85 protein-coding genes and 5 pseudogenes (2 of these 90 running past the window's edge) are annotated in these 115,343 nt (G+C 60.3%); 55 read left to right on the forward strand and 35 right to left on the reverse strand.

Features of this window, described 5'->3' with window-relative positions:
* The 4 genes in view from RT551_RS00250 to RT551_RS00265 are tightly spaced (at most 9 nt apart) and all read left to right on the forward strand, a layout consistent with a single transcriptional unit that may run on beyond the window.
* Window positions 1-2,983 carry the 3' portion of a multidrug efflux RND transporter permease subunit gene (locus tag RT551_RS00250; RefSeq protein ID WP_313454970.1) on the forward strand. Its footprint begins 128 nt before the window's first position, so 2,983 of the gene's 3,111 nt are visible here — the last part of the coding sequence; its start codon lies beyond the left edge, outside the window; it ends in the stop codon at window positions 2,981-2,983.
* On the forward strand, window positions 2,976-4,400 hold the full coding sequence (locus RT551_RS00255; RefSeq protein WP_313454972.1) for an efflux transporter outer membrane subunit: 1,425 nt from the start codon (window positions 2,976-2,978) through the stop codon (window positions 4,398-4,400). Before RT551_RS00250 ends, RT551_RS00255 begins: the two co-directional genes overlap by 8 nt.
* A complete protein-coding gene (locus tag RT551_RS00260) occupies window positions 4,400-5,851 on the forward strand; it encodes a DcaP family trimeric outer membrane transporter (RefSeq protein WP_313454974.1) in 1,452 nt (483 codons plus the stop codon). Before RT551_RS00255 ends, RT551_RS00260 begins: the two co-directional genes overlap by 1 nt.
* Window positions 5,852-5,860: 9 nt before the next feature.
* The gene (locus tag RT551_RS00265) at window positions 5,861-7,252 is read left to right on the forward strand and encodes a MipA/OmpV family protein (RefSeq protein ID WP_313454976.1); all 1,392 of its coding nucleotides are present in this window, start codon (window positions 5,861-5,863) and stop codon (window positions 7,250-7,252) included.
* On the opposite strand, the gene RT551_RS00270 is transcribed toward RT551_RS00265, so the two are convergent.
* The gene (locus tag RT551_RS00270; RefSeq protein ID WP_313454978.1) at window positions 7,249-7,845 is read right to left on the reverse strand and encodes a DUF308 domain-containing protein; all 597 of its coding nucleotides are present in this window, start codon (window positions 7,843-7,845) and stop codon (window positions 7,249-7,251) included. The two genes, RT551_RS00265 and RT551_RS00270, sit on opposite strands and share 4 nt — an antisense overlap.
* 171 nt (window positions 7,846-8,016) lie before the next feature.
* Between RT551_RS00270 and RT551_RS00275 the strand changes: the two genes are divergently transcribed.
* The gene (locus RT551_RS00275; RefSeq protein WP_313454980.1) at window positions 8,017-9,375 is read left to right on the forward strand and encodes an amidohydrolase family protein; all 1,359 of its coding nucleotides are present in this window, start codon (window positions 8,017-8,019) and stop codon (window positions 9,373-9,375) included.
* 6 nt (window positions 9,376-9,381) lie between these two features.
* Here the strand turns inward: RT551_RS00275 and RT551_RS00280 are convergent, their stop codons facing one another.
* Complete coding sequence (locus tag RT551_RS00280; protein WP_313454982.1) at window positions 9,382-9,756, reverse strand: hypothetical protein; 375 nt, start codon at window positions 9,754-9,756, stop codon at window positions 9,382-9,384.
* 188 nt (window positions 9,757-9,944) lie between these two features.
* Here RT551_RS00280 and RT551_RS00285 point away from each other — a divergent pair, with 188 nt between their 5' ends.
* Both RT551_RS00285 and RT551_RS00290 read left to right on the forward strand, forming a co-directional pair.
* The gene (locus tag RT551_RS00285) at window positions 9,945-10,748 is read left to right on the forward strand and encodes a hypothetical protein (protein WP_313454984.1); all 804 of its coding nucleotides are present in this window, start codon (window positions 9,945-9,947) and stop codon (window positions 10,746-10,748) included.
* On the forward strand, window positions 10,745-11,536 hold the full coding sequence (locus RT551_RS00290; RefSeq protein WP_313454985.1) for a transporter: 792 nt from the start codon (window positions 10,745-10,747) through the stop codon (window positions 11,534-11,536). Before RT551_RS00285 ends, RT551_RS00290 begins: the two co-directional genes overlap by 4 nt.
* Window positions 11,537-11,561: 25 nt before the next feature.
* Here the strand turns inward: RT551_RS00290 and RT551_RS00295 are convergent, their stop codons facing one another.
* Window positions 11,562-11,966 carry a DUF202 domain-containing protein gene (locus tag RT551_RS00295; protein ID WP_313454987.1) on the reverse strand — a complete coding sequence of 135 codons (405 nt, stop codon included), beginning with the start codon at window positions 11,964-11,966 and terminating at the stop codon, window positions 11,562-11,564.
* A gap of 149 nt (window positions 11,967-12,115) precedes the next feature.
* Here RT551_RS00295 and RT551_RS00300 point away from each other — a divergent pair, with 149 nt between their 5' ends.
* Both RT551_RS00300 and ligD read left to right on the forward strand, forming a co-directional pair.
* Entirely contained in the window at window positions 12,116-13,036 is a 921-nt protein-coding gene (locus RT551_RS00300; protein WP_313454989.1) for a Ku protein, read from the forward strand.
* Between the two features lie 13 nt (window positions 13,037-13,049).
* A complete protein-coding gene (ligD, locus tag RT551_RS00305; RefSeq protein ID WP_313454991.1) occupies window positions 13,050-15,590 on the forward strand; it encodes a DNA ligase D in 2,541 nt (846 codons plus the stop codon).
* 6 nt (window positions 15,591-15,596) lie between these two features.
* Here ligD and RT551_RS00310 read toward each other — a convergent pair whose 3' ends face one another.
* The 3 genes from RT551_RS00310 to RT551_RS00320 form a co-directional block, all read right to left on the reverse strand.
* The gene (locus RT551_RS00310; RefSeq protein WP_313454992.1) at window positions 15,597-16,331 is read right to left on the reverse strand and encodes an SOS response-associated peptidase; all 735 of its coding nucleotides are present in this window, start codon (window positions 16,329-16,331) and stop codon (window positions 15,597-15,599) included.
* A gap of 35 nt (window positions 16,332-16,366) precedes the next feature.
* Window positions 16,367-18,064 carry a phosphoethanolamine--lipid A transferase gene (locus RT551_RS00315; RefSeq protein ID WP_313454994.1) on the reverse strand — a complete coding sequence of 566 codons (1,698 nt, stop codon included), beginning with the start codon at window positions 18,062-18,064 and terminating at the stop codon, window positions 16,367-16,369.
* A gap of 86 nt (window positions 18,065-18,150) precedes the next feature.
* Entirely contained in the window at window positions 18,151-18,537 is a 387-nt protein-coding gene (locus tag RT551_RS00320; protein WP_313454995.1) for a LysR family transcriptional regulator, read from the reverse strand.
* A gap of 157 nt (window positions 18,538-18,694) precedes the next feature.
* On the opposite strand from RT551_RS00320, the gene RT551_RS00325 reads away from it, so the two are divergent.
* The 3 genes from RT551_RS00325 to RT551_RS00335 all read left to right on the forward strand — a co-directional run bounded on the left by RT551_RS00325 (window position 18,695) and on the right by RT551_RS00335 (window position 21,038).
* Window positions 18,695-19,348 carry a hydrolase gene (locus tag RT551_RS00325; RefSeq protein ID WP_313454996.1) on the forward strand — a complete coding sequence of 218 codons (654 nt, stop codon included), beginning with the start codon at window positions 18,695-18,697 and terminating at the stop codon, window positions 19,346-19,348.
* Between the two features lie 149 nt (window positions 19,349-19,497).
* The gene (locus tag RT551_RS00330; protein WP_313454997.1) at window positions 19,498-20,154 is read left to right on the forward strand and encodes an NAD(P)H-binding protein; all 657 of its coding nucleotides are present in this window, start codon (window positions 19,498-19,500) and stop codon (window positions 20,152-20,154) included.
* Window positions 20,155-20,219: 65 nt separating this feature from the next.
* Entirely contained in the window at window positions 20,220-21,038 is an 819-nt protein-coding gene (locus tag RT551_RS00335) for a CHAD domain-containing protein (protein WP_313454999.1), read from the forward strand.
* Between the two features lie 1,153 nt (window positions 21,039-22,191).
* Here the strand turns inward: RT551_RS00335 and RT551_RS00340 are convergent.
* The 9 genes and pseudogenes from RT551_RS00340 to RT551_RS00380 all read right to left on the reverse strand — a co-directional run bounded on the left by RT551_RS00340 (window position 22,192) and on the right by RT551_RS00380 (window position 31,981).
* Window positions 22,192-22,917 carry a DUF6602 domain-containing protein gene (locus tag RT551_RS00340; RefSeq protein WP_026070607.1) on the reverse strand — a complete coding sequence of 242 codons (726 nt, stop codon included), beginning with the start codon at window positions 22,915-22,917 and terminating at the stop codon, window positions 22,192-22,194.
* A gap of 135 nt (window positions 22,918-23,052) precedes the next feature.
* Entirely contained in the window at window positions 23,053-23,985 is a 933-nt protein-coding gene (locus tag RT551_RS00345; RefSeq protein ID WP_017355006.1) for an AAA family ATPase, read from the reverse strand.
* Window positions 23,985-24,500: a hypothetical protein gene (locus tag RT551_RS00350; RefSeq protein ID WP_026070608.1), complete on the reverse strand. Its 516-nt coding sequence runs from the start codon at window positions 24,498-24,500 to the stop codon at window positions 23,985-23,987. The genes RT551_RS00345 and RT551_RS00350 overlap by 1 nt, the downstream gene beginning before the upstream one ends.
* A gap of 7 nt (window positions 24,501-24,507) precedes the next feature.
* Entirely contained in the window at window positions 24,508-25,473 is a 966-nt protein-coding gene (locus RT551_RS00355; protein ID WP_026070609.1) for a CBASS oligonucleotide cyclase, read from the reverse strand.
* Window positions 25,474-25,688: 215 nt separating this feature from the next.
* Window positions 25,689-25,909, reverse strand: a pseudogene (locus RT551_RS00360) (integrase); the annotation flags it as partial.
* A gap of 1,705 nt (window positions 25,910-27,614) precedes the next feature.
* Window positions 27,615-28,619, reverse strand: coding sequence for an ATP-binding protein (locus tag RT551_RS00365; RefSeq protein WP_332840906.1), 1,005 nt, complete (start codon window positions 28,617-28,619; stop codon window positions 27,615-27,617).
* Window positions 28,619-30,469 (reverse strand): hypothetical protein, encoded by a 1,851-nt coding sequence (locus RT551_RS00370; RefSeq protein ID WP_049399271.1) that lies wholly within the window; start codon window positions 30,467-30,469, stop codon window positions 28,619-28,621. Before RT551_RS00370 ends, RT551_RS00365 begins: the two co-directional genes overlap by 1 nt.
* Entirely contained in the window at window positions 30,466-31,209 is a 744-nt protein-coding gene (locus RT551_RS00375) for a hypothetical protein (protein WP_017354507.1), read from the reverse strand. The genes RT551_RS00370 and RT551_RS00375 overlap by 4 nt, the downstream gene beginning before the upstream one ends.
* 532 nt (window positions 31,210-31,741) lie before the next feature.
* The gene (locus RT551_RS00380) at window positions 31,742-31,981 is read right to left on the reverse strand and encodes a hypothetical protein (protein ID WP_049399270.1); all 240 of its coding nucleotides are present in this window, start codon (window positions 31,979-31,981) and stop codon (window positions 31,742-31,744) included.
* A 479-nt stretch (window positions 31,982-32,460) separates the two neighbouring features.
* On the opposite strand from RT551_RS00380, the gene RT551_RS00385 reads away from it, so the two are divergent.
* A complete protein-coding gene (locus tag RT551_RS00385; RefSeq protein WP_049421696.1) occupies window positions 32,461-33,288 on the forward strand; it encodes a hypothetical protein in 828 nt (275 codons plus the stop codon).
* 432 nt (window positions 33,289-33,720) lie between these two features.
* On the opposite strand, the gene RT551_RS00390 is transcribed toward RT551_RS00385, so the two are convergent.
* Window positions 33,721-33,966 carry a helix-turn-helix transcriptional regulator gene (locus RT551_RS00390; RefSeq protein ID WP_017354505.1) on the reverse strand — a complete coding sequence of 82 codons (246 nt, stop codon included), beginning with the start codon at window positions 33,964-33,966 and terminating at the stop codon, window positions 33,721-33,723.
* A gap of 95 nt (window positions 33,967-34,061) precedes the next feature.
* On the opposite strand from RT551_RS00390, the gene RT551_RS00395 reads away from it, so the two are divergent.
* The 3 genes from RT551_RS00395 to RT551_RS00405 all read left to right on the forward strand — a co-directional run bounded on the left by RT551_RS00395 (window position 34,062) and on the right by RT551_RS00405 (window position 36,048).
* The gene (locus RT551_RS00395) at window positions 34,062-34,862 is read left to right on the forward strand and encodes a hypothetical protein (protein WP_017354504.1); all 801 of its coding nucleotides are present in this window, start codon (window positions 34,062-34,064) and stop codon (window positions 34,860-34,862) included.
* A 95-nt stretch (window positions 34,863-34,957) separates the two neighbouring features.
* Complete coding sequence (locus RT551_RS00400; RefSeq protein WP_017354503.1) at window positions 34,958-35,392, forward strand: NIF family HAD-type phosphatase; 435 nt, start codon at window positions 34,958-34,960, stop codon at window positions 35,390-35,392.
* A gap of 206 nt (window positions 35,393-35,598) precedes the next feature.
* Window positions 35,599-36,048: a protein-tyrosine phosphatase family protein gene (locus RT551_RS00405; RefSeq protein WP_017354502.1), complete on the forward strand. Its 450-nt coding sequence runs from the start codon at window positions 35,599-35,601 to the stop codon at window positions 36,046-36,048.
* Window positions 36,049-38,334: 2,286 nt separating this feature from the next.
* Here RT551_RS00405 and cydB read toward each other — a convergent pair.
* From cydB to fdhD, 3 genes are all read right to left on the reverse strand, one after another.
* Window positions 38,335-39,348 (reverse strand): cytochrome d ubiquinol oxidase subunit II, encoded by a 1,014-nt coding sequence (gene cydB / locus RT551_RS00410; protein WP_017354501.1) that lies wholly within the window; start codon window positions 39,346-39,348, stop codon window positions 38,335-38,337.
* Between the two features lie 11 nt (window positions 39,349-39,359).
* Window positions 39,360-40,748, reverse strand: a complete 1,389-nt coding sequence (locus RT551_RS00415; RefSeq protein WP_017354500.1) for a cytochrome ubiquinol oxidase subunit I — start codon at window positions 40,746-40,748, stop codon at window positions 39,360-39,362.
* Between the two features lie 109 nt (window positions 40,749-40,857).
* The gene (fdhD, locus tag RT551_RS00420; protein ID WP_026070516.1) at window positions 40,858-41,718 is read right to left on the reverse strand and encodes a formate dehydrogenase accessory sulfurtransferase FdhD; all 861 of its coding nucleotides are present in this window, start codon (window positions 41,716-41,718) and stop codon (window positions 40,858-40,860) included.
* Between the two features lie 477 nt (window positions 41,719-42,195).
* On the opposite strand from fdhD, the gene RT551_RS00425 reads away from it, so the two are divergent.
* The 21 genes and pseudogenes from RT551_RS00425 to RT551_RS00525 all read left to right on the forward strand — a co-directional run bounded on the left by RT551_RS00425 (window position 42,196) and on the right by RT551_RS00525 (window position 67,621).
* The gene (locus tag RT551_RS00425; RefSeq protein WP_026070515.1) at window positions 42,196-44,469 is read left to right on the forward strand and encodes an FdhF/YdeP family oxidoreductase; all 2,274 of its coding nucleotides are present in this window, start codon (window positions 42,196-42,198) and stop codon (window positions 44,467-44,469) included.
* 31 nt (window positions 44,470-44,500) lie between these two features.
* Window positions 44,501-45,541 (forward strand): GTP 3',8-cyclase MoaA, encoded by a 1,041-nt coding sequence (moaA, locus tag RT551_RS00430; RefSeq protein ID WP_017354497.1) that lies wholly within the window; start codon window positions 44,501-44,503, stop codon window positions 45,539-45,541.
* A gap of 8 nt (window positions 45,542-45,549) precedes the next feature.
* Window positions 45,550-46,548 (forward strand): bifunctional molybdenum cofactor biosynthesis protein MoaC/MoaB, encoded by a 999-nt coding sequence (gene moaCB / locus RT551_RS00435; protein WP_026070513.1) that lies wholly within the window; start codon window positions 45,550-45,552, stop codon window positions 46,546-46,548.
* Window positions 46,545-47,798, forward strand: coding sequence for a gephyrin-like molybdotransferase Glp (gene glp / locus RT551_RS00440; protein ID WP_017354495.1), 1,254 nt, complete (start codon window positions 46,545-46,547; stop codon window positions 47,796-47,798). The genes moaCB and glp overlap by 4 nt, the downstream gene beginning before the upstream one ends.
* Window positions 47,798-48,058, forward strand: coding sequence for a MoaD/ThiS family protein (locus tag RT551_RS00445; protein ID WP_017354494.1), 261 nt, complete (start codon window positions 47,798-47,800; stop codon window positions 48,056-48,058). The genes glp and RT551_RS00445 overlap by 1 nt, the downstream gene beginning before the upstream one ends.
* A 3-nt stretch (window positions 48,059-48,061) precedes the next feature.
* Window positions 48,062-48,580, forward strand: coding sequence for a molybdenum cofactor biosynthesis protein MoaE (locus RT551_RS00450; RefSeq protein WP_017354493.1), 519 nt, complete (start codon window positions 48,062-48,064; stop codon window positions 48,578-48,580).
* Entirely contained in the window at window positions 48,546-49,112 is a 567-nt protein-coding gene (locus RT551_RS00455) for a molybdenum cofactor guanylyltransferase (RefSeq protein WP_026070512.1), read from the forward strand. Before RT551_RS00450 ends, RT551_RS00455 begins: the two co-directional genes overlap by 35 nt.
* On the forward strand, window positions 49,109-49,468 hold the full coding sequence (locus tag RT551_RS00460) for a hypothetical protein (protein ID WP_017354491.1): 360 nt from the start codon (window positions 49,109-49,111) through the stop codon (window positions 49,466-49,468). The genes RT551_RS00455 and RT551_RS00460 overlap by 4 nt, the downstream gene beginning before the upstream one ends.
* Before the next feature lie 87 nt (window positions 49,469-49,555).
* On the forward strand, window positions 49,556-50,299 hold the full coding sequence (gene modA, locus RT551_RS00465; RefSeq protein WP_026070511.1) for a molybdate ABC transporter substrate-binding protein: 744 nt from the start codon (window positions 49,556-49,558) through the stop codon (window positions 50,297-50,299).
* A 3-nt stretch (window positions 50,300-50,302) separates the two neighbouring features.
* Window positions 50,303-50,986: a molybdate ABC transporter permease subunit gene (modB, locus tag RT551_RS00470; protein WP_005413347.1), complete on the forward strand. Its 684-nt coding sequence runs from the start codon at window positions 50,303-50,305 to the stop codon at window positions 50,984-50,986.
* Window positions 50,976-51,635, forward strand: a pseudogene (locus RT551_RS00475) (ATP-binding cassette domain-containing protein); the annotation flags it as partial. The gene modB and the pseudogene RT551_RS00475, both read left to right, overlap by 11 nt.
* A 685-nt stretch (window positions 51,636-52,320) precedes the next feature.
* On the forward strand, window positions 52,321-53,718 hold the full coding sequence (locus RT551_RS00480) for a sigma-54 dependent transcriptional regulator (RefSeq protein WP_026070510.1): 1,398 nt from the start codon (window positions 52,321-52,323) through the stop codon (window positions 53,716-53,718).
* Window positions 53,719-53,727: 9 nt separating this feature from the next.
* A complete protein-coding gene (locus RT551_RS00485; RefSeq protein WP_017354487.1) occupies window positions 53,728-55,749 on the forward strand; it encodes a cache domain-containing protein in 2,022 nt (673 codons plus the stop codon).
* 120 nt (window positions 55,750-55,869) lie between these two features.
* Window positions 55,870-56,793 (forward strand): bestrophin family protein, encoded by a 924-nt coding sequence (locus RT551_RS00490; RefSeq protein ID WP_227832955.1) that lies wholly within the window; start codon window positions 55,870-55,872, stop codon window positions 56,791-56,793.
* A 233-nt stretch (window positions 56,794-57,026) separates the two neighbouring features.
* Window positions 57,027-59,006: an excinuclease ABC subunit UvrB gene (gene uvrB / locus RT551_RS00495; protein ID WP_017354485.1), complete on the forward strand. Its 1,980-nt coding sequence runs from the start codon at window positions 57,027-57,029 to the stop codon at window positions 59,004-59,006.
* A 212-nt stretch (window positions 59,007-59,218) separates the two neighbouring features.
* Window positions 59,219-59,494, forward strand: a complete 276-nt coding sequence (frmR, locus tag RT551_RS00500) for a formaldehyde-responsive transcriptional repressor FrmR (protein ID WP_017354484.1) — start codon at window positions 59,219-59,221, stop codon at window positions 59,492-59,494.
* A gap of 503 nt (window positions 59,495-59,997) precedes the next feature.
* Window positions 59,998-61,326: a DUF3422 family protein gene (locus RT551_RS00505; protein WP_026070509.1), complete on the forward strand. Its 1,329-nt coding sequence runs from the start codon at window positions 59,998-60,000 to the stop codon at window positions 61,324-61,326.
* A 68-nt stretch (window positions 61,327-61,394) separates the two neighbouring features.
* Window positions 61,395-62,225 (forward strand): S-formylglutathione hydrolase, encoded by an 831-nt coding sequence (fghA, locus tag RT551_RS00510; protein ID WP_017354482.1) that lies wholly within the window; start codon window positions 61,395-61,397, stop codon window positions 62,223-62,225.
* 15 nt (window positions 62,226-62,240) lie between these two features.
* Window positions 62,241-63,545 carry an NAD(P)/FAD-dependent oxidoreductase gene (locus RT551_RS00515; RefSeq protein WP_026070508.1) on the forward strand — a complete coding sequence of 435 codons (1,305 nt, stop codon included), beginning with the start codon at window positions 62,241-62,243 and terminating at the stop codon, window positions 63,543-63,545.
* A 54-nt stretch (window positions 63,546-63,599) separates the two neighbouring features.
* A complete protein-coding gene (locus RT551_RS00520) occupies window positions 63,600-64,928 on the forward strand; it encodes a replication-associated recombination protein A (RefSeq protein ID WP_005413341.1) in 1,329 nt (442 codons plus the stop codon).
* Between the two features lie 41 nt (window positions 64,929-64,969).
* Window positions 64,970-67,621 (forward strand): excinuclease ABC subunit UvrA, encoded by a 2,652-nt coding sequence (locus RT551_RS00525; protein ID WP_026070507.1) that lies wholly within the window; start codon window positions 64,970-64,972, stop codon window positions 67,619-67,621.
* A gap of 85 nt (window positions 67,622-67,706) precedes the next feature.
* Here the strand turns inward: RT551_RS00525 and RT551_RS00530 are convergent, their stop codons facing one another.
* Window positions 67,707-68,666 (reverse strand): LysR family transcriptional regulator, encoded by a 960-nt coding sequence (locus RT551_RS00530; protein ID WP_017354479.1) that lies wholly within the window; start codon window positions 68,664-68,666, stop codon window positions 67,707-67,709.
* Between the two features lie 131 nt (window positions 68,667-68,797).
* Here RT551_RS00530 and RT551_RS00535 point away from each other — a divergent pair, with 131 nt between their 5' ends.
* The 8 genes from RT551_RS00535 (at window position 68,798) to RT551_RS00570 (ending at window position 76,475) form a co-directional block, all read left to right on the forward strand.
* On the forward strand, window positions 68,798-69,205 hold the full coding sequence (locus RT551_RS00535; protein WP_017354478.1) for a ketosteroid isomerase-related protein: 408 nt from the start codon (window positions 68,798-68,800) through the stop codon (window positions 69,203-69,205).
* A gap of 1 nt (window position 69,206) precedes the next feature.
* Entirely contained in the window at window positions 69,207-69,812 is a 606-nt protein-coding gene (locus RT551_RS00540; protein ID WP_017354477.1) for a GNAT family N-acetyltransferase, read from the forward strand.
* On the forward strand, window positions 69,809-70,681 hold the full coding sequence (locus RT551_RS00545; RefSeq protein WP_017354476.1) for a carbon-nitrogen hydrolase family protein: 873 nt from the start codon (window positions 69,809-69,811) through the stop codon (window positions 70,679-70,681). Before RT551_RS00540 ends, RT551_RS00545 begins: the two co-directional genes overlap by 4 nt.
* 72 nt (window positions 70,682-70,753) lie before the next feature.
* On the forward strand, window positions 70,754-72,043 hold the full coding sequence (locus RT551_RS00550; protein WP_037590709.1) for an NAD(P)/FAD-dependent oxidoreductase: 1,290 nt from the start codon (window positions 70,754-70,756) through the stop codon (window positions 72,041-72,043).
* A gap of 265 nt (window positions 72,044-72,308) precedes the next feature.
* Window positions 72,309-73,418 (forward strand): S-(hydroxymethyl)glutathione dehydrogenase/class III alcohol dehydrogenase, encoded by a 1,110-nt coding sequence (locus tag RT551_RS00555; RefSeq protein ID WP_005413335.1) that lies wholly within the window; start codon window positions 72,309-72,311, stop codon window positions 73,416-73,418.
* Between the two features lie 56 nt (window positions 73,419-73,474).
* Window positions 73,475-74,050, forward strand: a complete 576-nt coding sequence (gfa, locus tag RT551_RS00560; RefSeq protein WP_005413334.1) for an S-(hydroxymethyl)glutathione synthase — start codon at window positions 73,475-73,477, stop codon at window positions 74,048-74,050.
* Between the two features lie 97 nt (window positions 74,051-74,147).
* Entirely contained in the window at window positions 74,148-74,891 is a 744-nt protein-coding gene (locus RT551_RS00565; protein WP_049400906.1) for a cation diffusion facilitator family transporter, read from the forward strand.
* A 543-nt stretch (window positions 74,892-75,434) separates the two neighbouring features.
* Window positions 75,435-76,475, forward strand: a complete 1,041-nt coding sequence (locus RT551_RS00570; RefSeq protein WP_017354473.1) for a lipid A deacylase LpxR family protein — start codon at window positions 75,435-75,437, stop codon at window positions 76,473-76,475.
* An 867-nt stretch (window positions 76,476-77,342) separates the two neighbouring features.
* Here RT551_RS00570 and RT551_RS00575 read toward each other — a convergent pair.
* From RT551_RS00575 to RT551_RS00590, 4 genes are all read right to left on the reverse strand, one after another.
* On the reverse strand, window positions 77,343-77,597 hold the full coding sequence (locus RT551_RS00575; RefSeq protein ID WP_239669690.1) for a hypothetical protein: 255 nt from the start codon (window positions 77,595-77,597) through the stop codon (window positions 77,343-77,345).
* 504 nt (window positions 77,598-78,101) lie between these two features.
* On the reverse strand, window positions 78,102-80,858 hold the full coding sequence (locus RT551_RS00580; RefSeq protein ID WP_017354471.1) for a caspase family protein: 2,757 nt from the start codon (window positions 80,856-80,858) through the stop codon (window positions 78,102-78,104).
* A 57-nt stretch (window positions 80,859-80,915) separates the two neighbouring features.
* Window positions 80,916-82,481: a hypothetical protein gene (locus RT551_RS00585; RefSeq protein WP_017354470.1), complete on the reverse strand. Its 1,566-nt coding sequence runs from the start codon at window positions 82,479-82,481 to the stop codon at window positions 80,916-80,918.
* Between the two features lie 353 nt (window positions 82,482-82,834).
* Window positions 82,835-83,692, reverse strand: a complete 858-nt coding sequence (locus RT551_RS00590) for a hypothetical protein (protein ID WP_146027645.1) — start codon at window positions 83,690-83,692, stop codon at window positions 82,835-82,837.
* A gap of 118 nt (window positions 83,693-83,810) precedes the next feature.
* On the opposite strand from RT551_RS00590, the gene RT551_RS00595 reads away from it, so the two are divergent.
* From RT551_RS00595 to RT551_RS00615, 5 genes are all read left to right on the forward strand, one after another.
* The gene (locus RT551_RS00595) at window positions 83,811-85,232 is read left to right on the forward strand and encodes a Wadjet anti-phage system protein JetA family protein (RefSeq protein WP_049400904.1); all 1,422 of its coding nucleotides are present in this window, start codon (window positions 83,811-83,813) and stop codon (window positions 85,230-85,232) included.
* A 1-nt stretch (window position 85,233) separates the two neighbouring features.
* Window positions 85,234-85,890: a DUF4194 domain-containing protein gene (locus RT551_RS00600; RefSeq protein WP_017354467.1), complete on the forward strand. Its 657-nt coding sequence runs from the start codon at window positions 85,234-85,236 to the stop codon at window positions 85,888-85,890.
* Entirely contained in the window at window positions 85,877-89,296 is a 3,420-nt protein-coding gene (locus RT551_RS00605) for an SbcC/MukB-like Walker B domain-containing protein (protein ID WP_313455016.1), read from the forward strand. Before RT551_RS00600 ends, RT551_RS00605 begins: the two co-directional genes overlap by 14 nt.
* Window positions 89,293-90,504, forward strand: coding sequence for a Wadjet anti-phage system protein JetD domain-containing protein (locus RT551_RS00610; protein ID WP_017354465.1), 1,212 nt, complete (start codon window positions 89,293-89,295; stop codon window positions 90,502-90,504). Before RT551_RS00605 ends, RT551_RS00610 begins: the two co-directional genes overlap by 4 nt.
* A gap of 91 nt (window positions 90,505-90,595) precedes the next feature.
* A complete protein-coding gene (locus RT551_RS00615; protein WP_051008550.1) occupies window positions 90,596-94,420 on the forward strand; it encodes a hypothetical protein in 3,825 nt (1,274 codons plus the stop codon).
* Between the two features lie 804 nt (window positions 94,421-95,224).
* On the opposite strand, the gene RT551_RS00620 is transcribed toward RT551_RS00615, so the two are convergent.
* The 3 genes from RT551_RS00620 to RT551_RS00630 all read right to left on the reverse strand — a co-directional run bounded on the left by RT551_RS00620 (window position 95,225) and on the right by RT551_RS00630 (window position 103,162).
* Window positions 95,225-101,431, reverse strand: a complete 6,207-nt coding sequence (locus RT551_RS00620; RefSeq protein ID WP_197656301.1) for an ATP-binding protein — start codon at window positions 101,429-101,431, stop codon at window positions 95,225-95,227.
* 165 nt (window positions 101,432-101,596) lie between these two features.
* Window positions 101,597-101,836, reverse strand: a complete 240-nt coding sequence (locus RT551_RS00625; protein ID WP_146027648.1) for a hypothetical protein — start codon at window positions 101,834-101,836, stop codon at window positions 101,597-101,599.
* Between the two features lie 189 nt (window positions 101,837-102,025).
* Window positions 102,026-103,162: a site-specific integrase gene (locus tag RT551_RS00630; RefSeq protein WP_017354461.1), complete on the reverse strand. Its 1,137-nt coding sequence runs from the start codon at window positions 103,160-103,162 to the stop codon at window positions 102,026-102,028.
* Between the two features lie 123 nt (window positions 103,163-103,285).
* Here RT551_RS00630 and RT551_RS00635 point away from each other — a divergent pair, with 123 nt between their 5' ends.
* Window positions 103,286-103,570, forward strand: coding sequence for a hypothetical protein (locus RT551_RS00635; protein WP_017354460.1), 285 nt, complete (start codon window positions 103,286-103,288; stop codon window positions 103,568-103,570).
* Between the two features lie 2,725 nt (window positions 103,571-106,295).
* Here RT551_RS00635 and RT551_RS00640 read toward each other — a convergent pair.
* Window positions 106,296-106,793 carry a hypothetical protein gene (locus RT551_RS00640; protein ID WP_012480183.1) on the reverse strand — a complete coding sequence of 166 codons (498 nt, stop codon included), beginning with the start codon at window positions 106,791-106,793 and terminating at the stop codon, window positions 106,296-106,298.
* 163 nt (window positions 106,794-106,956) lie between these two features.
* On the reverse strand, window positions 106,957-107,370 hold the full coding sequence (locus RT551_RS00645) for an isochorismatase family cysteine hydrolase (RefSeq protein WP_049886008.1): 414 nt from the start codon (window positions 107,368-107,370) through the stop codon (window positions 106,957-106,959).
* A gap of 140 nt (window positions 107,371-107,510) precedes the next feature.
* Here RT551_RS00645 and RT551_RS00650 point away from each other — a divergent pair, with 140 nt between their 5' ends.
* Window positions 107,511-107,981, forward strand: a complete 471-nt coding sequence (locus RT551_RS00650) for a hypothetical protein (RefSeq protein ID WP_139103661.1) — start codon at window positions 107,511-107,513, stop codon at window positions 107,979-107,981.
* A gap of 436 nt (window positions 107,982-108,417) precedes the next feature.
* Here the strand turns inward: RT551_RS00650 and RT551_RS00655 are convergent, their stop codons facing one another.
* The 4 genes and pseudogenes from RT551_RS00655 to merR form a co-directional block, all read right to left on the reverse strand.
* Complete coding sequence (locus RT551_RS00655) at window positions 108,418-108,678, reverse strand: hypothetical protein (protein WP_044570111.1); 261 nt, start codon at window positions 108,676-108,678, stop codon at window positions 108,418-108,420.
* Between the two features lie 261 nt (window positions 108,679-108,939).
* Window positions 108,940-109,350, reverse strand: coding sequence for a DNA-binding protein (locus RT551_RS00660; RefSeq protein ID WP_080047697.1), 411 nt, complete (start codon window positions 109,348-109,350; stop codon window positions 108,940-108,942).
* Between the two features lie 316 nt (window positions 109,351-109,666).
* Window positions 109,667-110,620, reverse strand: a pseudogene (locus RT551_RS00665) (IS3-like element ISStma15 family transposase); the annotation flags it as partial.
* 175 nt (window positions 110,621-110,795) lie between these two features.
* Window positions 110,796-111,203, reverse strand: coding sequence for an Hg(II)-responsive transcriptional regulator (gene merR / locus RT551_RS00670; RefSeq protein ID WP_012480188.1), 408 nt, complete (start codon window positions 111,201-111,203; stop codon window positions 110,796-110,798).
* Between the two features lie 74 nt (window positions 111,204-111,277).
* Between merR and merT the strand changes: the two genes are divergently transcribed.
* From merT to merA, 3 genes are read left to right on the forward strand one after another with little or no spacing between them, the layout of a single operon-like run.
* Entirely contained in the window at window positions 111,278-111,628 is a 351-nt protein-coding gene (gene merT / locus RT551_RS00675) for a mercuric ion transporter MerT (protein ID WP_012480189.1), read from the forward strand.
* A 12-nt stretch (window positions 111,629-111,640) separates the two neighbouring features.
* Window positions 111,641-111,919, forward strand: coding sequence for a mercury resistance system periplasmic binding protein MerP (merP, locus tag RT551_RS00680; protein WP_012480190.1), 279 nt, complete (start codon window positions 111,641-111,643; stop codon window positions 111,917-111,919).
* Between the two features lie 10 nt (window positions 111,920-111,929).
* The gene (gene merA / locus RT551_RS00685) at window positions 111,930-113,624 is read left to right on the forward strand and encodes a mercury(II) reductase (protein WP_012480191.1); all 1,695 of its coding nucleotides are present in this window, start codon (window positions 111,930-111,932) and stop codon (window positions 113,622-113,624) included.
* A gap of 82 nt (window positions 113,625-113,706) precedes the next feature.
* Here the strand turns inward: merA and RT551_RS00690 are convergent.
* Together RT551_RS00690 and RT551_RS00695 are read right to left on the reverse strand one after the other, a co-directional pair.
* Window positions 113,707-115,047: pseudogene (locus tag RT551_RS00690) on the reverse strand (ISL3-like element ISStma11 family transposase).
* A gap of 144 nt (window positions 115,048-115,191) precedes the next feature.
* A pseudogene (locus RT551_RS00695) lies at window positions 115,192-115,343 on the reverse strand (transposase); its annotated part runs 112 nt beyond the window's last position; the annotation flags it as partial.

Raw genomic sequence — 115,343 nt, forward strand, 5'->3', positions numbered from 1 at the left:
GAGCATTTCGGCCACCTTCGTGGGTGCCGATGCACAGACCCTGGACCGCACCGTGACCTCGGTGATCGAGAACGAACTCAATGGCGTGGACGACTTTCTGTTCATGTCGTCCACCAGCCGCGCCAACGGCACCGCGCAGATCCGGGTCACCTACCGCAGCGGCACCGACCTCGATGTGGCACGCGCGCAATTGCAGGACCGCCTGGCGCGGGTGGAGCCGCGTCTGCCCGACGAAGTCCGGCAGATGGGGGTGCGCGTCACCCAGGCCAGCAATGGGTTCCTGATGCTGATCGCGCTGCAGTCCGAGGGCGACCAGTACTCGGCCCTCGAGCTGGGCGACTTCGCCGCCAACAATGTGGCCGATGAACTGCGCCGCCTGCATGGGGTGGGGGACGTTTCGCTGTTTGGCTCCAGCTATGCCATGCGGATCTGGCTGGACCGCGAGAAACTGCTGAGTTACGGCATTGCCCCGGGCGAGGTGATGGCCGCGATCCGCGAGCAGAACGCCCAGACCGCCGGTGGCGGGCTGGGCCTGCAGCCCACCACGGCCGAGACCGAAACCACCGCGCAGATCGTGCTGCGTGGCCGCTTCAGCACGCCCGAGCAGTTCCGCCAGGTGATCCTGCGCTCCACCCCAGGTGCCGCCACGGTTCGTGTGGGCGACGTGGCCCGGGTCGAGCTGGGGCAGGACACCTACGCGTTCAACCTCAGTCTCAATGGCCGTCCTACCGCCGGCCTGGCGGTGTCGCTGGCGTCCGGGGCCAATGCGCTGGCGACCGCGACCGCCGTGCGCGAGCGCCTGCAGCAGCTGGAGGCCAGTTTTCCCGAAGGCATGGTGTGGGTGACCCCGTTTGACACCACGCCCTTCATCACCGAATCGGTACGCGGCGTCGCCCTGACCATGGTGCAGTCGATGCTGCTGGTGTCGGTGGTGGTGCTGCTGTTCCTGCAGAGCTGGCGGGCGATGTTCCTGCCCACACTGGTGGTGCCGATCTCGCTGCTGGGGGCCTGCGTCGGTCTGCTGGCGCTGGGCGTATCGATCAACCTGCTGTCACTGTTCGCGATGGTGGTGGCGATCGGCATCCTCAACGACGATGCGATCGTCATCGTCGAGAACGTCGAGCGGATCATGCGCGAGGAAGATCTTCCCGCGCCCGATGCGACCGCCAAGGCGATGGGCCAGCTGAGCGGGGCGATCATCGCCACCACCCTGGTGCTGCTGGCGGTGTTCATTCCGATGGGGTTCTTCCCGGGTTCGGCCGGCGGCATCTACCGGCAGTTCGCGGTGACCCTGAGCGTGTCGCTGGTGGTATCGACGGTGCTGTCGCTGACCCTGGCCCCGGCGATCTGCGCGGCGATGCTGCGGCCGCGCGCCGAAACGGCGCGCAAAGGCCCGGTGCAGCGCGTGTTCGCATCGATCAACGCGGGCCTGGAGCGCAGCAGCCAGGGCTACGCCGGTGGCGTGGGGCGGATGCTGCTGAGGCCGTGGCTGTGGATCGCGGTGTTCGTGATCGTGGTGGCACTGACCGCCCTGTTGTACATGCGGTTGCCCGGGGGCTTCCTGCCGGATGAGGATCAGGGCTACCTGTTCGTGGCCTACAACGCGGCACCCGGTGCCACCATGGCGCGCACCCGCGCCGCCGCGGAGCAGGCCGAGGCGATCCTGCGTCGCCAGCCGGAAGTGCGCAACGTGGCCACGGTGGTGGGCTTCAGCTTCTTCGGCCAAGGCCAGGCGGTGGGCATGTCGTTTGTCGACCTGCACCCATGGGCAGAGCGCGGCGGCCGGGAGCAGGGCGCGATGGCGTTGGCGCAACGGATGAATGCCGCGTTCTCACAGATTCCGCAGGCCCAGGTATTCGCACTCAATCCGCCGGCGATCCAGGCACTGGGCAATGCATCGGGTTTCAGCATGAAGCTGGAGGATCGCGCCGGGGTGGGCAGCACCGGATTGAACGCTGCTGCGATGGCGATGACCGCGCAGGCGGCGGCCAGCCCGCTGCTCGCCGGGGTCCGTCCCGAAGGCATGCCACGCGCACCGCAGCTGTTCGTGGACATCGACCGCACCCAGGCGCGTGCGCTCGGTGTGCCCTTGAGCCAGGCCAACCAGGCGCTGGGCATTCTGTTCGGGTCGGCGTACGTGAACGATTTCGTCCGCCAGGGCAACGTGCTGCGCGTGTTCGTGCAGGCCGATGCCGCGCAGCGCATGCGCGCCGAAGATGTCAGCGACCTGCGCGTGATCGGCAGCCAAGGGCAGTCGGTTCCGTTCTCGGCGTTCGCGCGTACGCGCTGGACGGTGGGCGAGCAACAGGTGGAGCGCTACAACGGCTTCCTTTCGGCCACCGTATCAGGGCAGGGCGCACCGGGTGTATCCAGTGGCGCGGCGATGCGGGAGATGGAGCGGATAGCGGGCGACGTGCTGCCGGCGGGCGTGCGCTTTGAATGGACCGGTACCGCACGCGAGGAGCAGGAAGCGGCGGGGCAGGTCGGGCTGCTGCTGGGTCTGGCGTTCGTGGTGGCGTTCCTGCTGCTGGCCGCCCTGTACGAAAGCTGGATCACGCCGGTGATCGTGCTACTGGTGGTACCGCTGGGCATTCTGGGCGCGGTGCTGTTCACGGCCGCGCGTGGCATGTCGGCAGACGTGTACTTCACGGTCGGGCTGGTGACCATCATTGGCCTGGCGGCCAAGAACGCGATTCTGATCGTGCAGTTCGGGCTGGATGAGGAGGCGCAGGGCGTGCCACCGCGCGAAGCGATTCTGCGCGCGGCGCACCAGCGCCTGCGTCCGATTCTGATGACCAGCCTGACCTTCATCGTCGGCATGGTGCCGCTGGTGATCGCCACCGGTGCCGGTGCTGCCAGCCGCCAGGCGGTGGGTACCGGCGTGCTGGGCAGCATGCTCAGTGCGACCGTGCTGGGCATCTTCTTCACGCCGTTGTTCTACTACCTGCTGCGACGCAGGGCGGCGGAGAAGGCAGATGCGTAGCCGGCCTGCACGTGGGTGGGTACTTGCGCTGGTGGCAACCGCGCTGTGCGGCTGCAACCTTGCACCGCCGTATGTGCGTCCCGAGGTCGCGGTGCCGGCGTCCTACGTGACTTCGATCGACGCGCCCGTGCAGGACACCGGGGGGAGCGCGCCGGCCATTGGCTGGTCTGCCTATTTCCAGGATCCGGTGCTGCAGGGCTTGATTGAACAGGCGCTGCGTTACAACCGGGATCTGGCAGCGGCGACGGCGCGCATGGAACAGGCCCGCGCGCAGTTCCGTATCCAGCGCAGCCAGCGTTTGCCGGGGCTGGAGATCAGCGGGTCAGGCCAGCGCCTGCGCACGCCCGTAAGCGCGGCGGATGGTGCGGCAAGGGTGACCGTGGACAGCTATGCCGTGCAGGTGGGCATCCCGGCTTTCGAGCTCGACTTCTGGGGTCGCGTGGCCAATCTCAGCGAAGCCGCTCGCCGCCAATACCTGGCCACGGCCGAAGCACGAGACGCGGCTGCCCTGAGTTTGATCGCGACCGTCGCCGCCACCTACTACGCCGTGCGTGCCAGCGAAGCTGGCATTGTGCTGGCCGAACGCTCGCTGGCCAGCCGGCAGGAAACCCGCGAACTGGCGCAATTGCGCATGGATGCCGGGCTCACCTCGTCGGTGGACTTCAACCAGTCATATGCATTGGTGACCCAGGCCGAGGTGCAGTTGGCCGAGCTGCGACGCAGCCATGGCCAGGCGGTGCAGCTGCTGCAGTTCCTGGTGGGCACCCCGTTGCCGCCTACGCTGCCCGCAGGACGGCCGCTGGAACCGGATGCGCAACTGGCCCGGCTGCAACCCGGGTTGCCCTCGGAACTGCTGGAGGCGCGACCGGACGTGCGCCTGGCCGAACAGCAGCTGCGCGCCGCCAATGCCAACATCGGTGCGGCGCGCGCCCTGTATTTTCCCTTGATTGCGCTCACCGGGGCAGGGGGCTATGCCTCCAGCGATCTTTCCGGTCTGGTGTCGGACAGCAACCGGGTGTGGTCATTCGGGGCCGGTGCGGTGTTGCCGCTGCTGGACTGGGGCGCACGCCGGGCACGCGTTGACGCTGCGGTCGCCACCCGCGACGAACGCGAAGTGAGCTACCAGTCCACCGTGCAGAACGCCTTCCGCGAGGTGGCCAGCGGTTTGGTGGCCGCCGAACAGAACGACCGCCAGATCGCGGCGCAACTGCAGGCGGTGCAGGTGCAGCTGGCCTTGGTGGAAACCGCACAGGACCGCTACGAGGTGGGCCTGACCCCGTATCTGGAGGTGCTGGATGCCGAGCGCAACCACTTCACCGCCGAGCAGACCCTGCTGCAGCTGCGCGCCAGTGCGCTGCAGGACGCCGTGAACCTCTACGCCGCGCTGGGTGGCGGCCAACTGACGAGGAGCCCGTGATGCGCCTTCCCCTCTCGCTGCTGTGCCTGGCCAGCGTCGTCTTGCCAGGCACCGTTGCAGCCCAGACCCGCGATGCCGACCAGGATGCGGAAATCCAGCGCCTGCGCCAGACTGTTGAACAGCTCACAGCGCGCATCCAGGCGCTGGAAGGCGGGCAGGCCACGAGCACGCCACCGGCAGCACCGGTCGGCGTGGCTGCAACGCCCGGTGCCGTCAGCGCCCCAGCGGCTGTGCCGGCTGCTCCGGCGGCAGTGGCCACGCCGACGGTGTTGAACGTGACCCTCTCGCCTCTGCCCGCACGCGATTCGTTCGACGAGGATGACCAGGCTGCTGCCCGCATGGACAACGAGGTGCCACCGGGCGATGAGCTGGAAGGGTTCTTCGCGCTGCCGGGCACTTCCACCTGGTTGCGCCTGAGCGGCTACGCCAAACTGGATGCGATGTATGACACGGACGATGCCGGTGACAGTGACCAGTTCATCACCTCGGAAATCCCGGTGGATGGTGGGCGCAGCAAAGGGCGCTTCAACATGCATGCGCGGCAGACCCGCTTCACCATCGAAGCGCGCCGCGATACCGGTGCAGGGCCGCTGCGTTTCGTGCTGCAGAATGACTTCTTCGGCTCAGGCGGCAGCTATGGGTACCGCCTGCGCCATGCGTATGGACAACTGGGCAACACGTACGCCGGCTTTGGCTGGTCCGCTTTCATGGACCTGGACTCCGGTCCGGACACGATCGACTTTGCCGGCCCTGGCGCGTCTCCTTCGGCCCGGGTGGCCAGCATCCGTCAGTACATTCCGTTACGTGGCGGCAACCAGCTGATCGTCGCCGCCGAACACCGTGCGCCCGAGCTGCAGCTCGCCGGTGCCACGCAGGAATCACGCACCGCGGCCCCCAACCTGGTGTTGGCCGCGCGGCACGAAGCCGACTGGGGCAGTGTGCAGCTGGCCGGTGTGCTGCGCTACCTGGCGTTCGATTCGGCGCGCAACAGTGGCGAAGGCAGTGACAGCACCACCGCCGGCGGGCTGGCCTTCAGCGGCACCTGGGGCGGCAGCAGCGGCAGCTACTTCGTGTTCGGTGCAGTGGGCGGGCAGGGCATTGCCGCCTACCTCGGCGACCTGGGCGGACTGAACCTGGACGGCGTGGTGGACGCGGACAATCACCTGCAGACCCTGCAGCAGTATGGCGGCTGGGTGGGCTACACGCACCGCTGGTCGCAGCGCTGGCATTCCACCCTGACCTGGAGCCGGCTGTACCTGGAGCGCGATGCGCTGTTGGATCCTTCTGTGTTCCGGCGCAGCGACTATGCTGCGGCCAACCTGATCTGGCAGCCGGCACCGAGCTGGAGCTGGGGCGCGGAAGTGCTGTACGGCAAGCTGCAGGAACAAAGCGGAGCCAGTGCCGATGTGTTCCGCGTGCAGACCGCGTTGAAGTACGACTTCATCAAGTAGGAGGGTGCCATGAACCTGCAGCGCACAGGGACATGGCGGCTGCTGGCCGCCGCGATTGCGATGGCCTGCACAACGCCGGCGCTCGCCCAGGACGCCATGCTCGGCACGCTGCTGGAGGAACCCGGCAGTGCAGGACTGGGCTTTCTGATGCGGGTGGAGTCGTCACCGTACAAAGGGGCCGATGATCGCGTCGACCTGCTGCCGTTGTACCTGTATGAAGGTGAGCGCTTCTTCCTGCGCTCCAATGCAGCGGGTGTGCGGCTGGCAACCCAGGACGACCAGGGACTGGAGCTGTTCGTCGAGCGTCGACTGGAGGGCTACCCCGAAGACGAAACGCCAGAGATTCTCGAAGGGCTGCGCACCCGCAACGGCGAAGCCGACCTTGGTGCACGCTACTACTGGAAGCATCAAGGCCACACCTGGGACCTGAGCGTGCGCCAGGACATCTCAAGTACCTCCAAAGGCTCCGAAGTGCGCGCGGGCTATGGCTATCTGTGGCGGGGCCAGCGCTGGGACGTACAGCCGGTGCTGAGCCTGGAGTGGCGCAGCTCCAAGCTCAATGACTACTACTTCGGCGTGGAGCCGTATGAGGCCACGGCAGAGCGCCCCGCCTATGCCGCCGGATCCGGCCTGGATGTCACCGCCGGCCTGTACGCCCGATATCGCTTCCTGCAGCACTGGAGCCTGTTGGGCGGGGTGTACGCCACCCAGCAATCCAGTTCGGTGCGCAACAGCCCGCTGGTCGATGACCGCGTGCAATGGGGTGCGCTGCTGGGTGCCGCATACGACTTCGGCAACGGCCAGGTGCGCTGGGACGACGATACCAGCCCCACCTACGTCAAGGTGTTCTACGGCCGCGACTCGGCCGACGGCTGCCATATGGTCAAGATCATGACCTTCAGCTGCACCGACCTCAATGACGTCGACCCCACCGACATATGGGGCGTGCACGTGGGCAGGCCGTTTGTTTCAGAACTGAACGGCTGGCCGCTGGACCTGGTCGGCTATGTCGGCGTGCTGCGCCACGACGAGAAGGGCCATCAGCCCGATTCCTGGCAGATCGATGCCTACATGAAGGCGTTCTACTATGGCTTCCCGTGGTCGCATCGGGTCAAGACCCGGATCGGATTCGGCTTCGGGCTCTCCTATGCCGAGCGCGTGCCCTATGCCGAGGTGCAGTCGCAGGCACGCCGCGAGCGCAATACCTCCAAACTGCTGAACTATCTGGATCCCAGCATCGACGTCAGCCTGGGCGACATTTTCGGCAGCCGTCGCTGGCACGACCTGTATCTGGGCGTAGGCATCTCGCACCGGTCCGGCATCTTCGGCTCGGCGCAGATGCTGGGCACGGTGGACGGCGGCTCCAATTACATCTACGCCTATCTGGAGGCCGCACTCTAGCGCGGGTCGGAATCCGGCTTTTGGTCGCGCTCGTGGCGGGCCAGCAGGGCGATGGAGATGTAGGCCAATCCCATCGCCAGCATCGCCAACCCGACACCCCAGGAGGCGGCGGCCCGCCCTGCCCAGGCCACACCGGTGACACAGATCACCGCGGCGACCAGGGCGATCACCCCGGAGACCAGCGAGATCCAGCGTCGACCGCCGTCACTGAATCCAAAGGCGAGGCTGAACTGGGCCAGGGCCTGCACGGCCAGCACCGCGGCGACCGTGGTGGCCACCGCGTAGGCCGCCCATTCCGGGTGGGTATAGATGGCAATGCCGCCAATGATCTGTGCCGCGCCGAGTGCGATGGTCATGGCGAAGCTGGGCAGGCCGCGCAGCAGGAAGGCCTGCGACAGCTGCAGGGCACCGGCAATCACCAGCAGCGCGGCCACCAGCACGGTCATCGTGCGTACCAGCAGTGACGCGGCATACAAGCCCACGATGCCGACCAGAACCAGCAGCACGCCCAGAATCAGTAGACGACGCCAGTGCACCTTCATGGCCACGCCAATGGAACCGGGTTCGCGGCCGAGGCGGGAGAATACGGTCATGCCGGTACTCCAAGCGATGGACTGAGTGCCATTAGGGCGCTGCATCGCCGCCGCTGCAAGCGCGTTGCGTCATTCACTGGCGGTCAGCCGGTAGAAGTACTGAGTGATGGCCGTGCCTGGCGGCGGAAGTCGGGTATACCGTGAACGGGTCTGGATCGAGGCATTGCTGCCATGCCGAACCGTCTGCTTCGTCTGCTGGCCCCCGCACTGGCATGCATGGGTGTGCTGATCACGATGCCCGCTGTTGCACAGACACCCGTGGCGTCTGATCAAGCACGCGCCACGCTGTTTGCCAACGTGCGCATATTCGACGGAACCCACGCCCAGCTGTCGCCGCCGCGCCATGTGCTGGTGGAAGGGAGTCGTATCAGCCGCATTTCCGCCACGCCGCTGGACGCCCCCGGTGCCCGGCGTATCGACGGCAACGGGCGCACCCTGATGCCCGGCCTGATCGATGTGCACTGGCACAGCATGTTCGCGGCCGTTCCGATCCAGACAGCGATGACCGCGGACAATGGCTTTCTGAACATCACGGCAGCCGCCGAATCCCGCAGGACGCTGCTGCGTGGTTTCACCACGGTGCGCGACGTCGGCGGTGCGGTGTTTGGATTGAAGGCCGCCATCGATGCCGGGCAGGCGGAAGGACCGCGCATTTTTCCATCCGGGGCGATGATCACGGTCACCAGCGGCCATGGCGACTTCCGTGATGCCTCGGACTTGCCACGCGCGGTGGGGCAACCCGGTTCGCGCCACGACGTGGTCGGCGACAGCGCAATTGCCGATACCCCCAATGAAGTCCGGGTTCGCGTACGCGAAATGCTGATGCGGGGCGCAAGCCAGATCAAGCTGACCGCCGGTGGCGGCGTGTCATCGCCGCACAGTCCGCTGGACGTGGTGTCGTTCAGCGAGGCCGAACTGCGCGCCGCGCAGGATGCGGCGCGCGACTGGGGCACCTATGTGACCGTCCACGCCTATACACCGGAAGCCATCACACGTGCCATTCGCGCGGGCATACCGTGCATCGAGCACGCCAGCCTGATGGATGACACCACCGCGCGCCTGATGCGTGACAAGGGCATCTGGTTGAGCACGCAGCCGCTGCCACCGGAGCTGGCCAATGCGTTCCCACCCGACTCCGACCAGTGGCACAAGGCCCAGGAAGTGTTCGCCGGCACCGAGCAGACCTACACGCTGGCGAAGAAATACCGGTTGAAGACCGCATTCGGGACCGATGTGCTGTTCTCACAGGCCCTGGCGGCGCGGCAGAACCACATCCTGGCCAGCCTGACACGCTGGTACACGCCTGCCGAGACGCTGATCATGGCGACCGGCACCAACGCGCAACTGCTGACACTTTCAGGCAAGCGCAGCCCTTACACGGGACGTCTGGGCGTGGTGGAGGAGGGCGCGCTGGCCGACCTGCTGCTGGTCAACGGCGACCCCCTGAGCGACATCAATGTGATCACCGACCCGGAGCGCAACTTCGTGGTGATCATGAAAGACGGGGCACTGGTAAAGACGCTTCCGTGAACCGGTTCAGTTGCCCACCGTCATGCCGAAGCCGCCGCTGGCCTTGAAGCTGAGTACCAGCTGCGCCACCCGCCAGGAGATGAACGCGTACGTGCAGCACAGCGCGATCTGCAGGACCAGGTGCCATTTCAACCGGCTCAGGCGCCAGATGCCGTCCAGCAGGTTGAGCAGCAGTAGACAGGCTCCCAGCGCCGTCACTACATATCCCACGAGGGTGGGATGGGCCAGGTCGAGTTCGCCAGGCCCGGTTCGAACCACTTCCAGGCCTGCCGCAGTGACCAGCGAAGAGACGGCCAGGTTGCGGGTGTTCTCGAAGATCAAACGCAGTACGCCATCGTCGAAGAGAAGTGTCGCAATGCGGCGCAAGGGGGCAGGCAGCATGGGAAACGCCTCGGTGCAGGATCTGTTGGGAGGAGGGTTGCCCCGGTGGCATGAAGATGGCGTGCACTGTGGCTGCCTGCGTCGTTCACTGGCAGCCGATCCGTAGAAGTACTGACGCAGCCCATCGGGCCATTGCGCATGCTCAGGGACAGTCGAGACACGATTTCGCTCACCGCACGGGTGCTTTCATGGATATTCCGGCCAGCTATCCCACGCTGCCCCTCTGGTTGATCACCCTGTGTTTTTTTCTGGCGCTGCTGATTGCGCGTGAAATCGGCGCTGCCGTGGCGCGCTGGCAGCGTAAACGTCGCCCGGCACCCGCGGCCCCGGCCGTGGATGAAAAGGACAACGACGCGTTCGCGATGACGTCCGTGCTGGGGCTGTTGGCGCTGCTGATCGGTTTCACGTTCTCGCTGTCGCTCGGGCGCTATGACGAGCGCCGCCAGCTGGTGGTGCAGGAAGCCAATGCGCTCGGCACCACGTGGCTGCGGACCGATCTGCTGGACGGTGCTGACCGGACCCGGATGCAGGACGTGCTGCGGCGCTATGTGGATGCCCGGGTCGACTTCGCCAATGCACGCACGGCCGAGGAGGAGATCCAGCAGAACGCGCGTACCGTTGCGCTGCAGAACGAGCTTTGGCAGGCGCTGGTGGCAGGCACCCAGAGTTTCCGGGACACCCCGCGCGCCTCACTGCTGTTCACCACCACCAACGAGTCCATCGACCTGGCCGCGGAACGCTTCGCGGCCCGCCAGGACCACATTCCGCCCCGGATCCTGCGCATGCTGCTGCTGTTTGCGGTGCTGGCGGCGGGGCTTGTCGGGTACGAACGTCCGCACCAGCGACGCAGCACGCTGCTGCTGCTCCTGCTGCTGACCCTGGCGGTAGGACTGATCCTGGACCTTGACCGGCCGAGCACCGGCATCACCCAGGTGCCGCAGGAGCCGATGACCGACCTGCAGCGCAGTCTGCGCACGGAGCCAGTGCCATGAAACGCATCCTGCCCGTGCTTGTGTTTCTCGGGACTTTGGCGGCGCAGACCGCCTCGGCCCAGCAGCACGACGCCGACGAGCTGGCGAAGAAGCTGTCCAATCCGGTGGCGGCGCTGATCAGCGTGCCGTTCCAGTACAACTATGACCAGACCTATGGCGACGATGGCTATCGCCATAACCTCAACATCCAGCCGGTGGCACCGTTCCAGATCTCCGAGCACTGGAACGTCATCTCGCGCACCATTCTGCCGGTGACGTATCAGAAAGACGTGGTGCCGGGCACGGATCAGGCCGGCATCGGCGACATCACCCAGAGCTTCTTCTTCTCGCCACGCGAACCCGGCCCGTCCGGTGTGATCTGGGGCATCGGCCCGGCGCTTCTGCTGCCGACCGGTACGGATGACCTGGGAGCCGACACCTGGGCCGCCGGACCCACGTTCGTGGTGCTGAAACAGGATCATGGCTGGACCTACGGTGCCCTGGCCAACCACCTGGCGGATGTCGCCGGCACCGGAAGCCGTCGCGCGGACATCAGCTCGACGTTTCTGCAGCCGTTCGTGTCCAGGGCGTTCACTGGTGGCCGCACGTTGACCTTCAACGTGGAGTCCACCTATGACTGGAAGGGCAGTCAGTGGACCGTACCGCTCAATGTGCAGTACTCGAAGGTGAGCAAGCTGGGCAGCCAGATGCTGAGCTATCAGGGCGGCGTGCGGGTGTATCTGGAGACGCCCCACGGCGGGCCGGACTGGGGGCTGCGCTTCGGCATTACGCTGTTGTTCCCGAAGTAAAGGGCTTGCCGGTGCAGCCGGCGGATCACTTGTCCAGGAACAGCCACAGCGCGGTCAGTCCGCCGAGCAGCAGCAGCCCGACGCTGAATGCGATGGTCGCGCGGTGGCGGGGCACCATCACGCCGCGCTCGATGTCCTTGCCGACCTGCCAGTAGCGCAGCAGCGACCAGATCAGCAGTGCCAGACCCAGCACCACCATGCCCACCCCGGCGTTGCCTGCATCGCGCAGCAGCATGCGGCTGCCTTCGGGAGCCTGGTCGTTCTGCTGCAGGTACATGCTGAAGCGGTTGATGGTGATCCCGAAGCCGATCTGCGACACCGTGGTGCGCAGGAAGGCCAGATGGGTGCGCTCGTTGGCCATGTGGGTGCGTCCACGCGCCAGGTCGTTGGACAGCGAGGGGGCAGGTGGCGGGGTCTGTGAATCGCTCATGGGGCGTCTCGCGGCAGCGGCACCCCATGAATCTACGCAGTTGCAGCGCAGGCTTCCTGCGTAAATGTACCGGTCATCACACCCCTTCACACATGCGCCACCGGCGCGGGCCTAAAAAGACAGTCGACTGCCACAGAGGGCACCTGCCCATGCCACGACCGATCTGGACCGGCTCGCTTTCATTCGGGTTGCTGAACGTCCCCGTTTCGCTGATGTCCGGCGAGCGCCGCATGGACCTCAGCTTCCGCATGCTCGATTCCCGCGACAAGAAGCCGATCCGCTATGAGCGGGTCAACGCGGACACGGGCGAGGAGGTGCCCTGGAAGGATATCGTCAAGGCATTCGAGTACGACAAGGGCAGCTATGTCGTCATCGAAAAGGAGGACATTGCCGCCGCCGCGCCGGAAACCCACGAGTCGATCGATGTGGAAGCCTTTGTCGATGCCGACAGCATCGACCTGCGTTACTACGAGAAGCCCTACATCCTGATTCCCGGCAAAAAGGCCGAGAAAGGCTATGTCCTTCTACGCGAAACCCTGAAGGACACCGGCAAGGTCGGGATCGGCCGGGTGGTGATCCGCACCCGCGAATACATCTGCGCGGTGATGCCCGAGGAAGACGCGCTGGTGATGATCCTGCTGCGCTACCCGCAGGAGCTGGTGGCGCTGGACGAGTACAAGCTGCCCAAGGGCAGTGCCAAGGACTACCGGGTGGCCCCCAAAGAGCTTGAGATGGCCCGGAAGCTGATCGAAAGCATGACCTCCGACTGGGATCCGGCCGAGTACCAGGATGAGTTCCGCGAGCGTCTGTCGGACATCATCAAGAAGCGGATGAAGCAGGCCGGAGCCACCACGAAGTTCGAGGAGCCCGAGCATCACGAAGATGCCGCCACCAACGTGGTGGACTTCATGGCCCTGCTGCAGAAGAGCCTGGACAGCAACCGACGCACTCCCGCCAAGGCCAGCAAGGCCGCAAAGAAGTCGGCACCGGCCAAGAAAGCAACAAAGAAGGCGGCAGCGAAGAAGGCACCGACCAAGAAGGCGGCGACCAAGGCGCGCAAACGCGCGTGACTGGAAGCGTCGCATGAGTCTGAGTGAGTACCGTCGCAAACGCAGCTTCGACAAGACCCGTGAGCCCGAGCCGGGCAAAGCCGCGCCACGCGGCCATCGCGCCCTGTTCGTGGTCCAGCTGCACCATGCCAGCCGCCGGCATTACGACTTCCGCCTGCAGGTGGGGGACGCGCTGAAGAGCTGGGCGGTGCCGAAGGGGCCCAGTTACGATCCCAAGGTCAAGCGGATGGCCGTGGAGGTCGAGGACCATCCCCTGGACTACGCCGGGTTTGAAGGCGAGATACCCAAAGGCCAGTATGGCGGTGGTCACGTCGCCCAGTTCGACCATGGCGTGTGGTCAACCGAGGGAGACGCCGAAGCGCAGCTCGCCAAGGGGCATCTGCGGTTCGAGCTGTTCGGCGACAAGCTCAAGGGTGGCTGGCACCTGGTGCGCTCAGGCAAGCCGGCGCGTCAGCCGCAATGGCTGCTGTTCAAGGACAACGATGCCTTCGCCGGCCCCCTCGAGGCCGATGACCTGCTGGCCGATGTCACCTCGGCCCCGGAGGCGGATCGTAAGCGGGCGGGTACCGGCAAGACCCACAAGAAGCGGCTGACGACCGTGGTGCCGAAGGCGCGCACGCGCCGGGTCGATTGGGCGAAGAAGGCGCAGGCGTTGACCGGGTCCCGCAAGGCCGCCGCTCCGACTGGCCCCTTCGCGCCGCAACTTGCCAAACTCGGCGAAAGTCCGCCGCAGGGGGACGCTTGGGTACACGAGATCAAATGGGATGGTTATCGCATCCTGGCCACGGTCAACAAAGGCGCCGTATGGCTGTGGTCGAGAAACGCGCTGGAGTGGACCGACAAGGTGCCTGAGATCCGTGATGCGGTGGCCGCGCTGGGTCTGGAGTCGGCCGCGCTGGACGGCGAGCTGATCGCCGGCAAGGGCACCAAGCAGGATTTCAATCTGTTGCAGGCCACGCTGTCCGGCGAGCGCCAAGGTGCGCTGACCTTCGCCTTGTTTGACCTTCTGCATCTTGATGGCGTGGATGTTTCGGAGGCGCCCCTGCTGGAGCGGAAACAGCTTCTGCAGACGCTGCTGGAGGGTGCTTCCCGGCAGCTGGCCTACAGTTCGCACGTTGAAGGCGAGGGTGCGAAGGCCTTCGAGATGGCAGGCGAGCAGCACTTCGAGGGCATCATTTCCAAGCGTGCGGACCGTGCGTACCACGGCGGCCGCAGTGATGACTGGCGCAAGACCAAGCAGCTCGCCAGCGACGAATTCGCAGTGGTTGGATACACCGCGCCCAAAGGGAGCCGAACCGGCTTCGGCTCGCTGCTGCTTGCCAGACCCGACCCCGATCATGGCTGGCGCTTCGCCGGCCGGGTAGGCACCGGCTTCACCGACGCCCGGCTGCGCGAGATCAGCGCACTGATCGGCAAGGCCGGCAGCAAGACCCCCAGTGTCCATATCCCCGAGATGGACACCGACCTGCGCAGCGCCACCTGGTTCAAACCGCGTTTCGTGGTGGAGGTGTTCTACCGGGGCATAGGCGGGCAGCAACTGCTTCGCCAACCGTCATTGAAAGCGGTACGCGAGGACAAGCAGGTGAGCGATCTGAAAGACAGTGACCGGGGCACATCGACAGGCCCGCGGAAGAAGGCGGCCAAAAAGTCGGCAAGCCCGAAAAAGGCGGTCAAGGAGATGCCGTCCCTCTCATCGCCAACCAAGATCCTGTTCGCTGACGACGGCATCACCAAACAGGACGTCTGGGACTATTACAACGCCATCATGGACTACATCCTGCCCGAAGTCGTCGGGCGGCCGCTGTCGGTCATCCGCTGCCCAAGCGGCACCGCGAAAGCGTGCTTCTTCCAGAAGCACCATACGGCTGGAATGGATATCGTGGATACGGTGAGACTGAAAGAGGAGAGCGGCTCCCAAGGCGATTATCTTGTGGTGCGCGACGCCGCCGGGCTGATGGAGCTGGTGCAGTTCAACACGCTGGAGTTCCACCCCTGGGGCAGTCATGCCGAATCCCCGGACCGTGCCGACCGGGTGGTCTTTGACCTGGACCCCGGCCCGGGCGTGCCATTCTCCGAGGTCAAGAAGGCGGCCACAGACATTCGCAGCAAGCTGAAGCAGTTGAAGCTGGAGTCGTTTCTGCGCGTATCCGGTGGCAAGGGACTCCATGTCGTGGTGCCGCTGCGGCCGGGCTGCGACTGGGACCTGACAAAACGCTTCGCCAAAGGCTTTGCCGAGGCGCTGGCCGAGTCCGAGCCGGACCGCTTCCTTTCCAAGGCCACCAAGAGCCTGCGCAACAAGCGCATCTTCGTGGACTACCTGCGCAACGGCCGCGGTGCCACGGCGGTCGCGTCGTACTCCCTGCGCGCGCGTCCGGGGGCACCTGTGGCCATGCCGATCAGCTGGACCGAGCTGTCCAAACTGCAGCGTGCCGATACGTTCACCCTGAAGACGGTACCGGCCAAGCTCAAGCGGCGGCGCAAGGATCCCTGGGAAGGCATTGACACGTTGAAGCAGAACCTCTCGCGCTGGGCGCGCAAACCGTCAGGGCGGTGATCTCGATCAGTCCTCGTCCTCATCGAGGCCGTCACCGTCCCAGGCTGCGGTTCCCTCAGGATGAGGCTCATCCGGGCTTACAGGTTCCAGCAACGTGTACTCATCGTGCTTCAGGTCGCGCACGGCCTTGCTCACGTAATGGACTTCAAGCGCATCCGTGTGGGCACGGGCTTTCAGTCCTGCGGGGGTATTGATTGAACCGCTCAGCCAGTCCATTGCCACCTGCGGCGAGACGAAGACGGGGCCATCCTGCGAGAGCGGGGCAGGGATGTCCGGATTTGCATCGGTCAATACGGTAAAGCTGTCCAGCACCTGGCCGGCTTCGTCCTGCCAGCGCTCCCACAGTCCGGCCGCCAGCAGCGCGAGACCGTCCTGCCGCTGGACAAACATGGGCCACGGCAGTTTCCGCTCCCGGTCCCATTTGTAGTAGCCGGTCATCGGCACGATGCAGTGCCGGTGCTCCCAGGCACTGGTGAAGAGGCGGCTGGACGGTGCTTTGCCCAGGCGTGCGGTCACCGTGGTATAGGGTGTCGCGGGTTCCTTTGACCAGCGCGGGACCAGCCCCCACTGCATGTCCGTGATTGTCGGATCCTCGCCATCCGTCGTGAACAGAACCGCCGCCGGGCAGCCTTTGCCGATGTTGTAACGCTGCACCGCGCTGGCCAGAGCCAGCGCCAGGTAATCCGGAAGGCCGGGTGCAAAGGCATCCACGTCAACGAAGGCTTGGGCGAAACGGCGCATGGATACAGGTTACAGCGGCTCGGGTGATCCGCCTGTCATGTCGCCTTCATGCAGGAGGCAAACACGTCCTGCGTCGGGTCGTAGGCATGGGTGCTGACCTGCATCAGCCCCAGCAACGAGGAGAACAACACGTCATGGTCAGTCCGCTGACGGGCGCGCTGGGCAAGGCAGCTGGTGTCCAGGCCGCGCGAGCTGGCGAAGCGCTGCGAGAACCACATGATCATCGGCACCGAGGTCTGCTCGGCGGGGGCAATGGCGTATGGCACACCATGCAGATACAGGCCCTTCTCGCCCAGTGACTCGCCATGGTCGGATACGTACACGAGTGCGGTGTCGTAGTCGTTCATCGCCTGCAGTTCGTGGATGGTGCGGGCCAGGAAATGGTCGGTGTACAGCACGGCATTGTCGTAGGCGTTGGCGATCTGCTGCGGCGTGCAGTTGCCCAGCTCCGGGTTCTGGCAGGGTGGGGTGAACTTGCGGAAGTTGTCCGGGTAGCGCTGGAAGTAGCTGGGGCCATGGTTGCCCAGCTGGTGCAGCACCACCACGCGGTCGCCGGGGAGGGCACGCACCTTTGCGTCCAGGCCGGCCAGCAGTATCTCGTCCATGCAACGACCGTCCTTGCACAGCGACGGATCACGTGAATCGGTCAGCGATTCGAATGCGGTTCCCTCGCAGACGCCCTTGCAGCCGGACTGGTTGTCACGCCACAGCGAGTTGATACCGACGCGGTCAAACACGTTCAGCAACGACTGCTGCCCGCGGATGGCTTTTTCGTCATAGTTGCGTCGGCCGATCTGCGAGAACATGCAGGGCAGCGATACTTCGGTACTGGTACCGCAGGAGTGCATGTCCGGAAAGTTCACCACGCCGATCTGCGCCAGCTCTGGAGTGGTCTGGCGTGCGTAGCCATTCAGACCCCAGTTCTGGGCGCGCGCGGTCTCTCCCACCACAACCACCAGCAGGCGCGGACGGCTTCCGGCCGGGCGCGCAGCCACGACGGCGTCCTGCGCGATGGGGGTCTTGGGTGCTTTGGCGATGGGCGAGCTGCTGCGCAGGTTCTGCTTCAGCCCGATAACGTAGTTCATGGGCGTGGCCAGATACTTGATCTCGCGGTGATTGCGCAGCATGGAGGCGACGTCGGCAGACGCCAGCATCACCGAACCCGCGCCGATCACCAGCAGCCCCAGCATGAACACCGGGCGTACCCACAGGGTGCGGGTGAAAGCGCGCGGCACGATGCGAACCCGCCAGAGCAGCAGCGCAGGGAGCACGGCGGTGATCAGCAGTGGCAGGATCAGGCTGGGGGTCATCAGCTCGCGCGATTCCTTGACGTCGGTGGCCAGCACGTTGCGCACCATGTCGGCATCGAAGTAGACGCCGTAGCGCGTCATGTAATGCACCGCCATGGCGGTGACAAACAGCAGCACCGTGAGCGCTGTTTTCGCCGTCCAGCGCCAGACCAGCAGGGACAGCAACAAGCCATTGGCCGCAATCAGGACCCCGGCCAGCGATATCAGAAACAGCACGCTGCCCGGATGCAGGGCGTGGGCGGCATTCCAGAAGGGGCCGTTACTGACCAGCGCAAAGAACGCACTTGCCGCAAGGATCAACGTTTCCTGGTTCAGCGTCGGGCGAAACGCGGAGAGCCGGGCGAATACGCCCGTTTTCGGCACCGCGGTTGCGACCGATGCACCGAGCGTGATTGACGAGGAAGAGGGGGTTGCAGGAGCCATGCGGCCAGCCAGCTTTGAAGAGATGGCGGCGATTCTGGAAACTGCGAGGTCGGAATCCGGTCGGAGCCGGGCTAGAGATTCGTTAACTACGAATTTCCGACATTTTCCCGACACCCTCGCGCCATAGTCCCGCCGTCCAGGTGCGGGGATTGATCAGCGAAATGGGTGGGACCAAACGTCAGTGGCAAGGCAATGCGCAGCCGCCCACGCAGTTCTCCTTCCGGCTGCAGCGCTTCGCGGGCCTGATCGATTTCCGCGCAGGCTTTGGCTGCATGCTCGCGAAACACCGCACCCGCCTCAGTCAGCGCGGCTCCCCGGGTGGTCCGGGCAAGCAACTGGACGCCCAGCTCCGCCTCCAGGCGTGCCAGGGCACGGCTGGCGATGGATTTGGAGATGCCGAGCCGACGTGCACCGGGAGAGACGCCGCCTGCATCCGCCACTTCCACGAACGTCCGCAGATCTTCGATATCCATGCCGCGTCCTTCTGATGAATCTGCATCCTGCCACAGCCGGGCGGCAGACGTCGTTCCGCGTGGCGCGACACAGCTGCGGTCGGAGTGGATCTACCGGCGGTCGTCGCTGGGTGACAAGGTTTCAGCCTCACCCTTCATTGCAGCAAAGGATGCATTCATGGCTTTCCGTAATGGTCTTTCCTCGCTTCTTCGCCCTGAAGACTCGGTTGTGGTGCTGATCGACCATCAGCCGTACCAGCTGGCGAACCTCAACAGTCACGACCCGCAAGCCGTGGTGAACAACGCTACCGCGCTGGCGAAGGTGGCCAAGGTGTTCGAAGTTCCCACCATTCTTACCAGCGTCATTGCCGAGCGTGGTGGCTTGATCTTCCCCCACATCACCGACGTGTTCCCCGACCAGAAAGTGATCGACCGCACCTTCATCAACACCTGGGAAGACCCCGCCGTGGTCGACGTGGTGAAGCAAACCGGCCGCAAGCAGCTGATCATTGCCGGCCTCTGGACCGAGATCTGCGTTGCGATGCCGGTAATCCAGGCACTGGGCGAGGGCTGGGACGTGACTGTGGTCACCGACGCATGCGGTGCCGTTTCCACGGAGGCACACGAAGTGGCGATCCAGCGGATGATTGCCGCCGGTGCCAATGTAATGACATGGGTGGCGGTGGCGGCCGAATGGCACCGTGACTGGGCGCGGCTGGAGCATGTGGAAGCACTGACCGAGGTGTTCAAGTACCACGCGGCAGGCAGTGGCGTGGCCTATTTGTGGGAACAGCAGCTGCTCAACACGCCGGTCCCGGCAGCGGCAGGCTGAGTCTGGACGGGCGGCCCTTGGCGGAGCTCTTCCGTCGAGGGCCGCCCACGCACCCTGCATTGCCAACCAAGGGGTGATGGCGACAACCACAGTGGCGTCACCTGGACCGGGTGATAGTCTGGCGTGAGCTGTTCTGTGGGTGCGAGACAATGAAGATTCTGGTGACCGGCGCAACCGGGCTTGTGGGGCAGGGTGTGGTCATGGCCTGCCAGGCCTCAGCAGCGGTGGAGCGGTTGGCCGTGCTGGTACGCAAGGGCGGGGATGCACCCGCCGGCGTTGAGGAGATCGTACTGGCCGATTTCCTGCAGGCGCAGGGGGTAGTGCCGCTTCTGGGTGGGTTCGATGCCTGCTTCTATTGTGCCGGGGCACCGCCCGTTGGGACGCCAGAGGCCGAATACCGCCGGGCCACCCTGCACGCCACCGTAGCGGTTGCCCGCGCCTGGGCCCAGGCCAATCCGGGCGGGCGGTTCCTGTATGTGTCCGGTGCCTATGCGGATCCCGACAGCCGGGTAATGCCGCTGCGGATCAAGGGCGAGACCGAACGTGCGCTTGCCGCGCTGCCGATTGAAACGGTGATGCTGCGCCCGGGGGGCGTGCGGCCGGTTGAGGGCACCGGAACCCGCCATGGCGCGCTGAAGCCGCTGTATCAGTTCGGCGGACCGTTGATGAAACTTGCGGAACGCATGACGCCGGGCATGGCCACAAGCAACGAGGCAATTGGTCGCACCATGCTGGCCTTGGCAGCGATGCCTTCACCACCTAACGTGGTGGAGTGCGACCAGATCAACGCACTAGCGGCGAAGTAGGCGGTTCTGTCCGGGCATTTACGTGACGCGTCACGCTCGTGAACCCGCTCAATCCGAGGCATGCGATGTCGAAGCAGGAAGTAGGGGAGAGGGCACATGCCCTGGCGAGGCGGGAATGTGCTGCGATCCTGCAGGGACTGTCGGCCACCGATGCACCAGAGCCGGCCATCCATTCCGCGCGCAAGGCCATTCGCCGGTTGCGTGCTTTGCTGGCATTGTTGGAGCGTAGCGAGCTGGACCTGGATCGGGCAGACGCGTCGCTGCAGCGATTGGGGGACAGCCTTTCAGATATGCGCGACGCCCATGTGGTGGCGGAGGCTGCTCAGCGTCTGCGGGCGGACCACCCAGAGGTGCAGTTGGGGCCGGCATGCGAAGCTTTGCAGCGGCGAAGTGAGCGCGTTATGCGAAATGAGATGGGCAAGGATCCCTTGCTCGGTCGCCGGCGAAAGCAGCTCGCAGACGTAACCCTGTGGCTGGATGCGCTGCCCTGGCATGCAGTGAAGTCTTCTGACATCAAAGCTGGTTTACTGCATAGCGAACGTCGCGCCCGCAAAGCGCAGAAGCGCGCTGCTCACGACGATAGTCCTGAGAACGTCCATCGCTGGCGTCGCCGGGTACGCCGACTTCGCATGCAGCTTGAGGCATTGCCTGAGCTGGGTTTGAAGACCGCCGCCCTGGTCGATGCGTTGCATGGCACTGGCAAGACCAAGGCGCTGCACAAAGTGAGCGACCTGCTGGGATGGCAGCAGGATCTGCGGATGCTGCGGAACCTGGTTCGGCCGATGCCCGTTTGGGGTGGCAAGCCGGAGGTTCTGGGTTTGATTGATCGGTTGATGGCGGATGCTGGTGTCCGGGATGTGAGCCGGACCGGCGTAATTGGGTGACGAGAATTGCTTGAATTCTGAGGGCGCAGCAAGGGCTCAGTGCTGCAGATTTCAAGGAAATGGATACCGCCACGGGCTGGTTACAACGGTGGGAACCTAGATCGTCGTTGAAGCTATCATCCAGGTCTCAGGGGGTGGACATGGATATCCGCAGCAGGCTTTTGTTCCTAGCGCTTCTGGCAGCTTTGCCTGTCGGGGCCCAGATTCATACAGCAACCGGGCCGAAGTCGACGAAGCCCGTGCCGACAGTTCGTGCGCCAGCGCACAACTCGATGTCCAGGTCGACGACGCCGTTCAACTGCGAACAGTACAGGTGGCCAAAGCATCCGCGACCAGATATGAAGGCTTTCTGCGACGGGATGGAAGCCGACACACTGCGGGCAGAAGCGCGACGTGCAGGCCGACCCGGGCCGTCAGACGATGTTGTGCGTCTGCCGGCTTTGGGGAGTCCAGAAGCCACGCGGACAGGCTTGGCGTGTGTTGGCGGGCAGGCCATGCGGAAGATCCTGTTGCACGCGCAAAACTATGATTCTGTATCTCATTGATTAATCAATGGATCGATGCGGTGTTGCACCACAATCGCGCGCGCGCCAATGCTGTGTAGTTGGACATTGCACAACGCTAGTGCATGAATTTGGTGCGGCGCCAATGCACGGCTTCTAATTTGAGGCAAAGCCAATGGAGCGGCTGTGCCCGGCGGCGTAGTTCAAACGAGCGTAATCAATGCTGTGGGGACTGGAATGCTCTTGTCCGGCAGGCTATCGATGATTGTGGCCGAGCCGCTCTCGCAGCAGTCGAGGTGGCCATTGGAGGTTGCGAACCTCTTCCTTTAGGTCGGCCCCGCCACGTGGTCGAGGTGGGGCTCGGACTCGGACTCGGAGGAAGGGATAGTCGCGGCATCGCTAGAGATTCAGCCAGCCTCGCGCTGGCCCGCTGACGCTGATTGTGCACAAGCTAATCGCGCGACGCCCCAAGTTGAAACATCCGTGCTCCGGGCCGGAAGGCAGCGACCTCACTCGGTGCACCTCGAGCTGGGCACGAAGCGCGTGAAGCCTAGAGGCGTCTCCCTCAGGCAAGCTTCCTCGCTAAACAGCGCGGAGTACCCGGGCAGGCATGCCTCATGTCGCGCCCAACAGCTGCCATGACCAAGCCATCACTTCGTCAGCCACTGGCCGTAAGCCTCAACATCAATCATCGGTACGGTCCCACTGAACTGAAGTTGGGCGATGAGTTTGAAGAGGAACGCCGTCGCGGGCTTGTTCTCATTCACAAAGAGATAGCGATCCTTGGAATGGTCAAAGAAGAAGTGACCATGCGCAGCAACGCAGCCAAGGTCCAAGCGCCCGTCGCCGGGATTGGCGGTCAGTGCCCTTTCCAGGGAGGGCCCAAGCGCTGGACTCCAGTCACTTTCAAAGGTCAGCAGCCCGCCAAGAATTGGCATCAAGGCCTTTGGCGGATAGACCCCACCCGCGTGCGGGATTGGCAGGCTAGTGCGCTGCAACTGTCGAACGCTTGCCACCTTCTGCTGGGCGTACGCCACCAGCTCTGCATTCGCTGTCTGCTTGGCTTCGAACACCGCATAGACGCTCTCGGCAGGAACAATGATTTCACCCTCGTAGGTGAAAATAAACGGTGAATACTGCCGATCGAAAATCACCACATCAATCTGCTGGCTGAAATTTCCTTGACTATCCACCACGTGTGCCTTCGCAGCTTGATAGCGCTTTGGTAGGTAGGTATCCAGCAAGCTGATCCACACGTTCTCACTGGCATCCCCCTTGGACCCTGGGTGATTGAACGTCTTCCGGACAGTGGCAAGGCGCAGCTGAACATCCTCATGCAATGAAGAAAGCAGCTGTGAAAGTGACCATTGGGACATCTTGGGACCTCCATACACTCAGCAGCAGGCGCTTGCCTGGTCAACAATGTGAAATAGCAGCGACTGGGGTGGGGCAGCCAGCTGTGCCACACGAAACAGTGTCAGCGGCGCCCCGGCGCGTGCTGGGAAGGCATCTCAGCCATGATCCTGAAACGCCGGCGTTGGCTGCATTGGGCGAGCAATCTCAAGCGCGCGTTTGCTCTCAATCGATCGGTCTGGATAAGCATCTAGTACGATCGAGGGGATCAACCGCTGTGTGATGTCAGAGTAGGTGAAGCCGACCTCTTGTCCATCCTTCGCTCCAGTGGCCTCTACCAGCCCTTCGATCTGCACGGAGGATAGGCCCAGCGGTCGCAACTGGTGTTCCAGGACGTAGCGTCGCTGAGCTGAATCAGGACGGTTGAAGGTCAAAATGTCAGCGGCGCGACGGCGTACGGCCGGATCCAGCGCGTTGAGGCGATTGGTGCACATGATCACGGCGGCGGGCACCTTCGTCTGCGCCAGACGATCGATACCCCTGATGAAGGCATTGACCCCTGCTCGATCCTCATGGTGCATCTGCGCCGATTCCCGAGACTGGGTCAGCGCATCGGCCTCATCCACCAGCAAGATGACCCCTCCGGTGCTTTTTCCGCGACCTTGCAATTTGGTCGCTTCTGCCAGCGCGTAGTCGAACGCTGTGGTGAGTAGCTGGGTCATCTCGCCAACCTGTCCCTTGCCTCGGGTGGCCAGGCTGAGCGGGAACAAGGTGATATCAATCTTCTCCTGTCGCGCCACGGCATCACCGATAGTCTCTGCCAATTCGGTTTTGCCAGAGCCGACGTCACCGGAAAGAATGACCAAAGGAGGTCGGCGCAGTACGGAATCAAGCAGCGTTGCGGCACCTGGGTGATGGCGCTTGGCCCACAATTCCAGGCCAGCTGGGTGGACTAGCAGGCCGAGAATCTTCGACAAGCGAGCCTTCTGATCGTCCACGCCAATCAGCCGATCCAATCGGGTGCGGGCGTCGATGTCCGGATAGATGCGACGTTGATCAAACAACTCGTCAAGGGTTGGCTTTGAGTGCATTAGTAGCTTCTGACACTGAGGCGGTCGAGTGCCTTGCCACCCGCAGAGTAGCTGCGGTCAGACACCAGGCTTCCGCTGATACCAGGCTCGGCTGCCCCGGTACGCTGAAATGGAAGCGACTTTTCAAATGACTCCCGCTGAGGAGCCGACAGCGTGAACCAGGCAGAGGAATACGTCAGGTAGTTGTAGAAGCTCGCCCCGGATACATCTGCGCCTGGGCGGAGCTTGCCGGGATCGTCATCGATTCCGGACATGCCTGCAAGATCTTTTGCGGTGTAGCGCAGTGTGGGCTCGATCCAGTTATCACCCCGCTTGAAACCGTAGGTGACTGTGTCCAGATAGCCGGCCTTCAACAATTCAACCACTTCGGTCTCATAAGCGGCGATTCTGTCATCGCTGGGCGCCCCATAGAAGCGCTGCATACGCTTGAGGTCGGCGGCCAATTTCGCTGCCATGTGGCGGGCATGAGTGATCGTAAAGGTGCTGGTGCTTGATTGTGTGTAGCTGCCAGTCATAGGGCCCTCACGCTTGGAAGGAAGAGCCGAAGACCTTTTGCCAGTAGCGCACGGTCTCCTGCTTGGTCGGTGCAGCCAGTGCCGCATCAATCGCGTCGCCGGCATCCAATGCCGCCTCGACAATGGCATCGACCTGCGCGTGACCGTACAATTTGGCCACGTTGTTCTTCTCGTTCACCGGATCAATGATCTGCATAGGCTCGGAGAAGGCGGCGATAATGGCGGTAGGGTAGTAATCCTGGAATGCGATTTGTTCGCGAAGGCCGCTCTGCGCCACGTAGGTGAAGAAGTGCTGGAGCGCTTCGGGGTAGTTGGAGAAATCACGCCCCTCATCGCACAGCTTTGCCAGGATCATCTCGATCATGAAGGACTTGAAACGAAAGCCGGGAACTTCCGTCTTCATGCGCCTTGCCCAGAACTTGACCAAGCGCACCACCTGCACAAAATCCGAAGGCTGCAATTGTTTACGCCGCTTGGCAAACTCTAGGTGCCGGGGAATGCTGGTTCTCAAGAACGAGCCATCATCCTGACTGACTAGGTTGCCATACCAGTCAGGATCGCCGTCATAGAGGATCGGCACCACGTCCACATCCAGCCCAGAACCTTGGAACGAGACTGTTACGGAGTAAGTCTGGGGCTTGACTTGTTCGGGCTTGAAATTTGGATAAGCCTTTCGAAGCCGCTCTGCCAAGTACTCCAGCAGCCTCCCAATGTCCTTGGGGGCGTCTGCCCCACTGATGTAACAGGCCACGTCAATGTCGTTGAGCGACCGCAATGCGGTGCCTTTTGCCAGACTTCCCGAAAGGATCATCTTTCGAAGGGTGAAATCCGGGTGCTGCCCTAGGTAGGTCTCCAGACGCTCTCTCAGTCCACGCGCCTGCGCGCGTAGCTCATTGGCTTTATCGCGTGGCAGATTGACCCGATCGTCGGCAAAATTGACAAGCTCCCTATGGCCTACGTGCTGCGTTCCCATGCATCGATCTCCAAGCCGGGCGCGTGCCGACCGGCGGATAGGTGAGGTGGTACTGCGACTTCCCCGCTGCCAACTTGCCGGCTCGTTGTCGCAGGAACTGCGACTCTTCCCCGATCACGGGCCGGAAAGCTGATAGCTCCCGATCAACATTGGGATGGCTTTCACAGTTTCAAGGGCGTGGGTGGGTGCCGGGACGCGGCGCGCCTGGGACGGGCTCAATCCGCGTCGAGCAGCCGTGCGGCCGGGTTGTGCTGGGCGCCGCCCTGCTGGAAGTAGCCAGCCGCGCTGGCCACCGAGCGGTGATCGGTATTCGCCATCAGGGCGGGCAGCGCCAAGCCTTGGTGCGCCCCTTCGGTGATGAAGCCCGAGCGCAGGTTGTGTCCGCCGAAGTCCCCTCCAGGCCGGCGAGTGCGGCGCGGTGCTGGATGACCACGGCGGTGGTGTGGGGCGCCTATCGCCAAGTCAACCCGGGTGCCCGCACGCGGCAGGACAGCGCGTCATCGGTGATCCTAGCGGTGGGCAGTATCCGCAACTGACTGGCGCACAACGGCAGATGGTGCGCGAGGAGTACATGCGGGGCACCTAAGGTCTTCGGTTTGGGGTGGAAGTCCCGCTGGTCCAGTACGTCATTCAGGCCTATCGCGCGGCGCCGAACCCTCAGCGTCATCTTGCTCCTGACTATCTACTGATGGTAGACCAGCCAGAGTCTCTGCCCGATGGCGCCATCTGGCATTGACTGGTGCATCAGCATCACGGATTGAAGGCGCCTGGCCCTGGCGTGGATTCGATTGCTGTTGTTGGCAAATGCTACGAATAAATGGGTGCCGCCCATTTCCAGGTGCAAACAGGCGGCTTCTCTATCTCGGCAGCTGAGTTGTGCGTCAGAAGTTTAGGGTGGGGCGATCGATGCCTTTGCTTAGGGTTGCGTTATCCGAACGCCACGCGCAATTCGTGTGGATGGCTCGTATCCAAAAGCGCAATGGGACTGGGCGATCTATAACGCTCCGGAAGCGCGCTCAAGTTGCCCTCATGCTCCGAGAGGAGGATGCCGTCCGCGTAGCCCTGGGCGAGCACCGCTAGTCTCACTCGTAGTCCCAATCCCGAGTTGCTCACCCGCTGCGGGCTGGAATGGCTGAATTTGCCCAGGAGCTCATCTACGAAGTTCAAATAGTTGGGGTGAATCACTCGATAGCGCCCGCCTGGCCTGGTCGCGGCGTAGCTGCTCCATCCATCCGGAGCCGGTTGATCCCGAGCTCCGGCGACTCGCTCGCCTTGAGGGCTAAAGGCCTGATCTGATCGACCTCGTCGGGAACCTCTGGCTGCATTCTGGTCAATGTAACGGAGGATTGGGCCTGAGTCGTCCTCAGAGCCCGTATGGTTTGCACGTAGTGCTGTATCTGCGCCTGCTGGTGGTGATTGTTGATCTGGGTGTGTCGTGAGCCTGTACCTTTTAGCGTTGCAGACCCTCCTGGCCTGGCGTAGCGCCAGGCCAGGAGGAAGGTCCACAAGGCTGGAAATCCTGCTGGGATCAACGTGTACCCCTGGAGTTACGATCAGCCGACTTGTACGCCTTTGCTCCGCACACCAGTTGAGGTAGGCCTGTAGATACGCCGTGGCATTGGGGTGGGGGTGTCTCTGCAAGGCGGAAGCCGACTCATTCATAAGGTCAAAGCCGCACGCACAGGTGAGCAACTTCGTGGGCGTGCCAGCGACTGTCACCGGAAATCCATTGCATCGTGGGCAACTCTGGCGCAGGCGAACGCCATGCCAGGGACACGTGGAAATCCAGGGCAGCTGATGCAGTGTGGTGTGATACCCGAGTCTGATGCAAGGAAGGCAGTACCTCAACCTGAGATGGGAGGGCAGTCTCGGGTCGTCCGTCATGAACGGATACCACGCCGCCAAGTCCCACTCGGGCGGAGTCTCGATCCCAAGGGTTGTAGAGAGTGCCTCTTGTTGTACTTGCGAGGTCGTCAGGCTCAAGAGCAGGTTGATGTTTCTGTTTGGCTTGATTCCGAGGAGTTGTGAGTACTCCGTGACCCGCCTGGCCTGGTTCAGTCGCGATAGCCTCGCGACGCAGCCAAAAGCCGATTGGTATGGAACAAGTCGGAGGTTGCCGCCGACCAGCTGAGCGCCGCTCCTCATTTGCCTACGGCCCTATTTCTTGAGCTTTCGAAGCCGGCGTATGCGCTGCGCAGGAGAGCTTCATCAATGTGCTGGGTAGTAAGCCCTTCGAAATCGTTGCGCCCAGCAGCGATCTTGGTGAGTAGGTGGTAGACAAACTGGTTGAAGGAGGCCATGAGCCAATCCTTGGGAACGGGATAGTTGCCTTGATTGGCAAGGTTCTCAATTCGTTCGCGTATCGCTTCGGTCTCCTTCTCAAGGCGCCAGCCAACGCTGTAAGCATAGGGTGCGAATGCTTCGGTGTAGGTCTTTCCTCCCTCGTCCGGCCACCTCATAACTTGGTCAAGCTGGCGAAATGCCAAGGCGACATCACATGCGTCCTGCACGTCAGCGTCCTCCGTCGGGATGTCCCAGAGAAGCCCGGTAAAAGGATGGCTGTCGACAAAGAATCGGCCATACAGATGTGGCGGCGCCAGCTGACTAAGATCGTCTGCGCCTCCAATCACGCTGTTGCTCTGGTGGATGAAGAGAAAGAACGGTTGCACTGATGATCCGAGGAAGTGGTTCTGAAGCTTTGCAAGGTGGGCGTAGTCCTTGAGCGTGAGCTGCTCAGCCGTATCGATCGCAATCACGACCACGTCGGCCGATGCTCTAGCGGCTTCCTGCTCAATTGCCCGGATGATCCTGAGGAGGAGATCCTGTGGGCTGGCTACGGTTGTTGCCCTCATGCCCAGTCCAAGGATGACCTCGCGGAAGAAGTTGCCTTCGCTAGGGGTAGTCGGTTTTCCGACGACCATCCGGAGGAATCCAATAGGAAATGGTCGCCAAGAAGTGGTGGTTTCAAGTATTCGCGTGGCAGTTGACTTCCCACACCGGCCATCGCCAATGATCCTCAGGCTCGGCCGCCCATACTCCAGGCACGTGGCGAATCCAGATGCCATTCGCAGTAAGGGGAGAGTCTGGATATTGGGGCGATGTCGCGCGTGCATTGGGTGGTTCTCAAGGCTCGCCGGGGCCTTCATCAGCGGAGCCTCGTGTTGAACGTGGCCCTGCGGATTCCCATCAGTGGAGAGCCTTGCCCCTGACTGTTGGTCGTGGAAGGTGGCTTGGGCACATCGCCAGCTGCCATGAGCGAGGCGCTGTCCCTGACGCCAGCGGCCGCCGATCGGACGGCTGCGTGATAGGCCTCAATGTTGTCGGCTAAACAGTAGTTACCGGGCTCCCGTGACGCGTCGCTCTTCGCCCAGCGTGCCGCGCGCTTCCTGATCGACAGCGTGTGGGCCACGCTCGCATATGGGGCGAGAGCGTGAAGTGTGAGTACACGCTTACCGCCTCTCCAGAGGGTCAGCTTGCGAATGTCTCGCCAGTCTTCGTAGGTTGCGTCAAATGACTGCCCAATCAGGTGCCACTGTCCAGACAGTGTTGGTGACCTGTACCTAGCGTGGTCGAGATAGACGAGGGGAGGTACACCACTCCTTCTGGAGCCTCTGATGGTCACCTTCATCCGCCTAACGGTCATGTTTCTCACGTCATCTTCGGTGCCAGGTGCATGCCACACCCACTCCCCAGATGCCAGATGCTCATCAATGATTCGCTTGGGCGACCTGGGTTCGCGAGTGGACCGGCTCGTCACATTGTGCGAGGTAACATAGGTGTCAATGAGGTCTTTCAAGACCTCCAGGAGAATGGGGTGGTCTTTCCCGTCAAGCTTTGTAGTGACTTGACGCTCATTCACTTGCGTTGCGGGAGCAAAGCCGCCGGCGATGTGGCGCAGCAGGCCATTCTCAATCTTCTTGAATAGAGCCTCGATGTAGGGGCGACCTTCGCCCATCCCGGATCGTCCAAAGTGCAGGATTCCCTTGTGATGATCAATGAGATTTCGGACTGTCATCTTGGCGTGATGGGATGAGTCGTTGTCCATTGCGATCATTGCGCTTCTCATCACTACCTCATCCACTAGGTAGATCGACGGCATCCATGCACTAGTCGAGTAGCTCAAGTTCGACGTGCTCAGATCCCTTGGTTGCCAGGGGCTCATGATCTTCGCGAACAGGCTGACTACATCGTGTTGCTCGTACTTCCGGCCAAGCACCATTTCCCAACCAAGGATGGCGCCACTCCCGACATCAACAACTGCCAGTAGCCAGATCCGACTAATCTTCTCTAGCCGGAATGAGCCGTCCGCCATCGGCATGGCCAGCCATGCGTCGATGTCGACGGAATGCTCGTCGTACTCAACTCGATCAAATGGCCGAATGCTGAGTAGGTTCTCGATTCGGGTGGAAGTAGGCTCATCCGCAGCCAAGAGCATCTCATTTTCGCTCTTTGTGCCTCGGATGCGCTTTATGAGGGAGGTCAGTGCTCGTCTTCCCTTGTCACGGATGTTGAGCGGATACATGGCCTGAAAGCCCTTCCCAGTCAGCACCTTCACGAACTGGGAATGCAGCCTGTCGAACGCGGGGCTCCTTTTGGACTGTGTTGGCAAGGCGCCCTTGAATCTTGCGACTGCATCGCCGAGTTCGGGGATCGCTTGCAGGACAGCATCTATGGCGAACGGATGTGAACTATCGGGGACGACCGAGTTGTTGCGATCTGACACGCTGAATCGCGCATAGGGAATGCAGGCTCGGTATCCGACTCGATGACCGCTCTCGTCGAAGAGCAGTGCGGTCCGGATCATTCGAGAGAGGGTATTTCGCGGCACGCCCCATCGAAGGGCTGCGTCGACCAAGGTTGCCCCATCAAGGACGCTGGTGAGTGCTGACAGGCGGGCTTGAAATTCCGACTGTTGATCAGCTGGAAGTACGATCCCATTTGGCCTTGGAGTTGCCCGGATCGACTCGAGGTCGACGGCATTGAACTTGGAACTCATGGGTCGGCCCTCCAGATCCTTGATCGCCCCGTCATTCGAGGAAATGCATCGGTCGCCAGAAATCCGACGTGAAGCAACTCAGCCACGACCCCCTGAATGTGAGTTCGAGGGTGGTGCCTGAGCTCATGGATGAGTTCATCTGCACTGATGCTGCCGCTTCGCTCGATGGTCGCGGCGATTTCCTGTCGCAACGCCAGGCTGCTCCCCAGATCCTTGGCTGACTGGCAGAACCCGAGCAGTTGGTAGCAGAGCTCATTCCTGCCGCCGGGCGCCTTGAGTTCGTCCTCCGTGATTAGCCACAAAGAGATGCCTGCATCCTTGGCTGCTGAACGAAGCCGGTCCAGCTCGCGAGGACGACGCTTGCCATCCACGCCGGGTACTGTCTGCGAATTCGGAATGACGTTTGCATAGATCTCCTGGCCTCCGCGCCTCTGAAACCAGAAATGGAGTTCCATGCTGTCAAGTCCTACCGGGATGGACCGAGGCCTCTCGGTCACGGCCGCCACTGATGGATCAAACTCCAATTGCAGTCGAAGCGCGAGTTGCAGGGGGCCGTGTACGGTAACCGTCCGGTTCTCTTTCGGGCTAAAGAAGGTGAAGATGTCCCCCCTCTTGATCTGGCCAGCGGTTAGTTCACGGGGGGCCAGCGGTCGATCCTTCCCATTGTGGAGCGGGTCGGAGGCGCGTGCAGACGCTACGCCTTGGAACGGGCTCACGGGATTGGTCGCGTGGTTGCTCATGCTGCCTCCTTGTGGATGACTGCAGTTCGCATGGTCGAGGAGTGGCGCTGCGCAATCGCGATTGAGGGATGACTCAATGCATGGTCAGCTGAGTGTTGGATCTTCATCGATCGACTTCCCGGTTGGCCTCGGAGAATGAGGCTCGGTACTGGCGGCAATGGCCAGCAGGGTCATTGGGGATTTCGGGCATGGGGTGCCGTGCCGATTGCCATACGATGGCAGTCGGAGCGCGCAGATGCCCGCTCAAGCAGCTTTGCCGCTTGACACGAAGTCGGAATTGCGGGAGCCTACATACGTTATCGTAGAGCTTCACCCCCTCTCGCTCCGGCGAGAGGCTATCGCCCCCGTTGCTGCGGGGGCGATTTCATTTCCGGGGTCGGAGATTTGATGAACTGGGGGGCTAAATGCCTCCTTTGAAGCTGGAGTTTTGGCGTCAAGCCGTTCAGGGGCGCACTGTGCGCCTAGGTGAGTTTCAGCAGATCAGAAGTGGTGCGGGCCTTTTGGCTTCGGCCTCAGCTCGCGTGCTCAGGAATTACAGCGAGTTCAGCCACTCAGCGACATCTCGCGTTTTGGCGAACAACCCCCGCCGACCTGGCAGCGGAAAGGTGCGAACCGGCAAAAGTTCACGCTGGACGGCTCGGCCGAAGGTGCGGCCGTTTGGAAAGCCAAGGTTCCGCTGGAGGTCGCTGCCGCCCATGAGCTCCCCATGCCGCTCTAGCAGCTCGCGACTGAGTTCGGTGGAGACTGCTGCTTCTGGATTCTGGATAGGCATGACGCAACTCCTAGCTACCGTTGGACCCCATCATGCACAATTGCAGCCAGTTCTAGGGGATTCTTTAGTCCCGCTTCAGAAGATCCATAAGTATGCCTCGTGGCAAGATTCCAACAGACGTGGCGCTGGTCGTCCGCAATAGCGTGTGGGCCTGCGTTGTGCGAAGGCTGCATGGCGATCGACTGACCTGGGATGATCTTGATCAGTTGCTCTTGCCTAGAGTTGGGCTCGATATACACGCGCAAGCGGCCAACGGTCGTCCCCGATCCTTCTACCGGTTCTTCAGCAAGGGGCATCATCCAGGGAAGCTACGCGGTCCTGGTGGATACTTGATTGACTCGGTGCATGGGGATCCAGCGTTCGCGGCTGCAAAGGAGGCCTTCGAGCATCCGATCTGGATGATCTGCAGCACAGAGGCTCCCACTGCGGAGCAATTGCGGGGCGTACGTCGATCACTAATGGAGCGTCTTGGGCTACTGATGCCGTCCATCACCGAACGCCTGGTGGCTTCTCATCACAATCTCCCTGGCCTCAGCAGCTATGCGCCAAGTCGGGTAGATGCCTTGGAGTCCATGTTCAACGTGGCCGAAGGTGGCTCCTTGGACGCGATAGGCCTGTGTGCGTGTAACTATCTGTTAGCTATAGACAGCGGTAGGCTCGAGACTGCAGTAGATGTCCGGGATGCACTACGCTGGGCAATTATTCGTTTTTGTGCTGTTTGGGGATTGCGCCCCGACGCATGCACGGCAATCCAGCTGTTGATGGAGCAGCGGGTGGTCAGGCTTCGTAGGGGATCGCTGTTGCCAAAGGATGTTGGGTTTCCACTTGGCAATACGGATTCCAGCGCGTTTAGTAGCAATTCGGCGAAGGGGGTATTCTTCGCAGATGACTATCCGTGCATGCTTCCGGTGACTCCTCGCACAGGTGGGGTGGATACATTCTTCGCCCGGTTTCACTCGCACTATCTTGCTTTCGTGAATGATCTGACAAGGCAAGGAGCATTCGCGCAGCTGGCTGGGACTGAGCTCGGCGGATCTTTGCCGACTCAAGATGCAATTGACGACCTGTTTCTTGGGCTGCTGGACGTGCCGGAGGATGTTTGTCACGGCGAGGTTGCAACTCTCAAGCAGTTTGCGCCAATCAGTCCGGTAGCGGCATGCGTGGCGGAAGTCCTGCCCACTTCTAGCATCGGAAGCTCGCCTTACACCCGCATCAAGCCTCTGGGCGCAGTGCTTCTGAAGTTCATGCGTTCTGTCGACATGCTGGTTGACGTTGAGCATCCGCATCCCATGGTTGATGAGCCGTGAGATGCGCCTCCAGGATCTTTCGTTACCTTGAAGTGGCGTCAACAAGGGAGAGGTATCAACGCTAGCCGCGCGGTGGAGGTCACTGTTCTTGCGGGGAGATGCGCATGCTGGTTCTGCAATGCATGCCGAGCCTTTTAAGCTATGGTCAGTACGAAGAGGTCGCCCCAAAGGGATTTCCTTGAAGCGCTGAACCTCTTATTGCGAAGGAATCGTCAGTCAAGCGCGCCGACAGGGCTTATGAATGCTTTCCCTTCTAGCTCGGATGGTGCGCTGGAGGCCACCACTTGACCAGCCAGTCCTGTGTAGCCAGAACTGGCAAGAAGCCATTTGCTCAAAGTGGTCGCATGCTCGTTGAGCGGGATAGTGGGGTGGGCACTAGGCGTGAGCCTAGTGGTACGCATCTGAAGAAGACTGAGCCTTAGCTCAGTAAAGTCAGTCTTTGAGTCGCTTCTCAAAGTCGGCAATGAGCTTGCCCAGGGATAGGCCTGTCAGGCGCGCTATGTCCCTAAGCTCCACGACGTCAACCCTGCGCTTCCCTGTCTCAACATCGCTAATGAACGACTGGCTGCGCCCCAGCTTGCTGGACACTTGTACTTGGGTAAGGCCAGCAGCCAAGCGCGCGTCTCTGACGGTCTCAATCAGGGCGGCGTATTCCTTGCGATGGATTGTCTTGGCCACGGCCGCACCCTGGTTGAGCGGCTTCAGAAGCTATATCCAGTTCTCCGATATCTAAAAACCAGATATCCTGTGCTTCTCATTGACAGGGGAAGGGCATGATCAAAGAACAACGTCGACGCGACGCAGCTGGCTGGGGCAGGCAGGGCTTGCTGCTTGCTCTGACGGTCCTAGTTGCCGCCTGCAGCGGTCCAGTAGACAGGAAGTTGGTCACTGACGGCACGCAGGAGCAATACAGAGCGTCGATTGACGCAATTGACGCCGAGCTGAGTGCCCATGAGCGGGATGCCTTCAACTGGGCCGTTGCCGGCCTTGATCTGGCTGAGCTGAACAAGGCCTACCCGAATGCATCTATAAGACAGGTGGTTAGGGGGCACATCAAGCAGATTAGGGATGCCCATCCAAAAGAAATTCTTGCTCTGCAGGAGCAGGCCAACGCGCAGCGGCCGACGATCACCGAACTAGAAAGAGTGCGTGCGAGTGGCGCAACGTTACGGATCGAGGACAGCTTCTTTGGCCCGAAGCCGGTCATTGAGGCGCGAATTGCGAATAGCTCAACTTTGGCGCTCAGCCAGGCCAGCTGGGCGGCGACGCTCTACATCAATGGCGAAGCTCAGCCCACGGCAAAGTCGCGGGTGCACAGCGACTTCCGATCGATTGATGGCCTCAAGCCGAGCCGCGGCGTCACGGCGCGCTTCAATGTTGGCTTCGTAAAAGGTGATGATGCGTGGTCGACACTGGCAATTCGACAAGCGTCTTCAACGCGAGTCGAGCTCGAACTAATTCCTCAGACGGCTTTGGACTTCAATGACAAGCCCTACATAGCTGCCAACTATAGGGAAAAGATCCAGTCTCTGGAGAATCAGCTTAAGCAAGCCGAGAAGTTCTCAGATATCTGACTCATTGGCGTTCCGCAACTGCGTCCGATGACCAAGCGCAGCGCGGAACGCTCCAGATCCAAGTGTCCAACTGCTGATGAGGATCCTAGCGCTCAATGCGACCGACCATCCTTGCTCTCGATCTCGAGGGGACGCTGATCTCAAATGCTGTCAGCCAGATTCCACGCCCAGGGCTTTATCAGTTCCTTGAGGTCGCTCATGAACTCTTCGAGCATCTGGTCATCTACACCACGGTCCCTGAGGCAGCTTTCCGCAGGATTTCGCGGCTGCTGGTCGAGGAAGGGAGCGCGCCAGGCTGGTTCGCTGAGTTGCCATATACATTCTGGGGAGGGGCAACGAAGGACCTCCGGTATGTGTCTCCGATCCTGGGTGCAGCGCTGTTGCTGGACGATCACGCGGACTACATCCATCCGGGGCAGGAGCGCTATTGGATTGAGGTCTCTTTGTTCGGCGCTCCATATGACGCGGATGACGCCGGCCTGGAAGTGGCCCTTGAGATGCTGAAGGAACGATTGGTTGTTCCGTTGTAGTTGGTGTGCTTAGTGAGTGGGTTGGCGGGTGCAGCTCTTCCAGCCAGCAGCGCCGGTTGCTGCATAGGAATGGGCTGTCGTTCAGGAGATCCGACATGATTCGAACAAGTTTGACCCACCCTTTAGCTATCGCGGAACTCCCGGTTGGCGAAAGGGGAGGGGCAATTGGTGTGACCTTCGCGCCAGGTAAGTACCAAGAAGTTGCGATGACGGGGGCATGGGCGAGAGACATCGATGTGGATGTCTCTGTGATTCAGTGTTGGGGAGCCAGCCACCTGATCACGCTACTCGAGCCGTGGGAGTTCAGTGAGTTGCGGATCGAGTGCTTGCCTCAAGTGGTTGAAGGGCAGGGCATCTCATGGCATGGCCTTCCAATCACGGATGGCGCAGCACCTGACCAGAGGTTGCTCGAACGATGGCCAGTACTGGGGTCAATGCTCGTTCGGAGTTTGCATTCGGGCCTGCGCATTGTGGTCCACTGCAAGGGTGGGCTGGGGCGAGCCGGCACTGTCGCAGCGATGCTTCTACTGCAGTCAGGGGCTGAGCGAACAGCGCAGGCTGCCATTGGCTCGGTGCGACGTGTCAGGCCGGGTGCCATCGAGACCGCTGTCCAGGAGGATTTCCTGCAGCAATGGGCACAGGGACTGCGCTCGTAGTTGCCCTTCCAGATCAAACGCGTGGCGAGCTCATCAGTCGTTCAAGGCCAGCCCTGGCTATTGGCGCCACCGATACCTACGCGATCTAGTCGACCGCTGACACCGGATTCGCTGGGTCGCGCGCCCACTAGTGGACGCGGCGCGGAGAGTATCCGCTAAAGCCTCCAGTCGCTACTTGGCTGCAGCCAGTACTGTCTGCCCAGAGGGATAAACGTCTCCATTGCCACGTCCAAGATCAACGGCTGACGCCAGCCATGGCCTGGCACGAAGCAAAAGTCAGTCGGGCCAAGTGCTCCCGATTGAACTCGGCTAACGAGCCAAGTGCATCTCCTGCTGATCTCTCGATCAAGTACCCGACGGGCGGCCTCCTCGTCCAGATCAGCTTTCAGGAACTCCGACGCAACGTTGCGCATGCCGGCCCACAGTACATACCTCTTGCGTCCCAAGCTCAGTGCATTCCACTCCGGGAGCTGGGTCGATCTCAGGCCATTGCCCAGCGTGGGAGATAGCCGATACTTGCGTAGCAGGTTGGCCAGGTATGCACGGGCTTCGCTCTCTGCGAGCGAGGTTCCCAAGGTCCGTTTGGCAGTGGACGGGCATTCGGCAGCCCATCGGGTAAGCGTACTGGTCAACCTGGCCTCCAGACTCACGTCCTGACGTGACCAAGCGGCCTGATAGGTCCATGCCAGAGGCTCATACAAGGACCTCGCCCCGGAATTGGGGGCTGCGATGGGAATGCGCTGCAGTACGCGAAGTGAGGCAAGCGTATCGAGTGCGGCTGAGGCCAAGCCCTCGGCGGCAACAGGCCCGCTTACGGTCCTTGAGCGCTCCAGTGCGCACCAGGCGCAGGCTAAGAACGGGCCGATTGAACGAACGAAATCGTCCAACTCTGGCCAATGCGAAATGAGGGTCGGTTGGGTGACAACATAGGCCACTTGTCTCTCAGATCGCTCGCCTAGCTCACCAGCATAGCAGCGAGGCGAGTCCGCGTCTATCTGATCTTCAGATATCGCCACACTGCTGTCCGTGGCTGCGCTGGAGTTGTGAGTGAAAGTCCCGTCGCTTCCTCCAGCGGTGTTCTAGGTTCTTTGGGGAGCCGTGCTATGCCGAGGAGCGCGAGTAGGCCATTGAGCATGGACGAATCAGTGGTTCAAGTTCCATGTCGCGCGGCCGATACAGCCCTGTCCAGACTCCTGGCGGGTCGTCCCGGCCACGAATCCAGTCGATGGCATCCCGTTTGCCCAGGAGCTCCGGAGCGACGTTCTAAGTACCCTGCCATGTACTCAATTCAGAAGATCATCGACCTGCTGCTGCTATTGGGCGTTCCTTCGCTGCTCTTCATTGGCGCTTACGTTCTGCGCCGCCCCAAAAGAGAGCTCAGTTGGGAGCCGGTGCTGGATCAGCGAGTTCATTGCTGGAAATGGTGCGCCTATGGCTTCATTTTTCTCTTGTATGTTCCCGGGACGACGTTGTATCGAACGTTGATTCCTACGGGTTGTGATGGAGTTGTTTGCGTCCAGTTCTTCACCGCGAGTGGATACCGTATCGCCCCGAGCGAACTTCATGTTGTTCTCGTCGCAACTGCCGTTTTCGCGGGGTACTTCTTTGCGCGTGTTCGAGCTTCGTACTCACCGATTCCTACCAGGGCCCGGGGCTACGTCCTGAAGGTTGCCTATCATGGCAAGGGGGAGTACTCGCCACACTTGGAGATAGCCCGCCAAGTTCGCCGGCGTCAGCTCAGAGCGGAGCTTGCTGAAAGGCGTAGGCTTGAGCGGGAGGGCTTCCACCTATGGTTAAGATCCGTACGGCCGTGGGTTTGCACGTTGGCCAGAGGCTCTACTGTTGAGCTACTTAGCCCCATGCTGTCGGGAAGGGACCCACTCACTCTTGTCAGGTGGCTATCTCGTAGCGGCCCCATACATGATGTAGTCCTTCTTTCTAGGCGACTTCGTTGGTGTGAGGCGTTCTTCTACCACCTCACCGTGAATCATCGACTTTCCTTCAAGTCAGTTCGATCCGAAGGCATACGATTCAGGGTCGGCTGAAGGCCCCACTCATCACATCCTGTGTGTCTTAGGGCGATACACGATTCTGGGAGGCCGGGCGTATTGGCTAACTGATTGAGTCAAGTCGAGGGCCAGAGGCGGTGGCATTTGACCTTCGGCTTAGCTGAAGATAGTCCAGTGACATTCAGTTCATGAGTCGGCCGCCACCGAACCCACTCGCCCTTTCCGGGCTTTAGTTGAGCCCATTCTCCACTTCAGGCGAATGGGCGGCATATCACGCTCAATGATAGCTCGTGCTCGCACTCACCTTGCCGCGGAAAACGCGGTATGACCAGGCGGTGTAGCCCAGGATGACAGGAAGCATGACCGCCAAGCCGACCAGGCTGAAGCCAAGCGACGACACTGGCGCTGCTGCATCCCAGATCGTCAATGCCGGGGGGAGCAGGTACGGCCACATGCCGAGTACGAGGCCTAGGTAACCCAGGACAAACAACGACAGGCTCAGTAGGAAAGGGGCAAGATCATGAGTGGGGCGTTTCTCCGCGCGCCACAGCGCCACTGCCACGGCGAGCGTAAGAAGGGGGACGGGGGACAGCCACCAGAAATTCCCGTCACTGAACCAGCGAGTCATTAGTCGCAGATCAAGGAACGGCAGCCAGCTGCTCACGAGCCCCATGGCCACGATCACGGCGACCACCAGGGGGCGGGTCAGGCGCCTGGCAAGTGCGTGGGTTCGCCCCTCGGTCTTCAAGATTAGCCAGGTGCCTCCAAGCAAGGCGTAGCCGGCAACCAAGGCTGCTCCGGTAAGCATGGCAAAGGGGCTGAACCATAGGAATGGCCCGCCAGCGTAGGTGTCACCAGTCATTGGCACGCCTTGCACCACCGTGCCAAGAATCACTCCTTGAGAGAACGCGGCCAGAAGCGAGCCAAGGCCGAAAGCCACGCTCCAAAGCCTCTTGGAGCGATGGGCTTTGAACCTGAACTCAAAGGCGACCCCCCGGAAAACCAATGATACAAGCAGCAGAAGTACTGGAAGGTACAGGGCCGAAAGAAGCGCTGCATAGGCTGTTGGAAACGCTGCTAGCAATCCGGCTCCGCCGAGCACCAGCCAGGTTTCGTTGCCATCCCATATTGGGGCAGCGGTGTTCATCATCACATCGAGCTGCTCTTCATCCTCGGCAAAGGGCGCGAGAATGCCAATACCGAGTACGAAGCCGTCGAGGACGACGTACATCAGGACGCCGAAGCTGATGACGGCGAACCAGGCGATGGGCAACCAGGTCATCGAGTCCATGTCAGCGTTCCTCAGAGAGATTGATCAGCGGCCGAGATAGGCCGTGCAGGTGTGCGATCACCACCCTCTAGCGACGGACTTCCGTCTTGGGCATGTGGGCCATGTCGGAGGATCTTGACCAGATACCAGATGCCCCAACCAAATACGAACGCATATCCAGCGACATAGACCGCGAGTGAGATCGCTGTCATCCAGGCCGTTTGCGGTCCCACGGCATCAGCCGTTCGCAAAACGCCATAGACAATCCAAGGCTGGCGCCCCATCTCGGTGACAAACCAGCCGGCCACCAAAGCAACGAACCCACTTGGAAGCATCCAGTTCCAAGCGCGCAGCAGGGCCCCGGAATCGAACAGCTTACGGCGGGCCAGGGTGAAAGCAGAAAGCCAGGCGAGCAGTAGCATGAGGGTGCCTATCCCAACCATGATCCGGAATGCGAAGAACACAGGCGTGACCGGAGGTCGTTCGCTCGCCGGTACGGATGTCAGCGGTGCGAAGGTTCCATCCATGGAGTGAGTCAGGATGAGGCTGCCAACACGCGGAATCGCGATCTCAAGATCGTTCCGCTCTTCCTTCTCATTTGGTACAGCGAAGACGACCAGCGGAACTCCTTCACCTTCTTGGCCCTGATGCCAGTGAGCCTCTACCGCTGCGATCTTCATCGGCTGGTGCTTGAGGGTGTTCAGACCATGCATGTCACCCACGAAAATCTGAACAGGAACGGTAATGGCCGCAAATATCACAGCCGCCCCAAGCATCTTGCGGCCGGCTTCGACGTGCTCCTTACGCCGCAGGTACCAGGCGCCAACACCACCCACCACGAAGCAGGTTGTTATGAATGACCCTATTGCCATATGGGCCAGTCGATAGGGGAACGATGGATTGAACACAACCTCGAACCAGTCAACCGGATGGACCACTCCGTTGATCATTTCGTAGCCCGCAGGCGTATGCAACCAGCTGTTGGAGGCAAGAATCCAGAACGTTGAAAAGAGCGTTCCAAGTGCGACCATGCATGTGGAAAAGAAGTGCAGGCGTGGTGATACTCGCCCCCAGCCGAACATCATCACTCCGAGGAAACTTGCCTCCAGGAAGAAGGCTGTCAGGACCTCGTAAGTCAGTAGGGGGCCGATTACGGTTCCGGCGATCTGGCTCAAACGAGGCCAGTTTGTGCCGAACTGGAACGCCATGACGATACCGCTTACCACGCCCATGCCGAAGGACACGGCAAAGATCTTCTGCCAGAAGAAGAACAGATCCCGCCACACCGGGTTGCGGGTTCGAAGCCAGCGCCATTCCACGAAACCAAGCCAACTGGCCAAGCCAATGGTGAAGGCAGGGAAGAGCACATGGAAGCTGATGAGAAAGCCGAACTGAATTCGGGAAAGGAGGAGGGCGTCCATAACGATCCCAATAGGGGGTGGGTGGTGGCTAGCGGCTCAAGTTCCGATGGTGCCTAGCAATTTCATCGGCGGAGATCCTTGCTCATTGCACGGCAGGCGTCATCTGGCGTCATACGGCTGCTAGGTGTGCAGCTTCCAAATCGAGTAGGCGCTGGGGGTGTGAATAGATGTTGAAGCCATCCGAGCGCGCGAAACCGACAAGACAGATCCCTGCGGCCTTTGCGAGATCTATGGCTAAGGCTGTGGGTGCCGATACCGCTGCAACGATCGCCATGCCTGCATAGGCGGCCTTACTCACCATTTCGTAGCTAGCACGGCTAGATAGAAGCACGAGACCTTCGTTGGTTGAAGTCGATGAGCGCCTCATTGCACCAATGAGCTTATCTAGTGCGTTGTGCCTGCCCACGTCTTCGCGTACCACTTCGATAGCTCCGTCCGGGAGAACCCATGCTGCTGCGTGGGTTGAGCCGGCAGCCTCGTTCATTGGCTGTAGCCCTTTTAGCGAGGACAGTGCTACGCGTAGCGCCAAGGCGGAGTAGGTGGTGGGTCGGTCGATTGGCAAAGGCATTCTGAGCACTTGCTCCAGTCGACTAGCTCCACATAGCCCGCAACCGCTACGCCCGGGTAGGTTGCGGGTGGCGTCGTTGGGCATTGACACGATGGGCGCACTATCTGTGACTTCCATCGCCAGCTCAATGCCTTCCAGCGATGGCCTCACTTCAATCCGGAGAAGTTGGGAGGGATCAGAAATTGTTCCCTCCGTCATGGAAAAGCCCAGCGCAAAGTCTTCCAGATCCGTTGGGCTGGCCATCATCACCGAGAAAGGACTGTCGTTGTAGAGCATCGCGACAGGCACTTCTTCGGCAACGCTGTCCATGATTGAGCCGCGCTCGCCACCACGCCACCGAAGGGTTCTTCGATATGCGATGCCGCAGGGCTCGTTGGCAGGTACTGGGCTGGGCGCTTGCATGGAGATGAGGCCTGGCGGGGAGGGAAGCCGGTAACGATGATCTGGGCGTGCAGGGTCCCTCGGGTCGGGGACTTCTTAGTGGTTTGACAGTGCGGAGAGTATCCCAAGGCGTACACCCCGCTGCGGTCAAAATTTACAAATGTTCGCAGATGGACAGTTTGGCTGAGTTGATCCGACATTCTGTTCGAGGGGCTGTGGCCCGCCTGTCCGCTACATGTGCCTGTAGCTAGAAAACGCCCGATAAATTAGATAGTTACAATCGATGGCGGGTGGCGTGAAGACCTGTTCGTGGTGAGGGCCAGGATGAGCGCTTCGGGTCCGTTGAGGCACTCGTATCGGACACCAGTGCCTCGATTCGATCCCCGGCGTGTACGCCGGACGTCTTGTCTGGGCAGGGTGGACATACTGTCCGTGGAAGGGGAGGCCGTCGCGTGCTTAACTTTTCCCACTCCCAATTGCATGCTGCGAGTGCCTGTCATGTCAGAGCAGAAGATCCCCCGTTACAAAGCCTACGACCATCCTGCCGGTGGTTGGGGTGCCGCCGGTGCAACCGCCAAGGTTCTGATGCAGCAGAGCGTCATTGCCAAGGGATCTAAAGCGCTTTTGTCGATGAATCAGCCTGGGGGATTCAAGTGCCCCAGTTGCGCTTTCCCGGATGCAGATCACACCAAGAAGCTGGAGTTCTGCGAAAACGGTGCGAAGGCCTTGGCATGGGAGGCAACCAAGCATCGCGCCACGCGTGAGTTCTTCGCGGAGCACACTGTCCAGGAGCTGATGGCGCAGTCCGACTATTGGCTGGAGATGCAGGGTCGATTGACCGAGCCGATGCGATATGACCCGGTATCCGACCATTACGTTCCTTGTAGCTGGGATGAGGCCTTCGCGCTGATCGGGCGACACCTGCAGGCCCTGTCCAGCCCGCATGAGGCTGAGTTCTACACCTCGGGGAGGACGCCGAACGAAGCCGCGTTCCTGTACTCGATCTTCGTGCGCGAGTTCGGAACCAACAACTTCCCGGACTGCTCGAACATGTGCCACGAGCCGACCAGCCGGGGGTTGCCGCCGGCAATTGGTGTCGGCAAGGGCACTATCGTGCTCGATGACTTTGAGCATGCTGAGGCCATCTTCGTCATCGGCCAGAACACAGGCACCAACTCACCACGAATGATGTCCAACTTGGTGGAGGCGCGGAAGCGTAATGCTCCAATTGTCGCGGTCAATCCTATGCCGGAACGTGCGCTGATTCGCTTTGCCGAGCCCCAGGACGTCGTGCAGATGGCCACGTTTGGCTCCACCGAGATTTCCAGTGAATTTGTACACATTCGCATCGGCGGTGACCTGGCCCTGATCAAGGGCATCATGAAGGCTATGTTCGAGCGGGAAGCGGCCGGCGAGTCTGTTCTCGATCACGAATTCCTGACCGAGCACACCGTCGGGCTGGAGGCATTGCGTGAAGAAGTGATGTCCCTGGAGTGGAGCCAGATCGTCCAAGTGTCCGGGATCAAGAAGGAGCAGATTCTGCGTTGTGCAGAGATCTACATCCGTTCCCGTGCGACCATTATCTGCTATGGCATGGGCCTGACCCAGCACCAGCAAGGATCTCGCCTTTTGCAGCAGGTTGCCAATCTGCTGATGCTGCGCGGCAACTTCGGAAAGCCCGGGGCGGGCATTGCTCCTATTCGCGGCCATTCCAACGTGCAAGGCGACCGTACCGTCGGCATTGATGAGAAGCCGACGCAACGCTACCTGGACCAAGTTCGCGACGTGTTCGGGTTCGAACCGCCGCGCGAACATGGGCACCATGTGGTTGAGTCTATTGAGGCGATGCTGGCTGGAACCGCCAAGGTCTTCATCGGCATGGGCGGGAACTTCATCCATGCTGTTCCTGATACCGAAATTGCCTACAGGGCAATGCGTGGTCTTGAGCTTACGGTTGGCATCGCCACCAAACTCAACCGTGGCCACCTAGTGCATGGCAAGGAGGCGCTGATCCTACCGGTGGTGGCGCGCTCGGAGTGGATCCATACCCCGCTGGGTGAGCAGTTTGTCACCATTGAGGATGCCATGTCGAATGTCACCGCATCCCGTGGAGTACTGGAGCCTGTGAGTGAACATGTTCTTCCGGAAGTTGAGATCGTGTGCCGCATGGCAATGGCAACACTGCCGGACAGCAAGGTCGACTGGGCAGCTTGCATGCACGATTACAACCATGTTCGTGAGCTGATCGCGGCGGTCTATCCCAGCATCTACGCAGACTTCAATGAACGGATCCAGGCGCCGCGTGGCTTCCACTTGGACATTCCGCCGCGCCGCCGTGAGTGGCCGACACCTAACGGGAAGGCCAATATTCTGGTGTTGCCGGGTCTTGAAGTGAACGACCTGGTCGAGGATCCCACTATGCTTCGGCTGGCCACGGTTCGCTCCCATGACCAGTACAACACGACAATCTACAGCTACAACGATCGCTATCGCGGTGTGTATAACGATCGAATGATCCTCTTCATGAACCTGGAAGATCGAGTAGCACGAGGGATTGGGAAGGAGGAACAGGTGAGCCTCGAGACGATCTCCAGTGATGGCGTCTGCCGGCGGGTCGATGGGTTGACTGTGCTTGACTATCCGATGCCGCGTGGCGCGATTGCGGGCTACTACCCTGAACTCAATCCACTGCTACCTCTGGATTACTTCGATCGCATCAGTGGTACCCCCGCGGCGAAGTCGATCCCGGTCAGGGTGGTCATTTCACAGTGATTGCGCCGGCATGTCGTAGGGAGGACTAAGAATGTCAGCCGAGCTCATTCGGGCGCCAGAGCCGGTAGGTGAGGGCGCACTGGCAGATCATCCCCGCCAACTCACCGACGGTTTCGGACGCAGCTTTCCGTACCTGCGCCTTTCGTTGACCGAAGCCTGCAACTTCCGTTGCAGCTACTGCCTGCCCGACGGCTACCAGGCCGATGGCCGCCCGCGCTTCCTGCAGGTGGAAGAAATCGCGCGCCTGGTGCGTGCGTTTGCCGCGCTGGGCATGAGCAAGATCCGCCTGACCGGCGGCGAGCCCAGCCTGCGCAAGGACCTGGATGAGATCATCGCCACCGTGGCGGCGGTGCCGGGCATCCGCAAGGTGGCCATCACCACCAATGGCACGTTGCTACCGCGGCGCCTGCCGGGCTGGCACCGCGCCGGCCTGACCGCGCTGAACGTGAGCATGGACAGCCTGCAGCGCGAACGTTTCAAGACCATCACCGGGCATGACCGCCTGCCGGAGATCGAACAGGGCCTGGCCCTGGCGCAGGCGCTGGGCCTGCCGGCGATCAAGCTCAATGCGGTGCTGCTGCGTGGCCTGAACGACGACGAGCTGCCGCAGTGGATGGACTACCTGCGTGACCGCCCCTTCAGCGTGCGCTTCATCGAACTGATGCGCACCGGCGACAACGAAGCCTATTTCCAGCGCCACCACCTGCGCGCCGACGTGGTGATCGAGCAGCTGCTGGCGGCTGGCTGGCACGAACGGCCGCGCGCCGCCGATGCCGGCCCGGCGCGTGAGTACAGCCACCCGGACCATCGCGGCACGGTGGGCATCATCGCCCCGTATTCGCGTGACTTCTGCAAGGGCTGCAACCGCCTGCGGGTGACCGCCAAGGGTGACCTGCGGCTGTGCCTGTTCGGCGAGTTCGGCGTGCCGCTGCGCCCGCTGCTGCAGAGCGACGATGACCATGACGCGCTGCTGGCACGCATTACCACGCAGCTTGGCCTGAAAGCGGCCGGGCATGGACTGCACCAGGGCCAGACCGGGCTGACCCCGCACCTGGCCTCCATCGGAGGATGAGCAACACGATGAGTGGGGAATTGAATGCGGCCTTCCATATGGCCGATGTCCGCGACAAGCGCATCACCCGCCGACGTGCGGTGGCGGTGGGCGAGCTGCATGCCGGTCCAGTGGCCTATCCGCTGATCGTCGAGCGCCGCCTGCCCAAGGGCGATGCGCTGGTGATGGCCGAGATTGCCGGCCTGCAGGGCGCCAAGATGGCCTCGATGCTGATGCCACTGTGCCACCCGCTGCCGCTGGAACTGGTGCAGGTGTTCTGCGCGCCGGTACCGGAACGGCAGGCGATCCGCGTGTGGTGCGAGTGCGCCAGCGAGGCGCGCACCGGCGTGGAGATGGAGGCACTGGCCGGCGTCAACGCGGCGCTGCTTACCCTGTACGACCTGAGCAAGCCGGTGGAACCGGCCCTGCGCATCGAAGGTATCCGCCTGCTGTTCAAGGAAGGCGGCAAGCGCGGTGTCTGGCTGCACCCCGACGGCATGGACGATGCCGAGCGCACGCGTTTCAAGCCGCGTGCGCCGAAGGGCCTGGAGGGCGCGGCCTGCGCGGTGATCACGCTGAGCGATCGCGCCAGCGACGGCACCTATGAGGATATCTCTGGCCCGACCCTGGTGACCGGCCTGAAAAAGCTGGGCGGCGAGGTGGTGGCCGCTGAGGTGTTGCCCGATGGCATCGAGCCATTGGCGGGTCGCCTGCAGGCCTTGGCCGCCGAGGGCGTGCGCCTGTGCCTGTGTACCGGTGGTACCGGACTGGGCCCGCGTGACCTGACCCCGGAGGCGCTCCGTTCCCTGAACGCGCGGCCGGTACATGGCCTGGCGCAGATGGTGCGCGCGCTGAGTGCACAGCACACGCCGATGGCCTGGCTGAGCCGCGCCGAGGTGGTGCAGCTGGGCAACATGCTGGTGTTCGCGCTGCCCGGCAGCCCGAAGGCGGCGGCGCAGTGCCTGGATATCCTGGCGCCGGTACTGGGCCACGCCCTGGCGATGGTCGAGGGGGATGGCCACTCATGATTCCCTATTGCGAAGCCTTGCAGCACCTGCTGGACGCGGCCACGCCGCTGCCGGCCGAGCGCGTGCCGCTGCATGAAGCCGGCGGCCGTACCCTGGCCAGTGACATCCACAGCGGGCAGTCGTTGCCGCCGTTCGACAATTCGGCGATGGACGGCTTTGCGCTGCGCGCCAACGGCGCGACGTTCGAGGCCGGTACCGAATTCGCGGTGCAGGGCTGGCAGGCAGCCGGCGATGCCGGCGCCGAAGGCGGCGAGGGTGCCTGGGAAATCATGACCGGAGCGCGCATGCCGGTTGGCCTGGATACGGTGGTGCCGGTCGAGAACGTGGAGATCCTCGCCAGCGAGGACGGCCGCCCGACCCGCATCGCGCTGACCGCGACGGTGAAGCCGGGCCAGAACGTGCGCCTGCGCGGCCAGGACGTGCGCGAGGGTGAGCGCGTGCTGTGCGCCGGCCAGGTGCTGGATATCAATGCCCGCACCCTGCTGCACGCCCTGGGCGTGGGTGAGGTGGCGGTGGTGGCGCGGCCGAGGGCGGCGGTGATCGCCACCGGCAAGGAACTGGTGACCGAGGCGGCGCAGGCGCTGGAATCGGGCCAGATCCGTGACAGCAATCGCCCCTACCTGGTGGGCCGCCTGCAGGCGGCCGGTGCCGAGGTGGTCTGGCAGGGCACGGTGGGCGACGACGTGGCCGCGTTCAATGCGGTGCTGGATGAAGCGCTGGCCGCTGGCGCGCAGCTGCTGATCAGTACCGGCGCGGTGTCGGCCGGCCGCTACGACTTCGTTCCCGATGCGCTGCGTGGCCGTGGTGCGCGCATCGTCTTCCATAAGGTGGCGATCCGCCCCGGCAAGCCGTTGTTGTTCGCGGTGTTGCCCAATGGCGCGCTGTACTTCGGCCTGCCCGGCAACCCGGTTTCGGCTGCCGTGGGCCAGCGCTTCTTCGTCGAGCCGGTACTGCGCCGCCTGCTGGGGCTTGCACCGGAACCGGTGTTGCGGCTGCCGCTGCAGGCCGACGTGCGCAAGCCGCCCGGTCTGCGCTTCCACGCGCGGGCGCGGGTGGAAATGGACGGGCAGGGGCGCCTGAGTGCGCGCGTACTGTCCGGGCAGGAGTCGTTCCGTTTGATGTCCATGCTGCAGGCCAACGCCTGGGTGGTGCTGGAGGCCGAGGGAGACCTGGCCAGCGCTGGCACCTTCGTGCGCGTGCAGGGCTGGGGTCACCACGAACCGGTGCAGCTGGTGAGCCAGGAGTCATGATGAAACAGGTGAATCTGCAGTTGTTCGGTGCGTTTTCCGATCTGGATGCCAGCCGCGAAATCGCCGTCGATGTGGCCGGTGGCACCGTGGCCGATCTGCGCCAGGCGCTGCGCGAGCTGCTGCCGGTGCGTTGGCCGGGTTTCCGCGCGGGCCTGCTGGACTACTCGGCGTTTGCCGACCAGCAACGCGTGCTGCGCGACCACGAGGCGCTGCCCGACGATGGCCGCGTGGCGATCCTGCCACCAGTGAGCGGGGGCTGAGCGATGAGCGAGAAGATCATCGCGACGGTGGTGGACCGCGCGCAGGCGGCGATCGATCCGGCCGAAGGCATCGCGGCGGTATCTGATCCGGGCTTCGGCGGCATCGACGTGTTCATCGGCAAGGTGCGCGACGTCAACATCGGCCGGCCGGTGACCGGGATCACGTACGACCTGTTCGAACCTTTGGTGCTGAACGAGTTCAAGCGCCTGGCGGCAGAGGTCGAGGCGACGTTCGGTCCGAAGCTGAAGCTGTATGTGGCCCACGCCAAGGGCCGGTTGGGCATTGGCGATGTGGCGGTGGTGGTGGCCGCCGGCAGCCCGCATCGAGACGAGGCATTCCGGGCCTGCCGGCAGTTGATCGAGGTGGTCAAGCACCAGTGCCCGATCTGGAAGCAGGAGCATTACGAGGACGGCGACAGCGAGTGGACCGAAGGCTGCAGTCTCTGCCATGCGGATAACGAACCCACGCAAGCTCATGACAATGCCCATGAATGTGCACACGATCACGAACATTCCCACTGACGGCATCGTGCTGGCCGGTGGTCTTTCCAGCCGGATGGGCCGTGACAAGGCGCTGCTACCGTGGCACGGGCGAACCCTGCTAGAGCACATGCGTGGCCTGCTGCGACAGGCAGGTGCGGAAAGGGTATGGGTGAGTGGCAACTACCCGGCCTTCGGTGGCATTCCTGATCGCGTGGCACGCTGCGGCCCGTTGGGCGGGCTCTACAGTGTGGCCATGTGCATGCCGGACGCTGCCGCTCTGGTGCTTCCGGTGGATACGCCCAATGTGACCCCGGCGTTACTACAACGGTTACGTGATGCGCCTTCGGCTGCCTGTGTGCTGTTTGCGGAAGAACCCCTGCCGATGCGGTTGCAGATTGATGACCATTGCCGGCATGTGTTGCGGGAATTGATCGAGAATCCGGCGGCGCACCGCTCGCTACACGCCCTGCGAGAACGCTTGGGCGCAATCGAGCTGCCACTGGCGGATAGCGAATACGACCAGCTACTCAACTGCAACACCTCAACCGAGCTCGAGTTCATTGCATCATGAAAGTCCAGCTACAGCGGCAGGCAGTTCGTCTGCGCGTTGATGAAGAGGAGCTAGCGCAGTTGCTGGCCGGCGAATCGGTGGAGAACCTGACGCGGTTCGGCGGCGATCGCGGCTGGGGCATGGTGCTATCACTGCATGCAGGGCAACAGGCGGTGCTTCTGGAGGGGAGCGAGTACTGCCGGTTGATGCTTCCTCGCGAAGCGGTTCAGTCCTTGGCATTACGTTTGCCCTGTCGTGATGGTCTGGGTTTTGGCATTGCGCTGGATGATGACATCTCGCTGCAGCTTCAATTCGATGTGGATGTACGAGACAGCCTGCGCCAACGAGGTCCGCACCGTCGTGCACCCTCTACCTAGCTCTGGGCGGGCCAGCTATGTAGCGCCTGCGATGCCAAGGATAGGCGGTGAAACCGATCTAAACCCAACCAAACGGGGAAACCAATGATGAAACGAGTTGGACTGTTGTTGCTGGGACTGCTGGCCACGGTGCCGGCCTTGGCGGCCGACCTGACGGTGTCGGCGGCATCGAGCTTGACCGAGAGCTTCCGCGAACTGGGCACCGCCTATGAGAAGGCACACCCGGGAACCAAGGTCGATTTCAACTTCGCCGCGTCCGGCGTGCTGCTGCAGCAGATCAGCCGCGGCGCGCCGGTGGATGTGTTCGCGTCGGCCGATGAAACCACGATGGACCAGGCCCAGCAGCAGGACCTGCTGGCGGCCGGCACCCGCGAGGTGTTCGCGGTGAACGCGCTGTGGGTGGTGGTGCCGCCGCAGGCCAAGGCTGCGCCGCGTACCTTGAAGGACCTGGCCGGTGCCGGTGTGCAGCGCATCGCACTGGGCAACCCGGACAGCGTGCCGGTCGGCCGCTATGCCAAGGGCGCGCTGGAAGCGGCGGGCCTGTGGCCGTCGGTGCAGGGCAAGACCATCACCACGCAGAACGTTCGCCAGTCGCTGGACTACGTGGCGCGCGGTGAAGTGGATGCCGGCTTCGTCTATGCCACCGATGCGCAGGCGATGCCTGATCGGGTGCGCCGTGCCTTCGCGGTGCCGGTGGCGGGGCGCATTGCCTATCCGTTGGCGGTGACCAAGGCCAGTGCGCAACCGGTTGAAGCCAAGCGCTTCACCACCTTCGTGCGTTCGGCACAGGGCCAGGCGATCCTGGCCAAGCATGGGTTCGGCAAGCCCTGAGGCATGGATCTCGACTGGAGCGCACTGTGGTTGTCGCTGAAGGTGGCCGGCTGGGCCACCGCGATCAATCTGGTGCTGGGCGTGGCACTGGGCGCGCTGCTGGCACGTCGGCGATTTCCTGGCCGTGAGCTGCTGGATTCGCTGCTGACCCTGCCGATGGTGCTGCCGCCGACCGTGCTGGGGTATTACCTGCTGGTGCTGATCGGCCGCAACGGCCCGATCGGCGCGTGGCTGCAGTCGTGGTTCGGCATCAACCTGGTGTTCACCTGGCAGGCGGCGGTGATCGCTGCGGCGGTGGCCTCGCTGCCGCTGGTGTTCAAGCCGGCACGCGCGGCGTTCGAGGAAGTGGATGGACAGTTGGAGCAGGCCGCACGCACGCTCGGTGTGTCCGAAGCAGCGGTGTTCTTCCGCATCACGCTGCCGCTGGCGTGGCGCGGCATCCTCGCCGGCCTGCTGCTGGCGTTTGCACGCGCGATGGGCGAGTTCGGCGCGACGCTGATGGTGGCGGGCAGCATTCCCGGCCGCACGCAGACGCTGTCGATCGCCATCTACGAAGCGGTGCAGGCCGGCCAGGACGGCAAGGCCAATGCGCTGGTGATCCTGACCTCGGTGGTGTGCATCGTGATCCTGCTGCTGGCCGCGCGGCTGGTGGGCGGACGTCGCCGGGAGCTGCGTGATGTGGCTTGACCTGCAGGTGCAGCGTCGCCTGCAGGCGGCCGGCCAGGATTTCGTATTGGACGTGTCGCTGCAGTGCACGCAGCGGCAGGTGGTGCTGTTCGGGCCCTCGGGCGCGGGCAAGAGCCTGACCCTGAAGGCGGTGGCCGGGCTGCTGAGGCCGGGCCAGGGTCATGTGCGCCTACAGGGGCAGACCCTGTTCGATGCGGCCACCGGTGTGGATCTGCCGCCGCAGCACCGCCGGCTGGGCTACGTGTTCCAGGATTACGCGCTGTTCCCACACCTGAGCGTGCGCCAGAACGTGGCGTTCGGTCTGCAGAAGGGCTGGTTGAATCCGCGGGTCGGCCAGCGCTTCGATGCGGTGGAGCAGTGGTTGCACGCATTCCGCATCGATACGGTGGGTGATCTGCTGCCCTCGCAGGTGTCCGGCGGCCAGCGCCAGCGTACCGCCTTGGCACGCGCCTTGGTGACGCAGCCGCAGGCGCTGCTGCTGGATGAACCGTTCTCCGCGCTGGACCAGGATCTTCGCCAGCACTTGCGGCAGGAGCTGGAGGCCGTGCTGGACGGGGCCGGTATTCCACTGCTGCTGATCAGCCATGATCCCAACGACATTGAGATATTTGGGGGCCAGATCGCCTGCATCGAAAATGGGCGACTGATCTCTCCTCCCGGCTCGCGTCAGAGGCCGACCCGTCAGCCCCGCCTTCTACCATCCTTAGTCGGCTCCCCAACAAGCCCGGGTCTTGAGGGGAAGAGCAACCATCAGTCAGTCGGAGACTCAGAGAGTCCAAAGCCACGATACATCTGCCCGCGAGCCGCGCAAATGGGAGACGACCCTGGTGCATAGGCATCTCTATGCCGGTAGGCGAGCGGTAGGGCCTGGACCTTCTTGCAAGGCGGATCGACTCGCCCGCGCTTGGCCGCGCTGCGTGGCTCCGGCCGAGGCGGGGACAACGCGCACCCAGCGCTTCCCATATGGCCGAATTGGCGTAATGATCCGCTCGAAGGGAGCGAGACTTCTCCAGCCTCCCGTGGCGACCGACCGCCGAGGGGCTTGGAGGGGCACGGAGGCCATTGGCGCTCTGGGCAATATGGCGAGGAGCCCCCGGTCCGTTTGGCCACCAAGAGGTCGATACTAGGCTCGTAGGGCAAGAGTTCCGGATTGGCATATGACTGAGGTCGACAGCATTGAACGTCTCAGACTGGCCTTTGGTGCACAACGTCCTACGTCGTGAGAGGGGGTGTTTTGTTCGATATGTCACCCGTCATCTAGCGGTCGAAAGATCGAAATGAACTCGAACACGAATCGACGGAACTAGCCACGCTTCAATTGTACTGAGGGAAACATGACGCCAAAGAGCGCCAACCAATCTTCCGAAGAGCGCGCAAACGGCGATCTTGCATGGCCGGACCTTGCGCGCTCATCGATACTGATCGTTGACGACGAACCTGGCATGCGTAGCTTCTTGGTTCGTGCCTTGCGACCGCGATGCAAAGTTGTGGAAGCTGCAGCTGACACCATTGAAGCGGAGCAGCATCTGACGGAGCGCCACTTTGACATCGTGATTGTGGACAACGTGTTGCCAGGGAAGAGTGGCATCGCGTGGCTGGAGGACCAGCGCAGGGGAGGGGTCTTGGCCGACTTCATTCTGATTACTGCGTACGCAGACTTGGATTCCGCTATCGGCGCTATCCGCGCGGGAGCGGCTGATTTTCTTCTCAAGCCTTTCAGAACCAATCAGTTGCTGGCCGCTATATCGCGCTGCCTGGAACGCGGTCGCCTACGGCGGGAGAATGCCATTCTCCGTCACGAGCTACATGGCTCCGGTGCACCAGCTGCGCTTCGAGACAGGCTCACAGGTAGCTCGCGTGCGATTCAGGCCACCAAGGATCTGATCGCGAAGGTCGCACCACTGCCCAGTAGCGTGCTGTTCACTGGAGAATCCGGCTCTGGAAAGGAGGTTGCCGCAAGATCGCTGCACGCGTTGTCCGCACGGGCATCTCATCCTTTCATTCCAATAAATTGTGCAGCTGTTCCCAGCGAGTTGATTGACGTTGAACTGTTCGGGAGTCTCAAAGGAACGTTCAGTGGAGCGAACTCGTCTCGCCAAGGACTGGTCGCCTATGCAGAAGGCGGAACATTGCTGTTTGACGAAGTCGCTGATCTTCCCTTGGCTCTCCAAGGAAAGCTGCTAAGGATGCTTGAAGATAGACGGATACGACCAGTTGGCGCAGATCGGGAGATTCCGATCGATGTCAGATTCATCTTCTCAACCAACAAGAATTTGGTTGCGGAAGTGAAGAATGGAACATTCCGGTCGGATCTCTACTATCGCATCAACGTTCTCGAGGTGTCGCTTCCTCGCCTTCATGACCGCGGCGCTGATGTGTTGGAGCTGGCGGCGGGCTTCATGCGTGAGCTGGGGCTGCAGCTTGGCCTTCAACCGATTCCGATCGACGAAAGGATCCGGGCATATCTTCAGAGCTACTCGTGGCCCGGGAACGTCCGCGAGCTTCACAACTACGTTGAGCGTAGCCTGATACTCGGACACTTTCCGACTCAGCTTGAGCGGTTGGAGTCACTCTCTGACCCACGAAGCCGGCTGCTCTCGGAGGTCGAGCGCAGGCACATCCTTGCAGTGCTTCGTGAGACTGGCGGAGATCGCGAAAGAGCGGCCACGATCTTGGGCATATCGCGAAAGACGATTGATCGTAAGTGCTCCAGTTGGAATGTATCAGCCTAGGAATCTGCAATGAACCGAGCGCGCTCAGTTCGCTTCCGCCTGCTTCTAATCGCGATCCTTCCAATGTTTGTGATCCTGCCGGCTATCGTCGGCGGACTCATCTACCAATGGGATTTGCGCTTCGACCGACTGCTCGCCTCGAAGGTTGGCGGGGACCTGAAAGTTGCGGGACAGTACATGAACCAGCTGCTCGTCAACGACCGCGCGACGCTGGCTGCGATTGCTGATTCGCAGAGCTTCCATGGCGTCATTAGCCAGGGGGTCAACAAGAATGCAGAGCTTGGCAGCCTACTAGCGTCGAAAGCCCAAGGTGGTTCACTAGACTTCATCGCACTGTTGGATTCAAACGGTCGCTTGTTGGCTAGTAGTGAGCCGGCCTCGCCAGCTGAGCTTGACTTGGACTGGTCAGTCATCGAAAAGGCCCTGAAGGGAGCGTCCAGCGTGGAGGTGGGGGTGGTAAGCCGGGACGATCTGATGGAGATCTCCCCAAAGCTCGCCGCACGGGCCGAGGTCATTCGTCCGCATAACGCAAGGAATCCTGTCGATTCGGCCCAGAGTGAGAAGCGGGGCCTAATGATTCAAGCTGCAACGCCGGTTGCACTTCCAAACAATCAGGTTGGCGTCTTGATTGCGGGTACTCTGCTGAACCACAACACCGAGTTCATCAAGCAGATCACTGATCTTGTCTACCGAGATAAGGCCCTGCGTACTGGCGCAACAGGGATAGCCTCCATCTTCCTTGGTGATACCCGCATCAGCACCAACGCGTTGTTGGCGGGAGGGAACCCAGCGTCGGGGACACGGGTGTCTTCTGAAGTGGCCGAGGCCGTGCTGGGCCAGGGAAAGACCTGGCAGGCGAGAGCCTACGTAGTCAATGATTGGTACATTGCCGGCTATATGCCCATTCTCAATGGCCGGGGCGTACCTATTGGTATGCTCTTCGTGGGCTTTCTGGAGGAGCCATTCACCACCGCCCGTCGAAATTCCATCGGAGCGATCGTGTTCGGTTGCCTCCTTGTTGCAGTCATCACCGTACCCCTTTTTCTGTACATCGCTCGCGGCGTGTTCAAGCCACTTGAGCGGATGGATCAGGCAATTGGACGGGTCAAGGCGGGCGACCGCAGTGCTCGCTCCGGAGCAGGGGCATCCAATGATGAAATCGGACGTGTCGCTTCGCACTTGGACCAGCTGCTCTGTCAGCTGGAAGAGAAGGAACGGCAGCTGGTCGCCTGGAACGAGGAGCTCAATTCCAGGGTAGAGGAGCGAACTGCTGGTCTCGCACTAGCCAATAGACGGTTGGAAGAGACGACCCAGCACCTGATTGTCACTGAGAAGCTGGCAACAATTGGCGAGATCGCAGCAGGAATAGCGCACGAGATCAACAATCCGCTTGCCGTCATGCAGGGGAACCTCGAGCTTCTGCGTGACTCGATCAGGGAGCCCGAGGGTCAAGGGTTTGGAGAAGAGATTGACCTCATTGAGGATCAAATTGGGCGTATCAGCACCATTGTTTCCAAGTTGCTGCAGTTCTCCAAGCCCAGTGAGTACTCCGGTCATAGTGAGCTGTTAGAGCCTGCCACGCTGATGTTGGAGACGCTGCCCCTGATTCAACACCTCATCAAGCGCCATCCCGTGAAGATAGAGAAGAACTTCCTGTCCACACGGCTCGTAACGGGCAATCGGGGCGAGCTGCAGCAAATTCTTGTGAACCTCCTGATCAATGCAATCTATGTCATGCAGAAGGGCGGAACGCTGGGATTGGCGACGTTGGACGTTGACGACGTTCATGGTCACCCTGGCGTCGCTTTGCGAGTCTCAGATACTGGAAGCGGCATTCCTCAGGACATTCTGGTCCGAATTTTTGAGCCATTCTTTACGACCAAACATCGTCAAGGTACTGGGCTGGGTCTTTCCATCAGTCAGATGCTTGCCAACCGCCACGGTGGCAGCCTGTCGGTAGTGAGAACCGGCCTGACAGGGACGGTCATTGAACTATGGATGCCCGAGGCTGCCGACGATGAACTGCTTTAGACCTGCTGTAGCAGTGTCATGCGAACGGCGTGATGTCATTCGCATTTCGAACTCAAGTGGAAGGAATTTGTTGCCTAGGCGTATCGACGCCAGCAGTCGATCAATGAATCAGAGGTTGGCATGACACACCGTCTCCCAGATGTTGAAACGAGAATGCGAAGGCAGCCGACGTTGTGGGACGTTGCGTTTGCCGTCAGGGGTACCATCCTGCCCAGGATCGCATTGCATCTACTACTGATTAGCATTGTGACCGCAGGAGCGGTGCTCGCATCAACGGAGCATCCAGGAATCTTTGCTCGCTTCAGTGCCGTTCCGTTCACGCTCATTGGTATCGCACTTTCCGTATTCATGAGCTTTCGAAACAACGCTTGCTACTCCAGATGGTGGGAGGCGAGGCACCTTTGGGGTGACCTGGTCATAGCGTGTCGCTCAATAGCCAGGCAGACGTCCCTGCTGGATCCAAACAGCCGAGCACAGATCCTGCGAGGCCTGTGTGGCTTCAGTGCTGGCCTCTATTCTCGACTGCGCCGGGCCGACGAAGCCCATGCGATCGCACCTTGGTGGGATATTGGCAAGGCATCACAAGGCCCGAATCCGACGGACGCTGTGCTCCAGGGCATTGGCTTGAAGCTTGCCCATCTGGCTCATGAGGGAAGGATCGACTCGATTCAGTACTCGGTGATGGATAAGCAGCTTGCCAACTTGGCTCGTATCCAGGGGGGGTGCGAGAGGATACTCAATACTCCGATTCCATTCTCGTATTCGCTGCTGCTTCACCGGACTGCGATCGTATTCTGCACAACACTTCCTTTTGCGCTGGCAGGAACATTGGGGTGGTGGACCTTTTTACCGGTGCTCATTGTGGCGTACACGTTTTTTGGTCTCGATGCGCTGGGCCGTCAGCTGGAGGAGCCATTCAGTTCCGCGCCGAACGCGCTCCCGATCTACTCAATGCAGAGGACGATCGAGACAGAGCTAATGTCAACGCTGGCTCTGACTGCGGTCGATCAGGAGTCGGTACAGCAGCCAGGTAGGGAGGAGTGAGGCGTGAGCGGAGGGCGGCGGGTGCACTTCTGAGGCCGCTCCGGCATGTAACGACATGCCAGCTCACGCCCTAGCGCTAGTCAGGCATGGGTTGCCAGGCTCACCTGAAAGGAACTCGCCCAAAGATAGCATTCGTACAGCCCCCTTGGTTCCGCTCGCACATATGGGATGGAGTCTGTGAGACGGGAATAGTTCCTCTAACGATCAAGAATGAGCCAGTAGGAGCGTAAGTGATGTCAACAGATATGTTCGTAATGCATTCGGATCATACGCCGGCCGGGGATCAACCCGAAGCGATTGCCAGGCTAATTGCTGGCATCGAGGAGGGAGCAACACATCAGACCTTGAAGGGAATTACAGGGTCAGGGAAGACCTTCACGATGGCCAATGTGATCCATCGGCTGAAGCGACCCACGCTCATTCTTGCGCCAAACAAGACGTTGACTGCTCAGCTCTACGGGGAGATGAAGGCGCTGTTCCCCGAGAACGCCGTGGAGTATTTCGTTTCCTACTACGACTTCTTCCAGCCAGAGGTCTATATCCCAGGTAGCGATCGTTACATCCAGAAAGACTCAGCCATCAATGATCACCTTGAGAGGCTTCGACTATCGACTACGAAGTCTCTGATTGAGCGTAGAGACGTGATTGTTGTCGCTTCGGTGTCCTCAATCTATGGACTGGGAGACCCACAGAGCTACCGGGATCTGCAGGTTGAGCTTGCGCTTGGAATCGAACTGGATCAGAGGGACTTCCTGCGTCGGCTTGCATCGCTTCAGTACGACAGGACTGAGCGGACCCTGAAGCGTGGCACGTTCCGTGTGTCTGGCGATGTGGTCGATATTTTTCCCGCCGACTCTGAGTACAAGGCAATTAGAGTAGAGCTCACGGACGAGGGGAGAGTGCAGTCGCTCACCTGGATTGATGCGGTTACAGGGAAGAAGCTTGGCGATGAGACGCGCTACCTCGTTTCTCCAAAGACACTCTTCGCAAGCCCCAAAACAGAAATCAATGAGGCTACGAAGGCCATCCTCAAGGATTTGGAGGCCAGGGTGACGGAGCTCAACGCATCTGGTCGAATCGTTGAGGCAAATAGGCTTTACGAGAAGATCACGAACGACGTGGAGATGATGAGGGAGCTGGGATATTGCTCTGGCATGGAGAACTACTCCAGTTACCTGAACTCGAAGCCTTCAGGAGCTAGGCCGACGACACTCATGGACTACCTCCCGAAGGATGGCCTGCTATTTGTTGATGAGTCGCACGTCATGGTTCCTCAGATCGAGGCGATGTTCAGGAGCGATCAGAGCAGGAAGGATACTCTAATCGAGTACGGGTTCCGTCTACCTTCGGCGATGAACAACAGACCGCTTAGCTTCTCTGAGTTTGAAGCCATCAAGCCCCAGACGATCTTCGTTTCGGCTACGCCTGGCGCCTATGAGATTGGGAGATCCAAGGGAAGATTGATTGACCAGCTCATCAGGCCCACTGGCTTGCTCGATCCGCTGGTAGAGGTGAGGCCGAGGGAGGGCTACAGGCACGATCTTCTGTCAGAGATCGCCCGTTGTGTACGAGAGGGCGACAGGGTCTTGGTGACCACGCTGACAAAGGTGTCTGCTGAGGAGCTGTGCGAGTTCCTCGAGGATCAAGGGGTGCGTGCGAAGTACATGCACTCGGATATCAAGGCAGAGGATCGAGTTGAGATCATCAATGGGCTGAGGGCCGGCGAGTTCGATGTGCTAGTGGGTATCAGCCTGCTGAGAGAGGGGCTCGATATTCCTGAGGCCTCTCTGGTCGCTATCGTTGATGCGGACCAGGCGGGCTTCCTTCGGTCGAGCCAGGCCCTCATTCAGATGATTGGACGAGCCGCAAGAAACTCGCGCGGTAAGGCGATCATGTATGCCGATACGATCACTAGTGCGATGCGGCAGGCCATTTCTGAGACTGATGACAGGCGACAGCATCAGATCGCGTTCAATGAGGAGTTCGGCATCACCCCGTCAACGTCTCGCGGAATGTTGGGATCAACAGAGGCTCGACCTGACCGGTCGCAAGCCCATTCAGCGGAGTTCTGCGCCAACCTAAAAGACCTCTGTGATCGAATTACATCAAAGGAGCGACAGCTTCTGGAGCTCTCTGATGCCGGGGACGAGGAGGAGATCGAGTTCGTCAGGCTGGAGCTAGACAAGCTATACCGCCAATTCATCTACATGTAACCACTCTTTCGAGTGGTGGGGCGTGGCTCCTACAGGAGCCCGCCTTTTGTGGTGTGGGGGTGGGGCGGGAGGGGTCTGTCACTGGCCTCTGGCGGCGGCTCGAAATCAGGCGCAGACTCAGTTGACGGAGTTAAAGACCCTCGCAGATTGCTAGCTTGCATACTATCGGGGAGTATAGTATCGTTCCCTCATGTGATACGGACAGGTGCGCAATGCCTCACAGCCCTCGGGAGAAAAAGCAGGCCCTTACCCGCGTACGTCGGATCAGCGGACAGGTGGCTGCATTGGAGCAGGCTCTGGAGAGCGGGGCGGAATGTGCTGCAGTACTTCAGCAGCTTGCTGCTGTGCGCGGGGCGGTCAATGGTTTGATGGCGACGGTTCTGGAGAGCTATCTGCGTGAAGAGTTCCCGCATAGCGACACCCACACCGACTCTCAAAGGAAGTCGATTGACGAGACCATCTCTATTGTCCGCTCCTATCTCCGTTAGTCAGTTCGCGACATTGCTTGATGGCGCTAGTACTAAGTAGAGGAGGCAATCTATGGGTGTCCGAACTACTTCATTTCCAAGTAGAACCCGCCATTCCTAACCCCTTCGTGGGTTAGGGCGTCACGACTAGGACGTTGAGGCCTTTCCAGGAGGCTCCAAGGCATGCTGGATGATGTCAGTCGAGTTGCGCCTGTCTGTATTTCTTGGAGCGGGCAATCTCTGTCGGCATCGTTGCCTTCGGCATCTGACTGAGTCATGGGAGGCCCTTTGAAGTGAGCTTCCAGCCTCGTTGCGACTCCCATGCGGTCCGCGCCTGGCTGGAAGGTGGGAGAGCAAGGGCCTGCGATCTATGCGGTGCTGTCCTCCCAGCTTGTTGTGGTTCCCACTACCGCCCTACACCAGAGCCGGCTCCACCACACGACCTTTCGCTGAGCTATCGCACAAGCAAGTGATAGACCTCCCGTGAGCGGTGTTTAGAAGATCATCCATTCTTGAGGCTATGTATGAATGACCCATCCGGCCTGAGCCAAGCTGCAGGCACGCCAGCAGAAGGCTACGTATATGGGATGCCGGCGCACGCGGACCGCCGCGCCGCCGTTGAGGAAGTCCATGCGCGACCGCACCTTCTCACCCAGTCTCCGCGAAGCCTTCTCCAGCTCTCCTTCATGACAGAAGGGGACATGAGTCGAGATCGTGCCGCGATCGACGATCTTTCAGGTCGTATGGGGGCTGCAGTCGAGGATCACACCACACCTCATCACGCGCTTACGTGGAATGAGGGTGATCTGCACTGCGAGAAGCACACTGAGTTCTCTTCCTACCTCTGGAGCGCACCACTGAGCTCAGAAACAGGTGAGCCTTGTGGGGACAACCCGTTTAGACAGGGATTCAAGCCGCCAGGACCCGTGATCTCGGCTGTTAGCGTCAGGCTTTTGCCTTGGACCGCGGAGGCGGAGAAGGAAATAGATTGCTTTGATCCCGTCAGCCGCTGCTACTCGCTGGTTGAGAACGGTGCCGCGGCCATTGTGACCGACTTCCGTCAAGACGAGGAAGGGCTAACCCACATGCTCATCCTTGATCGCGACCTGACTCCGGCGCGGGCAGGAGCGCTGGCGCAACGACTGCTCGAGGTCGAGACATACCGAACGCTTGCCCTCCTAGCGCTACCGCTGACTCGTTCCATGACGTCGAATCTTCGTCGCATGGAGGCGCGTCTGGCTGCAATTACTGAAGAGATGCGCAGGGCCTCCGGCGGACGTCGTGACAGTGACGTGCTCCTCTCGGATTTGACCAGCCTGGCTGCAGAGTTGGAGGCGGACGCCGCGGCAAATCTCTATAGGTTTGGTGCAAGTCGGGCTTACTACGAAATTGTTGAAGAGCGACTGGATGCGTTGGCGGAGGATCAAGTTGCCGGCTATAGCACCTGGGCGGACTTCTTGTATCGAAGGATTGCACCGGCCATGCGAACTTGCCAGTCAGTGAAGGAGCGACAGGGGAAGCTCTCAGACAAGTTGACGCGCTCGATCTCGCTCCTCCGGTCGTGGATTGATGTTGAGCTCGAGCGGCAGAACCGCGACCTACTGGCGTCCATGAATGAACGGGCGAAGGTTCAGCTGCGCCTGCAGCAGACGGTGGAAGGTTTGTCGGTGGCCGCCATCTCGTACTACGTCGTGAGTCTTCTCGCATACCTGCTCAAGGGTTTGCCTGGGACGCATGACATCGCAGCAACCGTCACTGCGATCTTGGTTCCCGCTGTATTGCTGCTGATTTGGTGGATTGTCCGAAGGATCAGGCATGCACACGGTGACTCGGCAGTCGAGGACAAGGCCTAAAGCCTCGCTTAAGGCCACATTCGATTCGCGATAGATGGCCTATCAAATTCAACTCAGAGGAAAGAACAATGGAACGCATTGAGCGTCACGCAAGCTTCGGTGGATGGCAGGACGTCTACCAGCATGAATCATCCAGCCTTGGTTGCACCATGAAGTTTGGAGTCTATCTCCCTCCGCAGGCGTCCAGCGGCCCGGTACCTGTTCTCTACTGGCTCTCTGGCCTGACGTGCACAGAGCAGAACTTCATCACCAAGTCTGCAGTGCAGCAGCTCGCTGCTGAGCATGGCATTGCCATCGTTGCTCCGGATACAAGTCCGCGCGGAGAGTCCGTCGCGGATGATCCAGCTTACGATCTCGGCCAAGGTGCGGGGTTCTACGTCAATGCCACCGAGGCACCGTGGTCCGACCACTACCGCATGTATGACTACGTTGTAAGTGAGCTGCCTGCTCTCGTTGAGAAGAACTTCCCTGTTAGCCAGGCTCGCTCAATTAGCGGCCACTCAATGGGCGGCCACGGTGCCTTGGTCATCGCTTTGCGAAATCCAGGTCGCTATCGCAGCGTATCCGCCTTCTCTCCGATCGTGGCACCCACCCAGGCTCCTTGGGGCCAGAAGGCGTTTTCGGCCTACTTGGGGGGAGATCAGGAGCAGTGGCGGCAGTATGACGCCGTGGAGCTGATTGCAGATGCAAAGGAGCGCCTGCCCCTGCTCGTGGATCAAGGGCTCAGCGATGATTTCTTGCAGAATCAGCTCCGCCCCGAACTGCTTCAAGATGCATGCGCCAAGGTGAATCATCCGCTTTCGCTGAACCTTCGCGATGGTTACGACCATAGCTACTACTTCATCTCCAGCTTCATTGCCGATCATCTCAAGCACCACGCATCGGCGCTGAACACCTAACCAAGGAGTGCTGCCGTGATCAAGACCTCCAGAAATCGTCATCAAGTTGTGATCGTTGGGGCGGGCTTCGGCGGACTGGAGGCCGCCACGCACCTTGAAGGAGTGGATGTCGATGTAACAATCATTGACCGGCGGAACTATCACTTGTTCCAGCCGCTGCTCTACCAGGTGGCTGGTGCGTCACTGTCACCGTCGGAGATCGCATGGCCGATCCGCTATCTGTTCCGTGACCGCCCGGAGGTCAGAACCCTCATGGCGGAGGTCGAGGGTGTGGATAAAGCTGCCCGCCAAGTGATCCTTCAGGACGGCACTCGATACCCTTACGACACCCTTGTGCTCGCTACGGGAGCAACACATGCCTACTTTGGGCATGACGAATGGTCGAAGTACGCTCCAGGCCTGAAGAGCCTGGAGGATGCAACAACCATTCGAGGCAGGATCTTGAGCGCGTTCGAGCAAGCGGAGCTCTGCAATGATCCCGAGGTTCGAGAGGCCCTTCAAACCTTTGTGATCATTGGTGGTGGGCCTACAGGTGTCGAGCTTGCCGGAACCATCGCGGAGCTGGCGCGTGGCACGCTGCAGGATGACTTTCGGTCAGTTGATCCCAGCAAAACCCGGGTATTTCTCATTGAGGCGGGTCCGCGGCTGCTCCCCGTCTTTCCTGAAAAGCTCTCCGAGTACACGAGGCGCGCCCTCGAGAAGCTTGGGGTATCCGTTTTGTTGGGGGCCCCTGTCACCGAGTGCGCCTCTGATGGGGTGATGCTCAATGGCAAGAAGCTGGCGGCATCCACAATCGTCTGGGCAGCGGGAGTTCAGGCGTCTCCAGCCGCACGTTGGCTCGACACCGAATCAGATCGGGCGGGGCGCGCAATCGTCGGCCCTGATCTAACGGTGCCTGGTTCCCCCAACATTTTCGTGATCGGGGACACTGCTTCATCAGCCACTGCGGACGGAAAGACCGTTCCTGGAATCGCGCCGGCGGCCAAGCAGCAAGGCAAGTACGTCGCGGGCCAGATTGAAGGGCTGATAACAGGGGCGCGGAGGACCGCTGCATTCAAGTACCGGCACCAGGGCAACCTCGCCACGATTGGACGCAGCCTTGCAGTAATCGATATGGGGAAGCTAAAGCTGAGCGGAGGAATCGCATGGTGGATCTGGAAGCTCGCTCACATCTACTTCCTTATCGGAGTGCGAAATCGCCTGAGCGTCGCAATGAGCTGGGTATGGAATCACAGCGTTGGATACAGAGGGGCTCGCATCATCCTCCGTGAAAAAGCAAGCAATGCCACAAGCGGCTCATTGGATGGGAAGCTGAAATAGGGGCCAAGACGCTCTGAATGCACACTCGCAACTGACTTCCCGAAGGAGAACACCTTGGCAGATCTATTCACAGCGAAACCAAGGGCACCACTGGCCGAACTGCTACGACCGAAGTCTCTCGACGAGTTCGTTGGGCAGCAACACCTGCTGGGGCCGGGGAAGCCTTTGCGTCTTGCCTTTGAAGCAAGAAGTCTGCACTCCTTCATCATGTGGGGGCCCCCGGGCGTCGGTAAGACCACCCTGGGGCGCCTCGCAGCGATGGTGACTGACAGTCACTTCATTGCGATCTCCGCCGTACTCGCCGGGGTAAAGGACATCAGGCAGGCCATTGATGATGCGCGGGCCGAACTCGACGTCCGCGGTCGCTCCACGGTACTTTTCGTCGACGAAATTCACCGGTTCAACAAGGCCCAGCAGGATGCGCTGCTACCTCACGTTGAATCAGGGCTACTCACGCTGGTGGGCGGCACCACAGAGCATCCAGGACTGGCCGTTAACTCGGCGCTGCTTTCGCGCGCGCAGGTGTACACACTTGAGCCTCTGTCTGACGCAGATCTTGAGAAGCTCTACGAACGCGCCAGACCTCACTTGCGAGGCGTTGACCTCTCCGATCCCGCATTGCAGCTGCTGAAGGGCTTCGCTGATGGTGATGGCCGCAGATTCCTGAATCTTCTCGAGCAGGTCTCAACTGCGGCCTCTGAGAAGCGGGTGGAAGAGGTGGATCTTGAGTTTGCCAAGCGCTCCACCAGCCCGTCACTGCGTCGATTCGATAAGGGCGGGGACGAGTTCTATTGGCAGCTCTCCGCGTTTCACAAATCACTGCGTGGCTCTGATCCCGACGCCTCCCTCTACTGGCTAGCGCGCATTCTGGATGGGGGCGGGGACGTGAGCCAGGTCACACGTCGAATGATTGTTATGGCAAGCGAAGATATCGGAAATGCTGATCCGGGCGCTCTGCACTTGGCCATCCACGCTGCGCAGGCGTATGAGCGACTTGGCTCTCCTGAAGGTGAAATTGTCTTGGCCCAGGCTGCGACCTATCTGGCGCTCTCCCCCAAGTCGAATGCGTCCTATGCGGCTTGGGATCTAGCAAGGGCCTTCGTCAAGGAGCACGGATCATTACCAGTTCCCATGCATCTTCGGAATGCTCCAGCGAAGCTTATGAGGCAGATGGGGTATCGACAAGCATATCGCTACGCGCATCATGAGCCAGACGGCTACGCAGCTGGACAGACGTACCTGCCGGAGGGTGTGGAGAGGCCGAACTGGTATCGGCCCACTGATCGGGGAGCTGAGCGCGCCTTGGCTGAGAGACAGGCATGGCAGCGAGCCTTGGATGAAGAGGCATCGCAAACCGAAGCCGATCCCTCTTCGGGCCAGTGATCCAGCTGAACTTAACGTCTACAACCTACAGAGACATGCACATGCCAAACGCCACATTCGGTGAAGCTTCCTGCAGTGTCGCAGCAAGCGGCCTTGTAGAGGTGCGCGGTGCGCGTGAGAACAACCTTAGAGACGTTGATGTCTCAATTCCTCGCAACGCACTGGTCGTCTTTTCCGGTGTATCCGGTTCCGGGAAGTCATCTCTTGCATTCGGGACAATCTATGCGGAAGCTCAAAGGAGGTACTTTGAGTCCGTTGCTCCCTATGCTCGACGCCTAATCGATCAGGCAGGCGTCCCTGATGTTGACTCCATCGATGGACTCCCGCCGGCAGTAGCGCTGCAGCAGCAGCGTGGTGCCAGCAATGCGCGATCTTCGGTGGGTAGCGTCACCACGCTATCCAGCCTCATTCGTATGATGTATTCCCGCGCGGGAGCATATCCGGCTGATCAGCCTATGCTTTATGCCGAGGACTTCTCACCCAATACTCCCCAGGGCGCATGCGCGACCTGCCATGGCCTTGGCCATGTGTACGAGGTGACAGAGGCCCTCATGGTGCCGGATCCAAAGCTGAGCATCCGTGAGCGTGCCATTGCTTCGTGGCCACCTGCATGGCACGGGCAGAACCTTCGCGACATTCTGGTGACGCTGGGCTACGACATTGATAGGCCTTGGAAGGACCTTCCCAAGAAAGACCGCGATTGGATTCTGTTTACCGAGGAGTCGCCCACTGTGCCGGTCTATGCTGGGTTCACGCCGGCGGAGACGCGTGCGGCCCTGAAGCGTAAAACTGAGCCGAGCTACATGGGAACCTTCACTGGCGCCCGTAGGTATGTCCTGCACACGTTTGCTAACACGCAAAGTGCCCTGATGAGGCGCCGCGTATCGCGATACATGGAGGGTAAGCTTTGTCCCACCTGCCATGGCAAGCGCCTTAAGGCAGAGTCGCTGTCAGTGACATTTGCGGGTGTGGACATTGGTCAATTCATGCAGATGCCTCTTGACCAACTGGCTTCCCTGCTCGAGCCCATTTCTCAAGGAGACTTCAGTGCTCATGCTGGCGGGGGCAAGGCGAACAAGGAAGCCACCCGTCGTGATCGCGCCGATAGGGCGGCCAGTGGGCGGGCGGTCCACGCGGTGTCTCCTGACGTCCGCCGCACCTCAGCGCTGTCGGAGGAGAAGCGCCTGGCCGCGCAGCGCCTCGCTAGTGGAGTGATGAGCCGAATCAGTCAGTTGCGTGGCCTTGGGCTTGGCTATCTAACTTTGGATCGCGCTACGCCGACATTGTCCGCTGGCGAGCTGCAGCGATTGAGACTCGCCACGCAGTTGAGCTCGCTGCTCTTTGGCGTGGTGTACGTGTTGGACGAGCCGTCGGCAGGTCTTCATCCCTCCGACAGCCAGGCTCTCTATGACGCCTTGGACCGCCTCCGCGACGGTGGTAATTCCGTATTTGTTGTGGAGCACGATCTGGAGCTGATGCGCCGTGCCCAGTGGTTGGTGGATGTTGGGCCTGAGGCGGGAGAGCGGGGCGGCAAAGTGCTCTACAGCGGAGAGCCGGATGGTCTTCGTGACATCGACGAGTCACGTACCGCGTTGTACCTCTTTGACAAGGTCCCGCCCCCTAGTGGCCAAGAGCGTCAAGCGAGTGGTTGGCTGGAACTTCAGGGCATCCAGCGTCACAACCTGAAGCGCATTGATGCGAAGATACCTCTGGGCATCCTCACCGCGGTGACCGGGATTTCGGGATCGGGCAAGTCCAGCCTCGTCGCCCAAGCGTTGCCGGAGCTGATGATGCTTCAACTTGGACACGAGCCTGAAGACGACGCGGTGGAAACGGGGGCAGCAGACGGGCCAACCGTCATCGAGACGACAGGGGGACACCTCGGCGGAGATGTCGATGCTATTCAGCGTCTCGTCCAGGTTGATCAGAAGCCAATCGGACGGACGCCGCGATCGAATCTCGCGACTTACACCGGCCTTTTCGATCATGTTCGAAAGCTGTTTGCCGCAACACCAGATGCGCGGCGTCGACGTTACGACGCAGGTCGATTCTCCTTCAACGTGGCCAAGGGACGTTGTGAGACGTGCGAAGGGGAGGGGTTCGTGAGCGTCGAGCTGCTGTTTATGCCTAGCGTCTATGCACCGTGCCCAACGTGCCACGGTGCGCGATACAACGAAGCTACGCTGAAGGTGCTTTGGAACGGTAAGAACATTGCAGACGTTCTGCGGATGACTGTCGAGGATGCACGTGAATTCTTTGGCGATGAGGACGCGATCGCTCGCCCACTTCAGTTGCTGAAGGAGATTGGCCTTGGATACCTTCGACTGGGCCAGCCGGCTACCGAGCTATCGGGTGGTGAAGCGCAGCGCATCAAGCTGGCCACAGAGCTTCAACGAAGCCAGCGCGGGCGGACACTGTATGTCCTGGATGAACCCACTACGGGCCTCCATGCCTCGGACGCGGATAGGCTGCTTGTGCAGCTCCAGCGGCTCGTTGATGCCGGCAATACGGTGGTCATGATTGAGCACGACATGCGTGCCGTTGCTCAGGCGGATTGGGTAATCGACGTGGGTCCAGGTGCCGGTGATGCGGGCGGGCAGATCGTGGCGGCAGGAACTCCAAAACAGGTCGCTCGCGTGAAGAGAAGCCGTACCGCCCCCTTCTTGGCTGAGGAACTCGCCCGCGCGGGTTGACCCGACGCTCTTTTGGCCACCATGAGCGTCCCTGGCGCTCATGGCGGCCAGATCCCGTATCAGAGAGCGGCCAAGCGACTCGGCATTAGCGCTTCCCTGCTTTGGATGGCGTTAGGGCCGAGGTGGGGGAGGGCGCCATCTGCGTAAGGCTTGGTAGTGCTCCGACGGCGGAATGGAGTGCATCGAAAACTACTCTGACGCGAGGTGAGACTGGGCCGCGTTGAGGCCGATAGACGTACAAGCCCCACGGCGCAGGATCGAATTCTTCCATCACACGCTGCAGAACACCTGACTGAATGAGTGGGGCAGCCATGTAATCAGCAAGTTGGGCAAACCCCAAGCCCGCAATGACCCCTGCCATCTCCATGTCGGCATTGTCTGCAATGAAGACCGGTGCTGTCGGCGCCACCTGTACGCCTCCAGCCAGGTACCAGGGCCAGGGCCTGCCTGTATTGATGTCCACCGATGCAACCAGTGGAAACCGCGAGAGCTCGCTAGTCTCCGCTGGTGCTCCGATTCTCTCTACAAGTGCGGGGGAGCCAACGATGTGCAGTCGCATCTCTCCTGCCTTCTTCGCAATGAATCTGCTATCACGCATGAAGCCGACGCGGATTCCGACATCGATCCCTTCATCGACAGCGTCTGCAACCCGATCGCTTAAGCGAACGTCCAAGACAATTCCCGGGTGACTTTGGGTCACTGTATCCAAGGCGGCAAGAACTGCCCTGGAGCCCATGCTGTGAGGGGCACTAATTCGGACTGTGCCCACAATCTGTGAGGCCGTCGCCTTGGTTCGCGGGCGCCACAGCTTGTCTAAGCCCTCAAGCGCCGGCCGCAGCTGATGTAAGAGATCCTCCCCAAAGGCCGTGATGCGAACCTGGCGTGTGCTTCGGTGGAACAACAGCTCCCCGTAATGACTTTCAAGGGCCTGTATCGCTCGGGTGATGGCCTGAGGAGAGCTTCCCAGTCGAACAGCGGCCTCACGAAAGCTCGGCGCCTCAGCCGCGGCCCTAAACGTCTTTAGAAGATCCAGCTCGCTGTTCATCTCAAGGCCCCCATGGTCGTTGGGCTCATATTATTCCATTTCAGGGAATTATGAAATCCTATCAATTCCATATACAACAATTCTTCAGGTCTCCAGAATTCCTCCACACCCTCACCTGACCGGAGAACCTGATGAGCAAGTTCAACTACATCGAAGAGTACTACCAGGCATTCAACCGCGGTGATCGCGACGCGATGCTCTCGATGCTCACTGATGACGTTGTGCACGATCTAAATCAGGGGAGTCGCGAAGTAGGGATCGACGCATTCCGCGCGTTCCTGAGCCGCATGGATTCCTGCTACAGCGAGCAGCTTCACGACATCGTGGTGATGTACAGCAGCGATGGTGCGCGTGCCGGCGCGGAGTACGTGGTGCACGGACTCTACCACCACACGGACGAAGGTCTCCCTGCAGCGGCAGGGCAGATCTATGTTCTTCCCGGTGGCGCGTTCTTTGACATCCGTGATGGAAAGATTGCGCGCGTCACCAACTACTACAACCTGGAGGACTGGATTTCCCAGGTCCACAAGGCGCCCTGAAATGGCTACCAACGTGCGAGTAGAGGTACTGGTCGGCACCGAAATCGAGGACTGGCTCGATCGCGTCGCTCAGTTGCGGATCGAGATATTCAGTAGCTATCCCTACCTGTACGAAGGAGACATGGACTATGAGCGTCACTACCTCCGCAATTATGCGACGTCTGACGGGGGCATCGTTGTCCTGGCCAGGGATGGAAGGGACGTTGTAGGTGCATCGACTGGCCTTCCTTTGTTGAGCGCCGATGCCGCTTTCATTCGTCCCTTCCAGGAGCACGGTCCCCGGCCAGAAGAAGTCTTCTACTGCGGGGAGTCCGTACTGAGGCCGGAGTACAGAGGAGCTGGCTTGGGCCACGTCTTCTTTGATCGAAGAGAGGAGCAAGCCCGACGAAAGGGCTTCAAGTGGTCTTCTTTCGCGTCGGTGGTTCGGTCGGAGACTGATCCGCTTAGGCCACCTGGATATCGAAGCAATGAAGGCTTCTGGACTCGCCGTGGGTATGCACAACAGAGCGCGATGAAGGTCGCTCTTCCTTGGCGGCAGCATGGGGCCACGCACGAAACCGAGCAGACACTTTCACTTTGGCTCCGTTCCTTGGAGGACGTTACATGAAGATTGCAGCAGCTAAGTACGTGATCGGTCGTCCGAAGACCTTTGCCGAGTTCGCTGCGCGCCAGCGCCGAATTCTGAATGACGCACGGGAACAAGGAGTTGAGCTTGCAGTACTTCCGGAATACCTGTCGCTGGAACTGGGTTCGACTCTTCCAGAAGCTCTTCAGCTTAGCCTGAGGTCCACCCTGGAGTCGCTCCAGATCTATCAGAGCGCATGGTGTGAGCTCTATAGCACCTTGGCTGTCGAACTGGGAATGACCATCCAGGCAGGAACGTTCCTCACCGCAACATCCCATGGGATGTATCGCAACCGTGCCTGGTGGTTCACAGCTGATGGTCGCAGCGGATGGCAGGACAAGCTTCAGCTTACTGGCTTCGAGAAGCAGGCAGTTGTCATCGAGCCTGGCGATCGCATCGCGGCGTTTGAGCAGGACGGAAAGCGTGTCGGGATTGCGGTTTGCTATGACAGCGAATTTCCGCTTCCTGTTCGCCTCCAGCAGGAGGCAGGGGTGCGCTTGCTGTTGGTGCCAAGTTGCACCGACACCGACGCCGGTGCCACCCGTGTCGATGTTGGGTGCCGAGCGCGAGCGCTTGAGAATCGGATGTTCGTGGCAAAGGCGGTCACCGCTGGCGTCGCCGACTGGAGTGAAGCGCTTGATGTCAACACCGGTGAGGCAATGATCCTCTCACCGATGGACCATGGCTTCCCCAGTGACGGCGTGCTCGCAGCGACCTCCGACGATCAGGAGTGGGCGATTGCTGACATTGACTTCGCAGCGCTCGAAGCAAGCCGTGCACGAGCGCAGGTAGCCGTCGACAAGGATTGGGATGGTCAGCTCCGCTTCCATTCCGTTGAGGTCCTGAACTAACCAACGTCTAGATGCCTGGGCCATGAAGTGCTCGTGGGCGTCGCTGGCAACTCAAATACCTGGGGAATCAAAATGCATCGTATTGTCATTGTTGGTGGTGGGGCCGGAGGGCTGGAGCTGGCTACGCAGCTGGGCCGGAAGCTCGGGCGCTCAGGGCGAGCAAAAGTCACTCTTGTCGATGCTCGGATGACGCATCTGTGGAAGCCACTTCTTCACGAGGTTGCCTCAGGCGCGTTGGATGCCGCAGAAAGTGAGCTCAACTATCTCGCCCAGGCTAGCTGGAATCACTTCCAGTTTCAGTTGGGGCGGATGACGGGTTTGGATCAGAAGTCCAGAAAGATCGAGCTTGCCCCACTGTACGATGAGGAGGGCAACGTTATTGCGCCCCGTCGCTCGATCTCCTACGACACCCTGGTGATCAGCGTGGGTAGCGGAACGAACGACTTTGGAACTCCCGGTGCAGCGGATCATTGCCTGTTCCTGGACGATCCCGATGCCGCCATTGCTTTCCAGAAGCGGCTGCTGAGCGAGTACATGGGCGCGCAAGCGCGCGGCAAGTCAGAAACACTGGAGGTTGCGATCGTCGGCGCCGGCGCCACCGGTGTCGAGCTGGCGGCCGAGCTGCGTGATGCTGCAAGGCAATTTAGCGCTTATGGGCTGGACAAGATCTCTCCCGAGAATCTGAAAATCACGCTTATCGAGGCTGGTCCGCGAGTGCTGCCAGCTCTGCCAGAGCGCGTGAGCCTGCCGGTCGCCGAGCGACTTGTACATGAAGGCGTTCGTGTCATGTGTGGCTCGGCTGTGACCCTAGTGGATGAAGAGGGCCTGCAACTCGCCAATGGCATCAAGGTTGCTGCGAGGCTGAAGGTATGGGCGGCGGGCATCCGTGCTCCCGTCTTCCTTGCATCCCTCGGGAACCTAAAGACCAATCGCATCAACCAGCTCGAGGTATCTGAAACGCTGCAGACAACGCAGGATCCGAACATCTTCGCATTCGGGGATTGTGCAGCCTGCCCGAATGGACACAGCGGTACAAACGTTCCCCCCAGGGCACAGGCCGCTCATCAGCAGGCTCACTTCCTTGCGCAGGCGATTACCCGCCGTATCGAGGGACGCCCGCTGCCCAGCTTCACCTATCGAGACTATGGATCGCTGGTGTCCCTGTCGAGGGAGGGCGCCGTTGGCACGCTGATGGGTAACCTCATGGGGTCATTCAAGGTCGAGGGCTGGCTGGCCAGGATGTTCTACATCTCACTGTATCGCATGCACCAGAGGAGCCTGTTCGGTACACGCCGGGTGGTTGCGCGCATGCTGGCAGACGCATTGGGACGGAGTACGGAGCCTCGCCTCAAGTTGCATTGATGCGGGCGAGCTGAGGGGCGGAGCTGCGAGTCAACAATTCCAACGCAAGGAATTATGAAATCCAATCTGTTCCATATACAGCAATCCATCGAAGTCCAATACTTGGTCCCAACAGCTCGCCAAGAAGAATGCTGTAGGCGCATTCGACCTGATTGAAACGCGTTCTAGAGCCGGCGCCAGGGGCGGCGCGCCCGATGTACCACTGATCAAGCTCGCCCCAAAGACCGTTGTCGCACTTATCTCGTTACACCCAAGGAGAACTCACATGAAATCCCGTGCAGCCGTTGCATTCGGTCCCGGTCAACCGCTCGAGATCGTCGAAATCGATGTTGCTCCGCCGAAGAAGGGCGAAGTACTGGTGAAGATCACCAGCACTGGTGTCTGCCATACCGACGCATTCACCCTGTCGGGCAATGACCCTGAAGGCCTGTTCCCGGTGGTGCTGGGCCATGAAGGCGCCGGCATCGTTGTCGAAGTGGGCGAGGGCGTGACCAGTGTGAAGCCCGGCGATCACGTCATCCCGCTGTACACCGCAGAATGCGGTGAGTGTCTGTTCTGCAAGAGCGGCAAGACCAACCTGTGCGTTGCCGTACGCGCCACCCAGGGTAAGGGTGTGATGCCTGATGGCACCAGCCGCTTCAGCTACAACGGCCAGCCGCTGTATCACTACATGGGCTGCTCGACCTTCAGCGAGTACACCGTCGTGGCCGAAGTCTCTCTGGCCAAGATCAATCCGGAAGCGAATCCGGAGCACGTCTGCCTGCTCGGTTGCGGTGTCACCACTGGCATTGGTGCGGTGCACAACACGGCCAAGGTGCAGGAAGGTGACAGCGTGGCCGTGTTCGGCCTCGGTGGCATCGGCCTGGCGGTGATCCAGGGTGCTCGTCAGGCGAAGGCTGGTCGCATCATCGCAGTGGACACCAACCCGTCCAAGTTCGAGTTGGCCAAGCAGTTCGGCGCAACCGAATTCGTGAACCCGAAGGATTACGACCGTCCGGTTCAAGAAGTCATCGTTGAGATGACCGGCTGGGGCGTCGATCACAGCTTCGAGTGCATCGGCAACGTCAATGTGATGCGTTCGGCGCTGGAGTGTGCACACCGCGGCTGGGGCCAGAGCGTTGTCATCGGTGTGGCCGGTGCTGGTCAGGAGATCTCCACCCGTCCGTTCCAGCTCGTGACCGGTCGTCGCTGGATTGGCAGCGCCTTCGGTGGTGTGAAGGGCCGTAGCCAGCTGCCTGGCATGGTCGAAGACGCCATGCGGGGTGAGATCGATCTGGCTCCGTTCGTGACCCATACGATGGGCCTGGAAGCAATCAACGAAGCCTTCGAACTCATGCACGAAGGCAAGTCCATTCGTACTGTCATCAACTACTGATGCACCGCAGCACCGGGCAACCGGTGCTGCACTTCCAACAATAGGAGTTTAAGTCCATGCAACACCAAACTATCCATCCCTCGGTCGATTCCGGCGTCGTTGCCGGAACCGCCGGCTTCAAGGGCGGCACGCTGAAGTGCCTGTGCTCTGACAAGCCGGTTGAGATCTCCGTCGCAAGCAATGTGGCCCACAACCATGCCTGTGGTTGCACCAAGTGCTGGAAGCCGGAAGGCGCCATCTTCTCCGTGGTCGGTGTCGTTCCCCGCGATACCGTTTCGATCACGGCGAATGCCGACAAGCTGGCGATTGTCGATCCGGCTGCGACCATCCAGCGCCACGCGTGCAAGGACTGCGGTGTCCACATGTTTGGCCGCATCGAGAACAAGTCCCATGCCTTCTACGGCCTGGACTTCATTCACGTTGAACTGTCCGAACAGAAGGGCTGGGAAGAACCGCGCTTCGCCGCATTCGTGTCTTCGATCATCGAAGGCGGCGGCGCAAGGCCGGAACAGATGGACGGCGTCCGTAGCCGCCTGAAGGCTCTGTCCCTGGAGCCGTACGACGTGTTGAACCCGCCGCTCATGGATGCGCTGTCCGCGCATGCTGCACGACTCAGCGGCGTTCTCTCCTAAGCAGTGTAAATGCCGCCCCTTGCATGCAAGGGGCGGTACTTCCTGACAGTACGCCACCGGCGTATACATTTTCGCTCAGAGCCTGGAGTCTTCGACCATGTCCTTGCTTCCCCCCAACGCAATGCACGAGCGGACTCTGCAGGGCGTACAGAGCACCGGCAACGCACGGGCAATTACGAAGGCCGCGACTCTCACTGCGGTCATGATGTCCGTCGAAATTGCTGGAGGATGGGCCTTCAACTCGATGGCTCTTCTCGCAGATGGCTGGCACATGAGCTCTCACGTGCTGGTACTCCTGTTCGCACTTTCTATCGCTTGGTACGCTGAGCGGAATCAGAGCCGCCCAGAGCGCGCGGCTCGGGTGCTAGCGGTTGAGCTCATCGCGGCGAGCGTAAGCGCGATGATCATGCTTTGGATTGCCGCTTCGATGGCCTATGAATCGACGGAGCGTCTCCATGCGCCAGAGGCTGTTCAGTACTCAGAAGCGCTTGCCATCGCCGTTGCGGGTTTGATTACAAATATATTCTCAGCGCGGTGGCTACATTCTGCCTACCATCGCGAAGGTGCTGCGGTTGATCACTGCCACGTTCCGCATGAGCGCCATGCTGACGAGAAGGGGGCCGATGCGCGCAGGAGTCCCAATCTTCGTGCGGCCTATCTTCACGTCGCTACGGACACCGCTGTAACGGCACTCGCAATTACTGCACTTGTCGTGGGGATGATCTGGGACGTGACGTGGCTGGACTCAGTCACAGGCCTCATCGGAGCGTCGGTTGTCGCAGTCTGGGCCATTAGATTGCTTCGTAGCTCCATTTCGGCGTGGATAGGTCGGCGTAAGTAGCTAGTGCGGTGGTGCCTCCGTGCTCAGCACGGAGGCTAGCCCTGCGATTGGGAGCCTTCCACAAAACTCGCTGCGACCGGAGTCATTCCTGGACGCATCTGGCGAGCCCGCTGAGCGCATATGCCCCACCTCACATGATGCGGAGTTGCTGGCGGGGTGGCCATTCTCTCAGTCAGAGATCAACAAACTGACTGTGATTCTGAAACGTCCATCTTGAGCGGCTGACGTTGCTTCGCAGCGAGGTGACGTGCCCTTCAGTCTAGGTCAGTACCTGGGGCGCCGGCTGTTGCGGCACTAGGGGAGGGCCTGGACGATCTCTTGCTCAGGCGAACGTCTTGGCGAGCCCAAGAGCGCTAGATACTGCTGCAGGGATGCGCCGCCTTTGAAAGCAATTGGCGTGCGGCCGGCTGATGGCCTGGTGTATGGCTCAAACCCCTTCCTCCGGGTCTACTGCGACAGCGCATTAGATCTTCAATTGAACCTCACATTGAGTCAAATGGCAGCAAGCCCATGAAAAGACTGGCGCTTAGTCGGTTGTCTGTGATGGCGGCACTCGTGTTCCTGGCCGCTGCCCGAGCCCCGGTGGCCCAGGCGGCCGAACAATGTGGCCCGGACGCGATGCGCGATCACCCGCCGCAGATCAGCTTCCGCGTCGACAACGACCTGTTCGGTGGCCGCCACCAAGACCAGGGCTATACCAACGGCGCGCAGCTGACCCTGGTCTCGCCGAACCTGGTCGACTACACCGCCGACCCGTGCCTGCCGCGCATGGCGCGCTGGGTGAACCAGTACCTGGAAGGCCTGCACCCCGGCAGGTTCGAGCAGCAGAACATGATCTTCAGCATCGGCCAGGCCATCTTCACCCCCACCGACCCGACCCGCCGCGACCTGATCGAGGATGACCGGCCGTATGCCGGCGTGCTGCTGGCCAGCTTCGGCTTCAACGCACGCAGCGGCGACCGCCTGCAGACCACCCAGCTGGCCGTGGGCGTGGTCGGGCCCTGGGCCCAGGGCAGGCAGGTGCAGAACGCCGTGCACGACGCGCTAGGGGACGAGAAGTTCAAGGGTTGGGACAACCAGCTGCACAACGAGCCGGTGTTCATGCTGACCCACGAGCGCATGCGCCGCTGGCCGGCCGATGCCAGTGTCAATGCCGGCGGCTGGGGCTGGGATGCGATCAGTCACTATGGCGGTGCGATCGGCAACCTGGAAACCAAGGCCAACGCCGGTGGCGAAGTGCGCTTCGGCTGGAAGCTGCCCGACGACTTCGGCAGCACGCCGCTGCGCCCGGCCGGCGAGAACACCGCGCCGACCCGTGGTGGCCGCCTCAGCGGCTGGTCCTGGCACTTGTTTGCGACCACCGACGCGGCATGGGTAATCCGCGACATCACTCTGGACGGCAATACCTTCCGCAACAGCCACAGCGTGGACAAGCGCCACGTGGTCGCCCAAGGCGGCTACGGCATCGCGGTGATGCGCGGGCGCTGGAGATTCGCAATGGCGCGTTACCACAGCACCCGGGAGTTCTATGGCCAGCGCCAGTCGCCGGTGTTCGGAAGCTTCACTATTAGCCGCTCGCTATAGTAGGTGGCGACGATCGCGGGTGTTCGACCATGCAATGTCCTTGAGTGCAGTACCTCGCAGAGCGACTACAGAAGTAACGCGGGAGTGCATGATGGAGAGTACTGAATGATGCTAATCACCAAGCTCGTCGTAGTCATCGTCGCGCTTGCCGCTGGGATCAAGGTGATTGATTGCTGTGTCGTGTGGGCAGCGCGACGAAGGCTGGAGAAACTTCAGAAGCTAAAGGCGCCGGCCCCATCGAGATCTCCTTTACCCGATGCCCTGGTGGTCTACTACTCTCGCTCTGGGCACACCGCCTTAGCCTCTAGTTATCTGGCGAACCAGTTACACGCCGATCTGCGTGCTGTCGAAGCATTTGACTACTCATTGGGCTTGGCCGGGTGGGTGAATGCTATGGCTGATGGGGGTCTTGATGACGCGTGGATAAATCCCGCGTGGATGGATCTAGCTCCCTATGACGCTATCTATTTGGGAACACCCATCTGGCGTGGTTGCCCAGCGCCGCCGGCTTGGGAGTTTGTTAGGAGCAACATGTTCCCTGGGAAAAAGGTCGTACTAGTCACTACATCCAGAGGATCATGGAAGCAGTCAGCTATTGAGCTCCTTGGGCGAGAGATAGTTCGACGAGGTGCGCGATCATTCGAGCATCGGCCTTTGGCGCGCAAGCGTGCCTGGTTCAGAAGATCGGACCCAGATGATCTCAGAATTACGGATCTGATGTGACCGACCTACCATGAATGCCCCCGGCCAATGCTGCGTTTAGTCGGCACCCCTCGCCTTAGCTAGCGCTATGCCAATCGCCGCGTCGCCCCTTGCTGCACGCTCGTCAACGGCCTAGGGCCGTCCCGAGAGTTTCGTGAGGTGGTTTCATTCGCGATTGTCGAGCCGTCCGTTAGACAACGCATGCTGGAGAGCAATCGCAACCTGCGTCGCGGCGTAGACCCAATCGTTGTCTTCTTCGTACGGATCCACTTCCGAATCTTCTTTGCCACCATGGAAGAGGTTGTTGCGGACTTGCCGCATGGCTTCCACCAGCGCGACCGCATCCGATTCGGCATCCAATGGGCAGGGGCAAAAGCGGGCCACCAAGTTCCCGTTCTCTTCAATAATCATCTGCTTCATGGGGCGCTCATCGCGTTGACAGAGAAGGCGCGCACGCGCCGACTCAGGAACCTCTGACGCGAAATCGTCGCCCAACTTTCGGACGCGCTCTTGCACCTTGCGCCAAGCCACGTCGGACGTCGGTTGCCCCGTCCGGTCTTTCCGGAAGAAGTCCCCGTGCCGTCGGAGCTGGAATTCCAGTTTGCTCACGGTCTTGAGAAGGTCGTAGGCGAGATTGGCGCTTACCGGCATTTCAGCATTCTATGTGAGTAGTGTGAGGTCCGAATCGCAAACTGCCACAGCGAAGGCACAAGGACCACCAAGAAATGGCGCTACTTGAGAGCCGCCTAACACGCGGGAGGATGTCATCCTGTAGGCCGGGCGTCGCACCTCATCTAGATTCTTGACCTATAACCGCTTCGGGCTGGCAACGCAGGTCGGCAGTGACTTGGGACAACTTTGCCTAGACACCGCTAAGAATACTTGGATGGGGTTCGCGTGAAGGCCGCGCTTACGATTCGCCTCTCAGTAGTCGTCCATTGATTGCAGGTGAGTGCTGCGCTTCGACTTGGTGGCTGTCGAGTCTGGGTCGGGTTCATCTCCGTTCACCGTTACCCACTCGATGAGAGGGCCCAGGTCGGATTGGCGGCGGGCTTCCGCATACAGCTTGCTATAGGCGGCCATGGCGTATATCGGCGACAGCATGAGCTCCGCTGCCAAGGCGAAGACATCGGACTCGGGTGGCAGCGACACAGTGGTGAAGGCGCCGCTGTCGGCATCGGTGTGGCGCTCAGCCAGCGCATCCAGAAGACGCCGACGGAGTGCTTGCTGGAAGGGGCTATGGGTGGGATTAGGACACCTCAGGCCGTCTTCGACCGGAACCCAGGTGTCCAGTGACCAGGCGGGGGCGAGCACTTGCGGGGTTGCCGCGTCGTCAATCCCCTGTGCATTACCCTTCAGAGTGCCCATAGCCTGGTCAGAAAGCCGATTTCGCAACAACCAGCGGTCATCAACTGAACGCTGCCAGAGAGTCCATAGACTCCCACCGGACCGCCATTGGCCGATCTCCTCGAACAGTTCGGAGGCCAGTCCGCCTCGCGCCTCCAGCTTTGAGGCAAGGCTCCATGAGGCCGCCAGCGCGGGTGGGTTACGGAGCGGATGGGCCACGTTCGATAGGCCTAGCCATTGCGCGAGCACCGCAAAATCGGATAGACCCTCCCTGATTTCCTTAGGAACGGCTGCAACGCATTGTCCAACGGTATCGATGTGCTGCCCGCCCCGCTGGAAGGCAGCGAGGGCCGCGTACAAGGCCCACATCGGGCTGGCCATTGCTTGCTCGGTTGATGGCACCGCCACCTCCCGGCCGACTGTAAGCTGCGCTCGCGCCGCCTCCGTCGCAAGCCCGATCGGATCGAACAGCAGTGACGCACTTCCCATCCGGACCAGATGGATGGAGGCAGTCGCCAAGTCGAGCATTCGTGCGCCCTGAGTGTCCACCATCGGAGGGGTTGGCGGAGCTGAGGTACAGTCAAGGTAGATCTCGGTACGCCACCCCTTAATCACCGGGACGACCAGTCCGTCTTCATTCGACTCGTCCCAAGGGCTGGCCGTTCGCAGTGCGAGGCTGCCAGCTGTTGCTGCTAATTTGAGGTAGGCGTAGCCGAGCCTGTCGTCCGTACCACTGTGGATGAGGCGCTCCTCCAAGGTTGCCCCTACAAGGGAACTGAGGTGCCACTGCCGCCACGGTGGCGCGGGGTTTAGAGAGCCGTCGGGACTGAAACTGGAGTCGCGCGCGAAGACAAAGACCTCACCGATTTCGCTGAGATCGCGGCTTGGCTCCGTCGGAATCATCGAGTATTCAGCGGCATGAAGGGACTGATTTTGGTGCGTGGTTGACGTGCCGATGACGGGCGCAGCCGCGGAAAATTCGGGCCCGGGCAACCGCTGGTCGAGGGGCGCATCCGCAACAACGAACAGCGATTGCGCCGATTCGGCCCCGACGTGCACCAGGGCTTTGTAGAGTCCCGGAGCTAAGGACAGCGAGACCACTCCCGTACCGATGCTGACACGAGCGTAGCTAGCATCGAGCACCGTGATCTGCGCGTTGGGATTGTCCGTCCTCAACACCACCGGCTGCGCTGCAACCTCGTCGGTTCGCAAAGCGGGCATGTCGATAGGTGCAGCAACGGGAGGGGTGTTGCCTGCAGCTGGCAGCACCGGGTAGGGAACCTCGAAGGCGACGTCGGGTAGATTCCCTGGTGTAACGACGAGATGCAGACCCGGGGTCAGCTCCACGATGGGATGCTCGAGCTGGCGAAGCTGGCTACTGCGTAGCTGCCCATTTGGCGTCATGTCGGTGGGCGGCGCGGGTGGGTAAGGTGAGATGTCAGGATCCGGTTGCCGGTCGATGGCCGCGAATTTAGCAATGATGCGGCTCAGGTCGACGGCAACCCGGCGTGGGAGCGCGGAAGCTGGCGCCGACGCCGGGCGCTGATATATTCGAATCCGCTTCGTTGCGGGAGTCAGTGGTGGCGTGTATCCGGTTTCCTGTTCGTAGCGATCGGCCCATAGCACCTGGAAGTAGTCCGCGACGGCGCGATCCGTCACCCATCCGTCGGCGTCAGGCGGTGCGCTGCGCAGCGCGTCCAGTAGGACGCTAGTGAACAGGCCGCGAGACTGCCCGGCCGGGCCAATGTTGCGCTCAAAGGACTGACGTCCCCGCGGCGCTCCATACGCCTGGAACAATCGGACGTGTGCCGTTCGTTGCCGGTCCGGCGGGGTCCAAGTCGGCTCGAGCACCTGGCTCGCCTTGAGTACGTCCTGGCAGCAGTCCGTTACCAGGATGATTTCATCAAAGAAACCCGCGTTGGCGATTTTCGACGCATAACGCAGGACGGCGATATGCGCCGTGTCGCCGTTTTGCGCGACGGCCGAGAATAGTGCCGGGTCGTGAATCGCCGAACCGGCTGTGAACCCGTGTCCGGCGAAGAACAGATACAAGCGCTGTCCAATGCGGTCATGCCATCCGTTCGGGGTGCGCAGCCATAGATTAAGCGCCTTCTTGAGCTCCTTCTCGGTCGGGTTTGCGTCGTCCGGGGTCGCTGCCACGCCATAATCCTGCGACCGTATGACTTGGATACGTCGGGTGTCCAGGTCGCCGTACTCCGGATCGAGGAGCCATTGCCGGAACTCTTCGCCATCGTTCTCAGGTCCATGGAGGTCACTCAGGCCGGGATAACGGTTAATTGTCAGCACGATCGCGTAGTGATCATCTCGCGGCATGTCCACATCTCTCCCTGTTGCGTACACAAGGGCACCTTTGGCGTGCTCTCGAAGATGTCACCATCCGCCGAGGAGGCTCTCAACGCTGAGCAGCGTATCTTCGTCGTCGTCGAAAGCTCCGTGATCAATGCTTGTGCTGTTCAAGCCTGCTGTCTGTCCTTGGGACTTGGACCAGATCGTACGGTTCGGTGCAGCTCCGAGCCACGCGCGGACTGCACCTATTTCGGGAAACTTGCTATCTGAGTAGATGTGGTGCCAAGCGAAGAAGCGTTCCATGCCCAGCAGCGGCATGTCCGGTTCGTCGACGAGCGTTCCGTCGGAATTTGGGCGCGATTCGAGGACACCCGACACCAGATAGAGGAGGGAGCTGGGATAGATGAAGCGCTTCCAGTCCTGCCCATTGGGAAATTTAGAGTCGTCTCCGACGACCTGATCGTCCCGTTCGAATTCATCGCGCATGCCAAACAAGCGGAAGTGACGGATGCGATCGCCATGTTGGGTGATCGTGGCGGCAAAGCGCTCGTAGGTGATGGCGGGCGCCAGGAACACGACGTCGAATGCAATCTCGGCCGGCAGAAGCTCTGATGCCTTGTCAAGCCAATTGGCGATGTAGACGGCGCCAGTGCTGTGGCCGACTAGAGTGATCCTCGATAGCAGCCCTTCAGAGGCATGGGCGGCACGCAGCCGCTCCAGCAGCGCAGTTCCGGCATACAGGTCGGAGCCGTCGCCGAACGCATCGAGTGAGTCCTGCTTCATGCGGTTCCACTGGAGTGCCTTGCCCCATTCATTGAGTCCACTGCCACCAAAATGAACACCACGCAACACTTCCTCTACGACCGTTGCATACAGGCCGTGATCGCGTTGATCCGCGTACCGACGCAGAACACCCTGCAGGATGCGCTTCACCAGAAGGGAAACTTTGAACCAGACGATCAACCCGCGGCCTCCCTCGACCCCGGCGACCTGCGTTGATACCGCCTGCGAGAACGGGGTATCTCGAACGCTCGCTCCGCCCCCGATGAATGCATCGCGTGCTTCGTCTAACGCGGTTGGCAGGGTTTGCATGGCGACCACAAACTCGCTGTCGGTTTGCAAGTCGGCTTCGATCTCGGCGTCGTCGATCAGCGCACTCGCCGCACGCGCACCTGAGGGCCCCACTACAGGTTTGAAATCACGGTAGGGCACGTGATTGCGACTGGGATCGCTCCAATATGTATCAACTGCCTGGCGGACCTTCCCTGCATCGACGTTGCCCGGCGTGATGGTCCGGGCGCCGTTGCTACCTCCCAAGCGGCGGAGCGCGTACTCTAGCGCCTTGCGCACCAGATTCTTGAATACCGGCTCATCCGGCAGCTCGCGCAGGTTGTTGCGGATCGTTTCAACGAAACCCGACTCCCACACGGAAAAAACCGGATAGGCCGATTGAGAAAAGCGCCCCTCAAGTCGCTGGGCAATACCGATACCCGCGGCCTTGTCGACCAGGCCCCCGTGAAAGTAAAGCAGCAAATGACCACGCCCGTCCTTACGAAGCGCCGTGACGATAGCGTCGATATCCTCTGGCTTCGTATCGGTTCCGGCACCGATACGGCCGTTGCGACTGTGGATTTGATGCAGACTGCCCATACCTGGCCCCCTGTGACCAGAATGATGCCAACCCAGAGTGCCATGAGTTTATGAAGTGGGCAATCAGTAATCGCCTAGGTAGGGATTGGTCACCTCAATGCCGAGTAAGCGAAGGGCTAGAGTTGAATGCCCCGGACCATGCCGCAGCTGGGGCGGTAGTTTGCATTTGGCGCTCGATCGATAGGGACACGAGGGCACGGCTCATCGACCTGATCATTGAGGTACAGACGGAGAATTGGCTTTGAATGCCAATGGCGTCCATCTGATACGGTTCCTATGTAGGGTAGCTACCCAGGCAGGGGTAGCGCGGTATCCGTGCCGGGCCTCAAGTTTGGCTACGATCATGCCATCCGCTAATTCAGCTCGCCAAATAGCCACGGTTGGATCGCGGTTGGATCGTCGACGCAGAGGTGAAATTCGTTCGGCGGCTCCTTCTCTGCATCGGTGGCGCAGCGCAGTTCATGTAGTCGGTATTGGAGTAGTGCGGCACGGGTTCTTAACCTGTAGGCTGCCTTACCTCCGAAATACTCGATACGCACCATATCCTTCTGATCTGGTGTCAGATGCGGATGGGGGACGATCGACAGCTCTACCTGTGTCTGCCAGGCGGCGTCCTGGCTAGGCTCGGCCCGCTCTGGCCGAGGATCAGCCAGCTGTTTCAAGCCGCTCAGCCGATTTATAGACAGGTCCAGGAAGCGTCCGGCTTCCGCCTCGTCCTCGGCGATGACAAATGCGCGAACATGCCAGCGCCTGCCTGCCTGCACCAGCGCATGAGGGAACAGTCGTTTGGTGCGAGGTGCTGGGTTGCGCATGGACCGGTGCTCGCCAACGAGCCCCTTGCCCTCTCTGCAGGCACGATTAAGCAGTGCGAAGTGGCGTCGTTCAACGCCGCCGAGGATAAGCTGGGAGCTCTCGATAAAGCCTGTAGCTTCCTGGGGGCGCTCAAACGCAAGGTACTCTTCGATCAGCCCTTCGGTTAGGAGGGGTCTGAAGCCAGACATCGCCACGTATCCGCGCACATGGCTTCGGTACTCAAGGCCGCCTCCATTGAGTTCAGCATATTGGGTTAGCAATCGACTTACCGTGGTGATATGCAGATCAAACACTTGGCGTACTCGCTCATTGGTGACTTGCCCCTCCCAGAGGAGCAGCGTTTCGATGGCTCGAAGTGTTTCCGGACTTTTGTTTGGATTGGGGCGGGGGCGGGGCATGGGGCTGGGCCGGGGTCAGATGACACGCAGCTTAGCATTGATGCTAAGTTAGCGTTTATGATATGTTAGCGTTTATGCTAATGTGAAGTAGATAGCCCAACTTCTGTGGAGTTGCACAGTGTCCAGCTCTCTGTTTGAGGTACTGCCATCGCAACTCTTTCGCCCATTGGCCTCGGCAAATCGGGAGAACTACTGGCGGCTGCTCTTGGGTCTGTACGAAGAATTCTTCGGGCCAGAGGCTGAGGTTCCCCCGGCGACCGGCTGGGAACGGCGGCAGTTGACGCAGTTCATCGAGAACTACCTCGAACACGATGACGCTTGGCAGGCAGAAGAGGGGGTAGGCCAGCTCACTCCGCTCAACATTCGCGCCAACATGTACTTGAGCCATCTCACGGAGAATGGCTGGTTCGAAGAAGAGCAGGTGGGACTCACGCGCACTCTGTCCATGACTGCTGTGGTAAGCCGTTTCCTTGCCACCTTGCAGGTCTTCACAGAAGACACGCCGGCGATGGTGGGCGCGAAGATGCGTTCCATTGAAGACACATTACGTCGGGTGCTTGATCCTGCAAGCAATGTCTACGGTGACGACTTCGTAAACGCCGGCGACAGCGCCCATGCGCTTCTGTCCGGGATTGCCGCCATGAGTCTGAACGTGCGTACCCTGCAGCGCGAGATATTCAAGTCCGCGACCCCCGGGGCGGCTATCCGTCGGTTGTTTGAAGACTACATTTCCAAGCACGTCATGGCTGACTATGCGGACTTGGCTGGCGCCGATCACCCCCTCGCACGAAAGGCGCAGGTGTTGAGCCTAACTCAGGAAATCCATTACGGGGATCATCGGGAACGGATCATCGTGTGGTTGGCCGAGCGACGCTACAAAGGTGATAAAGGCACGGCTGAGGCTGTCTATGAGAAGGCGATCAGGCGATTGAGCAATGTCTATCGTCTGCAAGACTACTTCGATCGCTTGGGCCAGGATCAGCGCCATATCGAGCGTCGCATGCTGGCCATGATCGAGTACCAGCTTCGCGCGCCGGGCCAGCTCGAGAGACGGATCAAAAAGGCTATCGCCGGAGTCAATGCTGCGGAGAACTTCGACGCCTCCATGCCCGTTGGGCCCGGAGCATTGCTTTCCGGTGAACTCCTGTTTCAACCACGCATCGCCCGTCCGCCCATTCCCAGGACCGCGGATTCTCCGCGGCAGATGACAGCCGAGCAGGAGGCGCGGATGAACCTGCACAGGCGTGCGCGTGATGCGCGTACCGCCATGCCAACAGAGGTGAGGGTGTACTTGCAGGGTGTCATGGGAGGAGGTAGGCAGATCCGGGCGTCTCAGCTTCCCATCACCGGTATCAAGCAATTTCGAATGGTGCAGACGCTGTCCACCTACGCACAGGAAGCAATGACAGGCCTCGGAAAGAAGCACCATGAAGGAATTTCAAAGCGACTACCTGGATATCGCTTCCAAAGCGCCGGTGATGAACGAATTGCCGGGCCGTATTTGGACATGCCGGACTTCTACATCACCAAGGTGAAATGACATGGCACGCCACTGGGAAAAGGCGCTTAGCCGCGACACTATGTACGAAGAGCAGGACTACGAGCAGGCGGCCTATCGGCTAGTAACCCATCAGGTCTTGTCCGCCTCTGACCGGGCGACCCGGAAGGATTACGGCATTGTCAGCCGAAATATCAATGACTTTGAGCAGGCAGTTCGTCCCCTTGGCATCGAGCTGTTGCACGACACCAACTACCAGTACATCGTGGCGCGGCCCGTGCACGTACTGACCCAACAGCGAGCCAGCAAGGACGAAACCCTGCTGCTGTTGGTGCTCGCCGGCGTTCATCATCGCGTCCGTTTCGAGGGGCGCGAAGAGCCAAATGGCGAAACTTTCGTCGATTTGCCTGACTTGCAAGAGCACTACGAGAAGGAAACGGGCAGGGACTTTCCCTCGCCTGGGGACTTCCGCTCTTTGATGACCAAGTTCAAGCGCTGGGGGATTGCTGCCTTTGAGGACAAGGACGATGTACGGAATCAGCTCGCGAAGGTTCGCATCCATCCCGCGATCGGAGATCTGCTGCGGAAGGAATACTTGAGCCATCTGGAATCCTTCCGTAAGGAAGTGGCAGGTGAGGGGGATGCGGCTACTTTCGACGCAATGAATGAAGTCACGGAGGATGGCGATGTATCTGCTTGAGAAATTTCACTTGGTACAGTTTTTCCTATTCCGTGCCGAAACCCTGAGCTTTAGCCCTGCAACAGGCATTGTGGCGCCTAACGGATCTGGAAAATCTGCGATTCTGGATGCGATGCAGATCGTCTTGTACGGAGGGGATCAGAATCAAATCGATCTCAATGCGCAGTCAGGGGGGGTATCAGGCACTCGAGGGCGTTCAGTGCGCGAATACTGCCTCGGCTACTATCGCGGTGACGAGCATATTCGTGAGAATGCGACGTCCTATTTGACCATGGTGTTTCGCGACACTGAGGGCGAATTGCCGCCGGTTTCGGTTGGCCTGGCCCTGGGCGCGTCAGTGGGCGACCCAAAGCTGCACGTCTACGGGCGCTATGTGGTCCAAGGGGTTGCGCTCGCGTTAGATGATCATCTTGAAGCGAACGCCGAGGCGGAACTTTTGCCGTTGGCCTGGGGAACGTTCAATAAGCTGATGGAGGACGCAGTCAGTCGCGTGAATGGTAGGCTCGCAGTGCCTCCGTCGGCGGAGAAGCAGGTTGAAGCAATGTTGTTCGCCTTGCGCCCCAAAGGAGGGGGCAGCATCGACCCGAGAGCTTTTCGGCGAGCGATGAAGAATGCGCTTAATCTGCAGAAAGTTCCTGACACCAGCAGCTTTGTTCGAAATTACATTTTCGATGCCTATCCTATCGAGCTCAAGAACTTCCGCTCCCAGCTCGACAATCTGCGCTCGCTTCAAGCCAAGGTTCTGGAAACACTGGACAGGCTTGAGAACGTCAAAAGCTTGATCGCAGCCGGTCATAAGGCTACTCAGACTCGGATGCACGCAGCGACCTATAGGGCGCTGTTGGATGACTATGAGCGTGAACAACACATGGATGCTGTTGATGCGGCACAAACTACGCTGCATGAAGCGCGGGACAGGCATCAGGCAGCGCAGAATGCAGTCGACAGCGCCAAGGCGGAGCATGATCGACTCAACGGCGTGTACATCGAACTAGAGCTTCAATCAGCAGCAGATCCGGCGATCAGTGCCGCCCGTGACCTGGCCAGCGAACGAGAGAGATCACTTAGACCTATCAAAACCAACGTGGCCCAGGCCATTCGCGAGGTGGTGGCGGGCTTCGAGAAGGCCAACCGCGTGAAACCCGATCTCGGAGGCTGGCAGCATCTGGCGATGCCGTGGGTTGAGCTTCTTGATGCGGTTTCCAGTACATCCGTATCCGATGCGCTTGTGCTTGACGTTTCGCAGGCCTCGGCAGCATTGCGCGAGTCCAGCATGCGGGTTGCTCCGATCATCCAGTCGGCACGGCGTCAGCTAGACCATGACGAGCAGAGGCTGTCCAAGCTTGGAAATGAACTTAGGATCGCTAACGAGCAGATCAAACGCATCCAGGAAGGCAAAGCGGAACTCCCGCCGGCCGTCCAAGCAGTTGTGAACATACTTGGAGACAAAGGACTTCTGTGCACGCCCGTCTGCGATTTGGTTACAGTCACAGATGCCGACTGGGCACCCGTAATCGAGGGATTCCTTGGTCGTTCGCGCACTGCCCTGGTTGTCCGTAGCGGCAAGTTTGAGAATGCCTTGTCCGTTTTCAACAAGATTCCGTGGGATACAAAGCCGGATTCAGTACTGTTGGTGAACCCGGTGAAGTCGAAGGCGGATATGGGTGTGGTTCCGCCAATGGGTCTCGCGCACCTGATCGCGGGTGACAATCAAGTGGCGGTGGACTATATCCGTCTTCGACTCGGCCGGCTGGAGCGATTGGAGCGCGTCACCACGGATAGCCCAGAGGGCTTCACCCGTACTGGCGAGCAGGCTGGACGTGCTGATTTCGGCCGTCGACGCCCCTTGTCTGCAACGGAACTGGTGTTGGGACGCCAAGATGCGAGCCATCGCCTGGCGGTGCTTCGGCAGCAGCGCAGCACTTTGGGGCAGAACGCAGCCGAATGCGAGCAGGAGGCGAACCGGTCGCGCCAGTTGGTTGAAGCCCTTGAGAAGTTGGTGGGACTTGAAGGACGTATCCAGGACATTGAAAGATGGCTGAACTCGCACATTCAGGAGCAATCCGCGCTTGATGCAAAGGCGGCGATGCAAGAGATCGCAAGCGCACCTGATCTCCTTGCTCGTCAGCTGCTCATCACAGAGGCAAGGCGAGCTGCCCTGGCAGCACAGTCGAAGCTGGAAGAAAGCAGCAGAGACGTCGGAACTCATGGTGAGGCTTTCCGGCAAGCACAGAGACGGCTAGACGAGCTTGCGGATAGAACCAACGGAATCTGCTCAAAGGCGGCTCTCAGTCGCCGCAATGAATACGTGGGTGATGAGTGGTTCGAAACAAAACGCGATGAGTTTGATGGTTCCGGCCTATCGCTGCATACGATTGTGGCGAAGATTAGTGACGCTACGGTTAGAAGTGGCAATCAGCTGTCTTCCCAGGTGCAGGCCTTGGCAAGTGACATGTCTACATACGCAAACCAATTCGATCCGCAGATGGATATCGCGGTGGGCGACTTGGGTGCCATGTGCGAGACGATGGCTCAGGAGAAGCAACGGCTAGAGGAATCCGAGCTCCATCACTACCAAGTGCTTTCCGCGGAAGCTGCAGAAGCGGCAGAGCAAACGTTCAAGGTGCAGATCGCCGCCCGCCTGAGCGACCACTTCGCCAGCATGCGCAGCACGCTCAATGAGCTGAACAGTACGATGGAGCGCTTGCCGCCATTCTCGAACAACGAGAAGTATCACTTCGTCACCAATCTCAATAAAGATCATGAGTCGCTGTACAAATTCATACTGAAGGTGGCTGGTGCGGGACCGGAGGGGGATATCTTCTCTGGACAGGTGGATGCTCCTCCTGAGTTCAGGGCGATGCTTGAGGGAAAGGATGCAGAGGCCAACAGGCTTCTGGAGGACTATCGCAATTTCTTCAACTTCGAGATTGACGTTCGCAGCAATGGTGTGACGGTGACCGACTTCTCAAAGCGCATGGACAAGGGTTCCGGGGGCGAGCACCGCGCGCCTCTTTTCATCGTTGCTGCAGCGTCGATGGCGCGCGCATTGGGAAAGTTGCGCGGTGATCAAGGCGGCATGTCGCTGATAATTTTCGATGAGTTGGGTGACAAGATTGACTCAGTGAATACCCGTGCCGTCTTTGAGTACCTGAAGGCATTGGGCCTTCAGCCCATCGTCGCGGCACCGGACGATGCCTTGGGTAAGATCAACGAATCGGTGGATACCTACATCGAGATGTACCGTGACGACGATCTTATCTCCATCAAACACGTACGCATTGATGACGATGGTCATGTAATTCTGGATTCCGATAACTGGCGCAAGCATCCCGAGCTTTTCGAGGAGGAGCTCAAGCGTGTTGAAGCAAGTCGAATGCCCCATGGGGAAGGGGTCGTTGCATGACTATAGCCCGGGCCTTCCTTACGTCAATTTTCAATCGCTCCCAGAATGCAGTGAGTCGTGGCAAGGATGAGCGAATAGCTCTCAGGCTGACGGAGTCATCATGCCCAGAGTTCTTCAGCCTGCGCAGCATCGAGGATGCAAGAGCGTTTCGTTCCGAACTTGAACTGGCTGAGCGCTCTGGAGCCATCGAAATCAAGGCCAAGGTGATGGTGCAGCCGCCTCTAGATGTTGCGGGCGTTGCCGTACTGAACCTCGCAAAGCTGGCGAACTTCTTGGGCGCACGACTTCGTCGTGATTCCGTATCAGAGGCCCGTTCCATGCTGGACACTCACACCGGCCTTTTCCCCGTACTGACCGAGGTCATTGAGCGCTGGTCGCTGGGCCATAAGGTTCGCGGGCAAGAGGCTACCGATGCTTCTGTAGCGCAAATACTGGATGCAATCAGACTCATTTCAGCAAGGCGAGGTGTCGTCAGGGACGAACTGTTGCGCCGGGTTTCGGCCATGATGTTTGGTGACAGCAAGCGAGTGGAGGGCATCGTGAAATGGATCGATTTGCTTTGGTTCAACTCTATTGCACCATCTGGACTTGATAGTAGCGAGGTCTTCTCGGCCATAGGCCTGCACAAGGAACCATTGCCCGTACTGATCTCAGGTCCGCTTACGGTTGTTACGTCGACTACGGTGGTGGGAGTGGTTCATCCATATCTCGGCTTCGCTCCTGCCCACATCACTGGATTCGTGCCGAATCCAGCCGTGTTGAGTTGGCGTGTTCTCACCATAGAGAATCGACAGACATTCCATGAGTTTGCTGAAGCTGCATCTGATCAAGTCGGCCTCGTGCTGCTCTATACCGGTGGTATGCCGTCCCCATCCTGGAGACAGGTCTACATGCTGATCTTGAAATCACTTCCTTGCCAGACAACTCAGGCGTTTCATTTCGGCGACTTGGATGAGGGGGGGATGAGAATTGGCGCCGTCATCGCAGGATCTGCCGCCGAGGCGGGGTTCACCCTGAAGCCGTGGTTGATGGATCCCAGGGAGCTCATTGGTCTCGGTTACGCTCTCAAGCCAACGGCTGAATCGGTGTCTAGCGCAATATCTCGAACTTGTCGATCCATCGGGTGGAATGACTTGGCCATTCATGTGGAAACGCATCCGGGGACGCTGGAGCAGGAGGTTCTCCTTCCACAGTTTCCAGGCTCCTAGAATTCTGGGCAGTCTGACCTAGGCGACAAATTGCTTTGCGCCGTCTTTAATGCCTTGATGCGCGTGCCCCGATCATTGCGGGAAGGGAATCATGAGATTTTTTGAACTTGATGCTGTAGATATCACAGCGCTCAGTGCTGGCGATCTGCGTGAATTGGTTGCCCGTCTTTGCGAAGCGGAGGTAATCCAGCAGGGGCGTCGGCCGAAGAGCGTTATGTGGGGAGGTGCGCAGGAGGCACCTGATGGCGGTTTGGATGTCCGTATTGAGGCTATGGACTTGCCGTCCAACGACGGCTTTGTTCCTCGTGGGATCTGCGGTTTCCAGGTCAAGAAGCATGCTATGGGTGCGGCGGCATGCAGGGACGAGATGTTGGAGGGTGGCACCCCAAAGCTCGTACTTGCAGATCTTGCCGATCGAAATGGTGCCTACATTATCGTTAGTGGCAAGGACGATTGTTCAGACAGCATGTTGGCGAGTCGAGTGCGGGCGATGGAGGCGGTCGCGGAGACCCTTCCTGGAAAAGCGTCTCTGCGCGTTGACTTTTATGGTCGAGATCGATTGGCGACTTGGCTACGGCGGCATCCAAGCGTTGCGCTGTGGGTTCGTGCGCGCCTCGGCCGCCCCTTGTCCGGCTGGAGGCCTTTCGGGAGGTGGGCAGCTACTCCCCCAGCCCAGAACGACGCATTCCTTGTTGATGACCACCCCTGCGTGATTGACGCGAACTCGAGCGCAAAGACTCCTATGCCTGTTTCTGAGGGTATACATCTAGCTCGAGAACGGTTGCGCCGCCGCGGTAGTGCGGTGCGCATCACCGGCCTCTCCGGAGTGGGGAAGACGCGATTCGCGCAGGCCCTGTTTGAGGCGAACGTTGGTGAGGAGGCCTTGTCACCAGCTAGCGCAATCTACGCCGACCTGGGTGAGAACTTGACACCGACGGCATCCGAGCTAGTTTCATACATCGTTGCTAACGATCATGCGGTTCAATTGGTGCTGGACAACTGCCCGCCAGACGTGCATCGGCAGTTGCAGAAGCAGGTCTCCGCAAGTAGCGCGATGCTCAGCCTTCTGACAATCGAGTACGACATCTCGGACGATCGTCCTGAGGAAACCGAAGTGATCCACCTCGAGCCGTGCAGCGAGGAGACGGTCTCGATGCTGATCCAGCGGCGGCACCCAGACATCGGGAAGTTGAACGCGGGCAAAATCGCCGAATTTTCCGGCGGCAATTCGCGCATCGCGATCGCGCTGGCCAGCCGGGTAGATGCAGATGAGACGTTGACAAACTTCTCCGACGAGGACCTTTTCCATAGGTTGTTCAGTCAACGAAAAGGAGCGTCCAATGAACTTCTGGAATGCGCTGAAGCGCTATCGCTCGTCTATTCCTTCAATGTCTCCTCGTCCGAGTTCAATGATGAGCTTGGCGTCCTAAGTGCCATCGTTGGCCTCGATCGTCGTGGTCTGCATCGGGCTCAGGCTGAGTTGATGCGTCGTCAGCTCGCGCAGAGTCGTGGTGAGTGGAGAGCAGTTCTTCCTCATGCACTTGCCAATCGTTTGGCGAAGCGTGCGCTGGAGAACATCCCTGTCGATGCAATCAATGCCGAGCTGCTAAAGCCAGAGAACCTCCGACTTTTCGTCTCATGTGCGCATCGACTGGGATACCTGCACGATTTCGAGCCTGCGGTTCGGATGGCAAATAGTTGGGTGAGCCCCGGCGGACCGCTGCATGATATTGGATCGTGTAACGAAGGCACGCTGTCTGCATTGCTATACATAGCGCCGGTATTCCCGGAGACCGTGCTGCAGCTGATCGAGAACGCCGCAACCAAGCCAGGCTTTGCCTCGCGCGAGAACCGAAACTTCAGGTTGTTCGTGCGCCTGCTGCACCAGCTAGCTTACGACGACGATAAGTTTGATCGTGCTGCGACGGTCATGCTGAAGTTCTCCGAGGGCGAGAAGTCAGGTGAGAACAGGGACAGCATAGTTGGACAGATGCGGCATCTGTTCTCGTTGCACCTGTCAGGTACGCTGGCGCGACCAGAACGGCGGTGTGCGTTTGTCAGCAAGCTACTCGAGTCGGGCACCGAGAGGCATCGCGAGATCGCAGCCGAGCTGTTCCATGCTGCGTTCGAAGCGACGCACTGGACGTCTTTCTCTGCGTTCGACTTCGGTGCACGTAGACGTGATGCTGGCTGGCAGCCGCGAACGCGTGCCGAAGAGCTCGAGTGGTATATCGGCTTCTTGAACTTGCTGCGACCGGTGCTGACATGTGATGACTTGACTCTTCGCGACTGGGCGCGCTCACTTCTGGCAGGTCATTTCCGGGAACTATGGACGTTTGCGGGCTGTTTTGATGATCTCGAGGAGATAGTCAGAAGTCATGCTTCGAAAGGGGAATGGCCGCAGATGTGGGTCTCGGTAAAGAAGACGCTTGGCTTCGATGGCGACTCAGCTCATCCTGATCTACTGGCTCGGCTGGAGTCACTTTCGCGCGTTGCGGCACCATCCGACCTCTATTCTGAGATCGAGGCCTATGTGCTGTCCAATACTTGGGATCACATCGAGAGTAGGGGGGGGCAAGTAGCCTTCAGTGACGAGATGATCAAAGAGAAGGTCATCTCTCTTGGTGAGATGGCCGCAGCAGAGCTAGGTTGCTTAGAGCGATTGGGTCCAGGGCTTTGGTCGGGCGAGTTCGATGCACTGCATCCTTTCGGCATTGGGCTGGCGCAAGGCAGCGTCGACCTAATTGCCACTTATGAGCGTCTTTTGAGCCTGGTGCAACTGCAGGCGCCTGCGAAGCTCAATCCACAGGTGCTTCAAGGCTATATCAGCGCTGCAAACGATATCGACCCCCGCTTGGCCATGGTGATGTTGGAGCGGGTGCTAGATCATCCCTTGTTGCGGACCTTCTTCATCTACCTGCTCAGCGCCATCAAGATTGGCCCATGGGGGTTCAATATGCTGATTGAGTTGGCTCGAGGGGAAGAGTTCGAAGCGTGGCGGTTTGGACAGCTTGCCTATGGCCGCATGCACGAGTCCCTTACCGACAGCGAGCTCGCGGAACTGTTCACCATATTGAACCAGCGCCATGATGGCTTCTACACCACGCTTAGTGTGCTAGAAATGCGATTCTTCGCGGGGAGGGGCGGAAACTACGTGCCGAGTGAAGATCTCCTTTCGACAGGGCGCGACGCCATTCGCGCTCTACTCGGGGGGAAGCGCGGACAGACTGAATTGAATCGCATCCGAGGGACCAAGCGGATCGCCCAGCAGTGCCTATCTGAGTCTGCTCCAGAACAGGAAGTCGAGGAGATCGTGAGGTTGCTTTGCGAAGGGTTGGATGATCTTAGAATTCGCAGCTCTGATTTCGAAGTCCTCATGACAACGCTATTCCGCAACTTCCCGGAGATTGTCCTTGGAGAGATCTTCACGGGCGACGATAGGGAGCGTCGTTTGATTGATCGCGTTTTCAAGTGTCGTTTCGGAGGTGCTTCGCCGTCACTCAATAGTATGCCGGTGGATCGGTTGATTACCTGGTGTCGAGGTGATCAAGATCGGATCGTGGGTGTTGCCGCAGCGACCTGCGCCTACTCAACTGTAGAGGCAACCGATATACCACTAGAACATCCCAAACGCGTTGTCCTCAGTGCGTCCATCAAAGGCTTGCTGGAAGCCGCAGTGGACAAGCAATGCATCGTCGATGTGATGTTTGCCGGAATCCAGCCCATGAGTTGGTCTAGCTCGTTGGCTGACATCATAGAAATTCGGGCCAAAGCTTTTGCTGAGCTGCTGGAGCATCCATTGGCCGAAGTTAGGAATCTTGTGGCGGAGAGGCTTGAACGGATCGAGCTCACAGTGCGAAGAGAGCGACAGAGGGAGGCGGAAGATCACAGTCGACGGGAACAGCGCTTTGAATGATGCGTATGGGTGAGATGGAGCCGGCTAGTCATCTTGGTGTTGCGCCCCGCATAGATACTCGGTCCTGTTGGCTCATTGTGAATTCGATGTACATAGATGAAAGGACCCTGTGCACACTGATTGGTTCTACGCGGGCACAATCAGCTGTGGCCGAACAGCAACAGGGCGGCAACTCAGGCGGGACTGTCACTCAAGCAGCTTGGGACCCAGTAAGTCCTTGGTAGCAGGTCGCCGAAGAACCGCCGGATGAACGCTGTTCTTCGGCGTATCCCTGTGGTGACAGACGGCGCTTTGCGTGGTCCAGCCGATATGGGGCCAGCTGGCATCGCCAGGTGAGCCGCTCCAGGTTGTGACGCCTAACATGGCCCAGTCGGATCTGCTGGGCCGTGGGCGTATGCAGGCCGGCTACCTCAACGGGCAGCGGGGCAGCGTGGGTGCAGGCTGCGCTCAAAGATCTAGGAGAGATCTGGACCAATGGTGTCACTTCGACTAGCGCCAAGATTCGACTCTGCCTCTTTTCCAGGCTCCGCGCGAATCCTGGGAGTGACCGGCTAGAAGATATTGAAGTCTCTCCCGATTTATCCGATGCGCCCAGGAAGGATGGGCTTTAGGTTCAGCCTTGGCTCCAACAGCGATGGACCGAAGCAGGCTCAAGGCCAAACATGGATTCGGGGTGTCTATCGTGGTAGGGCAATGGCTGCTTCCGACGCATAGCGGTCGTTCCAGTTCTTACGCCAGAAGGGCTGCGTCAGCGATAACAGCCTGTAGTTTAGCGTCTAGGATCGAAGCGGAGTATGGATGGCCTTAGACCGAGTATCCGCCCTTCGCCGTTCTTAGGAGAGTTTGCCCGCAATTACTCGGCTGCTCTATATGCCTGCTTGCGAACACATTAACGGCTAAGGACTCTTTCCCATAAGCGGCGGTGAGTTGTTCCAGGCCAGCCGGCGTCACAACGAGGTAGCAACCCTCGCCCCACAGAGAATCCGCATCGATTCCAACCGGGCCAGCGTCACGCCACCAGTGAAGCTCTGCGACCACCGTTCCGCTCGCATCGAAGAATACGCTCGGTGTCTCGTCATGAGCGCGCCAGCGAAGCCCCTCAACCCAGTTTGGGCATAATGCAAACGGATTGGCCGCTGTGTCAAAGCCCATGTCCACGGAGCAGACAACTCGCCTTACCAGCGTTGGTGCCAGATCATTGTCGAGTGGGACGTACTGGCCTAGCCAAACAGCGATGGGCAGCTTGGCGTAACAATCGTCGAACTCTTCACTATCAGTCTCTGCCCAAGGTGCTCTAAAGCGGTAGAAGCGGTGCTCTGACAGTCGTGCCTTGTGGATATGGAAGCGAGACACCTCGGCCACGACTTGGCCGTCGCAGTGCGCCAGGAAAGGGGCAACATCGCCGTCAACCTCGTCAATCCACTTCTGCTCTCGCTCGGACCAACCGGCACTTCGGTCAATCAGCGGCCTTCGAATCCACTCGGGACGAACTCGCGGGAGCATCAATGGCCGAGGCGGAAGCGGGTAGCCCAATCTCTCCAACAGCATCGGACTGTCCCGGCTCTCCAACTTGCCGGCCAGGCGCAGCTCCCCTGCGACGTGGCGAAGGGCAGCAATGGCGATGTAGGCGTGTGGCTTCATGTAAGTGATCTGCATATCAAGGACACGAAGCTGAGCCTCAAGCTCTTTGACACCAGAGGGCCCGAAGGCCTCAAGTCCACCCCAATCCTGGATGAACATCGCCGCGCGACGGCGAACTGTCATCTCCTCGATGTCTGCCGCCTTTGCAATGTGACGTGCCGTCGAGCGCAACATACGAGTCCAGCCAAGCGGCGATTCGACGCGCATTGCACCAGTTCTCTCGTCCGTGAATGCCTGGTCGCTCTCTGGCAGGTCACTGAATTCGAGGAGATAGAAGAGCGGCAGTGGCGTCGCGTCAAAAGAGACAGCCAGCCCCCACCGATGCGACAAGAGCGTGGCTGACTCGGCTACTGCAATGTCACGGTGACTGACCATTGCAGCTACGGCGCGGCCCAATACGGGCTCGAGGTTCGCGCTGTCGGCAGCGAGCAGCGTTCCGAGTGCCTGCAAGGGGGCGTCCAAGTCACCGTCCATAAGTCGCCGGATAAGGGATGTGAACAAAGATTGACCCTGTCCGACTTGCCTTGCCAAGCTCAGGGCGCAATTGCGCGCGTGCCGCTGAACCTCTGCAATGGGAAGTCGATAGGCAAAGTGCAGCAACTCCTCCAAAAGGTCCGTGTCGCTGAGTGGTAGCTCGCTCGACTGGAAGGGTCGCCCCAACTGGAACTCGCGAGTGCAGGTCATCTGCTCCTCAATCAGCGACCAGATAGCCGGCCAATCTGGCGTCAAGCTGATGACCGGCAGTATCGAATCCAGCTCTGTGAGCAGTGCCTGGGTATTCTCCTGGCCCGTTGTCACTGAATCGACTATGTTCTCGAAGGCCGCAGGGCATGTGGATGATCCGTGCAGAAGCTTCTTCGCCTTAAAGTAGAAGAACTTGCCGCCACCCATCCCTTGGCTCCAGGAACTCCAGGGGTCGTTGCTTGTCTCGTAGCCTTGCATAAGCTTCTTGGCGTAATCGACCTCATCGGCTGCAGCAAACCGCTTCACCATCAGGAAACGGCAGCGTGCGTTGTCCTGCAATACCTGCCAGCGCTCAAAGACCCTTCGCGCCAGATGAATCGGAGCTGTGTCTGCCAGCTCTTCGAAACGGTCCGGGGCGTTGTGGTTCAGCTCGTCGCTATCTGCTTCAAACGCGAGTTCAAGATCCGCGAGAGTAGCTTCCGAGGCGTACTTGTTAGACGTATACGAGTGTCGAGGCTCCGGCGCTTCTGGCGTCCACCGGGCGATGGCGGCTTCGAGCTCAGGCGACGAGAATCCATGCTTTCCGGAAGCCTTGTGAATGCGCTGGAGCAGCGTGATTCTCTCGTGCGCTCTGCTGGCTACCTCGACCGCCCCAAGCAGCATCAGAGCGAGCGGTTCAATCTGGTCAGGGCCGGCTGCGTCCGCGGAGGCGTCGATGAAGTCACCAACATGGGACGGATCCCGGTAGTGCGGTTCCATATAGAATGGCAGGCAGAGACCGCACCAGACGGTCGCGCATGCCAAGACGAGTTCAGGGTTTCGCCTGACCATCCCCGTCATGAGCAGGTCGACACGATTCGGCCAGCCGATTAGATGCCAATCCGCCAGTGTCTTTGACACCTCGAAGCCGAAGCGAGGTCCAACCTGCATCGCTTCCTTAATCAGTGCCATGGTAAGGCGACGCGCGGCCGACGACCCTTCCGTTTTGGTCATGCCACCGACCTGACGCATCAGGTCTGAGACCCGCTTGACACGGTTTTCCGGGTCAGCCGCGTTCGCGAGAGCTAGAGTGTTTCGCCAGATCGCGTACTGCGGGTCTTTCTTGGGAGCCAAGGCATAGCCAAGGCATTGCTCAGGAACCGTCGCCAGCAACTGATTCGCCCGCTCTAACTCCCCGACCGCAGCCAACCCGATGGCTAGATTCGCTAGCCCGTCGATCTGCTCGCTTGGTGTACTTTCTTTAAGCTCCGCCACGAGGGCATTAAGCCGATCCGCCGCCGCCGCACGATCACCGTCAACGCGATATGCATCGACAGCCAATCTGCGTCGCAGGTAAGCAGTTCCCTTCGACGCCGATGAAGCGATGGCTGAGTCAACCTCCCGAAGTACCGCGCGATACTCAGTCTCACCGCGCTCGGCGCCGAGCCTCAGCAGCGCTTGCACGAGCGTGGGGATCGCTTTCAAAGACTGCTGGATACGGTATGACTCGCTGCCGCCTTCTGATGCGAGACGTAGGACATACCCAAGGGACGTGCGGGCTATGCCTTGGATGCCGCCTGCCGATAAGGACCCGTTGACGCCGGCAGCGCGAGCTAGAAGCACACCTATCGTCGAAGCGTGCTGTTGGAGTGGATGAAGGAAGGTGTGCTTCGACGGTGTCACGCTTGGCAGTGGCCTCTTGAGCAGCGTGCAAAGCCTCGCGTGATGCATCACTGCGCCGACCAGATTGCCCAGCCCAGCCAGGTCCGTCTTGTCGTCGCACATGGAGATCATCGGTGCGACCAGCTTGTCGAACAGGGCCTCGGCTAGGTCACGACGGCCAGCTTCGAATGCGATCAGCGCCATCCGTTGACGGTAGCCGTTTGGTACCTCCCCGAACCGGGGAAGAGCGACGGCACTATCAAACAGCGCAAGCGCTTGCCCAACGTCGCCACGTCGACTGGCCGCAAGCCCTGCGTGAACCATCACCGACGGCTTATCTTCGTTGGCTACTCCGAGCTTGCTACATAGTTCTTGAGGATCGGAGCCAACCTTCTGACCTAGCATCGCCTTTGCGGCTTCCCTCCTAAGATGCAGCCGCAGCGCTACGGCAGATTGCGGATCCACCGTTTCCGGCTCCCTTAGACCCTCTGCGGCGAGATGATCAATCGCTATCTGGATCTGCTCGGTGTCTCGGAAGTGGACGGCGCGCATTGCCCATCTTTCGAATTCCTTGATGTTGTGCTGGTGCCCGTAGTTTCTGAACTTGGGCGTATGGAGCTGCGATAGTGGTTCGAGGCTTTCAAACAGCTCCTTCGCGCGGTCGAAGTCGCCTCGCGCTAGTAGGGCGTCGACGACCTCGTAGCCCTGGCTGGGGAAGTCCTGCACGAGGGAGACAGCTGCTTCAATGTTCCCCACCGCCAGCATAGCCAGCGGGAGTTGGTTGGCGTACTCAAGGGCTGATTTGCGCCGATCCACTTCGTCACGACACAGCAGCAGTCGTGTAAAGGCGGTCGCGTCGTGCGTTTCACGCACTGCCAGCAGGGCGAGGCGGATGTCGGCGTGAATCTCGGCGATAGAACGCCCGTCAGCCAGCTGCTGCCTGAAGCGAGCGGGCATCGCCAATGCCAGTACATCGGCACCGTCGCCGGCACGCGCGCGGTAGCGCAGCTCAAGCCAGTACTGTGCCGATTCAGGTGGCGCGCTCTTCGCCAACTGGGCAAGGTTGCGGTATACGCGCTGCGAGTATTCAGCGTCGACGCTCCCGAGGCGGGTTCGCGGTTGAGCGATGACGAACAGCCTAAAGCTGTTGTGGAAGACGCTCCATCCCCGGGATGAACTGCGGAGCAGGTGCTGCGCAATGACCAGGGCGCGTTCAATCGAGGACTCCTTGACCATCGTGGCCAGCAGTCGCAGGTCCATGGGTGCCTCAGCCCGAGCGATGAAGCCCAGCACATCCATGGCATCGACATCGTTTGCGATCTCGCGCCAAGCAGCTGAATATACAGTCTCAATATCGCCGTCGAACGGCATCCCGCCGCTAAGAAGGTGCTTGCGACCAGCTTCGTCAGCGTGCAGCAGTGCCTGAATCAAGTAGCGCGTTGCCAGCGGGTGGCCATGCGTGAGATTGCTGAGATCCAATCTTGGAATCTCGGCAGGCAAGCCTAGCGCATCCGCCATCCAGGTGAGTTCCTCGCGACCGAGAGGCCCCATGAGAACCTGTCGCTCGCTCTTCTCCGCTTGCGCTCTTACGGCGGGCTTCAGATTAGCGAGATCCAACCGTTGCGTGCCGAGCACGAACACGACCCCATTTGGGATTGCCGCGGGAAGAGGCAGCTCTCCCAGAAACGAATTGGTCGGCCGTTCTTCGCGTGGCACATGGTCTAGCCCGTCGACAACGATGATTGTACGGATCCCTTCGCGAGTGAAGCGCTCACCAGCCTGCCGTAGCAGGACGCCGAACTGTTCGCGGCGCTCAGATAGCGAGTCATCGCGAAGACGAAGCCCAACTAAACCGCTGTTCCGCAGCTGCGTACCTACGTCGGTCAGGAAGTTGTCGGCCTCCCCACGACCCACGCCTTGAGCCGCGCCCGGCACGTACGCTAAGTAACGAACGAGCCGGACACTTGCTTCAGTGGCCAGCGCAACCTGCAGGAGAGTGGATTTTCCGGAGCCAGGTGGTCCTATGAGTGAGACGTAGCCGTGATTGGAGGCATGAAGCGCTGCTAGTAGCTTGACCTCAGTGTCCCGATTGCGCTGGACATAGGCGCCGACCGGGAACCGATGGATGAGCAAAGTCTTGGCGGGATCGCGCCATCCAAGCTCATGAAGCAGCTCGTCACGCGTCCACCTGTCCTTGTCGCGTTCATCGGCGACTAGCTTGGGCAGCACGCTGGCAATCTCGCATGCCTGTCTCGCCTGCTCCGCATTCAGCTTGTGCGACTGGATGAAGTTCGCTGCAGCTCCGCACACCACGCGCAGGGCATGCATGAACTGTTCGAAGTCGTCATCATTTAAGCCGGCTTCGCGGCGCAGGTGGTCGATCAGTCGGCTCCATCCTCGCGCGGACCAATCCGACAGCGACCGATTTGGATGCTGTTGGAACTCCTCGAGAAATGCAGCGCTGTGCCGTAGCCTGCCGTCGCCTGGCTTGTCGGTAACCGATGGAAAGTCGTTGACGACCAAGTGAATCTCGACGCGACTTCCTGGGTTGTCCTTGGACAGGCACTGCCAAGCTTGAACTAGGGGCTTCAAGAGACCATTGGCACCAGTAAACAGCGTCTCAACAGTGAAAGTGCCTGGGAACTTGGACGTCTTGAACTGGTGACCGACCACCAATCCATCGAATCCTAGTACCAGGTCGTCCGCAATGCCCGCGTTGCGGTCAGCGACGCCAATCCAAAGCAGCTCGTCGCGCTCAAGCGCGGCATAGATGGCAGCGCCCGCGCGCTCGTACTGGCCGACGTATCCACGAAGCGCTCGGCGTTCGCCCTCCGCCGGTGCCGTTGCGGGAGCTGTAGCAGCGGATGGCTGCGAATTTTTGGGCGCTTTCGAGGCCATAAATATGGATTGGGTAGTGGGTGCGAACCTGAGAAAAGGGAGCCGCTCCAGCATAACCCGGGGGCGTCGAGCACCAGCGGGTATGCCGTCGCCGCATCGAGCGGCATTGTGAATCGAAGTATATCCGTCGTCGATCACATCGGTCACTCGCACGGACGCGAGAACGGCTGTTCAGCCCATGGCTGACATTTGTCCGTAGGAGCTGATCGGACGCATGTGGCCGCAGGCGGACATCAACGGAACAAAGGGGGGGGCAGGGGGAATTATCGGGGGTGAAGCATGGCAGCTGTCGGCCCGAAACGGAGGCTCGACTTACACCTTCCAGACTTTGCTAATCACGGGCACATCAGCTTTATCGAGTCTAGGGAGATAGGCAATCAGTTTGTAGCCGCCAGGTCGAAAGTGGTCGAGACGAAGCTCCGCTTCTGCTTGCAATCTGGTGCCGTCCGGACCTTCGACCATGACCGCATAAACGGGATTCTTCTTGCCATGCGAGAGCGGCAAATCGGACGGCAGGGTCGAGTGGCCATTGCCTTTCGCACCGCCAAGCATCGCAGGATCTTTGGTGTAGCCGCGCGCGATTTACTGGAGACGGCCGACTCAAGCATCGGGCACAGATCACCCGATCTCCGTGACGTGAGGGCCGACTGCGACGGGAGATCATCAGAGACCGACAGTGATAGATCGCAGCGAAGCCGCGACGATCAAAGGATACTTCTACTAGTTTGACCGCACGATTGCCTAGGACTCAGCGCTCGTCGTGTCTCCATACCGCCCTATGGGGCGCTCGGCACTTGACCTTGCGGCAGCTTCCAGCATTCGAGCCGCCGGATTCGTTTCGGCCGCACCGGCCTGATAGTAGCCGATGACACTGACCACCGATCGGTGATCGGTCATTGCCATAATGGCTGGCAGGGCAATTCCTTGCCTAGCACCTTCCGTTACGAAACCCGATCGTAGGCTGTGACCGCCAAAGCTCCCCACCAATCCGGCAGCGCGGGCGCGATTCTGGATGATGGTGGCCACCGACTTGGGTGACAAGCCGGCCCCAACTTTCCCGCGTGTCAATTGGCGGAAGAGGGCACCCTCCTGCAGTCCAGCCGCTTCGATCCAGGTGCGAAGCGCTTCGGCCGGTGGACCTAACAAGGGCTTGTCCGGCGAGCCGCCTGCTTTGACGCCCTCCTGAAGCGTTTTGCCGACGTCCAGGTGGTAGAGGTAGCCGCCGTCGATCGGCGCAAGCTTGCTCAAGACGGCATGGGCCGTCTCGCTCCGACGGCGCCCACCACTGGCGAAGGCGAAGTAGAGCAGGGCACGATCACGTTTCCCAACAAGATCGTCCTCACAGGTCGCAATCATCGCCATCAATTCGGTCGCAGTGATCGCCGTCTTCTTGCTCGGCCGCTCGCCGCGCTTATGTGCGGCGCGACGGCCCTTGGCCAGCAGCTGCCGAACCTCGCTGCTTTCGCAGGGATTGGCCAGCTTGAGCAATTGATGGGCGCTGGAGAGCACCGCAACGCGGTGGACGATGGTCGACAGCTTGAGCGGTCCTTGGCGCTGCTTGAATTTGCCTTCCACCAAAAGCGCATCCAGTGTCGGCGGCAGCTCCCAGGTCAGGGCATCGCCTGAGCGCCGGGCCAGATGATCGATGATGAACTGGATCACGCAAGACGCGTCGACCGGCATGGCGATGACCGCTCCGTAGCGGCCTTGGTACCAGGCCGCCCAGTAGCGCAAGGCGGTGGCGTAACTGCGCGTGGTGTTGGCCGAGGCCGCTTCGGCGAAGACTTCGCGCACCGCGTCCGCCGAGGACTGCGAGAGCTGCGCCACAGTCGGATTGGCAGGAGCCGCGGTGGTCAGAGCTGGAAGAAGGTCGCTCATAAGTGGTTGAAAGTAGGGATTAAAAATAGCCTGAGTTCCGATAAATATATCTTATCGGAACCGTATATGTCGCACTTACTAAGATCACGGAGACACGTTCGGTGTCAGTCTCGAAGGATCGAAATGGCCGTCTATGTTGTCACCTGGAATTTGAACCGAGAAGCCAACTACGACGCAAAGAGGACTGCGTTCCTCAAGCACCTGGAGCGCTACCAGAACGTAGCAGATCCTGATCTGGAGTCGGTCCGCTGGGTGTCCGGGGATATGAGCGCTCACGATCTATCTGCCGATCTTCAACAGAAGCTCGATAAGAATGACGGGATTTTTGTATCCCAGCTTGTCCGTGGCGAGTACCAAGGCTACCTCAGCAAGGCGACATGGGAATGGATCAGTCAGCGCCTTGACTGACACCGCCGAAGTCCAAGGGGTTCTGACGTGGTTGGGGCTCGGGGACCGCGACACCGGAGCCAGCAAGTGAATTGTTCGCTTGGACTCTTCAAAATTGGAGGGTCCAAGCCGCTGAGCTAGCTCAGAAATGAAGCCGACGGTCATAGCCGTCTCCCAAATTAGATGCTCTCGAAAGCGCGTGGCTGCAACGCCTTGGCAACATCATTGGAGATGCAACAGATTCGCGACGCACCATTGGTGATGCACCAAGATCACAGCGAGTCATTGGGACTGCACGTAGCTCAGCGCATCAATTGCTACAAGTTGCCGCGCAAGCTGCCCCAAATTCGCAGCGCTCAACAGATCCCGAATGGGTGGCAACAGGTCAGTGCAAAGGGTGGTGGTTGGCAGAGGTGTCGTGAGGAGCCTGGGTTGTGAGGCCATGGCGGGCATCTTGGTAATAACATAATATACATTATGCGAAATACGAGATTGGGGCGTTACCGGCACAGAAGCCAGTTCTGAGCTTTCGTTCCCTTGCTTGATGTGTGGATGGATTGACGAAGCAGGTAAATCTGTTACCAAGCGCCATGTAAATCTGTTACTTGTTCGGCAATGACTGCTTGTGGCCTGATAAGGCGCTATAGATTGGCCATCTATTAAGGGTCAGTCGTCTGCGTCGTTCCCGGCGTCATATCCCACAAGCTTGCTCTCAGCGTCTCCAGGTCGGCTGCTCGTTGGTCAAGCTCGCGTTCCCTGGCGACCAGCTTCTCTAAAAGGTTGCCGGATCTTTCAAGCACATATCGAAAGAGCTCACCAATGTCTTGGTGAGGATCCGTCTTCAGCTGGGCCGTCATTGCCTCTAGACAAGATGCCACCTCACAGGCGCTCTCCTTCGCCATCAAGCTGGCGGGACCCGCTGAGGCTCTAAGAGACATCGCGGCACGCCCAAATTCTCGGAACCAGGAGTCAATGCCCCGGGATAGAGTTGGCCCAGAGCCCTTCCCGCCAAGCGCCCGCCTGACGTTAGCTTGGGTCGGCGGTAAGCCATCTCTCAAAAGCTGCTCGACAGCCAAATAGACGTCTTCGTTGCTGATAGGTCTAGCCACGATCACACCGTAAGACCGCACTTGAGCCTTGATTCTGCGCCTTTGCTTCTGATCTGCAAGTGTCATTGCGCATTCAGAAGTTCAAGTGTGGGCGGATGGCCCTCCCCGCCCGGCTTGACGCCAGCCTTACGGCCTGAAGAGTTCCCGTCGTTGATGCAGCCATCCCGCCCGCACTTTGCAGCCATAGCGCCCGCACGCCTGATCGGTCGATAGCAATTTTGATCGCCCAGAAAGCGGAAAAATGCGTCAGAATTCGCGCTGGGCTTGTAGACGCAGAGGCGAAGTAAGGCCCGCAGTAGCGCGTGCCGGTGGCTTGCTGCCGCATTCTCCCGCGAGGTATCCAATGAATTTCCTGGAAACGTTGTCCACCTTCCAACAGATGACTCTGTTCGCCGCAATCATCATTGTGTGGGCGGTAGCGATGACCGTGGGCGCTGTCATTGTTGCGCATCGACAGAACTTACGATTTCAGGGGCGCAAACGTCAGAAACGCCGGTTCTCTAATGGGCGCAATTATTGACACTTCGCCCAATCGTGCCTGCGCCTGGTGCGGCAGGAGCATGTGACTACGAGCAATGCAGCCATATCGCCCGCAGTAGTCGCTCATCCCAAATGATGGTGATTCATGGACATCTTGAACTCACTGACACTGTTCCAGCAAATGTCGATAGTTGCATTCATTTTTCTTGCCATTATCGCGTCTACGACAGCGACCGCGCTTTGGATCGCGTACCGTCACAATAGGAAATTTGACGAGATAGCGAGGCGTCGCCGGGCTCTGCGGACAACTCCAAGTAGCGTTCGTCGGGTGTGGGATCCTTCCGGTCTGCGGGCCACTTGGCAACTAGACCATGCCAAGCAATTGCCGGAGGAAACACCTGCATCTGCTGCAGCCCGGGCTGCCCTGTCAGCGAGTTGGCTGGATGCCACCGCGTTTGCGGATCTGCTGAGATTGCATGACCGCAATGGTCAGGCACTTTCCCGGCTGATGGCATCTGGCAGAGTTATCGGAGTCTGGCTCCCAGAGAAGGGAGCGTTTTTCTATCCAGCATGGCAGTTGACGCCTTCTAATGAGCCAGCACCAGTGCTTACTGAACTGCTTTCGCTTCTTCGCGGTCCATATGGAGTGGCAGAAGGCGGGCGGACATCGGGCTGGGAAGAGGTCGAGTGGTTGATGGCACCAGATTCACTACTGGGCGGTCGTTCGCCATCGACGATGCTGGCCACCAGCCCAGACCTTGTTCTTGACGTCGCCAGACAGCACTTCTCGTCTTGGAGTGCTAGCGCACGTTGGTAAGGTTCACGCTCGAAGCGTCCTAGCCCGCATCTGCGGGCCGAAGGATTCTCTCGGTATCTCGACCCGCCTCCCCCGCGTGGGCGATGTGATTGGGGTGAGTCATCCGCACACTGGTCGGATGAATGCCTTGAAGCCTGGGCCGGCAGCAGATTGCTGCTGCCGGATAAGAGCGGTGTGGGAAGTCGATTCTTCCCGGGATGCAGTTAGGACGAACTCAGGCGTTCGGGATGCAGTGCCGTGTCGCCTACCACCGACGAATGAAGCTGTGCTGTTGCGTGCTGCGAATGCAGCCATCGTGCCCGCACACTTCAGATATGTTGCGTCCGCAGCTGCCCTACCCTCATGTACCAGGAGCATCTCCGGGCTGGTTGAGCGAATCGCAATGCCTGGTGGCGGGCAACTCAATTGCGGCTGCTCGAGGTTGATTGCGGGAGCCCTTCAGCTTTGCGAGTTCGATTGCCGTCGAGAATGCGAACAATGTTGCACACATGACGATCAGGTACTGAGCAACACGCCAGGCCTTTTGCCATGCTGATAGGCCGCTCAAGTCGAGCCGATTCCGAAAGTAGACGACTACGCCGCATACCCCCATCCACACGCCGAGCGTAATGCACGTGATCGCGCCGGCCGCGCGAGTCAACGAACCGAGTTCGCTCGCGGCGACCACGTAAGATGCCGTGCACATGCCCGTTCCAAGCGACAGCACCTTCAGTAGTTCGATCTGATCCTTGAAGTTTGCGAAGGCCCGCTCGTTCCGCATTGCTGCATCTTGTGGCGCCCTCGGTTGTTCCGAATTCTGCTTGCTTGCTGCTGGTCCGATCGCCTTCTCTTTGGCCATGAGTGCATCTGCCTCTGATGGTTGAACAGTCACGTATCGGCGGGTGCGTCGTTGACTTGAGGCGGAACTCAACGCGATGGCTAACGTTTAATCCCGGAACGGTCCACGTCGTTGCCCTCGGATGTGATGCATCCCCCGGAGGGCATGCATCGCGACAGGGCAACTAGCGTTTCTGCGGGATCCTTGCCAGGATCTCTTCGGTCGAGTAGATCGCATGAGCATAGGTCGGGCCATTGACCGCGATCGCGTTGTGTTGCGCTTCCAGCGAGTACGCTGCCATTGCATCGGAGACCAGGGTGACATTGAACCCCTGCTCCGCACCGTACTTGCCTGTGGTTTCAATACACGTATTGGCAATCATCCCGATCAGGATGATGTTGCTCAAACCTCGCTGATTGAGTTGCATCGCCAGATCAGTGTTTGCGAACCCGCTCTGGTAGAAATGCTCGCTGACGACCAGATCACCTTCTTGCGGACCAAAGTACGGGTGGAATGTGCCGCCCCATGACCCCTTCGCAAAGAGCTGTTTGTCATTCGCCCTGATCTGGGAGTGAGTCGGGCTCTTCCACTGCCCCATCGTTCTACGCGCCAGCATGATCCGGCCAGACTCGCGACCGTTCGGTCGCCCCTCCCCTACCCCTTTTCGAGGTGGACCACGTGCGCATTGCTCCGCTACTGGATCGTCGCTGCCGCTAGCCGCTGGTTGTGGCGAACATCATGATGCTGTTGGCCATCACCTTGCATGATGCGGATCACATCCGCCAAGCTGCAAACTGGTGCTACACGATTACCGCGACGTTGTGGATCATCAACATCGCGGTCTATCTTCCAAGCCTGGCTGCATTGGCGCTAAGTCTCCGCCATCACCGCTTCGCGCCCCTCGCGACTTCAACCAGTGCACTGCTGATCGCCTTCCTGTTTGCGAAGGTGCACCTCTGGAAGCCGACATTCAACGCCTGGGGCATCTGGAACAAGACCTTCTTTGCGCTTGGGGCGGACTGGATCTCCTGGTCCGTGCTGACGCTGTTGGTCCTTGTTGGCGTGGGTGTGGCGATGACGGGCATGGGCAATGGGGCTGAGCAGTGCGGAGCGCCGGACTCACTGAAGTGGCGGCGCTGCGCTGGATCCAATGCAGCCATCGGTCCCGCAGGATTTAGCCATCTTGCCCGCAATGGCGTTCCAAGGTGACGTGTACTGACTGTTCTGCCCGTATCCTGGTCTGCGGCATTGGATGAGGTACCTGGCAGCGCTGTCGCTGTTTCAGCAGTGCTGTTTCATTCTGGCTGTCGTCGTATTCTCCAAGGGGGCAATTCCGGTAGGTTGCCCGCACAGCCCCGCTGAATTGCCTGCATCCGGCGCCCTGCCATCATCCGTGCTGCCTTTTGCACTTTCCCGACTCACCGAGTCTCTGCCCATAGTTCCGTGCGTTACGCCGCCCTCCTCGGTCTTGCAATGAGTACGCTATGCCCTGCTGGCGCGATGAGGTGAGCGGGCAGGCACAACAGGAGGGTTGATGAGCGAGCCAGGAATCGCGGTCCTGGCCGATTCTTTCGCTGATTATGGCTGGGCGGGTTCGCTACCGCAGGCACGGCTCTCGAATGCTCGTGCATTCGGGAGCTGGCCATTAACGACGCAACGAGGTCAGCGTCCAGCGGTAGTCATCGCGGAGCTGCTCGGCCAACGGCGCGTCCATGATCTGGCTGTACGCAAGAACGCGCCAGTCCTGCTCGACCTCGTGCTCGGCCCGCATGCGCGCCGCCCACGCCCGGTCCGGCACCACTACCCCTGCGCACGACTGATCGAAGTGCAGCTGCTCCGTCTGCAGGCGCCATTCGCGCTCCCAGGTAAAATCGATCGGCGGATCACGGTCCGGCTCATAGGTCATGTGTCGCCAGGCGTGGCTGGCAGGGAGGTCGTGAAATTCGGCGGCCGGCTGATAGATCACCGGGCGTGCGCCCTGTTCGAAAAGCCAACGTGAGGGTTGGCAGGGAATCGTTACGAACACGGCCAGATCTTCGCTAACCGATTGATGGATCGGTGAATTCTACCCTCGGCCGCCCTTGCAGGGTCGGACTGACGGGCCAACTAAGGCTGTACCTCTGCGCCAATTGAGTTTTTGCTTTTCTCTGTTCAATTCCGTCCTTGGCTATGTGATTTCGCTTGCCAGCGTCGTGTTCGTCTTGGCCAAGATGCCTTCCCGTCGCTCCAAATCAGATTCCCAGGCGTGTAGGACTATGAACAGTTGGTCGAGGGTTAGCCCAATTCTCTCAAATGCACTCGGCAGATTTGCAAGAACATTTCCTTGGGCATCTGGCTCCCCCAAGCTCTTAAGAGCTGCAATGACATCAGCAAGAGCCATGTCGGCAACTGAGCTCGGCCGACCTGCCAGCAATGCTGCTCGTTCTGCAAACCACGCGGCTACGAACCGGCTTAGTGTTGGCCCACTGCCGCGGCCTCCTAGGGCTGCGCGGACATTCAAATGATGAGGTGGCTTTCCGTTGGCGAGAAGCGACTCGATCGCTGCAAAAGCCTCGCCTTTCGTGACTGAGTCAGGCATGTGCGGGTACCAAAGGTGGCATGCAGTCCAATTGTGCGCCCCTAAGCCGAGCTCGCAAGCCCTCAGTGCGTATTCAGATGGCTGCATGCTGCTCGCCGAGGCTGCAAGAGATGGCAGAGCCCGGGGGTATCACTTGATAGTTCTCCAATGCAGCCATGCTGCCCGCACTTTCTGGCAATCATGCAGTGTGTGGCCAGGCAGTAGGAGGTGCTGGGCCCAACAGCTAGGGTTAGAATTCTTGAAAACACCTCAGGTTGCGACCTGCAGTGAGCTGCGTCGCGCACTGGCTTTGGACCGGCCAGACTTCCGTAGACATTCATGAGCCGCCTTGCGCGTAGCGCCGTTCAAACTCTACAGGGGCCAGGTTGCCAGCGGAACCGTGGCGTCGGATTGGGTTGTAAAACATCTCGATGTAATTGAATACATCCGAGCGCGCCTCGTCCCGGGTCGGGTAGATCCGTCGCTTGATCCGCTCCTTCTTCAGTGCACTGAAGAAGCTCTCAGCCACCGCATTGTCATGGCAGTTTCCACGCCGACTCATGCTTGGAACCATGCGATTCTGCTTCAGCAACGATAGCCAGTCGCTGCTCGTGAACTGGCTGCCTTGGTCAGAGTGGATGATCAGGCCCGCAGCAGGCTTTCGCTTCCACACCGCCGATACCAGTGCCTGCAGCACAAGGTCGGTGGTCATCTGGGACTGCATCGCCCAGCCAACCACTTGCCGTGAGTAAAGGTCGACGATCACTGCCAGGAAAGTCCAGCCCTCGTAGGTGCGGATGTATGTTATGTCAGTGACCCACACCTTGTTTGGTGCAGCGGGCGAAAAGTCGCGATTGACGACGTTTTCAACCATCCCAGGCGGACCGCCTCGATGGCGCGGCTTGGTGCCGTAGCCAATTTCTGCCCTTATGCCCTCTGCCTTCATCAGACGTCGAACACGATGGCGGCTGCAACGTTCACCGGCCTCACGAAGTTCCCGGGTGATCTTGCGGTAGCCGTACACCGTCCCGCTTGCCAACCACGCGTGCTTGATAAGGCCGCGCAGACGATCATCCTCACGACGACGCGGCCTGCCCGAATTGCCCGCCCATGCGTAGTAGCCACTGCGGTTAACCCCAAGCACTCGACACATGGCCGTCAGCCTGAACTCGCCCAAGTGCTCACGCATGAAAGCGTACTTCGCCGTCATCCCTTGGCGAAGTACGCCGCGGCTTTTTTTGGGTATCCGGATTTTAGTGTGGGAAGACCGCACTAGCCCTTCTTGTCTGACAGCTCTCGTTCGGTAGGTTTCTGGTATCGCAAGTCTTACGCGCTTTTAGCCTTCAGTGTGGGCTTTGTCTGGCGCATGTCGGTGCAAGGAAACAATCAGTGGCAGGTCACCTTGCCCCCGGCTCGAACTGGGGTTTGAGGCGCAGTGGAACGGAAAACCGGGTTAAGCCACGCGCCTAGCTCCCGTGCAGAGAATCGATCAGCGGGCACGACACAGTGCCTCGCTGCGCATGGCACTCGTTGACCAACCGTGACAGCACCGCTTCGATTCGCGTCAGGTCCGCCATCTTGGTGCGCACGTCGGTGAGCTGGAGCGCAGCCAGCTCGGCGGCTTCGCTGCAGTGAGTGCCGTCCTCAAGCTGTAGGAGTTGGCCGACTTCGTCCAGGTTGAACCCCAGCCGCTGGGCGGATTTCACGAAACGCACCCGCGCCACGTCCGCCGATCCGTAGCGGCGAATACTGCCGACGGGCCGACCTGGTTCTGGCAATAACCCCTTGCGCTGATAGAACCGGATGGTCTCCACGTTGACCCCAGCGGCCTTGGCGAAAGCCCCGATGGTCAGTGTTTGCGGATCGTTCACCATCGCGCTTGACTCCGTACTTGACTACGGAAGTAACCTTAGCGCATCACGCAACGTCTCGGAAGGAGATCCCTCACATGGCAGACCCCAGCAACGGCCGCGGTGCACTGGCCGCCGGTGGCCTCGCCGCCATCCTCGCCTCGACCTGCTGCCTCGGTCCGCTGGTGCTGATCACGCTGGGTTTCTCCGGCGCCTGGATCGGCAACTTGACCGCGCTGGAACCGTACCGGCCGATCTTCATTGGCGTGGCGCTCGTGGCGCTGTTCTTCGCGTGGCGTCGCATCTTCCGGCCGGCTCGCGCCTGCGCGCCGGACGACGCATGCGCCGTGCCCCAGGTGCGGACGGCCTACAAGGTGATCTTCTGGATCTTCACCGCCCTGGTGCTGATCGCGCTCGTGTTCCCCTACCTCATGCCCCTGTTCTACTGAAAGGAGATTGCCATGAAGAAACTCGTCGCATTGCTCGCTCTGACCGTTGCCCTCAGCGCTCCCGCCTGGGCCGCCACCAAAACCGTCACGCTGTCGGTGCCGAGCATGACCTGCGCCACCTGTCCGATCACGGTCAAGAAGGCGCTGACCAAGGTCGAAGGCGTCATCGAGGCCAAGGTGACCTGGGAGCCCAAGGAGGCGGTGGTAACCTACGACGATGCCAAGACCACTCCGGCCGCGTTGACCAAAGCCACCGAGAACGCCGGCTACCCGTCTACCGTCAAGAAGTGAGCACACGCTCATGACCGAGGCGATCACGCTGCACATCGATGGCATGACCTGCGGGTCGTGCGCCGAGCACGTCAAGCAGACCTTGGAAAAGGTGCCCGGCGTGCGTTCGGCCTCAGTGTCCTACCCACAGCGCCGGGCCGAGATTGAGGCCAGCGTAGGTACCGCCGCGGACGTGACCTCGCTGGTCGCGGCGGTATCCGCACTCGGTTACCGAGCGCAGCTTGCCGATGCGCCGGGGCAACCCAGCGACCTGCTGAACAATGCACAAGAGCGGCTGGGCGGCGAACCAAAGCGCGAGGACGATGAGGCTGCACTGCACGTGGCCGTGATCGGCAGCGGCGGCGCGGCGATGGCGGCGGCGTTGAAGGCCGTCGAGCAAGGGGCGCGTGTGACGCTGATCGAGCGCAGCACTCTCGGCGGCACCTGCGTCAACGTCGGATGTGTGCCGTCCAAGATCATGATCCGCGCTGCCCACATTGCGCATCTGCGTCGCGAGAGTCCGTTCGATGACGGCATTGCCGCCGCCTCGCCGAAGATTCTGCGCAAGCGCTTGCTGGCTCAGCAGCAGGGGCGCGTCGATGAACTGCGCCACGCCAAGTACGAAGGCATCCTGACGAGCACCCCGACCATCACCGTGCTGCGCGGCGATGCCCGATTCAAGGATGCGCACACGCTGACCGTGGCAACCGCTGACGACGGGATGCGCGAGGTGAGTTTCGACCGCTGCCTCATCGCCACCGGGGCCAGTCCGGCGATTCCACCGATCCCGGGCTTGAAAGACACGCCCTTCTGGACGTCGACCGAAGCGCTGGCCAGCGACACGATCCCCGATCGGCTGGCCGTGATCGGCTCGTCGGTGGTGGCCGTCGAACTCGCGCAGGCCTTTGCCCGGCTGGGCAGCAAGGTGACCATGCTGGCGCGCAGCACACTGTTCTTTCGCGAAGACCCCGCCATTGGCGAGGCCATCACGGCCGTGTTCCGCGCCGAAGGCATCGAAGTGCTGGACCACACCCAGGCCAGCCAGGTCGCCTATGAGGATGGGGAATTCGTGCTCACCACCGAACGCGGCGAACTGCATGCCGACCGGCTGTTGTTCGCCACCGGCCGCACCCCAAACACCCGCACGCTCAACCTCGACGCGGCCGGTGTGGTCGTCAATGCGCAAGGCGCCATCACCATCGACCACGCGATGCGCACTACCGTGCCGCACATCTATGCCGCCGGCGACTGCACTGACCAGCCGCAGTTCGTCTACGTCGCGGCGGCGGCCGGCACCCGCGCTGCAATCAACATGACGGGTGGCAACGCGACGCTGGATCTGACGGCGATGCCGGCGGTGGTGTTCACCGACCCGCAGGTCGCCACCGTGGGCTACAGCGAAGCCGAAGCGCACCACGACGGTATCGAGACCGACAGCCGCACGCTGACGCTCGACAACGTGCCCCGGGCGCTGGTCAACTTCGACACGCGCGGTTTCATCAAGCTGGTTTCGGAGGCCGGTTCGGGACGACTGATCGGCGTGCAAGCGGTAGCCCCGGAAGCAGGCGAGCTGATCCAAACCGCAGTACTGGCGATTCGCAACCGCATGACGGTGCGAGAGTTGGCCGACCAGTTATTCCCCTACCTGACGATGGTCGAGGGGCTGAAACTCGCGGCACAAACCTTCACCAAGGACGTAAAGCAACTGTCCTGTTGCGCGGGGTAGTGGCTGGGCCTCTTACCTATGCTTCATCGGCTGAATCACAAATTCAGGCTGAAGCGCCGCCTCTTGCACAATGGGTTGAGGACTATTCGAAATACCCCTCTTCGAGTAGCCGCGCCAGCGTCGGGAGATAGGGGCCGTACTCGACCACGCGCGTGATCTTCTTCTTGCGCGTTGCCGCCGTGGTCATCCGCTGGAACACGAAGTCCGTGGTCATTGGGTCGTCGTCATCGACCAACACGGTTTCGATAACCGAGCCATCCTTGCGCGCCTTCTTGTCGTAGAGCATGCGCGCCCGAAGCACCTCGAAGCTGTAACCCCTGCCCATGCGGTTCATGTCTTTGGCCACTCGGTTGACTGACTCAGTATAGGCATTGGTAATCGGCTGCTCGAAGTAGGCGAAGATTTCGTCGTGCCAGTTGTGCACGGCGGTGGTCAGGTCCTTGAACGTGGCCGCCAATTCGGTCGGAATATTGGCCTGCCACTTCGCGCAGGCGGCTTCTGCTGCTGGGCGGGTCTTCTGATCCCAGATCGACAGAAATCCTTCCTTGAGCGCGTGGGCTTCGCTTAGGAGCGGGAACTGTTGGAACCATTCCCGCATCCGGTCCATATCTCTCCCTGTCAGGTCGTGCTGCCGCTTGAGCAGCAGGAACCGCTCGTCCTTGAGTTTGAGGCGCTGCCGGGTGGACAAATCCTTGCGAATGCGCTTGCGCAGCTTCTCCAGCGCGTCGTTCGCCATGCGCTAGATATGGAATCGATCGACCACGATCCGGGCCTGTGGCAGCGTGGCGCGCACCACCTGCCGATAAACGTGGTACATGTCCATCGCCACCCACTCGACCGAGTCCTTGTCCCGCAGGTCGCGGAAATAGGGCATCAACTCGGCTTTGGCCCGGCTGGGGCGGATATCGAACACGGTCTTGCGCTCGACGTTGGTGATCATGGCCCGGTACTGGCCGATGATCTTGAGCTCGTCGATACCCAGCACCCGCGGCGTCCGGAACTGGGTCTTGGCCTCGACCTCCTCGATGAAATCGTCGAAGACGTGGCGGACCGTCTTTTCTTCCACGGCTACTTCCCGGGCAAGGGCCGCAAAGGTCTTGGAGAAGGACTGGTCGCGGATATAACGCACCAGACGCGCCGTGGCTTGGCGTTCTCCATCAAGGTCCGCCACAGGCTCAAACAAGGTCTTGGTGCAGCTTGTACAGCGATAGCGACGGCGCTGGATGAAGATCACGACGGGTTTGCCGTGCGTCGGTGTGTCCTGAAACGACTGTTCCTGTGAGCCGTGACCATGCAGGCATCCGGTCTTGCACAGCGGGCAGGTCACCCACTGATTGACGCCTTCGGCCTTGACGACGTAACTGTCCTCGCTGGTCAGGATTTCAAGCGTCTTCAGGCTTCGCAGCTGGAGAAAGTCCGTCACTCAGCACCTTGGGCGAACCCACACTGAAATCCGACTTTTACTCTAGCACATCCGCTCAGCCGTCCAACACCAAAATCCATTCTTTGAAAGTGATAGCTACAAAGACCCAAGGAGCCAGAACCCACACCAGATTCCGGATACCCCTTTTTTTAGGATGTCGCGCTCCTCAGTCAGGCGTTTCACCTCGGCCTTCAGGCGCCGCACCTCGGCTGAGTCCTTCGGCGTCGGCAACATCGACCCCTCAGGCGTGCCCGCCAAGGCCTCGCTCCTGGACTTGCGGAGCCATTGGTAAAGGC

It is taken from the genome of Stenotrophomonas sp., assembly GCF_032103445.1.
Classification (GTDB): Bacteria; Pseudomonadota; Gammaproteobacteria; order Xanthomonadales; family Xanthomonadaceae; genus Stenotrophomonas.

Excerpts from the sequence above, each read along its gene's own strand:
- RT551_RS00625 (WP_146027648.1), bottom strand. The coding sequence starts at position 101,836 with ATGCTTGGCGGTGCGAAAGGCAATGGCCACTCGACCCTGCCGTCCGAT.
- RT551_RS00385 (WP_049421696.1), top strand. The coding sequence starts at position 32,461 with ATGCCGTCCATCACCGAACGCCTGGTGGCTTCTCATCACAATCTCCCT.
- RT551_RS00460 (WP_017354491.1), top strand. The coding sequence starts at position 49,109 with ATGAAAGTCCAGCTACAGCGGCAGGCAGTTCGTCTGCGCGTTGATGAA.
- RT551_RS00535 (WP_017354478.1), top strand. The coding sequence starts at position 68,798 with ATGAGCAAGTTCAACTACATCGAAGAGTACTACCAGGCATTCAACCGC.
- merA (WP_012480191.1), top strand. The coding sequence starts at position 111,930 with ATGACCGAGGCGATCACGCTGCACATCGATGGCATGACCTGCGGGTCG.
- RT551_RS00370 (WP_049399271.1), bottom strand. The coding sequence starts at position 30,469 with ATGAGTTCCAAGTTCAATGCCGTCGACCTCGAGTCGATCCGGGCAACT.
- RT551_RS00345 (WP_017355006.1), bottom strand. The coding sequence starts at position 23,985 with ATGCACTCAAAGCCAACCCTTGACGAGTTGTTTGATCAACGTCGCATC.
- RT551_RS00300 (WP_313454989.1), top strand. The coding sequence starts at position 12,116 with ATGCCACGACCGATCTGGACCGGCTCGCTTTCATTCGGGTTGCTGAAC.
- RT551_RS00645 (WP_049886008.1), bottom strand. The coding sequence starts at position 107,370 with ATGGGGCAGTGGAAGAGCCCGACTCACTCCCAGATCAGGGCGAATGAC.
- RT551_RS00265 (WP_313454976.1), top strand. The coding sequence starts at position 5,861 with ATGAACCTGCAGCGCACAGGGACATGGCGGCTGCTGGCCGCCGCGATT.
- RT551_RS00580 (WP_017354471.1), bottom strand. The coding sequence starts at position 80,858 with ATGCCGCGAGATGATCACTACGCGATCGTGCTGACAATTAACCGTTAT.
- RT551_RS00615 (WP_051008550.1), top strand. The coding sequence starts at position 90,596 with ATGAGATTTTTTGAACTTGATGCTGTAGATATCACAGCGCTCAGTGCT.
- RT551_RS00365 (WP_332840906.1), bottom strand. The coding sequence starts at position 28,619 with ATGAAGGCCCCGGCGAGCCTTGAGAACCACCCAATGCACGCGCGACAT.
- RT551_RS00285 (WP_313454984.1), top strand. The coding sequence starts at position 9,945 with ATGGATATTCCGGCCAGCTATCCCACGCTGCCCCTCTGGTTGATCACC.
- RT551_RS00295 (WP_313454987.1), bottom strand. The coding sequence starts at position 11,966 with ATGAGCGATTCACAGACCCCGCCACCTGCCCCCTCGCTGTCCAACGAC.
- RT551_RS00290 (WP_313454985.1), top strand. The coding sequence starts at position 10,745 with ATGAAACGCATCCTGCCCGTGCTTGTGTTTCTCGGGACTTTGGCGGCG.
- RT551_RS00425 (WP_026070515.1), top strand. The coding sequence starts at position 42,196 with ATGTCAGAGCAGAAGATCCCCCGTTACAAAGCCTACGACCATCCTGCC.
- RT551_RS00545 (WP_017354476.1), top strand. The coding sequence starts at position 69,809 with ATGAAGATTGCAGCAGCTAAGTACGTGATCGGTCGTCCGAAGACCTTT.
- RT551_RS00270 (WP_313454978.1), bottom strand. The coding sequence starts at position 7,845 with ATGACCGTATTCTCCCGCCTCGGCCGCGAACCCGGTTCCATTGGCGTG.
- fghA (WP_017354482.1), top strand. The coding sequence starts at position 61,395 with ATGGAACGCATTGAGCGTCACGCAAGCTTCGGTGGATGGCAGGACGTC.
- RT551_RS00630 (WP_017354461.1), bottom strand. The coding sequence starts at position 103,162 with ATGAGCGACCTTCTTCCAGCTCTGACCACCGCGGCTCCTGCCAATCCG.
- RT551_RS00585 (WP_017354470.1), bottom strand. The coding sequence starts at position 82,481 with ATGGGCAGTCTGCATCAAATCCACAGTCGCAACGGCCGTATCGGTGCC.
- RT551_RS00375 (WP_017354507.1), bottom strand. The coding sequence starts at position 31,209 with ATGAGCAACCACGCGACCAATCCCGTGAGCCCGTTCCAAGGCGTAGCG.
- RT551_RS00590 (WP_146027645.1), bottom strand. The coding sequence starts at position 83,692 with ATGCCCCGCCCCCGCCCCAATCCAAACAAAAGTCCGGAAACACTTCGA.
- RT551_RS00600 (WP_017354467.1), top strand. The coding sequence starts at position 85,234 with ATGGCACGCCACTGGGAAAAGGCGCTTAGCCGCGACACTATGTACGAA.
- RT551_RS00640 (WP_012480183.1), bottom strand. The coding sequence starts at position 106,793 with ATGGCCAAAGAGAAGGCGATCGGACCAGCAGCAAGCAAGCAGAATTCG.
- uvrB (WP_017354485.1), top strand. The coding sequence starts at position 57,027 with ATGTCAACAGATATGTTCGTAATGCATTCGGATCATACGCCGGCCGGG.
- RT551_RS00570 (WP_017354473.1), top strand. The coding sequence starts at position 75,435 with ATGGCGGCACTCGTGTTCCTGGCCGCTGCCCGAGCCCCGGTGGCCCAG.
- RT551_RS00395 (WP_017354504.1), top strand. The coding sequence starts at position 34,062 with ATGATCAAAGAACAACGTCGACGCGACGCAGCTGGCTGGGGCAGGCAG.
- RT551_RS00355 (WP_026070609.1), bottom strand. The coding sequence starts at position 25,473 with ATGGGAACGCAGCACGTAGGCCATAGGGAGCTTGTCAATTTTGCCGAC.
- fdhD (WP_026070516.1), bottom strand. The coding sequence starts at position 41,718 with ATGCAAGCGCCCAGCCCAGTACCTGCCAACGAGCCCTGCGGCATCGCA.
- modB (WP_005413347.1), top strand. The coding sequence starts at position 50,303 with ATGGATCTCGACTGGAGCGCACTGTGGTTGTCGCTGAAGGTGGCCGGC.
- RT551_RS00320 (WP_313454995.1), bottom strand. The coding sequence starts at position 18,537 with ATGGATATCGAAGATCTGCGGACGTTCGTGGAAGTGGCGGATGCAGGC.
- RT551_RS00310 (WP_313454992.1), bottom strand. The coding sequence starts at position 16,331 with ATGCGCCGTTTCGCCCAAGCCTTCGTTGACGTGGATGCCTTTGCACCC.
- RT551_RS00260 (WP_313454974.1), top strand. The coding sequence starts at position 4,400 with ATGCGCCTTCCCCTCTCGCTGCTGTGCCTGGCCAGCGTCGTCTTGCCA.
- RT551_RS00660 (WP_080047697.1), bottom strand. The coding sequence starts at position 109,350 with ATGCCTGACTCAGTCACGAAAGGCGAGGCTTTTGCAGCGATCGAGTCG.
- merT (WP_012480189.1), top strand. The coding sequence starts at position 111,278 with ATGGCAGACCCCAGCAACGGCCGCGGTGCACTGGCCGCCGGTGGCCTC.
- moaCB (WP_026070513.1), top strand. The coding sequence starts at position 45,550 with ATGAGTGGGGAATTGAATGCGGCCTTCCATATGGCCGATGTCCGCGAC.
- RT551_RS00540 (WP_017354477.1), top strand. The coding sequence starts at position 69,207 with ATGGCTACCAACGTGCGAGTAGAGGTACTGGTCGGCACCGAAATCGAG.
- RT551_RS00490 (WP_227832955.1), top strand. The coding sequence starts at position 55,870 with ATGACACACCGTCTCCCAGATGTTGAAACGAGAATGCGAAGGCAGCCG.
- RT551_RS00275 (WP_313454980.1), top strand. The coding sequence starts at position 8,017 with ATGCCGAACCGTCTGCTTCGTCTGCTGGCCCCCGCACTGGCATGCATG.
- RT551_RS00530 (WP_017354479.1), bottom strand. The coding sequence starts at position 68,666 with ATGAACAGCGAGCTGGATCTTCTAAAGACGTTTAGGGCCGCGGCTGAG.
- RT551_RS00635 (WP_017354460.1), top strand. The coding sequence starts at position 103,286 with ATGGCCGTCTATGTTGTCACCTGGAATTTGAACCGAGAAGCCAACTAC.
- RT551_RS00505 (WP_026070509.1), top strand. The coding sequence starts at position 59,998 with ATGAATGACCCATCCGGCCTGAGCCAAGCTGCAGGCACGCCAGCAGAA.
- RT551_RS00485 (WP_017354487.1), top strand. The coding sequence starts at position 53,728 with ATGAACCGAGCGCGCTCAGTTCGCTTCCGCCTGCTTCTAATCGCGATC.
- RT551_RS00555 (WP_005413335.1), top strand. The coding sequence starts at position 72,309 with ATGAAATCCCGTGCAGCCGTTGCATTCGGTCCCGGTCAACCGCTCGAG.
- moaA (WP_017354497.1), top strand. The coding sequence starts at position 44,501 with ATGTCAGCCGAGCTCATTCGGGCGCCAGAGCCGGTAGGTGAGGGCGCA.
- RT551_RS00340 (WP_026070607.1), bottom strand. The coding sequence starts at position 22,917 with ATGTCCCAATGGTCACTTTCACAGCTGCTTTCTTCATTGCATGAGGAT.
- RT551_RS00330 (WP_313454997.1), top strand. The coding sequence starts at position 19,498 with ATGAAGATTCTGGTGACCGGCGCAACCGGGCTTGTGGGGCAGGGTGTG.
- RT551_RS00315 (WP_313454994.1), bottom strand. The coding sequence starts at position 18,064 with ATGGCTCCTGCAACCCCCTCTTCCTCGTCAATCACGCTCGGTGCATCG.
- RT551_RS00350 (WP_026070608.1), bottom strand. The coding sequence starts at position 24,500 with ATGACTGGCAGCTACACACAATCAAGCACCAGCACCTTTACGATCACT.
- RT551_RS00575 (WP_239669690.1), bottom strand. The coding sequence starts at position 77,597 with ATGAAGCAGATGATTATTGAAGAGAACGGGAACTTGGTGGCCCGCTTT.
- RT551_RS00565 (WP_049400906.1), top strand. The coding sequence starts at position 74,148 with ATGTCCTTGCTTCCCCCCAACGCAATGCACGAGCGGACTCTGCAGGGC.
- merP (WP_012480190.1), top strand. The coding sequence starts at position 111,641 with ATGAAGAAACTCGTCGCATTGCTCGCTCTGACCGTTGCCCTCAGCGCT.
- RT551_RS00415 (WP_017354500.1), bottom strand. The coding sequence starts at position 40,748 with ATGGACGCCCTCCTCCTTTCCCGAATTCAGTTCGGCTTTCTCATCAGC.
- merR (WP_012480188.1), bottom strand. The coding sequence starts at position 111,203 with ATGGTGAACGATCCGCAAACACTGACCATCGGGGCTTTCGCCAAGGCC.
- cydB (WP_017354501.1), bottom strand. The coding sequence starts at position 39,348 with ATGGACTCGATGACCTGGTTGCCCATCGCCTGGTTCGCCGTCATCAGC.
- RT551_RS00380 (WP_049399270.1), bottom strand. The coding sequence starts at position 31,981 with ATGCCTATCCAGAATCCAGAAGCAGCAGTCTCCACCGAACTCAGTCGC.
- RT551_RS00450 (WP_017354493.1), top strand. The coding sequence starts at position 48,062 with ATGAGCGAGAAGATCATCGCGACGGTGGTGGACCGCGCGCAGGCGGCG.
- RT551_RS00255 (WP_313454972.1), top strand. The coding sequence starts at position 2,976 with ATGCGTAGCCGGCCTGCACGTGGGTGGGTACTTGCGCTGGTGGCAACC.
- RT551_RS00610 (WP_017354465.1), top strand. The coding sequence starts at position 89,293 with ATGACTATAGCCCGGGCCTTCCTTACGTCAATTTTCAATCGCTCCCAG.
- RT551_RS00655 (WP_044570111.1), bottom strand. The coding sequence starts at position 108,678 with ATGACCTATGAGCCGGACCGTGATCCGCCGATCGATTTTACCTGGGAG.
- RT551_RS00280 (WP_313454982.1), bottom strand. The coding sequence starts at position 9,756 with ATGCTGCCTGCCCCCTTGCGCCGCATTGCGACACTTCTCTTCGACGAT.
- gfa (WP_005413334.1), top strand. The coding sequence starts at position 73,475 with ATGCAACACCAAACTATCCATCCCTCGGTCGATTCCGGCGTCGTTGCC.
- RT551_RS00525 (WP_026070507.1), top strand. The coding sequence starts at position 64,970 with ATGCCAAACGCCACATTCGGTGAAGCTTCCTGCAGTGTCGCAGCAAGC.
- RT551_RS00405 (WP_017354502.1), top strand. The coding sequence starts at position 35,599 with ATGACGGGGGCATGGGCGAGAGACATCGATGTGGATGTCTCTGTGATT.
- RT551_RS00650 (WP_139103661.1), top strand. The coding sequence starts at position 107,511 with ATGATGCTGTTGGCCATCACCTTGCATGATGCGGATCACATCCGCCAA.
- RT551_RS00325 (WP_313454996.1), top strand. The coding sequence starts at position 18,695 with ATGGCTTTCCGTAATGGTCTTTCCTCGCTTCTTCGCCCTGAAGACTCG.
- RT551_RS00550 (WP_037590709.1), top strand. The coding sequence starts at position 70,754 with ATGCATCGTATTGTCATTGTTGGTGGTGGGGCCGGAGGGCTGGAGCTG.
- modA (WP_026070511.1), top strand. The coding sequence starts at position 49,556 with ATGAAACGAGTTGGACTGTTGTTGCTGGGACTGCTGGCCACGGTGCCG.
- glp (WP_017354495.1), top strand. The coding sequence starts at position 46,545 with ATGATTCCCTATTGCGAAGCCTTGCAGCACCTGCTGGACGCGGCCACG.
- RT551_RS00335 (WP_313454999.1), top strand. The coding sequence starts at position 20,220 with ATGTCGAAGCAGGAAGTAGGGGAGAGGGCACATGCCCTGGCGAGGCGG.
- RT551_RS00480 (WP_026070510.1), top strand. The coding sequence starts at position 52,321 with ATGACGCCAAAGAGCGCCAACCAATCTTCCGAAGAGCGCGCAAACGGC.
- RT551_RS00455 (WP_026070512.1), top strand. The coding sequence starts at position 48,546 with ATGAATGTGCACACGATCACGAACATTCCCACTGACGGCATCGTGCTG.
- frmR (WP_017354484.1), top strand. The coding sequence starts at position 59,219 with ATGCCTCACAGCCCTCGGGAGAAAAAGCAGGCCCTTACCCGCGTACGT.
- RT551_RS00605 (WP_313455016.1), top strand. The coding sequence starts at position 85,877 with ATGTATCTGCTTGAGAAATTTCACTTGGTACAGTTTTTCCTATTCCGT.
- RT551_RS00445 (WP_017354494.1), top strand. The coding sequence starts at position 47,798 with ATGAAACAGGTGAATCTGCAGTTGTTCGGTGCGTTTTCCGATCTGGAT.
- RT551_RS00400 (WP_017354503.1), top strand. The coding sequence starts at position 34,958 with ATGCGACCGACCATCCTTGCTCTCGATCTCGAGGGGACGCTGATCTCA.
- ligD (WP_313454991.1), top strand. The coding sequence starts at position 13,050 with ATGAGTCTGAGTGAGTACCGTCGCAAACGCAGCTTCGACAAGACCCGT.